This is a genomic window from Streptomyces sp. MMG1121, from assembly GCF_001280015.1.
Taxonomy (GTDB): domain Bacteria; phylum Actinomycetota; class Actinomycetes; order Streptomycetales; family Streptomycetaceae; genus Streptomyces.
This window is the reverse complement of the sequence record NZ_LGDV01000238.1, coordinates 1-108,562: the sequence shown is the minus strand read 5'-3', so window position 1 is coordinate 108,562 and position 108,562 is coordinate 1. Positions and strand designations below refer to the sequence as shown.

Annotated in this window: 114 protein-coding genes and 25 pseudogenes (1 of these 139 cut by a window edge); 81 read left to right on the top strand and 58 right to left on the bottom strand. The window is 68.2% G+C overall.

What is annotated here, in order from left to right; all coding sequences use genetic code 11:
• On the bottom strand, positions 1 to 211 hold the beginning of the coding sequence (locus tag ADK64_RS36905) for an NmrA family NAD(P)-binding protein (protein WP_053666446.1). The gene continues 638 nt to the left of window position 1, outside the view; only the first 211 of its 849 coding nucleotides appear in the window; it begins with the start codon at positions 209 to 211; its stop codon lies off the left edge, out of view.
• A gap of 118 nt (positions 212 to 329) precedes the next feature.
• On the opposite strand from ADK64_RS36905, the gene ADK64_RS36900 reads away from it, so the two are divergent.
• Both ADK64_RS36900 and ADK64_RS46355 read left to right on the top strand, forming a co-directional pair.
• Positions 330 to 1,274 (top strand): AraC family transcriptional regulator, encoded by a 945-nt coding sequence (locus ADK64_RS36900; protein WP_053666445.1) that lies wholly within the window; start codon positions 330 to 332, stop codon positions 1,272 to 1,274.
• Positions 1,275 to 1,446: 172 nt separating this feature from the next.
• The gene (locus ADK64_RS46355) at positions 1,447 to 1,725 is read left to right on the top strand and encodes a hypothetical protein (RefSeq protein WP_159046427.1); all 279 of its coding nucleotides are present in this window, start codon (positions 1,447 to 1,449) and stop codon (positions 1,723 to 1,725) included.
• On the opposite strand, the gene ADK64_RS45530 is transcribed toward ADK64_RS46355, so the two are convergent.
• Positions 1,714 to 2,382 carry a hypothetical protein gene (locus ADK64_RS45530; RefSeq protein ID WP_053666444.1) on the bottom strand — a complete coding sequence of 223 codons (669 nt, stop codon included), beginning with the start codon at positions 2,380 to 2,382 and terminating at the stop codon, positions 1,714 to 1,716. The genes ADK64_RS46355 and ADK64_RS45530 overlap by 12 nt on opposite strands.
• A gap of 131 nt (positions 2,383 to 2,513) precedes the next feature.
• Here ADK64_RS45530 and ADK64_RS44175 point away from each other — a divergent pair.
• A pseudogene (locus ADK64_RS44175) lies at positions 2,514 to 2,893 on the top strand (hypothetical protein); the annotation flags it as partial.
• 82 nt (positions 2,894 to 2,975) lie between these two features.
• Here the strand turns inward: ADK64_RS44175 and ADK64_RS36890 are convergent.
• The 4 genes and pseudogenes from ADK64_RS36890 to ADK64_RS49310 all read right to left on the bottom strand — a co-directional run.
• Positions 2,976 to 3,809: an enoyl-CoA hydratase/isomerase family protein gene (locus tag ADK64_RS36890; RefSeq protein WP_053666443.1), complete on the bottom strand. Its 834-nt coding sequence runs from the start codon at positions 3,807 to 3,809 to the stop codon at positions 2,976 to 2,978.
• Positions 3,810 to 3,825: 16 nt separating this feature from the next.
• On the bottom strand, positions 3,826 to 4,719 hold the full coding sequence (locus ADK64_RS48015) for an alpha/beta hydrolase (protein ID WP_053666442.1): 894 nt from the start codon (positions 4,717 to 4,719) through the stop codon (positions 3,826 to 3,828).
• Positions 4,674 to 5,156 (bottom strand): alpha/beta fold hydrolase, encoded by a 483-nt coding sequence (locus ADK64_RS48010; RefSeq protein WP_234384864.1) that lies wholly within the window; start codon positions 5,154 to 5,156, stop codon positions 4,674 to 4,676. Before ADK64_RS48010 ends, ADK64_RS48015 begins: the two co-directional genes overlap by 46 nt.
• Positions 5,157 to 5,214: 58 nt before the next feature.
• Positions 5,215 to 5,586 (bottom strand): annotated as a pseudogene (locus ADK64_RS49310) (alpha/beta fold hydrolase); the annotation flags it as partial.
• Positions 5,587 to 5,844: 258 nt separating this feature from the next.
• Here ADK64_RS49310 and ADK64_RS36875 point away from each other — a divergent pair.
• On the top strand, positions 5,845 to 6,342 hold the full coding sequence (locus ADK64_RS36875; RefSeq protein ID WP_053666440.1) for a hypothetical protein: 498 nt from the start codon (positions 5,845 to 5,847) through the stop codon (positions 6,340 to 6,342).
• Positions 6,343 to 6,641: 299 nt separating this feature from the next.
• Here ADK64_RS36875 and ADK64_RS36870 read toward each other — a convergent pair whose 3' ends face one another.
• Positions 6,642 to 7,238, bottom strand: coding sequence for a CGNR zinc finger domain-containing protein (locus ADK64_RS36870; protein ID WP_053666439.1), 597 nt, complete (start codon positions 7,236 to 7,238; stop codon positions 6,642 to 6,644).
• A gap of 232 nt (positions 7,239 to 7,470) precedes the next feature.
• Between ADK64_RS36870 and ADK64_RS36865 the strand changes: the two genes are divergently transcribed.
• The gene (locus tag ADK64_RS36865; RefSeq protein WP_053666438.1) at positions 7,471 to 8,319 is read left to right on the top strand and encodes an MBL fold metallo-hydrolase; all 849 of its coding nucleotides are present in this window, start codon (positions 7,471 to 7,473) and stop codon (positions 8,317 to 8,319) included.
• A gap of 415 nt (positions 8,320 to 8,734) precedes the next feature.
• Complete coding sequence (locus ADK64_RS36860; RefSeq protein WP_053666541.1) at positions 8,735 to 9,307, top strand: GNAT family N-acetyltransferase; 573 nt, start codon at positions 8,735 to 8,737, stop codon at positions 9,305 to 9,307.
• 181 nt (positions 9,308 to 9,488) lie between these two features.
• Here the strand turns inward: ADK64_RS36860 and ADK64_RS49305 are convergent.
• Positions 9,489 to 9,629 (bottom strand): annotated as a pseudogene (locus tag ADK64_RS49305) (IS630 family transposase); the annotation flags it as partial.
• Here ADK64_RS49305 and ADK64_RS36855 point away from each other — a divergent pair.
• Complete coding sequence (locus ADK64_RS36855) at positions 9,580 to 10,872, top strand: FAD-binding oxidoreductase (RefSeq protein ID WP_053666437.1); 1,293 nt, start codon at positions 9,580 to 9,582, stop codon at positions 10,870 to 10,872. The pseudogene ADK64_RS49305 and the gene ADK64_RS36855 sit on opposite strands and share 50 nt — an antisense overlap.
• A 223-nt stretch (positions 10,873 to 11,095) precedes the next feature.
• Here the strand turns inward: ADK64_RS36855 and ADK64_RS36850 are convergent, their stop codons facing one another.
• Complete coding sequence (locus ADK64_RS36850) at positions 11,096 to 11,845, bottom strand: TetR/AcrR family transcriptional regulator (RefSeq protein WP_053666436.1); 750 nt, start codon at positions 11,843 to 11,845, stop codon at positions 11,096 to 11,098.
• 145 nt (positions 11,846 to 11,990) lie between these two features.
• On the opposite strand from ADK64_RS36850, the pseudogene ADK64_RS44155 reads away from it, so the two are divergent.
• Positions 11,991 to 12,971, top strand: a pseudogene (locus ADK64_RS44155) (FAD-dependent oxidoreductase); the annotation flags it as partial.
• 193 nt (positions 12,972 to 13,164) lie between these two features.
• On the opposite strand, the gene ADK64_RS36835 reads toward ADK64_RS44155, so the two are convergent.
• Positions 13,165 to 14,073, bottom strand: coding sequence for a hypothetical protein (locus ADK64_RS36835; protein WP_199829806.1), 909 nt, complete (start codon positions 14,071 to 14,073; stop codon positions 13,165 to 13,167).
• A 622-nt stretch (positions 14,074 to 14,695) separates the two neighbouring features.
• Between ADK64_RS36835 and ADK64_RS49300 the strand changes: the two genes are divergently transcribed.
• Positions 14,696 to 14,980 (top strand): DUF4158 domain-containing protein, encoded by a 285-nt coding sequence (locus ADK64_RS49300; protein ID WP_078993060.1) that lies wholly within the window; start codon positions 14,696 to 14,698, stop codon positions 14,978 to 14,980.
• A 19-nt stretch (positions 14,981 to 14,999) separates the two neighbouring features.
• Here ADK64_RS49300 and ADK64_RS36825 read toward each other — a convergent pair whose 3' ends face one another.
• Positions 15,000 to 15,851: a dienelactone hydrolase family protein gene (locus ADK64_RS36825; RefSeq protein WP_053666432.1), complete on the bottom strand. Its 852-nt coding sequence runs from the start codon at positions 15,849 to 15,851 to the stop codon at positions 15,000 to 15,002.
• A gap of 94 nt (positions 15,852 to 15,945) precedes the next feature.
• Here ADK64_RS36825 and ADK64_RS36820 point away from each other — a divergent pair, with 94 nt between their 5' ends.
• From ADK64_RS36820 to ADK64_RS49290, 4 genes and pseudogenes are all read left to right on the top strand, one after another.
• Positions 15,946 to 16,965 (top strand): GlxA family transcriptional regulator, encoded by a 1,020-nt coding sequence (locus tag ADK64_RS36820; RefSeq protein ID WP_053666431.1) that lies wholly within the window; start codon positions 15,946 to 15,948, stop codon positions 16,963 to 16,965.
• A 69-nt stretch (positions 16,966 to 17,034) separates the two neighbouring features.
• Positions 17,035 to 17,367, top strand: a complete 333-nt coding sequence (locus tag ADK64_RS36815; RefSeq protein WP_234384863.1) for a transposase — start codon at positions 17,035 to 17,037, stop codon at positions 17,365 to 17,367.
• A gap of 49 nt (positions 17,368 to 17,416) precedes the next feature.
• A pseudogene (locus ADK64_RS49295) lies at positions 17,417 to 17,629 on the top strand (IS3 family transposase); the annotation flags it as partial.
• 222 nt (positions 17,630 to 17,851) lie between these two features.
• Positions 17,852 to 18,086, top strand: a pseudogene (locus tag ADK64_RS49290) (DDE-type integrase/transposase/recombinase); the annotation flags it as partial.
• Positions 18,087 to 18,375: 289 nt separating this feature from the next.
• Here ADK64_RS49290 and ADK64_RS36805 read toward each other — a convergent pair.
• The 4 genes and pseudogenes from ADK64_RS36805 to ADK64_RS44140 all read right to left on the bottom strand — a co-directional run.
• The gene (locus ADK64_RS36805; protein WP_053666429.1) at positions 18,376 to 19,308 is read right to left on the bottom strand and encodes an MBL fold metallo-hydrolase; all 933 of its coding nucleotides are present in this window, start codon (positions 19,306 to 19,308) and stop codon (positions 18,376 to 18,378) included.
• A gap of 75 nt (positions 19,309 to 19,383) precedes the next feature.
• On the bottom strand, positions 19,384 to 20,616 hold the full coding sequence (locus ADK64_RS36800) for an MFS transporter (protein WP_053666428.1): 1,233 nt from the start codon (positions 20,614 to 20,616) through the stop codon (positions 19,384 to 19,386).
• Between the two features lie 83 nt (positions 20,617 to 20,699).
• Positions 20,700 to 21,278: a TetR/AcrR family transcriptional regulator gene (locus tag ADK64_RS36795; protein WP_053666427.1), complete on the bottom strand. Its 579-nt coding sequence runs from the start codon at positions 21,276 to 21,278 to the stop codon at positions 20,700 to 20,702.
• A 170-nt stretch (positions 21,279 to 21,448) separates the two neighbouring features.
• A pseudogene (locus tag ADK64_RS44140) lies at positions 21,449 to 22,183 on the bottom strand (helix-turn-helix domain-containing protein); the annotation flags it as partial.
• 143 nt (positions 22,184 to 22,326) lie between these two features.
• Between ADK64_RS44140 and ADK64_RS48005 the strand changes: the two are divergent.
• Positions 22,327 to 22,544, top strand: a pseudogene (locus ADK64_RS48005) (IS5/IS1182 family transposase); the annotation flags it as partial.
• 49 nt (positions 22,545 to 22,593) lie between these two features.
• Here the strand turns inward: ADK64_RS48005 and ADK64_RS48000 are convergent.
• A complete protein-coding gene (locus tag ADK64_RS48000) occupies positions 22,594 to 22,956 on the bottom strand; it encodes a hypothetical protein (protein ID WP_234384885.1) in 363 nt (120 codons plus the stop codon).
• Here ADK64_RS48000 and ADK64_RS36780 point away from each other — a divergent pair.
• Positions 22,940 to 23,878: pseudogene (locus ADK64_RS36780) on the top strand (glycoside hydrolase family 3 C-terminal domain-containing protein); the annotation flags it as partial. The gene ADK64_RS48000 and the pseudogene ADK64_RS36780 overlap by 17 nt on opposite strands.
• A 350-nt stretch (positions 23,879 to 24,228) precedes the next feature.
• Here the strand turns inward: ADK64_RS36780 and ADK64_RS36775 are convergent.
• The 3 genes from ADK64_RS36775 to ADK64_RS47995 form a co-directional block, all read right to left on the bottom strand.
• Positions 24,229 to 25,209, bottom strand: coding sequence for a tetratricopeptide repeat protein (locus ADK64_RS36775; protein WP_159046426.1), 981 nt, complete (start codon positions 25,207 to 25,209; stop codon positions 24,229 to 24,231).
• Positions 25,210 to 25,304: 95 nt separating this feature from the next.
• Positions 25,305 to 26,225 carry a transposase gene (locus ADK64_RS36770; RefSeq protein WP_234384862.1) on the bottom strand — a complete coding sequence of 307 codons (921 nt, stop codon included), beginning with the start codon at positions 26,223 to 26,225 and terminating at the stop codon, positions 25,305 to 25,307.
• A gap of 46 nt (positions 26,226 to 26,271) precedes the next feature.
• Positions 26,272 to 26,541, bottom strand: a complete 270-nt coding sequence (locus tag ADK64_RS47995) for a hypothetical protein (RefSeq protein WP_234384861.1) — start codon at positions 26,539 to 26,541, stop codon at positions 26,272 to 26,274.
• Positions 26,542 to 26,948: 407 nt separating this feature from the next.
• Between ADK64_RS47995 and ADK64_RS36765 the strand changes: the two genes are divergently transcribed.
• Positions 26,949 to 27,149, top strand: a complete 201-nt coding sequence (locus tag ADK64_RS36765) for a hypothetical protein (protein ID WP_053666422.1) — start codon at positions 26,949 to 26,951, stop codon at positions 27,147 to 27,149.
• Between the two features lie 68 nt (positions 27,150 to 27,217).
• Here ADK64_RS36765 and ADK64_RS36760 read toward each other — a convergent pair whose 3' ends face one another.
• Positions 27,218 to 27,694, bottom strand: coding sequence for a hypothetical protein (locus ADK64_RS36760; RefSeq protein ID WP_234384860.1), 477 nt, complete (start codon positions 27,692 to 27,694; stop codon positions 27,218 to 27,220).
• Between ADK64_RS36760 and ADK64_RS49285 the strand changes: the two genes are divergently transcribed.
• Positions 27,578 to 27,955, top strand: a complete 378-nt coding sequence (locus ADK64_RS49285; RefSeq protein WP_420713097.1) for a transposase — start codon at positions 27,578 to 27,580, stop codon at positions 27,953 to 27,955. The genes ADK64_RS36760 and ADK64_RS49285 overlap by 117 nt on opposite strands.
• Before the next feature lie 150 nt (positions 27,956 to 28,105).
• Positions 28,106 to 28,606 carry an NUDIX hydrolase gene (locus ADK64_RS36755; RefSeq protein ID WP_420713090.1) on the top strand — a complete coding sequence of 167 codons (501 nt, stop codon included), beginning with the start codon at positions 28,106 to 28,108 and terminating at the stop codon, positions 28,604 to 28,606.
• Positions 28,607 to 28,951: 345 nt separating this feature from the next.
• Here the strand turns inward: ADK64_RS36755 and ADK64_RS36750 are convergent, their stop codons facing one another.
• On the bottom strand, positions 28,952 to 29,923 hold the full coding sequence (locus ADK64_RS36750) for a phosphotransferase family protein (protein WP_053666420.1): 972 nt from the start codon (positions 29,921 to 29,923) through the stop codon (positions 28,952 to 28,954).
• Between the two features lie 717 nt (positions 29,924 to 30,640).
• Between ADK64_RS36750 and ADK64_RS36745 the strand changes: the two genes are divergently transcribed.
• Entirely contained in the window at positions 30,641 to 30,901 is a 261-nt protein-coding gene (locus ADK64_RS36745; protein ID WP_053666419.1) for a hypothetical protein, read from the top strand.
• Between the two features lie 67 nt (positions 30,902 to 30,968).
• On the opposite strand, the gene ADK64_RS36740 is transcribed toward ADK64_RS36745, so the two are convergent.
• Positions 30,969 to 31,868 (bottom strand): alpha/beta fold hydrolase, encoded by a 900-nt coding sequence (locus ADK64_RS36740; RefSeq protein ID WP_053666418.1) that lies wholly within the window; start codon positions 31,866 to 31,868, stop codon positions 30,969 to 30,971.
• Positions 31,869 to 31,953: 85 nt separating this feature from the next.
• Between ADK64_RS36740 and ADK64_RS36735 the strand changes: the two genes are divergently transcribed.
• Both ADK64_RS36735 and ADK64_RS36730 read left to right on the top strand, forming a co-directional pair.
• Positions 31,954 to 32,544 (top strand): TetR/AcrR family transcriptional regulator, encoded by a 591-nt coding sequence (locus ADK64_RS36735; protein ID WP_053666417.1) that lies wholly within the window; start codon positions 31,954 to 31,956, stop codon positions 32,542 to 32,544.
• A 200-nt stretch (positions 32,545 to 32,744) separates the two neighbouring features.
• A complete protein-coding gene (locus ADK64_RS36730) occupies positions 32,745 to 33,431 on the top strand; it encodes a hypothetical protein (RefSeq protein ID WP_053666416.1) in 687 nt (228 codons plus the stop codon).
• Positions 33,432 to 33,440: 9 nt separating this feature from the next.
• On the opposite strand, the gene ADK64_RS36725 is transcribed toward ADK64_RS36730, so the two are convergent.
• Positions 33,441 to 33,803 carry a transposase gene (locus ADK64_RS36725; protein WP_053666415.1) on the bottom strand — a complete coding sequence of 121 codons (363 nt, stop codon included), beginning with the start codon at positions 33,801 to 33,803 and terminating at the stop codon, positions 33,441 to 33,443.
• Between the two features lie 3 nt (positions 33,804 to 33,806).
• On the bottom strand, positions 33,807 to 34,064 hold the full coding sequence (locus ADK64_RS36720) for a hypothetical protein (RefSeq protein WP_053666414.1): 258 nt from the start codon (positions 34,062 to 34,064) through the stop codon (positions 33,807 to 33,809).
• Between ADK64_RS36720 and ADK64_RS47990 the strand changes: the two are divergent.
• A pseudogene (locus ADK64_RS47990) lies at positions 34,022 to 34,225 on the top strand (IS701 family transposase); the annotation flags it as partial. The gene ADK64_RS36720 and the pseudogene ADK64_RS47990 overlap by 43 nt on opposite strands.
• 151 nt (positions 34,226 to 34,376) lie before the next feature.
• Here the strand turns inward: ADK64_RS47990 and ADK64_RS36715 are convergent.
• A complete protein-coding gene (locus ADK64_RS36715) occupies positions 34,377 to 35,105 on the bottom strand; it encodes a TetR/AcrR family transcriptional regulator (RefSeq protein WP_053666413.1) in 729 nt (242 codons plus the stop codon).
• A 110-nt stretch (positions 35,106 to 35,215) separates the two neighbouring features.
• Here ADK64_RS36715 and ADK64_RS36710 point away from each other — a divergent pair, with 110 nt between their 5' ends.
• Positions 35,216 to 36,349: an FAD-dependent oxidoreductase gene (locus tag ADK64_RS36710; protein ID WP_053666412.1), complete on the top strand. Its 1,134-nt coding sequence runs from the start codon at positions 35,216 to 35,218 to the stop codon at positions 36,347 to 36,349.
• Between the two features lie 403 nt (positions 36,350 to 36,752).
• Here the strand turns inward: ADK64_RS36710 and ADK64_RS36705 are convergent, their stop codons facing one another.
• Entirely contained in the window at positions 36,753 to 37,658 is a 906-nt protein-coding gene (locus tag ADK64_RS36705; protein WP_053666411.1) for a LysR family transcriptional regulator, read from the bottom strand.
• Positions 37,659 to 37,795: 137 nt separating this feature from the next.
• On the opposite strand from ADK64_RS36705, the gene ADK64_RS36700 reads away from it, so the two are divergent.
• Positions 37,796 to 38,614 (top strand): inositol monophosphatase family protein, encoded by an 819-nt coding sequence (locus ADK64_RS36700; RefSeq protein WP_053666410.1) that lies wholly within the window; start codon positions 37,796 to 37,798, stop codon positions 38,612 to 38,614.
• A gap of 41 nt (positions 38,615 to 38,655) precedes the next feature.
• Positions 38,656 to 39,252, top strand: a complete 597-nt coding sequence (locus ADK64_RS36695; RefSeq protein WP_053666409.1) for an NADPH-dependent F420 reductase — start codon at positions 38,656 to 38,658, stop codon at positions 39,250 to 39,252.
• A gap of 191 nt (positions 39,253 to 39,443) precedes the next feature.
• On the opposite strand, the gene ADK64_RS36690 is transcribed toward ADK64_RS36695, so the two are convergent.
• Entirely contained in the window at positions 39,444 to 40,079 is a 636-nt protein-coding gene (locus tag ADK64_RS36690; protein ID WP_053666408.1) for a TetR/AcrR family transcriptional regulator, read from the bottom strand.
• A 109-nt stretch (positions 40,080 to 40,188) separates the two neighbouring features.
• Here ADK64_RS36690 and ADK64_RS36685 point away from each other — a divergent pair, with 109 nt between their 5' ends.
• The 4 genes from ADK64_RS36685 (at position 40,189) to ADK64_RS47980 (ending at position 44,212) form a co-directional block, all read left to right on the top strand.
• Positions 40,189 to 41,130: an alpha/beta hydrolase gene (locus tag ADK64_RS36685; protein ID WP_053666407.1), complete on the top strand. Its 942-nt coding sequence runs from the start codon at positions 40,189 to 40,191 to the stop codon at positions 41,128 to 41,130.
• Positions 41,131 to 41,236: 106 nt separating this feature from the next.
• Positions 41,237 to 41,437 (top strand): hypothetical protein, encoded by a 201-nt coding sequence (locus ADK64_RS46345; protein ID WP_159046424.1) that lies wholly within the window; start codon positions 41,237 to 41,239, stop codon positions 41,435 to 41,437.
• 104 nt (positions 41,438 to 41,541) lie between these two features.
• A complete protein-coding gene (locus ADK64_RS36680) occupies positions 41,542 to 43,377 on the top strand; it encodes a hypothetical protein (protein WP_053666406.1) in 1,836 nt (611 codons plus the stop codon).
• 40 nt (positions 43,378 to 43,417) lie between these two features.
• Positions 43,418 to 44,212 carry a hypothetical protein gene (locus ADK64_RS47980; protein WP_053666405.1) on the top strand — a complete coding sequence of 265 codons (795 nt, stop codon included), beginning with the start codon at positions 43,418 to 43,420 and terminating at the stop codon, positions 44,210 to 44,212.
• A 214-nt stretch (positions 44,213 to 44,426) separates the two neighbouring features.
• On the opposite strand, the pseudogene ADK64_RS36670 reads toward ADK64_RS47980, so the two are convergent.
• Positions 44,427 to 44,699 (bottom strand): annotated as a pseudogene (locus tag ADK64_RS36670) (transposase); the annotation flags it as partial.
• Between the two features lie 227 nt (positions 44,700 to 44,926).
• Between ADK64_RS36670 and ADK64_RS36665 the strand changes: the two are divergent.
• A complete protein-coding gene (locus ADK64_RS36665; RefSeq protein WP_234384859.1) occupies positions 44,927 to 45,811 on the top strand; it encodes a hypothetical protein in 885 nt (294 codons plus the stop codon).
• Positions 45,812 to 46,120: 309 nt separating this feature from the next.
• On the opposite strand, the pseudogene ADK64_RS44120 reads toward ADK64_RS36665, so the two are convergent.
• Together ADK64_RS44120 and ADK64_RS36655 are read right to left on the bottom strand one after the other, a co-directional pair.
• Positions 46,121 to 46,390, bottom strand: a pseudogene (locus tag ADK64_RS44120) (IS5/IS1182 family transposase); the annotation flags it as partial.
• Positions 46,391 to 46,591: 201 nt separating this feature from the next.
• Positions 46,592 to 47,545: an NADP-dependent oxidoreductase gene (locus ADK64_RS36655; protein ID WP_053666536.1), complete on the bottom strand. Its 954-nt coding sequence runs from the start codon at positions 47,543 to 47,545 to the stop codon at positions 46,592 to 46,594.
• A 125-nt stretch (positions 47,546 to 47,670) separates the two neighbouring features.
• On the opposite strand from ADK64_RS36655, the gene ADK64_RS47975 reads away from it, so the two are divergent.
• Both ADK64_RS47975 and ADK64_RS47970 read left to right on the top strand, forming a co-directional pair.
• Complete coding sequence (locus ADK64_RS47975) at positions 47,671 to 48,003, top strand: TetR/AcrR family transcriptional regulator (RefSeq protein WP_234384858.1); 333 nt, start codon at positions 47,671 to 47,673, stop codon at positions 48,001 to 48,003.
• 17 nt (positions 48,004 to 48,020) lie between these two features.
• Entirely contained in the window at positions 48,021 to 48,251 is a 231-nt protein-coding gene (locus ADK64_RS47970; protein WP_234384857.1) for a hypothetical protein, read from the top strand.
• A 53-nt stretch (positions 48,252 to 48,304) separates the two neighbouring features.
• On the opposite strand, the pseudogene ADK64_RS47965 reads toward ADK64_RS47970, so the two are convergent.
• Positions 48,305 to 48,565: pseudogene (locus ADK64_RS47965) on the bottom strand (lipase); the annotation flags it as partial.
• Positions 48,566 to 48,654: 89 nt separating this feature from the next.
• Between ADK64_RS47965 and ADK64_RS36645 the strand changes: the two are divergent.
• The 4 genes and pseudogenes from ADK64_RS36645 to ADK64_RS36630 form a co-directional block, all read left to right on the top strand.
• Positions 48,655 to 49,470 (top strand): annotated as a pseudogene (locus ADK64_RS36645) (GTP-binding protein); the annotation flags it as partial.
• Between the two features lie 372 nt (positions 49,471 to 49,842).
• Positions 49,843 to 50,061, top strand: coding sequence for a hypothetical protein (locus ADK64_RS36640; RefSeq protein ID WP_053666401.1), 219 nt, complete (start codon positions 49,843 to 49,845; stop codon positions 50,059 to 50,061).
• Complete coding sequence (locus tag ADK64_RS36635; protein ID WP_053666400.1) at positions 50,058 to 50,261, top strand: hypothetical protein; 204 nt, start codon at positions 50,058 to 50,060, stop codon at positions 50,259 to 50,261. The genes ADK64_RS36640 and ADK64_RS36635 overlap by 4 nt, the downstream gene beginning before the upstream one ends.
• A 76-nt stretch (positions 50,262 to 50,337) precedes the next feature.
• Positions 50,338 to 50,547, top strand: a complete 210-nt coding sequence (locus ADK64_RS36630; protein WP_053666399.1) for a cold-shock protein — start codon at positions 50,338 to 50,340, stop codon at positions 50,545 to 50,547.
• Between the two features lie 409 nt (positions 50,548 to 50,956).
• Here ADK64_RS36630 and ADK64_RS36625 read toward each other — a convergent pair whose 3' ends face one another.
• A complete protein-coding gene (locus ADK64_RS36625) occupies positions 50,957 to 51,247 on the bottom strand; it encodes a hypothetical protein (RefSeq protein ID WP_159046423.1) in 291 nt (96 codons plus the stop codon).
• Between the two features lie 628 nt (positions 51,248 to 51,875).
• On the opposite strand from ADK64_RS36625, the gene ADK64_RS36615 reads away from it, so the two are divergent.
• Positions 51,876 to 52,403, top strand: a complete 528-nt coding sequence (locus ADK64_RS36615; RefSeq protein WP_053666396.1) for a peptidylprolyl isomerase — start codon at positions 51,876 to 51,878, stop codon at positions 52,401 to 52,403.
• A gap of 155 nt (positions 52,404 to 52,558) precedes the next feature.
• Here ADK64_RS36615 and ADK64_RS46340 read toward each other — a convergent pair whose 3' ends face one another.
• From ADK64_RS46340 to ADK64_RS46815, 4 genes and pseudogenes are all read right to left on the bottom strand, one after another.
• Positions 52,559 to 52,744, bottom strand: coding sequence for a hypothetical protein (locus ADK64_RS46340; protein ID WP_159046422.1), 186 nt, complete (start codon positions 52,742 to 52,744; stop codon positions 52,559 to 52,561).
• A 332-nt stretch (positions 52,745 to 53,076) separates the two neighbouring features.
• Positions 53,077 to 53,597, bottom strand: a pseudogene (locus ADK64_RS36610) (IS6 family transposase); the annotation flags it as partial.
• Positions 53,598 to 53,720: 123 nt separating this feature from the next.
• On the bottom strand, positions 53,721 to 54,647 hold the full coding sequence (locus ADK64_RS36605) for an SRPBCC family protein (protein WP_053666394.1): 927 nt from the start codon (positions 54,645 to 54,647) through the stop codon (positions 53,721 to 53,723).
• A gap of 3 nt (positions 54,648 to 54,650) precedes the next feature.
• Positions 54,651 to 55,496 (bottom strand): histone protein, encoded by an 846-nt coding sequence (locus ADK64_RS46815; RefSeq protein ID WP_199829804.1) that lies wholly within the window; start codon positions 55,494 to 55,496, stop codon positions 54,651 to 54,653.
• Positions 55,497 to 55,643: 147 nt separating this feature from the next.
• Between ADK64_RS46815 and ADK64_RS36595 the strand changes: the two genes are divergently transcribed.
• From ADK64_RS36595 to ADK64_RS45510, 10 genes are all read left to right on the top strand, one after another.
• The gene (locus ADK64_RS36595) at positions 55,644 to 56,000 is read left to right on the top strand and encodes a gas vesicle protein (RefSeq protein WP_053666392.1); all 357 of its coding nucleotides are present in this window, start codon (positions 55,644 to 55,646) and stop codon (positions 55,998 to 56,000) included.
• A 33-nt stretch (positions 56,001 to 56,033) separates the two neighbouring features.
• Positions 56,034 to 56,528 (top strand): gas vesicle structural protein GvpA, encoded by a 495-nt coding sequence (locus ADK64_RS36590; protein WP_053666391.1) that lies wholly within the window; start codon positions 56,034 to 56,036, stop codon positions 56,526 to 56,528.
• 2 nt (positions 56,529 to 56,530) lie between these two features.
• Positions 56,531 to 57,244: a GvpL/GvpF family gas vesicle protein gene (locus ADK64_RS36585; protein ID WP_053666390.1), complete on the top strand. Its 714-nt coding sequence runs from the start codon at positions 56,531 to 56,533 to the stop codon at positions 57,242 to 57,244.
• Between the two features lie 12 nt (positions 57,245 to 57,256).
• On the top strand, positions 57,257 to 57,511 hold the full coding sequence (locus ADK64_RS36580) for a gas vesicle protein GvpG (protein ID WP_053666389.1): 255 nt from the start codon (positions 57,257 to 57,259) through the stop codon (positions 57,509 to 57,511).
• A gap of 21 nt (positions 57,512 to 57,532) precedes the next feature.
• A complete protein-coding gene (locus tag ADK64_RS36575) occupies positions 57,533 to 57,964 on the top strand; it encodes a gas vesicle protein (protein WP_053666535.1) in 432 nt (143 codons plus the stop codon).
• Positions 57,957 to 58,781 (top strand): GvpL/GvpF family gas vesicle protein, encoded by an 825-nt coding sequence (locus ADK64_RS36570; RefSeq protein ID WP_053666388.1) that lies wholly within the window; start codon positions 57,957 to 57,959, stop codon positions 58,779 to 58,781. Before ADK64_RS36575 ends, ADK64_RS36570 begins: the two co-directional genes overlap by 8 nt.
• A complete protein-coding gene (locus tag ADK64_RS36565; RefSeq protein ID WP_053666387.1) occupies positions 58,778 to 59,011 on the top strand; it encodes a gas vesicle protein in 234 nt (77 codons plus the stop codon). Before ADK64_RS36570 ends, ADK64_RS36565 begins: the two co-directional genes overlap by 4 nt.
• The gene (locus ADK64_RS36560; protein ID WP_053666386.1) at positions 59,008 to 59,430 is read left to right on the top strand and encodes a gas vesicle protein K; all 423 of its coding nucleotides are present in this window, start codon (positions 59,008 to 59,010) and stop codon (positions 59,428 to 59,430) included. Before ADK64_RS36565 ends, ADK64_RS36560 begins: the two co-directional genes overlap by 4 nt.
• Positions 59,431 to 59,571: 141 nt before the next feature.
• A complete protein-coding gene (locus tag ADK64_RS44100; RefSeq protein ID WP_078993054.1) occupies positions 59,572 to 59,745 on the top strand; it encodes a CsbD family protein in 174 nt (57 codons plus the stop codon).
• Between the two features lie 172 nt (positions 59,746 to 59,917).
• A complete protein-coding gene (locus tag ADK64_RS45510) occupies positions 59,918 to 61,039 on the top strand; it encodes an IS630 family transposase (protein ID WP_053666385.1) in 1,122 nt (373 codons plus the stop codon).
• A gap of 32 nt (positions 61,040 to 61,071) precedes the next feature.
• Here the strand turns inward: ADK64_RS45510 and ADK64_RS36550 are convergent, their stop codons facing one another.
• Complete coding sequence (locus tag ADK64_RS36550) at positions 61,072 to 61,833, bottom strand: class I SAM-dependent methyltransferase (RefSeq protein WP_053666384.1); 762 nt, start codon at positions 61,831 to 61,833, stop codon at positions 61,072 to 61,074.
• Positions 61,834 to 61,894: 61 nt separating this feature from the next.
• Positions 61,895 to 62,557, bottom strand: coding sequence for an ANTAR domain-containing protein (locus ADK64_RS36545; protein ID WP_234384856.1), 663 nt, complete (start codon positions 62,555 to 62,557; stop codon positions 61,895 to 61,897).
• 222 nt (positions 62,558 to 62,779) lie between these two features.
• Here ADK64_RS36545 and ADK64_RS36540 point away from each other — a divergent pair, with 222 nt between their 5' ends.
• The 3 genes and pseudogenes from ADK64_RS36540 to ADK64_RS45505 form a co-directional block, all read left to right on the top strand.
• On the top strand, positions 62,780 to 63,124 hold the full coding sequence (locus ADK64_RS36540; protein WP_053666383.1) for a helix-turn-helix transcriptional regulator: 345 nt from the start codon (positions 62,780 to 62,782) through the stop codon (positions 63,122 to 63,124).
• A gap of 748 nt (positions 63,125 to 63,872) precedes the next feature.
• A complete protein-coding gene (locus ADK64_RS36530) occupies positions 63,873 to 64,070 on the top strand; it encodes a DUF5133 domain-containing protein (protein WP_234384855.1) in 198 nt (65 codons plus the stop codon).
• A gap of 553 nt (positions 64,071 to 64,623) precedes the next feature.
• A pseudogene (locus ADK64_RS45505) lies at positions 64,624 to 64,869 on the top strand (TetR/AcrR family transcriptional regulator); the annotation flags it as partial.
• A 68-nt stretch (positions 64,870 to 64,937) separates the two neighbouring features.
• Here ADK64_RS45505 and ADK64_RS36525 read toward each other — a convergent pair.
• From ADK64_RS36525 to ADK64_RS36515, 3 genes are all read right to left on the bottom strand, one after another.
• Positions 64,938 to 65,939, bottom strand: a complete 1,002-nt coding sequence (locus ADK64_RS36525) for a YihY/virulence factor BrkB family protein (protein ID WP_053666381.1) — start codon at positions 65,937 to 65,939, stop codon at positions 64,938 to 64,940.
• Between the two features lie 1,002 nt (positions 65,940 to 66,941).
• Positions 66,942 to 67,586 (bottom strand): hypothetical protein, encoded by a 645-nt coding sequence (locus tag ADK64_RS36520; protein WP_053666380.1) that lies wholly within the window; start codon positions 67,584 to 67,586, stop codon positions 66,942 to 66,944.
• Positions 67,577 to 68,167, bottom strand: a complete 591-nt coding sequence (locus ADK64_RS36515; RefSeq protein ID WP_053666379.1) for an RNA polymerase sigma factor — start codon at positions 68,165 to 68,167, stop codon at positions 67,577 to 67,579. Before ADK64_RS36515 ends, ADK64_RS36520 begins: the two co-directional genes overlap by 10 nt.
• A gap of 156 nt (positions 68,168 to 68,323) precedes the next feature.
• On the opposite strand from ADK64_RS36515, the gene ADK64_RS36510 reads away from it, so the two are divergent.
• The 6 genes and pseudogenes from ADK64_RS36510 to ADK64_RS36490 all read left to right on the top strand — a co-directional run.
• On the top strand, positions 68,324 to 68,815 hold the full coding sequence (locus ADK64_RS36510) for an Asp23/Gls24 family envelope stress response protein (protein ID WP_053666534.1): 492 nt from the start codon (positions 68,324 to 68,326) through the stop codon (positions 68,813 to 68,815).
• A gap of 73 nt (positions 68,816 to 68,888) precedes the next feature.
• Positions 68,889 to 69,059 (top strand): hypothetical protein, encoded by a 171-nt coding sequence (locus ADK64_RS46330; protein ID WP_159046420.1) that lies wholly within the window; start codon positions 68,889 to 68,891, stop codon positions 69,057 to 69,059.
• Positions 69,056 to 69,457, top strand: a complete 402-nt coding sequence (locus ADK64_RS36505) for an Asp23/Gls24 family envelope stress response protein (RefSeq protein ID WP_053666378.1) — start codon at positions 69,056 to 69,058, stop codon at positions 69,455 to 69,457. Before ADK64_RS46330 ends, ADK64_RS36505 begins: the two co-directional genes overlap by 4 nt.
• A gap of 112 nt (positions 69,458 to 69,569) precedes the next feature.
• Positions 69,570 to 70,196 (top strand): DUF6286 domain-containing protein, encoded by a 627-nt coding sequence (locus tag ADK64_RS36500; RefSeq protein ID WP_234384854.1) that lies wholly within the window; start codon positions 69,570 to 69,572, stop codon positions 70,194 to 70,196.
• 29 nt (positions 70,197 to 70,225) lie between these two features.
• The gene (locus ADK64_RS36495) at positions 70,226 to 70,834 is read left to right on the top strand and encodes a hypothetical protein (protein WP_053666377.1); all 609 of its coding nucleotides are present in this window, start codon (positions 70,226 to 70,228) and stop codon (positions 70,832 to 70,834) included.
• Positions 70,835 to 72,008: 1,174 nt separating this feature from the next.
• Positions 72,009 to 72,938 (top strand): annotated as a pseudogene (locus tag ADK64_RS36490) (IS256 family transposase); the annotation flags it as partial.
• Between the two features lie 999 nt (positions 72,939 to 73,937).
• On the opposite strand, the gene argF reads toward ADK64_RS36490, so the two are convergent.
• The 3 genes from argF to ADK64_RS48805 form a co-directional block, all read right to left on the bottom strand.
• Positions 73,938 to 74,888, bottom strand: a complete 951-nt coding sequence (gene argF, locus ADK64_RS36485) for an ornithine carbamoyltransferase (RefSeq protein WP_234384853.1) — start codon at positions 74,886 to 74,888, stop codon at positions 73,938 to 73,940.
• Positions 74,889 to 75,205: 317 nt separating this feature from the next.
• Positions 75,206 to 75,508, bottom strand: a complete 303-nt coding sequence (locus ADK64_RS36480) for a hypothetical protein (RefSeq protein WP_053666375.1) — start codon at positions 75,506 to 75,508, stop codon at positions 75,206 to 75,208.
• A complete protein-coding gene (locus tag ADK64_RS48805) occupies positions 75,508 to 76,446 on the bottom strand; it encodes a hypothetical protein (RefSeq protein ID WP_324614490.1) in 939 nt (312 codons plus the stop codon). Before ADK64_RS48805 ends, ADK64_RS36480 begins: the two co-directional genes overlap by 1 nt.
• On the opposite strand from ADK64_RS48805, the gene ADK64_RS48800 reads away from it, so the two are divergent.
• Positions 76,327 to 76,917 carry a hypothetical protein gene (locus ADK64_RS48800; protein WP_324614484.1) on the top strand — a complete coding sequence of 197 codons (591 nt, stop codon included), beginning with the start codon at positions 76,327 to 76,329 and terminating at the stop codon, positions 76,915 to 76,917. The two genes, ADK64_RS48805 and ADK64_RS48800, sit on opposite strands and share 120 nt — an antisense overlap.
• A 29-nt stretch (positions 76,918 to 76,946) precedes the next feature.
• Here the strand turns inward: ADK64_RS48800 and ADK64_RS46325 are convergent, their stop codons facing one another.
• Positions 76,947 to 77,099, bottom strand: a complete 153-nt coding sequence (locus ADK64_RS46325; RefSeq protein ID WP_159046418.1) for a hypothetical protein — start codon at positions 77,097 to 77,099, stop codon at positions 76,947 to 76,949.
• Between the two features lie 497 nt (positions 77,100 to 77,596).
• Between ADK64_RS46325 and ADK64_RS36470 the strand changes: the two genes are divergently transcribed.
• Complete coding sequence (locus ADK64_RS36470) at positions 77,597 to 78,046, top strand: hypothetical protein (RefSeq protein WP_159046417.1); 450 nt, start codon at positions 77,597 to 77,599, stop codon at positions 78,044 to 78,046.
• Positions 78,047 to 78,495: 449 nt separating this feature from the next.
• Positions 78,496 to 80,589, top strand: a complete 2,094-nt coding sequence (glgX, locus tag ADK64_RS36465) for a glycogen debranching protein GlgX (RefSeq protein WP_053666372.1) — start codon at positions 78,496 to 78,498, stop codon at positions 80,587 to 80,589.
• A 2-nt stretch (positions 80,590 to 80,591) separates the two neighbouring features.
• Here the strand turns inward: glgX and ADK64_RS36460 are convergent.
• Positions 80,592 to 81,170 (bottom strand): annotated as a pseudogene (locus ADK64_RS36460) (amino acid transporter); the annotation flags it as partial.
• 692 nt (positions 81,171 to 81,862) lie between these two features.
• Between ADK64_RS36460 and ADK64_RS36455 the strand changes: the two are divergent.
• From ADK64_RS36455 to ADK64_RS36445, 3 genes and pseudogenes are all read left to right on the top strand, one after another.
• Positions 81,863 to 82,112, top strand: a pseudogene (locus ADK64_RS36455) (response regulator); the annotation flags it as partial.
• A gap of 267 nt (positions 82,113 to 82,379) precedes the next feature.
• Positions 82,380 to 82,985, top strand: a complete 606-nt coding sequence (locus ADK64_RS36450) for a PRC-barrel domain-containing protein (protein WP_107093193.1) — start codon at positions 82,380 to 82,382, stop codon at positions 82,983 to 82,985.
• Positions 82,982 to 83,413 (top strand): hypothetical protein, encoded by a 432-nt coding sequence (locus ADK64_RS36445; protein WP_053666370.1) that lies wholly within the window; start codon positions 82,982 to 82,984, stop codon positions 83,411 to 83,413. Before ADK64_RS36450 ends, ADK64_RS36445 begins: the two co-directional genes overlap by 4 nt.
• A 787-nt stretch (positions 83,414 to 84,200) precedes the next feature.
• On the opposite strand, the gene ADK64_RS36440 is transcribed toward ADK64_RS36445, so the two are convergent.
• The 4 genes and pseudogenes from ADK64_RS36440 to ADK64_RS36425 form a co-directional block, all read right to left on the bottom strand.
• A complete protein-coding gene (locus ADK64_RS36440) occupies positions 84,201 to 85,100 on the bottom strand; it encodes a YihY/virulence factor BrkB family protein (protein ID WP_053666369.1) in 900 nt (299 codons plus the stop codon).
• Between the two features lie 359 nt (positions 85,101 to 85,459).
• Positions 85,460 to 86,380 (bottom strand): annotated as a pseudogene (locus tag ADK64_RS44065) (IS5 family transposase).
• Between the two features lie 49 nt (positions 86,381 to 86,429).
• A complete protein-coding gene (locus ADK64_RS36430; RefSeq protein ID WP_159046416.1) occupies positions 86,430 to 86,747 on the bottom strand; it encodes an ATP-binding protein in 318 nt (105 codons plus the stop codon).
• A 299-nt stretch (positions 86,748 to 87,046) separates the two neighbouring features.
• The gene (locus ADK64_RS36425) at positions 87,047 to 87,481 is read right to left on the bottom strand and encodes a MarR family transcriptional regulator (RefSeq protein ID WP_053666531.1); all 435 of its coding nucleotides are present in this window, start codon (positions 87,479 to 87,481) and stop codon (positions 87,047 to 87,049) included.
• A gap of 197 nt (positions 87,482 to 87,678) precedes the next feature.
• Between ADK64_RS36425 and ADK64_RS36420 the strand changes: the two genes are divergently transcribed.
• From ADK64_RS36420 to ADK64_RS36380, 11 genes and pseudogenes are all read left to right on the top strand, one after another.
• Positions 87,679 to 88,839, top strand: coding sequence for a PP2C family protein-serine/threonine phosphatase (locus ADK64_RS36420; RefSeq protein WP_053666366.1), 1,161 nt, complete (start codon positions 87,679 to 87,681; stop codon positions 88,837 to 88,839).
• A gap of 142 nt (positions 88,840 to 88,981) precedes the next feature.
• The gene (locus tag ADK64_RS36415) at positions 88,982 to 89,866 is read left to right on the top strand and encodes an STAS domain-containing protein (protein WP_053666365.1); all 885 of its coding nucleotides are present in this window, start codon (positions 88,982 to 88,984) and stop codon (positions 89,864 to 89,866) included.
• 44 nt (positions 89,867 to 89,910) lie between these two features.
• Entirely contained in the window at positions 89,911 to 90,276 is a 366-nt protein-coding gene (locus ADK64_RS36410; protein WP_053666530.1) for an STAS domain-containing protein, read from the top strand.
• Positions 90,276 to 90,719 (top strand): anti-sigma regulatory factor, encoded by a 444-nt coding sequence (locus ADK64_RS36405; RefSeq protein ID WP_053666364.1) that lies wholly within the window; start codon positions 90,276 to 90,278, stop codon positions 90,717 to 90,719. The genes ADK64_RS36410 and ADK64_RS36405 overlap by 1 nt, the downstream gene beginning before the upstream one ends.
• A complete protein-coding gene (locus tag ADK64_RS49280) occupies positions 90,719 to 91,594 on the top strand; it encodes an anti-sigma regulatory factor (protein WP_420713095.1) in 876 nt (291 codons plus the stop codon). The genes ADK64_RS36405 and ADK64_RS49280 overlap by 1 nt, the downstream gene beginning before the upstream one ends.
• A pseudogene (locus tag ADK64_RS47940) lies at positions 91,591 to 91,743 on the top strand (DUF6131 family protein); the annotation flags it as partial. The gene ADK64_RS49280 and the pseudogene ADK64_RS47940, both read left to right, overlap by 4 nt.
• Before the next feature lie 451 nt (positions 91,744 to 92,194).
• Positions 92,195 to 93,040 (top strand): RNA polymerase sigma factor SigF, encoded by an 846-nt coding sequence (locus tag ADK64_RS36395; RefSeq protein ID WP_053666362.1) that lies wholly within the window; start codon positions 92,195 to 92,197, stop codon positions 93,038 to 93,040.
• Between the two features lie 280 nt (positions 93,041 to 93,320).
• Positions 93,321 to 93,620 (top strand): MEDS domain-containing protein, encoded by a 300-nt coding sequence (locus ADK64_RS47935; protein WP_234384850.1) that lies wholly within the window; start codon positions 93,321 to 93,323, stop codon positions 93,618 to 93,620.
• Positions 93,621 to 93,769: 149 nt separating this feature from the next.
• Positions 93,770 to 94,189: an STAS domain-containing protein gene (locus tag ADK64_RS47930; RefSeq protein WP_234384849.1), complete on the top strand. Its 420-nt coding sequence runs from the start codon at positions 93,770 to 93,772 to the stop codon at positions 94,187 to 94,189.
• Positions 94,186 to 95,139, top strand: coding sequence for an anti-sigma factor RsbA family regulatory protein (locus tag ADK64_RS36385; protein WP_053666361.1), 954 nt, complete (start codon positions 94,186 to 94,188; stop codon positions 95,137 to 95,139). The genes ADK64_RS47930 and ADK64_RS36385 overlap by 4 nt, the downstream gene beginning before the upstream one ends.
• Positions 95,140 to 95,402: 263 nt before the next feature.
• Entirely contained in the window at positions 95,403 to 96,077 is a 675-nt protein-coding gene (locus ADK64_RS36380; RefSeq protein WP_234384848.1) for an aminoglycoside phosphotransferase family protein, read from the top strand.
• A gap of 506 nt (positions 96,078 to 96,583) precedes the next feature.
• Here the strand turns inward: ADK64_RS36380 and ADK64_RS44060 are convergent.
• Positions 96,584 to 96,757, bottom strand: a complete 174-nt coding sequence (locus ADK64_RS44060) for a CsbD family protein (RefSeq protein ID WP_078993050.1) — start codon at positions 96,755 to 96,757, stop codon at positions 96,584 to 96,586.
• A 134-nt stretch (positions 96,758 to 96,891) separates the two neighbouring features.
• Between ADK64_RS44060 and ADK64_RS36370 the strand changes: the two genes are divergently transcribed.
• From ADK64_RS36370 to ADK64_RS46810, 3 genes and pseudogenes are all read left to right on the top strand, one after another.
• Complete coding sequence (locus ADK64_RS36370; RefSeq protein ID WP_053666529.1) at positions 96,892 to 97,062, top strand: hypothetical protein; 171 nt, start codon at positions 96,892 to 96,894, stop codon at positions 97,060 to 97,062.
• A gap of 310 nt (positions 97,063 to 97,372) precedes the next feature.
• Positions 97,373 to 98,264: pseudogene (locus ADK64_RS44055) on the top strand (IS5 family transposase).
• A gap of 158 nt (positions 98,265 to 98,422) precedes the next feature.
• On the top strand, positions 98,423 to 98,809 hold the full coding sequence (locus tag ADK64_RS46810) for a hypothetical protein (RefSeq protein ID WP_199829818.1): 387 nt from the start codon (positions 98,423 to 98,425) through the stop codon (positions 98,807 to 98,809).
• Here the strand turns inward: ADK64_RS46810 and ADK64_RS49275 are convergent.
• A complete protein-coding gene (locus ADK64_RS49275; RefSeq protein WP_078993049.1) occupies positions 98,755 to 99,033 on the bottom strand; it encodes an SDR family NAD(P)-dependent oxidoreductase in 279 nt (92 codons plus the stop codon). The two genes, ADK64_RS46810 and ADK64_RS49275, sit on opposite strands and share 55 nt — an antisense overlap.
• A 98-nt stretch (positions 99,034 to 99,131) precedes the next feature.
• Positions 99,132 to 99,344: an ATP-binding protein gene (locus ADK64_RS36345; RefSeq protein WP_053666355.1), complete on the bottom strand. Its 213-nt coding sequence runs from the start codon at positions 99,342 to 99,344 to the stop codon at positions 99,132 to 99,134.
• 461 nt (positions 99,345 to 99,805) lie between these two features.
• Here ADK64_RS36345 and ADK64_RS36340 point away from each other — a divergent pair, with 461 nt between their 5' ends.
• The 3 genes from ADK64_RS36340 to ADK64_RS36330 all read left to right on the top strand — a co-directional run bounded on the left by ADK64_RS36340 (position 99,806) and on the right by ADK64_RS36330 (position 102,035).
• Entirely contained in the window at positions 99,806 to 100,417 is a 612-nt protein-coding gene (locus tag ADK64_RS36340; RefSeq protein WP_063790002.1) for a DUF6230 family protein, read from the top strand.
• 36 nt (positions 100,418 to 100,453) lie between these two features.
• Positions 100,454 to 100,969: a DUF6114 domain-containing protein gene (locus tag ADK64_RS36335; RefSeq protein ID WP_159046415.1), complete on the top strand. Its 516-nt coding sequence runs from the start codon at positions 100,454 to 100,456 to the stop codon at positions 100,967 to 100,969.
• A gap of 574 nt (positions 100,970 to 101,543) precedes the next feature.
• Complete coding sequence (locus tag ADK64_RS36330) at positions 101,544 to 102,035, top strand: hypothetical protein (protein ID WP_053666352.1); 492 nt, start codon at positions 101,544 to 101,546, stop codon at positions 102,033 to 102,035.
• Positions 102,036 to 102,064: 29 nt separating this feature from the next.
• Here ADK64_RS36330 and ADK64_RS36325 read toward each other — a convergent pair.
• Positions 102,065 to 102,373: pseudogene (locus tag ADK64_RS36325) on the bottom strand (sensor histidine kinase); the annotation flags it as partial.
• 90 nt (positions 102,374 to 102,463) lie between these two features.
• Positions 102,464 to 103,287 (bottom strand): annotated as a pseudogene (locus ADK64_RS44045) (IS5 family transposase).
• Positions 103,288 to 104,413: 1,126 nt separating this feature from the next.
• On the opposite strand from ADK64_RS44045, the gene ADK64_RS36310 reads away from it, so the two are divergent.
• Positions 104,414 to 105,247 (top strand): PIN domain-containing protein, encoded by an 834-nt coding sequence (locus tag ADK64_RS36310; RefSeq protein ID WP_234384847.1) that lies wholly within the window; start codon positions 104,414 to 104,416, stop codon positions 105,245 to 105,247.
• A 304-nt stretch (positions 105,248 to 105,551) separates the two neighbouring features.
• Here the strand turns inward: ADK64_RS36310 and ADK64_RS36305 are convergent, their stop codons facing one another.
• Complete coding sequence (locus tag ADK64_RS36305; RefSeq protein ID WP_053666349.1) at positions 105,552 to 106,127, bottom strand: hypothetical protein; 576 nt, start codon at positions 106,125 to 106,127, stop codon at positions 105,552 to 105,554.
• Between the two features lie 346 nt (positions 106,128 to 106,473).
• The gene (locus ADK64_RS36300; RefSeq protein WP_324614483.1) at positions 106,474 to 106,950 is read right to left on the bottom strand and encodes a hypothetical protein; all 477 of its coding nucleotides are present in this window, start codon (positions 106,948 to 106,950) and stop codon (positions 106,474 to 106,476) included.
• 307 nt (positions 106,951 to 107,257) lie between these two features.
• Here ADK64_RS36300 and ADK64_RS36295 point away from each other — a divergent pair, with 307 nt between their 5' ends.
• Positions 107,258 to 108,112, top strand: a complete 855-nt coding sequence (locus ADK64_RS36295) for an IS5 family transposase (protein WP_053666348.1) — start codon at positions 107,258 to 107,260, stop codon at positions 108,110 to 108,112.
• 336 nt (positions 108,113 to 108,448) lie between these two features.
• Here ADK64_RS36295 and ADK64_RS47920 read toward each other — a convergent pair.
• A pseudogene (locus ADK64_RS47920) lies at positions 108,449 to 108,562 on the bottom strand (DUF2267 domain-containing protein); the annotation flags it as partial.

The window sequence follows — 108,562 nt, the reverse complement described above, 5'->3', positions numbered from 1 at the left end:
CGCGCATGGTGGGTGTCACCAGGTAGAGGCGGTCGACGTCGGCCAGGGCTTCCGCATGGGTAACCGGGTCGTCCCAGTCGAAGCGGACATCGGCTCGGCTGCGCGATGCGGTGCGGGAGGTGACTCCTCGCCGGGTGAGCTCGCCGGCGAGCAGCGAGCCGGTCCTGCCGGTGCCGCCCAGGATGAGCGCGGAAGGCGTTGCATTGTTCATGGCTCTATCGTCAGCGCACTGAATGAGAGACTCCATGTATGAAGCGCTCGACTTTTTACGTGAGACTCTCACAACCTGCGCCTTGACGCGATCGTTCGCCCTACTTGACCATGAGCACATGGACCTACTCACCGACCACCTGCTGCGGGCCCGCGCCACCGGGGCGGTGTTCGCGCGGACGGTCGCCGAACCACCATGGGGGCTGCGGCTGGGCGGCTCGATCCAGCTCTCGGTGCACACGGTCGTGCGCGGCCGCGGCTACCTCTGGCTGGACACCCCCGGCAGTGCTGTCGAGCTCATCCCGGGCGACGTCACGCTGGTACGCGGCGGACCGAACCACTACATCGGGCACGAACCGGGCGCCGAATGCCTGGAGCCGGAGGATTTCCGCGCGCGCTACGCCCATGTCGGCCCCGGCGACAACCCGCGCGCCACGGTGTTCCTGTGCGGCGCCTACCAGTTCTCCGGCGATGTCGGCAGCGGACTGCTCGAGGCACTGCCCCAGGTCATGACCCTCTCGGCGGCGATCGACGACCCCATTCGGGAGGTCGTCACTCTGCTGTCCCGCGAGCTGCTCCGCACCGAACCCGCCCAGCAGATCGTGCTGGACCGCCTCCTTGACCTGCTTCTCGTGATGGCCATCCGCAGCGATCTGCGCCACAGCGACACCGCGCCCCGCTGGTACCGGGCTTCCGCGGACCCGCGGCTGGGCGACGCACTCCAAGCCATGCACGAGAATCCGGCCCATTCCTGGACGGTCCCGGAACTCGCCACGATCAGTGGCCTGTCCCGGCCCGCCTTCGCCCGGGTGTTCCGGGAGGTGCTCGGTCAGGCCCCCATGCAGTACCTGACCGAATGGCGGATGACCCTCGCCCGCGACCACCTGCGCGCGAACGACCTCACTCTCAACCAGATCGCCGACGCCATCGGCTACAGCTCGCCCTACGCCTTCGCGGCAGCCTTCCGCCGCCACCACGGACAACCCCCCGGCACCTGGCGGCAACAGGAACGAGCAACCTCAGACACACGACTGCTCACCACACACCGCACCAGCACCTTCTGAACCCCGCTCGGTCTCGCGCCCCCGAGCCACCAGGAGGTCCGGCCTTCGCGCCTGTGACCACTGGCGATCACACGATCGGGACTCCCGTTCGATGCCATCCCTCCAACATCGGAACGACAGATCTGCTACCGCACAGTGGCGGCAGGCAGGCAGACGGAGGAGTCAGGTATCGGTGCGCAGGACCGGGCAACGGCACAAGCACCGCGAGCCGGGCGAGTATTGCGATACACCCCTGCCTGCTCGGATCAGGGAAACGATCGAGTGGTGCGCCGCGGAGTACGGCACGGTCGAGGGACACCTGCTGCGCCGGCAGACCGTCCCTCGCAAGCCGTATCCGCAGGGGGGATCGACAACCATCCCGGTAGGGGTGGTCCTCTACGGCAATCGCCGCTTCTCCGCGTCGAACGGCCTGGGCAACGGCATCCCGATCACGGACCTTTCAGGCGCATGAGCCATCCTTCCCGGCGAGCCGGGGAGCCTCCCGGTCAGGTGTACGTGGTTGGCCTGGCAGACCAGCCCGATCGGATTCCCACCGGTGGCCGTTCCCGCGGTCGGCCGACCGGACCGGAGCGGTTTCGGGCCTCGGTCTCGCGTCCGCCAGGATGGCGCCGAGGTGTCGGGCGACCGAGTGGACGTGGGGCGGGTCGAGCAGAGACAGGTGGTGTCCGGGCACGGTGATCACATCGAGGTCCGAGCACACCGCGTCCCAGCCGCGTGCCGGGTCCCGTAGGTCGAACCGGGGGTCCCGCAGGCCGTCCGGCGTGACGTCCGTCGCGCTGAGGAAGGACACCGGACCGTCATAGGGGCGCGGGGTGTAGTGCTCCAGTGCTCGGGCATCCAGATGTGACGTCCGCTGGTGGTTCAGAATCGCGTCGCTGACGACGCTGTCGACCAGCCCCGCGTCCCGCATCGCCGCGACGACCAGGTGCACCTGTGCCTCGTCGTCCAGGCCCGCCAGCTGCTCGTAGGGCAGCGAGATCCCGCGCGCGTAGGTGGCTTCGAGGAACTCGACGAACCGCTCGAACCGCTTCTCGGCGCTGGCCGCGGCAGACAGCCCGGTGTCGTCGGGCAGCGGGATGATGGAATCGATCAGGGCCAGCACCTCCACCCGCTCGCCGCAGCTGGTGCGCCGTCTCGAACGCGAGGGAACCGCCGAACGACCAGCCCGCCAGCCGGTACGGGCCGTGCGGCTGCACCGCCCGCAGCTCGGGCAGGTACTGCCGGACCCGGTCCTCCACCGCGGGAAGGCCCTCGATCCGGTCGAACGCCGGGGCGGCTGCGTGCGGCAGACTTGACCGTCCTCGCGCCGACAAGGCCTGTTCCTCCCGCGCCAGCCGCACCGCACCCCCCTGTGGAAACGCAGCATCAAGGCAGTCATCCCCGAGCAGAAGGCGCAGGCCGCCAACCGGAAGAAGCAGGGCAGCCGGGGCAGTCGCCCCACATGCCACGGCGCCGATCTCTGCGAACAACGCAACACCGTCGAGCGCCTGATCGACAAGCTGACGACCTGGCGGGGCATCGCGACTCGACATGACAGGACACCCGAGAGCTATCTCGCCGGCCTCCACCTCCGTGCCCCGATGATCTGGATCAACGACCGCCTGACGGCAGCTGGTTGATCACAACATCACACAGGCCCTCACGGTCTCAACCGCCTCGCCCCGCTCTTCCGGGAACGTGACCGTGCTCGTGCGCTGCGGGTCAGCGGCCCCGGAAGTCGAGCGTGGGCCGGGGCTCGCCTGCCGTGAAGGCCTTGACCGCCGAGGCAAGGCCGGCCCTGGTGTCCTCGGTTTCGAAGAGCGGCAGGGCGATGTCGAACATGGCCTCGTCCGCTGCGGCGATCCCGCCGACGGCCCAGGCCCGCAGGAGGGCCTTGTGGGCCGCGTGGGCGCGGGTGGGCCCCTGTGCGAGCTTCTGTGCGAAGGCCGTGGCTTCCTTCAGTAGTACGCCGTCCGGGACGACCCTGGCGACGACGCCTGCGGCTGCCATGGTCGATGCCGACACTCGCTCGGAGGTCAACGCGCACTCTGCGGCGCGGGCACGCCCGGCGCTTTCGGCGACGCGGTGGATACCACCGAGGAGGGTGACGAGGCCCAGTGTCTGCTCGGGGTGGCCGAAATGGGCCGACTCTCCCGCGAAGATGACGTCGGCACGAAGGGCGAGCTCGAATCCGCCACCGAAGCGCAGCCCCTGCACTGCTGCGACCACCGGCAGCGGGAGTCGCTCGAACTCGTTGAAGACGCTCATGTACCTCTCGAAGAGGGCCCGCAGTTCATGAACGTCCGTGTCCGGCCAGTCGACGAAGGCGCCGCCGAAGCTGAAGTCCGGGCCGTTCGCGCGCAGGAGAACGGCGCGAGCATCGCTGCGGGTCATCGTCTTGACCGCTTCGGCCAGCTCGGTGGCCATCTGCTCGTCGATGCGGTTCTGCGGCGGGTTCTGCAACACCACTGTGGCGATGCTGTCTTCGACGGAAAAGGTGAGGTGTGACGCGACGTCCTCCGAGAACGGTGGGGGAGCAAAAGCGGTTGACGCCAGGGCTTCGGTTCCTGGTTCAGGAGAGGTGGTCGCGAAACCAGCTGAGTGCTGCCGTGCTCGCCATGTCGAATTCGGACACGTAGGGATCGAAGTGCCCGCCGGGGATGAGCACCAGCTGCTTTGGTTCCAACGCCCGCTCGTACGCGGCCAGCTCCAGATCCGTGAGGGTGATGGTGTCTTCGGCCGCGACGACCATCATCAACGGCGTCGGCGAGACCCGGGTGATCCATGCCCCAGGCTCGTACATCCGGGCGGAGCGGCTGGAGCGGACCGTCACCGTGTTCTCCCAGGCGCCGGTGGGCAGCGGCTGAAGGTAGAAGTCGATCGCTTCCTTCGCCCGGTAGGCCGCCGGTACCGCCGGGTCGTCGCTGACGATGGCTTGGCGGCGCGGGGCTTCACCACCGAACTGGGCACGCTCGTCCTCGGCGAAGGCGGTCTCGAGCCCCTCCACGGCCTCCGGCGGGATCCGGCGCAGCCCCTGCTCGTATCCGCTGATCGTCGGTACCTGCGCGACAACACAACGAAGGCGCCGGTCGGTTGCACCGAGCACGAGCGCATGTCCGCCCGCGTAGCTGGTTCCCCACAGCCCGATCCGCCCGGGGTCGACCTCGGGACGGCTCTCCAGGAACGAGACGGCACGACGCCAGTCGGCAATCTGCTGCCAGGGGTCCACATCCTGGCGGGGAGTTCCGTCGCTGGCACCGAAGGCGCGGTGGTCGTGCACCAGGACGACGAAACCGTCCTCCGCGAAGGCGCGGGCGAAGCGCTCGAGTCCATGCTCCTTCACCCCGGCATACCCGTGGGCCATCGTGATCGCCGGATGCGGACCAGGACCGTCGGGGGTGAACAACCATCCCCGCAGCGTCACTGCGCCCTCGGCGGTGAATTCAATGTCCTTGCGCTCTGCCATGTGTGTGTCTCTTTCGTCTCGTGAAGCCGCGCCTTGGCCGCTGCGCCGTCCGTGTCCTTGGGGCAGATGCCGCTGGGGGCCGTGAAGGTCTCTTCCAGGAAGTCGTCGAGCTCGGCAGCGACGGCCGCGGGCCGCTCGATGTGCACCCAGTGGCCGGCCCGGTCGATCACTACCGATTTTGCTGAGGCAAACCGCTTCACCACGCCACCGGCGACGAGGTCGGGCGTGATGAACCCGTCGTCGTCGCCCCGGACCACCAGGACCGGACCGGTGTAGCGGCTCGGTCTCGCACCGTCGGGGTGGCCTGTGTTCCATGCGTCCACGAGGTCGCGGACCACTTCCGGCCGCACGCGGGCGCCGACGACGGTGAGCCGGTCCAGATCCGCGTCGGTGAGAAGGGTGGACAGCTGCTGTCGAACGGCGCGCTGTCCCTCCACGTTGCCTCCCAGGGAGCGGAACGGCTCGGACAACATCGCTCGGCAACCGGGTTCCTGCGAGCGGTATGGGCGTGATGAGGACCAGACCCAGCGCACGCGCCGGACGCGCCGCCGCGACCAGTTCGGCGATCGGTGCAGCCATGCTCTGGCCGACGATCACGAACGGCTTGTCCAGGACGTCGACGACAGCACCGACTTCCGTGACGAAGCGGTCGAGCGTGAACGGGCCGGTACTCGTCGCGGCCCGTTCCCCGCAGCCCGCGAGGTCGAGCTGGACGGATTCGATGCCCGTGGTCTTCAGCGCCGTGATCGCGTTGTCCCAGACGTACTGATCGTCGAGAAATCCGTGGAGGAACACCAGCGTGCAATGACCCGCGCCGCGCCGCCGGAACCTGAGGTCCGTGTCCGCTATGCGTTCCGTCCTGATCATTTCATCCCTTTCCGGGGGCGGCCGTGTACTGAGAGCGCACGCGTCCGGGTCAGACCGCCTAAGCGATGCAACATAACCATACTGCTAACGGTTATGTTGTACAGTCGCTCGTGGGGTCGCATTCCCGGATGTCGCGCCTCGCGGTCGGTGTGCCGGGTTCCCGTTACCTGACGCTTTGTCGGAATTGGTGGCGTGGAAGCCCCCGAGTCCGCGGCCCCGACGCTCGTGTCCGAAGCGCAAGGAAGGCAAAGGAACGAAATGGACCTCAGGCAATACAAGGACAACGTGGCGCGTGCGGCCGAGGAGGCCCGCAACTGGTTCTTCGACCAGTACCTCCCCGCCTGGACCGCCGCGGCCGCGAACCCGTCGGCCGATCCCCGGTCCGTTCTGAACTACTGGGTCCCTCCGCTCGGCGTCTCGGTCGACGACCCCGACCCGGCTCGTGCCGTGTACGGCTGGTGCCCCGACCCGGACTCGGTCCTGGGCTACCTTGCCGCGCAGCAGGAGCCGTTGAAGGCCGCCGGCTACACCCACACCGAGGTCCCCGACAGCCGAGTGACCGCCTACAGCTCGCGCTCGGCCGGGATCGAAGTGATCTGGTCGCGCCGCACCGCCGACAACACCGAGATCGAGCGTCTCGCAGTCCACTTCGAGGTCCGTCGTGACGACTCCGGTACCTGGCGCATCATTGCCTTCGCCGCCCACCCGACCGACTCCGACCGCCTCGCGGACACCTTCGTCACCGTGACCCCCTGATCCGCGCCGTGCGGGCGCGACGACACCGGCAGAGCATGGAGGTCCCGCACTGGGCTGCGAGGATCTCTGTGTCCGGGAGTCGGGCGACCGCTCAGCCGGGGAGGATCAGCTTGCCCCGGCGTCGCCCGTTGCCCACGAGGGCATGCGGGGTTGCTGCCACTGCCTCACCCTTGAGAGGGGGCCATGTGTGTGGAATGCCGACGTTCCGATTGCCTACCTGTCCGCACTCATCCGCCGGGAACAACCGGCGCCCGCCATGAGCGAAGCCGGTCTGACGACCCTCATCGTCGGTCGCCGTGTCAGGTGTTCGCTCGCTGACGGGCACGGTAGGCGCGCAGGTTGGCGGCGTTGCCGCAGGACTTGACGTCGTGCCAGACGCCGCTGTTGTTGCGGGAGCGGTCGTAGAAGGCCGCCCGGCAGCGAGGATTGCGGCAGGTCTTGAGGCGGCGCCGGGTGTCGGCCCGCTGTCCCTCGAAGGTGGCGACGAGAATCAGAGAGGCCAGACGCCGCCAACCCGTGCCGCGTGGATCCAGCCGGACGAGCCCGTCCTCGCCGAGCTGTAGCGCGGCAGTGGCGGTGTGCAGGACGGTTGTGATCGTGCCCTCCTCGGGCGCCTGGTCATGTGCTGCGGCGGTCAGTCGGTGCAGGTCGTCGCGGAAGGCTCGCAGCTCCTCAAGGCCACCATGGTCCAGAACCACCTCGGGAACGGGCTGGCCGGTGACGGCCGACCACTGGGCAGTCGCGTCATTCACCCATGCCTGTGCTCGTTCGAGATCGTCAAGCATGTCGGGTCCCCGTGGGGAGCCTGCGGCGACGGTGTTGAGCAGGTCCTGGACGAGTCCCAGTCCGCCGGGAGCGGTGTCCAGGCCGTAACGCGTGGTAGCGGGCCATGTCATCGCGCCATCACCTCCTGGTCGAGTGACCGGCATCGCGGTCCTGGCATTCATTATTGAGCGGAAATAACCGTAACAAGATAGCTTACGTCGACAAACGAAACGGAGTGCCGGACGTCCTTCCGCACTCGGCACCCCAGGTGCGGCCGCGCCGGGTTCAGGCGAGGGTGGCGAGCACGGCCACGTCGTCTCAACGGCCTCGGCGAGTCAACCACAATCAAAGGAGGCCTATGCCATGTCCGCATCTTCACTGTCCTACGAGGTACTGGTCCTGGACGGGGCCCTGCGCGCCGGGGACCAGCGCATGCCCAACGGCGACCCCATCGTCTCGTCCCCGCTCGCGTCCACGCTCATCCACGGTGAGCACGACGCCGTCCTGGTCGACCCGCCCTTCACCCACGACCAGATCCAGCAGGTCGGCGACTGGATCGAACGGTCAGGCAAACGGCTGGTGTACATCTACGCCACCCACGGCCACGGCGACCACTGGTTCGGCACCGGGAAGCTCCGCGAGCGCTTCCCCGACGCCACCGCCTACGCGACCGAGGGCACCATCCGGCTCATGCACCAGCAGGCCACCGAGGGACGGGAGCAGCTGTGGGACCGGGTCTTCCCCGGACAGATCCCGCAGACCCCAGTGCTCGCCCAGCCGATCCCGGCCGGAGGGTTCCTGCTGGAGGGCAACGTCGTCAAGGCGTACGAGGCAGGACACACCGACACCGACGACACGACCTTCCTCCACGTGCCTTCCATCGGACTCGTGGTCGCCGGTGACGTCGTCTACAACGACGTACACCCGTACATCCTCGAAGGTGGCAACGGCGGCTTGGACGCCTGGCTGGCGGCCATCGACCGCATCGCCGAACTGGAGCCGCGCGCCGTCGTCGCGGGCCACAAGAACAAGGAGCGCTCCGACGACCCGGTCATCCTGGAGGAGACCCGCCAGTACCTCCGGGACGCGGAACGGCTGCTCGCCGAGAAGCCGAGTCCACGTGAGTTCTTCGACCGGATGATGACGCTCCACGGCGACCGGCTCAACCCCGGCCCGCTGTGGTACGGCGCAGTCGGCCTGCTCGGCGGCTGACAGGTTCGGTTGGGTGCAGGAGGTGTCGAAGTCGCCGTTGGCGCGCGGTCCCCGGAACTTGAGTACGCCTTCGGCGCCGGCGAGTCCCCAGCGGGCCCCGGTGGTGCCGAGTCGGTCTTTGACTGAGCTGCCCGATCCGCCACTGTCCGTGGCGGCCAGCCGCGAAGCTGCCGGACCATCCGGCCTACCAGCAGATCATGGCGGTGTTCGCCGCGGCCGATGCGCCGCTGCGGGCGCGGGCGGTGTGTGAGGCGATGGACGCGGAGATCGCTCCCGGCAACTCAACAACTGGGGGCGCTCGAGCGCGCCGATGAGCGGACACGTCGCTCTGCCAGCTCGCGGAGAAAACCCGTTGCGAGTGAACCGGATCGGATGTCTGATTGATCGGCCACCGATCAGGGGAGGGAACATGACGATGTCGCTGCCCACCCCTTCGTTGCACACCGCTCGCCTTCGGCTGCGTGCCTTCGAAGACGCGGATGCGAACGACCTCTTCGCACTGCACAGCAGCGCCTACGTGCTGCGCTACTGGGACGCGCCACCGTGGAGCGAACCCGTGCGCGCGGAGAGGTTCATCACGGCTTGCCGGCAGATGGAACAGGAGGGCACCGGGGCGCGGCTGGCCGTAGATCGCGTCTCCGACGGGGCGTTCATCGGCTGGTGCAGCCTGAACAGGTGGAATCCGGACTACCGCAGCGCGTCGCTCGGCTACTGCTTCGACGGTGCAGCGTGGGGCCACGGCTACGCGACCGAGGCCGCCCGCGCTGTGCTGCGGTGGGCATTCGACACGCTGGACCTGAATCGCGTCCAGGCTGAGACCGATACGCGCAACGTGGCCTCTGCCCGCGTGCTGGAGAAGCTCGGCTTCGTGCGCGAAGGGACGTTGCGGGAAGACTGCGTCGTCAACGGCGAGGTCTCTGACTCGTGGGTCTACGGGCTGATCAGGCGGGAGTGGCAGCCGTCGTCCGAGCAGGTTCCCGCCCACTGAGTTCCGTCGCTCGCCACCCGGTATCGGCTGACCCCAACCGGTATCGGCTGACCTCAAGCCCAGATGGCTGAAGATGCAGACCGGAACATCGGTGATACGGCTCGCCAGGCTGATGAGCCCCGGACGGATGTGCCTGCCCGCGCGACGTGACGGCGGAGTCAGTCCGGCCAGATGGAACAGAGGTGAAGGCGGTGTTGGCCAGCGGGCCGTGCCGTAACAGCGACCAGACGTCCTCGCCCGGGTTCAAGTCCAATTCGTGCGAAGGAAGTTGAATGATGGTGAGCCAGTCGTGTGCGGCGGCGTACTGGCGCATGCCGGCTGCAGCCGTGTCGTCCCGGGCGGCCTGCGTCGCCCGGTGCCGGACCACCGCCGATGTCCAGGCCGCCGTCCGGATCGCTCACGCGCTCGGGCTTCCGTTGTCGGTGTTCAGCGGGGGCAACGACTGGCTCGGCCGAGCCGTACGGGACCGTGGCCTGGTCATCGACGTCTCGGCGATGACCACGATCGAGGTTGATGTCGAGGCGCGGACCGCCCGGATCGGCGGCGGTGTCCGTTCGGACGTGCTGGCCCGGGAGACAGAGTCGCACGGCCTGACGCCGGTGACCGGCACGGTCGGGCTGGTGCACATGCTCGGGTTGAGCCTGGGCGGTGGCTACGGCCCGCTGGAAGGGCGGTTCGGGCTGGCCTGCGACAATCTCGTCTCCGCGGAACTCGTCACCGCCGATGGGACCGTGCGCGTCGTCGACGCGGAACACGAGCCGGACCTGCTCTGGGCACTGCGCGGCGGTGGCGGCAACTTCGGGGTCGTCACCGCAGCGGTCGTGCGGCTGCACCGCATCGGCCCGGTCTACAGCGGGATGGTGGTCTACCCGTGGTCGCAGGCGGAATCGGTGCTGACCCGGCTCGGCCCGCTGCTCACCTCGGCCCCCGACGAGCTCAGCGTGCAGACGATCATCGCGAGTGGACGCGACGGAGCGTCGTTCGTGGCGGTCATGCCGACCTGGAGCGGCGCTGCTGAGCGGGGCCCCGAGGCCACGGCCCCGGTGAGCGCCCTGGGTGACCCGATCTCCTCGCAGATCGAGCCGACCGCCTGGCACGCGATGATCGCCGGGGTGGCGCAGTCGTTCCCGGCGGGGCGGCACGCGCACTTCCGCACGCGCAACGTCGCGTCCTTCACCCCGCGGGTGGTACGCAGCCTGGTCGAGGCCGGCTCCTCCCGGATCTCTTCCCTGTCGGCGCTGTCGATCCACCCCTTCCATGGCGCGGCGACCCGGGTCCCCGTCGCCGAGGCGGCGTTTGGCGAGCGACGACCGCACCAGATGATCGAGATCGTTGGCCAATGGGAGGCTGGTGCCCCCTCGGACGCCGCGTGGGCGGACCGGGTGGATGCCTCGCTCGCCGACGACGCCATGCCCGGGGGATACCCGAACCTGCTCGGCCCCGACGACGCCGACCAGGTCCGCGACGCGTACGGGGCAGGGGCCGGGAGGCTGCTGACGATCAAGTCCCGCATCGACTCCGACAACGTGTTCACCGCCACCCCGCTCCCCGTGGACCTCCGCTGAGTATCCGGTTCCCGCCGTGACCAGCCGGCCGGCGCCGGTCCTCCACGTGTCCGGGACGGCCGAACACGATCGCCCCGGAGCGTCGGTGGGGGCGAACGTTGCGTGAAAAACCGGGGACACACAGGCCGTTCAAGCGCCTCCACCGAGCCAGTCACGTCACTCATCAGGTGCTGCTTCGTGATCGGGAGTTACACCGGTACAGACCCGCCTCGGGCTCCGGCGTTCATCCGTCGGTGTCGGATGCCGGTGTCGGCTGGGGCTGGGTGAGGTTGTCCATGATCAGGCCGAGGGTGAACTCGAACCGCTCGTGTCCGGTGCCGGAGGTCAGCTCAGCGGCATAGCGTCGGGTCTGCGGAAACGTGTCGGCCGGCAGCGCGGTGAACCGGCGGATCAGCTCCTCGCGGCCAAGGACCCATTCCTGGTCCGGGTGTCTGCGCCGCTGCTGGACCAGCGACTGCTCCAAGGCGTAGGCGCTGACGTAGAGGGACAGAGCATCGAGCACCCAGGCGGCGCTCTGTGGTGCGATTCCGCCGACGAGCAGGATCGCCAACAGCCCTTCCCTGACCCGCAACGTGGAGAGGTTGGTCGGAACTACGCCCAAGGCGGCACGGGAGACTCCGGGGTACTCCAGGTACTGGTCGCGGATCTGCGCGTACACGTCGAGGATCTGCTTGCGCCACGTGGCCGGGTCCGGTTCGGGCAGCACGACCTCGGAGCAGAGCCGGCCGACGAGCAGATCGTCGATGTCCTCTTTGCTGACGATGTGCGCGTACAGCGACGACGGTCCGGTACCGAGCACCGCGGCGACTCGACGGATGGTCAGAGCGTCGTAGCCCTCGGTGGCCACGACCTGCAGGGCGGCGTCGGTGATCCGGCCGACCGTGATGGGCTTCTTGCGCGGGGACGCCGCTGAGGGCTCCCCAGCGGGCTGGGCGTGACGAGCGGCTCGGCGTTGCCGGGGATCGGAGGGCATACCGGTCACTATAGCTTGACACGATCTAAGTTCGCCTCGTAGAACTTAGATCGTACCCGTCGAACTAAGTTCGTCTCTGCGTGGTCGGCGTACCCCCTGCTCAGGTCCTGAGCAGGGTTCGGACAGTCTGTTCAGGAGGCATGTGATGCGAGTTTCCGTGGTCGGAGCCGGTCTGGGGGGTCTGTGCTTGGCGCAGGGTCTGCGTGGTGCCGGGATCGAGGCCGACGTGTACGAGCGGGATCCGGCGATCACCGCACGATTTCAGGGGTACCGGCTCGTACTGGATTCGGTCGGATTCGAGGCGCTGCGCAGCTGCCTGCCACAGCGCCTGCACCCGCTGCTGGACGCGGTCGTCAGTGACACCTACGTTGAGCGACTGGCCCTGGACGCCCAGCTGAACAAGATCGGCGAACTCGGCCCTGCCAGGAGCGGGATCGTGGTTGACCGGCAAGTTCTCCGGCACCTGCTGCTGACCGGACTCACCGTGCACACCGGGGCCGCGCTGACCGGGTACGACGTGTTGGACAATGGCAGGGTCGAAGCCCGGTTCGCGAGGCGCGATCCGGCAACCGCTGACCTGCTCGTCGGGGCGGACGGGGTCGGCTCCGCGGTTCGCCAGGTACTGATGCCGCAGACCACCCCGAGGGACACGGGCGTCCGGTTCGTCATCGGCCGCACGCCGCTGACGGAGCAGTTCGCCGCGCTGTCCCGGGCCTACGGCGGGAAGATCGTGGGGGGCGGAGTGAGTCTGCTGCTCGGGGCGATGCGGTTCCCCGTTCCGCCAAAGGAAGCGGCGGAGAAGCTGGCACCCGAAGTAACGCTCCCCGACATCCATGACTACGTGCGCTGGGCCATGATCCTCCCGCCGAACGGCTCTCTCGGCACCTTGACGGCGCAGGAGGCCGCGCTGTCCAGGATGGAGGGCTGGCACCCGAACCTGCAGGCGCTCATCGAGCAGGCCGACCCGGACAACAGCACCCTGCTGTCCATCCGGGTGGTCGAGCCCCGCGAGCGCTGGGCGCCCGGTCCGGTCACGCTGCTCGGAGACGCCATCCACGCCACCTCCCCGACCGGCGGCAACGGTGCGAACACCGCCCTGCGCGACGCCGACCTGCTGCGCCGCTGCCTGGTCGGGGCCGTCGAGCGCCGCCAAGACCTCCTCGGCGCGGTCGGCGACTACGAGCGGCAGATGTTCGAGTACGGCGGCGAGGCCGTGCGCCGCAGCCTCGCCGCGCTACCCGCCTTCGTCCCGAACCCGGAACGACCCGAGTCCGGCGGACGACAGATTTCTGGCGCCCCCGTGCTGCCGGGCGTGAAACTCAGATCTGTGTCGGGGTCGGCTCCCGGACCGGATCGCCGGTCGCTGGGGCGGCGTTGGGGCGCTGGGGCAGGCCGGTACGGCGGTCGTACGGGGCCGGGAGCGGAGCCGGAGGATGCCGGCGGACCTGCCAGACCTGGCAGGCGACCAACGTGCTGAGCGAACCGAGCAACACCACCGATCCCCACAGCGTTCCCCAGCCGAGGCCGCCCTGGGCGGCCGGCTTGGTCAGTGAGTCGCCGCCCGCGGCACCCAGCGGCCTGGTCAGGATGAAGGCCAGCCAGAACAGCACGGTCCGGTTGGCGGCGGTGAACCGGTAGGCCGCGACGATCAGCAGCATGACCGCTGCGATCAGGAAGAAGGCGTTGCGGAATCCCAGCCCGGTGTCGTCGGCCAGCCAGTCGCCGCTGGAGGTGCCCAGGGTGTTGGAGACGAGGATGGCGATCCAGTACAGGATCTCCCCCTGACGGCTGGTGATGTTCTCCACGTCGAGGGTCTGCCCGGTGCGCCACCACATCGTGAACACCCCGGCGAGCAGGCCGGTGAGAAGGACCGCGCCCCAGGCATACCCGATGCCGTCGGGGGCACTGCCGTGCCCGAAGCCGCGGTTGAGGAAGTCGGAGATCTCGGTGCCGACCATGCTGGTGCCGAGGATCACCGCCCAGTACAGGGCCGGATGAAAGCGCCCGGCCCGCACCTGGGCTACCGCAACGGCCGTAAGGAAGGCCAGGAACAGCAGGGCCGTCGTCACGTAGCCGAGCCCGAAAGTGATGCCCAGCAGGTCGCCGGCGGTCTCCCCCAGGGTCACCGCCACCGTCTTCAATGCCCAAAACAGCAGCGTTACCTGAGGGAGCTTGCGCAGCACGTATCCGACCTGGCCGCGCTGCGCCGCGATGTCCGTGTTGTCCACCGGGTCATCGTGCCAGCGCCGGCGGCCCCGGCGGGCAGTTCCCGGCTGTCGGAGCCGATCGCTACCCGAAGGAGCGAATGTGATGGGCACTCGCTGCCGCGGGGTGAGGCCGGGCAGCGACGGCCCCGCACAGCTGGCCGAGCCGTCGGGCGTGTCACGCCCGCCCACCGCCCGCACCTCCACGGGATTTGCCCTGCCGGTGAGATCGACCGTGACGGTTCAACGAAAACGATATCGAAGAAGTGGATCAAAGCCCATGATTAAGGCAAAAGGGATCGCTCAAGGTGTACCGTAATGAGAATCGGTCATACGAACGAGAATGACTGAGAATCCGACAGTTTTAGAGCGACAGGACACTTCGGCTTCGGCCCTGCGCTCCCGAAGCTGCCGTGAAGTGACAAGTAGCTCTCTGTAGCCGATCAAGGGGTTGGTTGTCCTGGATCCGGCAGACTTCATCCGTGCGCTGTTGTGCCCGCGTCACCTTGGTCGCGTTCGTCGTGGCTGAGAGGGGCTGAGAGGGGCTGAGGGTGAGGCAGGAGTGGGAGCCGGAGGACCTGATCGAGGTCTGGACGCTACGGGACGATGACGAGAAGAGGCTGCGGAACAAGTCCGGGGCGAACGGCTGGGGTGCGCGCTGCTGAAGTTCTTCGAGGCCGAGGCGCGCTTCCCGGGGGATACTGCGGAGATCCCGACGACAGCGGTGGCGTACGTCGCGGAACAAGTGAAGCTGGCTCCGGAGGAGTTCACCGCGTACGACTGGTTTGGGCGGGCCATCAGCCGTCATCGGATGGAGATCCTGGGCGTGTTCGGGTTCCGTGAGTGCACGGTTGAGGACCAGGTCCAGTGGGCCGAGTGGTTGGCGCGAACTTCGTCGACGGTGTGGAGTCCACCACGGCGGGTGACCTGACCCTGGCAAGGCGCTTGCATCAGTTCGGCCCGTCGGCTCCGGTGTCGGGCGTGGTCGTCCCCAGCCGTTCGGCGAGGAAGGCGATGATCTCGTCACGGGCGCGCGTGGTCGGGTGACCCTGCTCGTCGACGAGATGGGCCGTGGTGACGCTGTGGGCGCAGCCGACGACGTCGCGGAAGAAGGGTGGCGGGTTCGTGTTCGCCACTTCGTCCGCGAGCACACGGCCGTCGAACGCGTCGCCGAGCAGAGCCCGGTAGGCCGCGAACCGCCGGCCGGTGCACCACCTGTCGTTCTCGAAGCGGTAGGCGAGCACCTTGAGGCCGTCGCGTCGGATGCGCTCGGCCACGCGGGCGGCGTCTTCGGTTGCGATCTCCAGCCCTGCCGGGTCGTCGAGGGGGAGTGAGGGATGGTTGACGACGGGGGCGATGACGGCGGGTTCGAGCGTCATGGTCAGGGCGAAGTTGCCGGTGAAGCACAGCCCGACCGCGCCGACGCCCGGCCCGCCGCACTCCGCGTGCACCACGCGTGCGAGCCCGCGCAGCCACGCCACGACGGGGCTGGTGCCGCCGCCGGCGAACGCACGGAACTCGGCGCTGACGCAGGCACGCCGGACGACGGCTTGACCCGCGTCGGCGGTCGGGTAGGCGCCGTCGACGCCGAACAGGGAGGGCAGATAGACGCGGAAGCCGGCATCGCGCAGCCAGCGCGCCAGGCGTGCTACGTCAGGGCTGATCCCCGGCATCTCGGGCAGCAGGACGACAGCCGGTCCCGACCCGGTGACGTGCACGGTCTTGGCGACCGTGTCGATGTCGATGACGCGGTGCGAGAAGTCGTCCAGGGAGTCGTCGTGTCGCAGGTGGGTGGTTGTCATGAGGGGCAGCGTGGCAGGAGACTGTCTCCCTCAGAAACGGCGGCATCGCCGGATACTGCGGCGAAATCGCCACCTGCTCGTGCCGGGGGGACACGTGAGTTCACTGAGACTGGGAGTGCTGGCCTACCCCGGGTGTTTCGGCTCGGAGGTGTTCGGAGTCCCGGACCTGCTGGTGATGGCCCGTCACGTCGCGGCGGCGCAGGGGGTGGCACGACCCTCGTGCGAAGTGTCCGTGGTCTCGCCCAGGCGGCGGGTGATCACGTCCGGTGGTCTGACTGTCGGCGTCTCGGCCATGCGCCCGGTGGACGTGCTGATCGTGCCGGGCTTCGAGCTCTCGCCCGCGCTCGATCTCGACGCGGCACTGGCGGACCTGCGGCCCGAGGTGGCGGCCATTCGCTCGCAGGCAGTCTCCGGAGCCGCCGTCGTGTCGATCTGCGTCGGCGCCTTCATCGCTGCCGAGGCCGGCCTGCTCGACGGGCGCGAGGCGACGACCTCCTGGTTGTTCGCAGATCTCCTCGCCCGCCGGTACCCCGACGTGAAGGTACGTCCCGAGCGCCTGGTCGTCACCGACCGCGGGGTGACGACCACGGCCGCCTTCAGCGCCATGTACGACTTCGCACTCCAGCTCATCCGCGAGCAGGACGGCCCCGGCGTCGCCCGCAGCACCGCGCGTGTGGCGCTCGTCGACGACGCCCGTACCACCCAGGCCCCGTACGTCGATCCGGCGCTGCTGCCCGTCGCAGGCCGCGCGTTCTCCCGTGGTGTGAAGCGGTGGCTCGACCGGAATCTGGGGTCCCGTTACGACCTCTCCGCCCTCGCCGCGGCGTTTCACGTGAGCACGCGGACGATGCTCCGTCGCTTCGGTGAGGAGACGGGCCAGACCCCCCTCGCGTACGTGCAGTCCGCTCGGGTCCGCCGGGCCCGGCATTTGCTGGAGACGACCGACAGGACGGTCGCACGCATCGCGGCAGACCTCGGGTACGCCGACGCGAGCACGTTCAGCGCCGTCTTCGCCCGGCACGCGGGCCGGCGACCGCGGGACTATCGCGCCATGTTCCGCCGCTCGCCCGCAGAGCCGGTCGGCGACATCCCGCACGGGCCCGGCACCCGCTGACTGAACCGCCCCGGTTCGAACGGAGACTCTGATATGCCCCGTGCCTGGTGGAGTCACCTTGCTGGACAGATGATGCTCCAGACGCTCAAGGAGGCTCCATTGCCCCGCAGTTACCCGCCCGAGTTCCGGCGCAAGGTCCTCGGCCTCGTTGCCGCCGGCCGCCCGATCCGGCAGATCGCTCACGACCTCGGAATCAGCGAGCAGACGATGTGTGTTTGGCGGCGTCAGCACCTCATCGGTATCGGGCAACTGCCGGGACCAACCGGCCAGGACCAGGTCGAACTCACGGCCGCCCGAAGGCGGATCGCCGAACTGGAGGCGGAACTGGCCATCCATCGCCGTGCAGCCGAGCTCATAGGCGAGGTGGTGCCTCCAGAAGACGCCTCGAGGCCGTCGCGGTAATGGCCGGCGAGGGCATGTCCGTGCAGACGGCGACGAGGGTGCTCAACGTCTGCGAGTCCGGCTATCACGCCTGGCCCTCCGTCCGCCCTCCCCGTGGTCTCTGCGGCACTCATGGCTGACCGAGGCGGTCACCACGATTCACACCGCCTCGCAAGGCTCTTACGGCATCCGTTGTGTTCACGCCGAACTCAGACGCGGGCATGGCATCTCCGTCAGCCACGGCACCGTCATGCTCCTCATGCAGAAGGCAGGCCTCAAGGGCCTGCCCGGCAACCGCCGGCGGCGGCTGCGGCACGACACCCCCACAGCCGCCGACCTGGTCGACCGGAACTTCACCAGAACCGCTCCGGACAGGCTGTGGGTCACAGACATCACCGAGCACTCCACCCCTTGGATCTGTCTCGCCATACCGAAGACGAACTGCGGTATGGCGCTGACGAACTCAACCAGCGGTCGCGCCAGGCCCTGGACTGGGGCACAGCGACCGAGCGCCCGGCTGTTTTACTGAACGCCTCACAGCCTCGACCGTTGCGACGACTACTGGAATCCAAGCCCGGGAGGGCAAGGTGTACTGCGCGGTCGTCCTGGACACCCACTCGCACCGGGTCGTCGGCTGGTCCATCGACTCCACCCAGACCTCCGCCCTCGTCACCAACGCCCTGAACATGGCGATCAGCAACCGCCGACCGGCAGCTGGGACCGTGATCCACTCCGACCACGGCGTCCAGTTCACGTCATGGGCCTTTACCGAACAGGCCCGGGCCTCGGGCCTGGTTCGCTCGAGACGCCGTGGATGTTTGGCGACCGCGGCGACCCCGGCGGGGCGCTCGGCCGGCAGCACAAGTCCGGCGCGGGCGGCCCAGCGGGCGGCCTCCGGAGGTGCGAGTTCGACGGCGGCCATGGATGTTCTCCCATTCAGTCCAAGGCTTGGGGAGCGGCGGTTGACTGATGCCATAAAGGCCAAGAATTCGCTTTATGCAACTGCACGCGCCATGGCCGCTCGCGTGGTCAGGCCGCGGTGGTCGGAAGTTCGCCGGCGTGCTCGGCGAGCAGCCGGTAGCGGCCGTTCTCCCGGCGGACGGTGCCGGCCGTGGGCTGCGGGAAGTGGGTGCCCAGGAGCAGCGCGTCGGTGTCCGCCAGGGCATCGAGCAGCCGACCACGGGTGCGGACCGCCTGGGCGGAGTCGATGTCGACGCAGCTGTGCACGTGGGGGTGGGACAGCTGCACGGGGTGGTGGATACTGTCGCCGGTGATCAGTGCCCGGCGGTCGCTGCCGCGCAGCTCCACGGCGACCTGCCCCGGGGTGTGGCCGGGAGCAGGAACCAGGAAGACGCCCGGCGCCACCTCGTGCCCCAGCTCGGGCACGTCCACGAGGTCGTACTGCCCGGTGTCGCGGACGGGGTGGACGGAGTCGCGGAACATCTGGCTCCGGGCCTCGTCCAGGTCGGTGGCGGCCCAATGGTCCCATTCGGTGCGGCTCGTGAGGTAGCGGGCGTTGGGGAAGGTGGGGACCCAGTCCTCGCCGGCGAGGCGGGTGTTCCAGCCGACGTGGTCGGTGTGCAGGTGTGTGGTGATCACCAGGTCCACGGACTCGGGCGCGAAGCCGGCCGCTGCCAGCCGCTCCAGGAAGTCGGTGTCGAGACCGTTCCAGGCCGGGTTGGCCCTGGTCTTGCCGTTGCCGATGCCGGTGTCCACAACGATTCGAAGCCCGCCGGTCTCCACCGCGAAGCTGTGGCTCGCCAGACGCGGCACGGAGGCGTCGGCGAAGTCGGGGCGCAGCCATGAGGCCTCGTCCAGCATCTCCTTGGTGACGTCCGGCAGCAGCCACGGTCCGGTCTGTCGCGGCAGTTCGATCTCGTCGACACGGCGTACGGCGATGTCGCCGAGGCTCCATCCCGTGCCGAGGGAGGGGGCGGTCTGACGGGGGGTGGCGGTGTTCATCGGTGGGTCCCTTTCGGTGGTGCCGGGCGGCGCGGGTGGGGTGATGAGAGTGGTGCTGTGGAGGGCAGGCCCTGGTCAGGCCCAGCGCGGTCGGCGCGCGGCGCGGATCAGGCCGGTCAGGGTCAGCAGGACGACCGTCGCGCCGTAGAGGGCGACAGCGGTCTGCAGGCCGTAGAGGTTGGTCAGCAGGCCGGCGAGGACAGCGGGGATGCTCATGGCCAGGTAGCTGAGGGCGTAGTAGGCCGCGAGTGTGGCGGCACGCTCGCCCGGACCTGCCGGGGGCAGCAGCAGGCGCAGGGCGCCCTGGGTGACGGCGCCGAAGCCTACGCCCGCCAGGGCAGTGCCGGCGAACAGCGCGACGAGACTGTGCAGGTGCGGGCCGCTCAAGGTCAGCAGGGCCCCGGGGATAAGGAGCGCGGTGCCGCCCAGGCTCGCGGTGCGGGCGGGCAGCGCCCGGGCCGCGTGTCCGGCGAGACCGGCTGCGGCCGTCAGGGTGAAGAAGACCAGTCCGCCGGTCGCGTGGGCGGCGTGCGGGGCGATGAGCCGGGCGAGCGAAGAACCGAGCGAGGAATAGAAGCCGCCCAGGGCCCAGGCCGCGACAATGCCGGGCGCGGCGAGCGCCAGGCCCTGCCGGGAAGCGGGCGCGACGGTGATCGTGGGGCGCAGCGAGCGCCGGACGCAGGACTCGGCGCGGGCGGACTCGGTGTCGGCGGTCTCGGGGGTAAAGCACACTGCGGCCGCCTGTGCGATGAAGAGCACGAACAGCAGGAGGTAGACGGTGCGGGTGGGTGCGGGCGCGTACTGCACGAGGGCTGTGGCGGCCAGCACACCGACCGCCATGCCGGCCACGGGCATGATGCCGTTGGCGACCGCCGCCCGGCCCGGGCGGTCGGGGTCCTCGAAGTCGAGCAGGGCGGCTCCGGCGGCGCTGGTGGCCACACCGGTGGCCAGGCCCTGCAGGATGCGGGCGGCGATCAGCTCCGGCACCCCCTGCGCGGTGGCGAAGACGGCCATCGCGACGGCCTCCGCCAGCAGCGCCCCAGCGAGGACCGGGCGTCGGCCCAGGTGGTCCGAGAGTGTGCCCGCGGTCAGCAGTGCCACCAGCAGGGCGAGCGCATAGGCGCTGAACACGACGGTGAGCGTCATGGGCGAGAAGTGCCAGGTGGCCTGGTAGAGCGCGTACAGGGGCGTCGGTGCGCTGGAGGCGGCCAGCAGACCGACCAGGGTTGAGGCGTGGAGCCGGAAGGCACTGCGGTGGCCGAGTACGGGCAGGCGGCGGTGGGACGGCAGGGCTGTGACGCTGGACATGGAAGCACCTCTGAGCCTTAAGGCGAATGCTTTGTATTAAGCAGCCTAGGTCGATGCCGCACTGAAACGCAAATATTTAGCTTTTATGTGCCCGGAGGAGGCGCGGTGTGTCCGAGTGCCGCCGTCACCAGGCGGCCGACGTACGCCTCGGACAGGTCCGAGGGGCGGAACAGGATCCGGTACATCAGCGGGGCGACGATGACGTCCAGCAGCGTCTCCACGTCCGGTACGGCCTCCCCGCGCCCGGCCGCGCGCACGCCGATGACCTTCAGCTGCTCGGCGGCGTAGTCGGAGCAGCGGGCCGCGTTGCCCTGCTCGGGGTCGCCGAGCAGGGCGTCGCGGATGTACGTACGCCCGGCCGTCGAGGACATCTCCTCGGCGAACTGCTCGGTCCACGCCTCCAGGTCCGCCCGCAGGCTGCCTCGATCGGCCGGTGGGGCGTCCGGGCGCAGCCGCTCGACGGCCACGTCGGACAGCAGTTCCCGCAGGTCCCCCCAGCGCCGGTAGACGGTGGACGGTGTGACCCCCGCACGGGCCGCGACCAGGGGCACGGTCAGTGCATCCCGCCCCACCTCCGCCTCCAGATCACGGACAGCCTGGTGCACGGACTGCTGGACGCGGGCACTGCGCCCGCCGGGGCGTGTGGTCGCACGGGCACTCATGGGGACACTCTAACGCGAAGAAGTTGCGTCTGGCTGGACGTCGGCTGTGGCCGGACCGTCACGAGAGCTGATCCCGCCCGACCACGGCGCGGCGCCGGCACGCAACCCGGACGGTCCGGCCACCGTGCTCCTGCATCGGGACCACTTCCAGCGCGCCGCCGCCGATGATGGTCGTAGGCGGCGAAGAGGTGGCGGACCTCGTGCGGGCCTGTGTAGGTCGCTCGGCGTCGGGGTCTGGGCTCGCGGTCAGGGTCCTTGTGCCGGCCGGTTCGTTCGGTCCAGTGTCGGCCGGGGTGGGGCTGTAGGTTGAGCGGCCCGAACTCGTCCATGCAGAAGATGACTTCGGGTTCGCCGTCCTCGTGTACGACCTCGCCGTCGGCGATCGCGTAGAGGTGTTCGACACGGGCCGTTTGGCCGCGTAGTCGGGGTCTCGTGAGGTCTTCCAGGTCTTTATGCGTTGAAAGGAGACGTCTTCCGCGCGGAGCAGGATGCGAAGGCCCTCGTGGCTGGTGTCGTCGACCGTCCCCTCGGCGACCAGGAAGTCGGCCAGCTTGGCCAGGCTCCAGGTCGAGAACGGCAGGCCGTGCTCGGCCGGCCTGGACTTGGCGATCTCTTTGATCCTCCCGGCGTTCCGGGAGGGGCAAAGTTCTCGGCCTGCCGCCTTTGTACTTCGGGTAGAGCGCCTCGAAGCCGTCGGCGCTGAAGTCGTGGATCACGTCCCGGACCCGGTCAGGGCTGGTGAACGTCACCTCGGCGATCTTCCCCACGGACTTGCCCTGCGCGGATAACAGCACCATCTGCGCACGCCGCCAGGTCACTGCCGAGCCGGTACCCCTGCGGATGGTCCGCAGCAGACGTCTGCCCTCAGCGTCATCAATCTCCCGGACCTGCACGCGTTCCGCCACGTGATCATCCTGGCCGTCCGGTACCACCCGGCGCAGCACTCCAGCGAGACATCACCAGAGGGCGAACGTTGCTTGATGCGGCACCAGCCCGTGATCCCCAGGTACTCGCGCCGGGTGGTGACCAGGGCGCGCCAGCGTTCTGGTCAGCGGCGTTCTACTACTTCGGCCTGTGGCGCGAAGACGGTCTTGACCGGCGGGGATCCAGGAACTCCTGTGCTACCAGGTGCGGGAGAGAGCCCGGCGATTGGAGGACCCGTCCCTCGTGATCACCGACGCCCAGTCCGTCCGAGCGGCCGCCGGTGTCCCGAAGACCACGACGGAACTGGACGCCGACGCCAACTTCCGTCCCCGGGAAGTCGGTTCATGCACGGGGACCAGCCCGGTGAGGTCCTGCCCCGACGACGATGACGTCAGCGTCCACGGTGGGTGCTCCCTGCCGTGCCGGACCGGGTTTCGGCCTCGGAGAGTTCGGTGGCGATGGTGTGCAGGCGTGCGGCCGGCAGCAGGCCGACCGCGAAGGCGGCGATCTGGAGGAGGGCGAGGTCGGCGGCCATGCGGGCGAAGAGGCCGTCGAGGAGGGTTGCGAGGTGTTCCCTCAGAACGGCCGCTGCCCCGGGGCGCCTGAGCAGGTCGCACAGGGGGACATGGACGCTCAACGGTCCGGTGGGGAAGTCCTCGGGACGCGGTGGTGGCTGCCGTGACGCCTCTGCCTGCGCCCGCTGCTCCCGTACCAGGAGGTGCTCGGCGGTGACCGGCCTAGAGGCGGGGCGCACCGTCGAGGTCAGCCTCCTCCACCGCGCTCCGAAGGTGTCGTACGGGCCGATCCGCGGCGTCACCTTCGGTCTCACCCACCGAGACCCCGAACGCGACGAGGACGTGCTGATCGAAGAGGCCGTCGCCGCCGCCCGCGCCGCCGACACAGCCGTCGTCGTGGTCGCCACCACCGAATGCGTCGAATCCGAAGGCTTCGACCGGACAAGCCTCCGTCTGCCCGGCCGCCAGGACGAGCTCGTCACCCGCGTTGCCGCCGCCAACCCCCGTACCGTCGTCGTGGCCAACGCCGGGGCTCCGGTCGAGATGCCCTGGCGTGAGGACGTGGCCGCCGTCCTCCTGACCTGGATCCCGGGCCAGGAGGGCGGTGCGGCCCTCGCCGACGTCCTCCTCGGCCGGGAGGAACCGGGCGGCCGGCTGCCCACCACATGGCCCGCCCGCCTGGAGGACGCACCCGTCACTCGCGTCACGCCCGAGGACGGAGTCCTGACGTACGACGAAGGCATCTTCGTCGGCTACCGCGCCTGGCAGCACGGCGGCGTCGCACCCGCCTACCCCTTCGGCCACGGCCTCGGCTACACGCGTTGGACATACGAGCGCATCGAGCTTCGCGACCGCACCGTCCGGGTCCAGCTCCGGAACTCCGGCGACCGCCCAGGCCGCGAAGTCGTGCAGCTCTATCTCGCGCCCGCCGAAGCCGGACCGCCCATCGAACGGGCCCGGATGTGGCTGGCGGGCTTCGCGAACGTCGTCGCCGAGCCCGGCGAACCGGTCGTCGCGGAGATCGATCTGCCGGCACGCGCCTTCCAGATCTGGGGCGAGTCAACCGGCACTTGGACCACCCTCCCTGGCCACTACACCGTCCACGTCGGCTCCAGTCTGGAGTCGCTCCCGCTCGCCACCACCGTGAACGCCCGGTCCTGACCTCTCCCTCTCAGACCGCCCGGGACCGGTACCTGACACCCGGTCCCGGGCATGGAACTGGACCTGACGGGAGCCGGTTCCCCCACACTGCGGGTCACGACAACCGGGGCGGCAACGAGCACGGCATACACGCCTTTTCGATTCCCTGGCCAGTATTTCCAGGGCGTGGATCCGCTCCATGGGCGAGGTCTCTTCCTGGCGGGCCAGCTGCGAGACGTGGCGTACGGCTGTGTAGTCCCAGACCGCCAGGCGATCCTCGGCATCGCCGCAGTCGAGATGCAAAGCAGCCGTCAGGTCGGTCACAGACTCAAAATCTCACCCGGAGATCCTTGTGCGCCATGCGGGTGTAGTCACCGGTTTCCTTCGTCGCCTCGGATCTGCCAGCGGGACGTGGCCGGATTCCAGACCAGACGGACTCGTCCGCGGTCGGGCCTCTGTGCGGTCAATTCGTTGAGATCGAGGCAAGACAACGCTCGCAGCGCGTCGTCCGTGACGTTCGACCAGAGGTACAAGGTGATGCGCTCGTCGGGATCGTCCGCGATGAGCAGCGTCGCCGCGCTGTCGGCGGCGGCCGGGCCAGGTGCTCGGCGGAGCATGCGTCGGACGATCTCGCGCGCCTTACCGTAAGCATCCTCGGCGACCTTGGACACCAACGCCTGCACGAAGGGGATGACGGCGGCCGTGACCACCGCAGTCACCGCAACTGTTCCCGAGGCCGAGCGCCGGAAGAAGAGGGCGGAATTCATATTCCACTCCCAGTCCCGGATACTGTTGGCCTTGTCCCGCTCGCGGCTCGCCTCGTCGACGCGGCCCTGTGCCTCCAGAAGATCAGCGAGATCGAGGCAGGCTTGATGTCGTGGTCCGAGGCCGGCGTCGACGGGCTTCGCCCAGTGCCTCTCTTCGGTCTCGGCAGTGCGCAGCCAATGTTCCGCCTCGCGGAATACGCCACGGTCGCGCAGTTGGCGGCCAAGTGCCAGCGCCGCATCCGCCAGCCCCATCTCGGCAGCGCGCCGAAGCCACCTCTCGCGCTCCTCGGTGTCCTGAGCGGTCATACCGGTCACATACATGGCCTGGACATGCCCAGTTTCGGCAGCTCGCTGGTGCCAATACTCGGCTTCGTCTGCCCGCTGTCCGGTCATCAGCTGGGCGAGACGGTACATCGCTTCCGGTTCGCCGGCCTCAGCAGCTTTGCGAATCCACCGCTCTGCCTGGCTGGTATCGCGGCGTTTCAGGCTGTCAGCCAGATGCATCATTGCGCGTGTATCGCCGCAGTCAGCAGCCTGTTCCAGACCGGAATCCAGATCATGCGGCGCCCCGTGATCAAAAGCCATTGAACGCACCTCCCGCCCGGATCGTACGGACGCCCGCTTCGCCCCATCGGGGAACCCGCGAATCCGTGACCGCGGGCGTTCCAGACGACCTTTGGTCACGGTTCTCCTAGGTGCGTGGCCCTGGGATTCTCAGGTCCACGGGGACCCGGCATGTGAGTCGTGCGGCATCTGCCTGCCTGGTCCGGAGGAAGGCCGCGACGCAGAGGCGCGACGGCCGTCTTGACCCGCTGGTAGTGGCCGCAGTAGCCCTCGGTGACAAGTTCTTGGTGCAGCACTGTCGCGCTGTGCTCGCCCTCCTTTTCCCAGCGCAGACGCAGGTACTCCATGTATGGATCGAGGCTCGTCGGTCGGCGTGGGCGGGTCCGCCGTACGCACTCGTCCCAGGTGGCGGCCTGGGCGTACTTGCGCACCGTGCGCCAGCCCAGGCCCAGCTCGCGAGCTGCCGCGTTGATCGAGCGGCCAGTGTCGGTCACCGCGTGCACCGCCTCAAACAACCGCTTGGCGTGGCGACGGGCGGGTGTATCCGCTCGTTCGGACGGTGCCCTCGCGGACGGGCCCTGCGGTGCCGGTTCGGGATCGGGCAGTGCGTTCGGCAGGCAGCCGCGGTGGGCGGCGGCGATTTCCACCACCCGTTTCGACAGCCCCTGCCAGAGGTGGAAGCGGTCGCTGACCTGGACCGCGTCCGGGGCGCCGTCGGTGATGCCCTGCCGGTAGGCCAACGATCCGTCCCGGCAAACAACCTCAACTCCGGGATGCGCGCGCAGCCAGGCAGCCAGCTGCTCGGCGCCGCGTCCCGCCCACAGCGCGATCGGCAGCCGGGTATCAGCATCCACCAGCAGCGTGCCGAAGACGTGCGCGTACAGCGCGAAGTCATCAACGCCCAGCACTCGCGGAGTCGTTGCCGACGGCAGCGGCATGCGCATCAGGTGTAACAGCACACCCGTACGCGACAGCGTCACGTTCACGATCTGCGGCAGCCGGGCGCCGCCCCGGCCGGCGAACAGCAGCCCGGCCATCTCCACCAGATGCGCAGCAACGGAGTGCGGCGCTGGTAGCGCACCGTCACCCGTCGACCTGCTCGGCGAACGTCCGGCGACCGCAGCTCGGGCCGTCACTGAACAGCCGCCGCACTGACAGGCCGATCAGCAGCGGGCGACCACCGACGGCGTCATCAGCCAATGTGCGGGTATAGCGGCTGTGCACCAGCACTGAACCTCGGCCACAATCCGGACAGGCAACCATCGACTCGCGAGTGCGGGCCGAGATGCAGATCGCGGTGCCCTCCACCCACACCCGCTCCACCAGCACCGCATCGAGGTGCGGAAACACCATCCGTACGAGGTCATCACACTCGCTGACAATGCCGGGAAGTGTGACGGAGCGTCACCAGCGCACGGTCGCACACCCCGGCCTCATGGAAATCTTGTCAGGGTCGAAAGCGGTTCTGGCCGCGATTGCGTGAATCCCCAGGTCAGGGCATGAATGGGGGAACGTTTCCTCTGGGTATCGCCCGATGGGGAGCTTGGTTCGGGCTGCCCATCGGGTACAGGCTCATTCCTCCTGCGGGAGGGGCCTGCCGTGAGAAGAGGGATGTATCGATGACCGTTTCTGCGCGCATGGCAATCGCTGTGACGGCCGCTGTGATCAGTAGTCTTGGCACCGTCGCAACGACAGCGCAGGCAGCCACCGACAGTCACAGGCCCGTGAGGTCAGCCGCCCCGGCGGGGCCACATGACAACGTGCCCACCCCGAGCTGCTCCGACAACAACAACACGGTTCCATGCTGGGAGTACCAGACCTGGTACTGGACCTACGACAACTGCAACAAAGCGGGCACCAGCGCCGTAGACGCGGACCGGGGCAAGTTCGACAACCACGTTTGCGCCCTCACCAGCAACGGCGTAGGCGTGGGGCTGTGGCTGCACAAGCTCCACGACTGACCACACCCCGAGAGCTGAGACGGGCGCGGCCCCGATTGGAGGCCGCGCCCGCTTTCTGTTTGTTCCGCTCAGGAGGGGAGGAATCCCGGCTTCTCCCTCCCCAGCTCTTGCAGGTTCTTCAGGTAGCCCTGTGCTGTCGGTTCCTTGTTGCAGCGCAGCCTCATGACGGCCGCGAGTTCTCGGCTGGTCATGATGAGGGAGGGGACGGACTGCCGGTCGTCCTGTAGCGCCCGCTCGCCATGGATGAGGGCTTGTTCGAGGTCACCCTCACGTGCTGCGGTGACTCCGAGCGTTACCCGTGCTCCGGTGCTCCGCATGGGGGAGCGTTCCGTGCCGTCGAAGTCCGTTCCGGCGCGTAGAACCTCTTCCGCGAGTGTCCGGGCAAGCTTGTCCTCGCCTACCAGCCGGTAGCAGTTTATCGAGTAGAAATCGAACTTGGCGGGATCCACCACGAAGAGGACGCTCACCGAGAGCCAGGACCAGCGGCTGCTCCAGGTCCGGCTCGCCCGCCCGGACGTCACCCGGGCCTGCGACCTCGCCCGCACCTCGCCGACCAGGTCCGCCAGCAACACGGATACCTCCTGCTGGATTGGATCCGGCAGGCCGAACAGGACGCACCGAAGCCCATGAAGGGCTTCGCCGGCTTCTTCCGCCAGGATCTCGACGCCGTCACCGCCGGACTCACCGTGCCATGGAGCTCCGGGGTCGTCGAAGGACATGTAAACAGGGTGAAAACACCCAAGAGGGCTATGTGTGGCCGAGCTTGGTTCGAACTCCTCCGGGCCCGGATCCTCGCCCAGCCGTGATGCTCTGGTGAGCCTGAGCACGATGGGTGTCGTATTTGCACGACAACTGTCGTCATCCGCATGCGGCCTCCTGGTGCAGGTGCTCTTGGGTCGGCCTCTGTGGGGCGCCGAGAAGCGGCGTTGTCGGTGGGTTCTGCCAGGGTGTGCTTCGTGGATGAACTGGTGGAGCGTGTCGACGGTCAGGATCGTGTGCTGGGGGTGGTCAGCCGGCGGGAGGCCGTGCGGGAGGGCTGGCTGCATCGGGTCGCTGTGACGGTGTGTCGTGATGCGCGTGGCCGGATCCTCGTCCACCGGCGGTCGGAGCAGCTGTCACGCTTCCCCGGGCTCTACGAGGTCGTGGTCGGTGGTGCTGTGGATGTCGGCGAGTCCTATGAGCAGGCTGCCGCGCGGGAGCTGGCCGAAGAGCTGGGCATTCGTGGCCTGCCGCGCTTGCTGTTCACGTTCCTCTACCGCAGCGGCCTGAGCCCTCACTGGCTCGGCGTGCATGAAGCCGTGGTTCCGGACGCTGTGGTCCCCGATCCTGATGAGGTCGCCTGGCATGGCTGGCTGACCGAGCCGGAGCTTCACTCGGCCCTGTCGGAGTGGCGCTTCACTCCCGACAGCCACGATGTCTTCAACCGGTATCTCGCGTTCCGGACCGCGCAGTCCTGAGCTCTCGCCCCTTCGATCGGGCCCCTCGGCCCAGGGAGTGTTGTTCGGCTCGGGCCCGGGGGGTCGCGAGGCGGTAGGAGTCGGTGCCGGTCTCGATGATGTGGCCGCCGAATTCGCGCAACTCACCTGCAAAGCCAGTTCGGCGAACTGCTCACCGGCTGCACCGGTGCCAGGCAGAAGCGCGGTACTTCGGCGCGGACGGGGGAAGGAATCGGAGCGCGTCCTGCAGGTGCTGGAGCGCCTCGCGCCCGACGCCGGGCCCGAAGTTCCCCAGGGTCTGCTCGATTCCCCACTTGGTTGAGCGATAAATGATGAGGTCGGGGCCGTGCCCGGAACCGCCTTGGCTCAGCCCAGCGCGTCCATCAGGGAGGTGACATAGGCATCCAGCCGCTCCTCCACGGCTCGTGTCGTCAGCTCGTTCCGTCCTGCCTCCCGCCACGGCTGCGCCACCCACTGCACTTCCTCCGAGAATGCCAGTGGCTCCCGCACCTGCCAGTACAGCCGTTCGTCCGCGTCCGCGGCCAGCATCCCGCCGGCCTCCTGGTACGCCGCGGTGAAGCGCAGGCCCCACGCCGGGCCGTGCAGCAGCGCGAGATTGGTGGAGCAGTGCGCCACGTCGAGGTCCGCCGGACCCCAGGAGGCTGCCGCCCAGTCGACGACGCCGGTGATCCGGGCACCGACGGCACCGGCCGGGTCCCCGGGCGGTAGGTCAAACAGCACGTTGCCGGGCTGGAAGTCCCGGTGCAGGAACCGCCCTTCGGAGCGCGGCGCTGGCTTGCGGATCACATCGATCGCGGCGGCCCAGACCGCGGCGTCGGCACCCTCGGGGGGCACGACCGTGTCGGCGGTCGTCAGCGTCACGTACTCCCGGGGCCGGACGGCCGGCCGCACCGCGTGGACCGCCACGAGTTGACGGGCCAGCAGGGGCAGGCGCGTCTCCAGCCCCTCGTCGTCGAGGACCGTCCGGCCCGGCAGGTGGGTCATGAGGAGCGAGGGGTACTCGCAGTGCGCGGCGGTCGGATCGACGGCGACGAGCCCGGGAGCCGGCACGCTGGCGCCGGCGAGCGTGGTCAGGGCGTCGGCCTCCCTGTGCAGGAGGTCCTCGGCCGGCCCCTGCCGGGTCGGGTCGACAAAGGAGCGCAGCACCAGGTGCCGGGTGCCTCCGTCCCACGTGCCGATGGTCAGTCTCCGCATGTCGGCGGTGGCGCCGCCGTGCAGCGCCTCGGCTCCGACGACCCGCTCGCCGGCCTCCAGGTGCTGGCTCACCCAGGCCAGTGTCAACGGTCGGACAGCCGCCGCCTCATCATGATTGGTCACCGTGCCACCTCATCATCCGGACGGCGGCACGCGCGAACCCTTACAGGCCTGTCCGCAATTCAGCGTGCAGGTGGTGGGTGGAGAAGTTGGGTGAGCAGGTCTGTCCGCCCCCATAGCGAGGGGTGGGGAATTCCTAGGTTCTGACCGCGGTTCCGCGAAGGATCTCGGAGTCGCTCTCACCCGGTGCGGTCAGTCCGGAGCAGCCTGGTTGGATGAACGCATGACGGATGGGTCGACGCCAGGGCTGATGCGTTCTCAGCCAGCGAGATGAACTGATCGCGTGTGTACGCGTCGCTGCGGACGCTTTCCCCGGTTCGCCATTGAGCGGTGTGCATCGTGAAGTCGCAGGTCACGGGTCTGGTGTGAATGGCGAGTTGGGTACTCGTGGCGGTCGGCGGCCGATGACCATGGTGTAGATCATCGGGCAGGTCCGGTTCTGGCGGGATGCCGGGTTCGGCTGCGCCCACGACCGGCCCCCGCCTACGATCCGTCAGCAGGTCGGCACACCGTGAGAACGCGGGAGGGCGCGGGGGATGCAGGAGCGGCAGCGGATCACCGCCCGCCGGAGCGAACTGGATGCTCTCGCCGAGGAGTTGGGCAAGCAACTCCAGGAGGCAGGCCGAGCGGCACGAACTGGCGATCGCGGAGCGGAGTGTTGAACCGCCTGGCCGAGCAGGCCCGGGCCGATGCCGGGCTGTCGCTCCGGCATCGACGAAGGTGGCCGGGCGGGCAGTCCTGCTCATCCCGCACCGCGGCGACGCGGCCGACGAGGGCGGGCTGCCCGGCGACTACCGCAAGATCCTGGCGATCGTCCGGGAGGCGGACGGCCCGGTGCAGGTCAGGGCGGTCGGCGAGCGGCTGGGGCTGGACGCCTCGGTACACGGCAAGCTGGAACCTTTGCGGGCGAAGATGACCAAGCTCGCCGCCCAGGGCTGGCTGCACAAGCGGGGCGACGGGCGGTTCACGGCACGTCCGTAGGCGCGTGGGGCGGGCCCGTAACTGACGGGCCCCCGACGGCAATGGGGATCGCCCTCCTGCTAGAGCACTAATGGCCGCTGAAGAAGTCGGTGAGGGCGGCGGCGACGGCCTCGGGCTGCTCCTCGGGGATGTAGTGACCGGCGTCGGGCACGATGACGCCGGTCACGTTCTCGGCCCACGGGCTGATGGAGGCCGCCATATCCGGGATCGAGCCGTGGCTGCTGGAGATTCCGAGGACGGGCGCGGTCAGCCGCCGTTGCTCGAGTGCCGCGCGGTTCTTGCGCGCGGACTCGGCGGCGTCGCGGTAGTAGGCGAGGCCGGCGCGCAGGCCGCCATCGACGGCGAGGGCTGCGCCGTAGTGGTCGAGCTCTGCTTCCTCGAACGCGTCGGACGTGAGGGACTTGGTCTTCAGGAACCAGCTGATGTACTCCCGCTCGCGGCCGGCTATCAGCGTCTCGGGAAGATCGGGCACCACGTGGAACGCGAAGTGCCAGGTCTTGAACGCCAGAGTCGGGTCGAGAGGGATCGCTTCCGGCATGGTGATACCGGGAATTCCGGCGTCGAGCAGCGCGACCCCGTGCAGTCGGCTCTCGTAGTTCAGGGCGAGGGAGAAGGCGACCCAAGCGCCGATGTCGTGCCCGGCGAGCCAGTAGTCCCGCACGCCGAGAGCGTTCACAGCGGCCTGGATGTGCGCGGCGACCGTGTGCGTGTCGTAGCTGAGCTCCGGATGCTCGGAATTGCCTTGGCCCGGCCGGTCAATCGCTATGACCCGGAACCGATCGGCGAGAGCAGGCATGACCTTTCGCCAGGCCCACCACGTCTGCGGGAACCCGGTGAGCAGGACGACGACCGGTCCGTCCGGCCGACCGCCTTCGACGGCGTGCAGGCGGACGCCGTCGGCGTCGACCCAGCGGTGCGTGAATCCGGCCAGGTCATGCAGGGGCAGGGCGGGGACGGGGTTGGTCATGGGAATCCTCCATCGAGGCGGGTGGACCGTGATTCGACGCTAGCACGTCTTGAACTGATCAGTCCAAGATGGGAGGATGGGCCGCATGGCAGGCAAGAAGCGGTTCGACATGGACACGGTGCTCGACGCCGCGATGATCCAGTTCTGGCGCTCCGGCTACGCCGACACCTCGCTCGACGACCTGTCCCGGGCGACCGGCCTGAACCGCAGCTCGATCTATTCCTCGCTCGGCGACAAGGACACGCTCTTTCTTCGCTGCCTGGATCGCTACGCCACGCGCTACGGCGACAAGTTCGACGCCGCCCTCTCGTGCGCGGCCGAGGACCCCGTCGCCGCCGTCCGTGCGTTCTTCGATGTCACCCTGGGGCGCATCGCCGACCCCGCCGTGCCCGACGGATGCCTGATGGCCCAGTCGGTCATGGCGAGTCCGGCGCTGAGCCCGAGCGTCGCAGAGCATGTCAAAGAGTTGTTCGGCCTACAGCGCCCGCGCCTGCGCACCGCGCTGAAGGCTGGCGGAATGTCCGACGAGAACGCCGAGGACTTCGCCGTACACGTAGCGGCCGTGAACCAGTCTCTCGCGGTGATGGGTAGGGCCGGGTCGAGCCCGGAGCAACTCCGGGCGATCGTCGGTGTGACCGTCGACGCGCTCGCGCGGGCGCTGAGACCGGTCGGATAGCTGGCATATCAAATTCATGGCTACGCTGCGGAACCTGGCTATCGGACTCATGCGCCAAGCAGGCTGGACCAACATCGCCGCCGCAGTCGATCACTACCGGTCACGCCCCCAGCACGCAACCGCCACGCTCGGACTCACAGCTTGAGAACGCATCGCCCCTGGGGTCGACGCTCACCGACGCGTTTGGTTCCGCGGAGCACGTGCGTGGTCTCCTGGACCGGTTCGCGGCCGATCCGAGCGGTGAGTGGTCCGAGGTGATGGACCATCTGTGTCCGCAGCTGGACACAGCCTTCCCCGCCAGCTACGCAGCGCTTCCACGGCTGGCCGATATCGCGATCGCCTGCAGCCCGGACGATCTCGCCTGGGTGCTGCTGGCAGCCGGAGCGACAGCGTCCTGTTCGCCTGGGCTGTCGGAGTCCGACAGCCCTCTGACGGTCTACTCCGCCCCGATCGGAGTTCTGAACCGTCTCACCGATCGCCGTCTGAGCCGCACGGTCGAGGCTGAGGAGTACGTGAACCTGCTGCAGGCCCTGCTCTCCTTCGAGGGCGTCGAGATCTGGGATCGCTGCCTGGACGGCCTGCAGAGCGGGGAGTACGAGGTCGGCTGTCCCTACTGTGGCGTCAGCATGTTCATCGTGATCGGACAGGAAGAGTCGTTCTGCTGCAGCGACGACTACGCGTTGGGCGAGGCGGAGAAGTTGCCGCTCCAACCGATGCGAACCCAAGACTTGGACGGACTGGCGCGGAGGTTGTTCACGCGAGCGCTGGCGGACGGGCAGGCGGGCCTGGCTCACGGCATTGCGTTCCTGTTCGGACGAGCCGTCTGCTCGGACTGCGGGACGGACTTCTCGGTGGCGGAGCGGGTGGTTGCCGGTTGGATTCCGTGACCGACCGGGCTATGCGTCAGCGAGGATTCGAGTTCGCAGTGGTCGGAAACCGGCTCGGCCGTATATGGCCCTCTTGATCGTTTTCGCGCGATGGACATGGCCTTCGACTTTGCCCGAGCTCCATTCGCGGGTGAGGCCGGCGGTGACGGCGTCGAGGTCCTGGCGGAGGAACACGGCGAACTTGGCGACCGGGACAACGTCGGATTGTTCGGCCCGGCGGATCCAGGCGGGCAGCAGTTGGCCTCGGCGTTTACGGACGAAGTCGGTGAAGGCCCGGGCGAGGTCACACGCCCGGGCGATGTCCGGACAGGCGAGGCGTGCCTGGTCGAGTTGCTCGATCTCCTTGGTGCTGAGGCGGTCGCGGGTTCGCATAATTCATGCGGTGATCCGGGGCGGGCTCGGGATTTCCGCTGGTACGGCTGGGGCCGTGCCCGCTTGCAGGGTTCGCAGGTAGGCGGCAAGTGTCGAGTAGCCGCCGGGGAATCCGCGCTCGCGGACCTGCTGGAACAGCGTCCGGCCGTTGGTGATGCCTGCGGCGTACTGCTGCTGCAGGTACGGCTTGAAGGCGTCCGACTGCTCGGTGCGGCGGTCTCGCCGTCGTCCGCGCCGACGAACACGCCCGCCGAGCCACACCCGACGACCTGGTCCCGCTGTCCTGCAACGAGATCCAGCGCCTGTTCATCACGGTCATCGTCCAGCCGTTGCACGACATGGCTCACCGACTCGGCTGGTCCGACTGGCGACGCCGCCATCAGCGGCGGTCGCGCACCAGCCGTTACCGGCGGCAAGCCGCATCCCGGAGCCGACCGCGGTCTACCTGTCATGGCCTCAGCGCTATGACACCGACCCCGCACACGTCCGGCTACGCGATCTGGCGCGGACCGCGTCGGCGCGTAACCCGCACCTTTAAAGATCTCTAGTTGGCGCGTTGGCGCTGCCGGATCGTCAGGGCCGGGCCGGGAGGTTGGCCTCCCATCCGTCGAGGAGTCGTTCGAGTCCCAGTTCGAAACCGCGCTCGGCGCTGTCGGCCGCGTGGGGAAGCTCAGCATCACGAATGACCCGGGCGAGCAGTGGATGGCGGCCGCTCTCGACGACTTTGTCGAGGTAGGGCGCATGGGCGTCCATCCATTGCTGGATGCTGACTCCGGAGCGTCGGACGGCTTCCTGCTGGGCGAGCTCGCCGATGACGTAGCCGCGGACGAAGGCCTGCAGCGTGTTGACGACGGTGATCATGACGTCGATGTCGAAGCCGAGGGGATCGAGGGCGGTGAGTGCGCATTCCGTGGCATCGAGGGAGTTCGGTCCAAGCGATGGGCGCCCTGCTGCGAGGGAGGCCATCCAGGGATGCCGGTGGATGGTGGCCCGGGAACGATGGGCCAGGCTTCGCAGGTCGCTGCGCCACTCGCCAGTGGGGGCAGGAGGGCCGCCGTCCTCGGCCGCTACGGCGTCGAGCATGAGGTCGAGCAGGTCGTCTTTGGACGCCAGGTAGCGGTAGAGCGAGGCCGTGCCCGTTCCCAGTTCCTTGGCGACGCGCCGCATGGACAGTGCCTCGATGCCCTCGGCGTCGGCGATCGCGATAGCGGCGTTGGTGATCTCCGTGCGGGTGCGTGACGGCGCGGGGCCTTTCGCGGCCCGCTCCGGCCGGTTCCAGATCACCGTGTGAGCGTCGTCCATCGGTCTTCCTCCTTGCTACTGCGCTCACTGTTCGCAGTAGTGCTACCGTGGCGGCATTACTGCGAACACTGTAACCGAGTAGGGCGTGTCCAGTCGAAAGGGAAACCACCATGACCACTCCCGTCACGATCATCGGCGCCGGGCTCGGCGGCCTGACCCTCGCACGGGTCCTGCATCTGCACGGCATCCCCGCGACCATCTACGAAGCCGAGACATCGGCGCAGGCCCGCACGCAGGGCGGTCAGCTCGACCTCCACGAGTACAACGGGCAGCTCGCCCTCGAAGCGGCCGGCCTCACCGACGAGTTCCGCGCGATCATCCACGAAGGCGGCGAGGCCGTGCGCGTGCTCGACCGGGACGGCGCGGTCCTGCTGGACCAGCCCGACGACGGCACGGGCGGTCGCCCCGAGGTGCTCCGCGGAGACCTGCGTCGGATCCTGATCAACTCGCTGCCCGGCGAGATGATCCACTGGGGACACAAGGTCACCAGTGTCCGCCCCCTCGGAGACGGGAGGCACGAGCTGGCGTTCGGCGACGGGTCGACTGTGACGACCGGCCTCCTCGTGGGCGCGGACGGCGCTTGGTCGAGGGTCCGGCCGCTGCTCTCCGACGCGAAGCCCGAGTACGTCGGCACGTCGTTCATCGAGACCTACCTGTACGACGCCGACCAACGCCACACCGCAGCGGCCAAGGCCACCGGCGACGGTTCCCTGTTCGCCGTCACAGCCGGCAAGGGGATCCTTGGCCATCGAGAGGCCGGCGCCGTTCTTCACACCTACGTCGCGCTCAACAAGCCGCAGGAATGGATCGCCGCCGTCCTCGCCAGTCCCGAAACGGCGGCGGCCCAGGTGGCGGCAGAATTCACCGGATGGGCGCCGGAACTCACCGCACTCATCACTGACGGGGAAACCGCCCTCGCCCCACGCCCGATCAGCGCCCTGCCGATCGGCCACCGGTGGGACCGCGTTCCCGGAGTGACGCTGCTGGGCGACGCCGCCCACCTCATGTCACCGTTCGCCGGGGAGGGAGCCAATCTCGCCATGTTCGACGGCGCCGAACTCGGCAAAGCCATCGCCGCACACCCCGACGACATCGAAGCCGCCCTTGCGGAGTACGAGCAGGCTCTCTTTTCCCGCAGCGCCCGGTTCGCCGCCGAATCCGACAAGAACCACCAGCTCATCTTCGGCGACAACGCCCCCGCCGGCTTGCTCAACCTGCTCACCGGCCTGGAGCCGACCGAGTGAGCAGGGCCCACAGATCCGCGATCGTGAGCCGCAGGCCTCGGTCTGGCTGCCCCCACGGTCAGCACCCGCACGGACGCGGCTGCTGACGTTGAAGCAGATCGCCGCCGTGTTCGGCGACGTGCCGAGCGACCGCGCCGACGCCGGGGCGTGCGTACCGCTCCAGGGGGCGGACGGAGGCGTGGCGGCAGCGGGCCAGCAGCATGGGGGTGGAGGCAGCCAGGAGACCGTCAAGACGTTCGTGTCCCGCATTCTCGGCAAACTCGGGCTTCGCGCCCCCCTTCAGGTTGGTCGTGTACGCCTACCGCCGAAGGCTGGTGATCTGATGCGGGTCCGCACAGCGGCCGGTCGTGCGGCATCGAGGTGGTCGCGTGGACGTACGGGTGAAGCGGCCGGACGGCACCGACTACGAAGCTCCGCCCATGCCCAGCGCGGTTCGCGCCAGCCCGCGCAGCCAGGCGTGGGCATGGTCGGTGTCGTAGCGCTGATGCCAAGACAGGTAAATCGGTGCCGACGGCAGTTCGAGGGGGAGGGGGAGCACGGCCAGGCCGAGGTCGGCGACAGCTGACCGCGTGGTGGCTTCGGGGACACTGATCAGGAGATCGGAGCCGCGGGCGAACTCCAGCGCGGCCGCTTCCGTGGGCGCGGTCGCCACCACACGGCGGGTGAGGCCAAGTCGCGCGAGGGCGTCGTCGAGGGCATTGCTGAGGTTTCCACGTCGCGAGACGGTGACGTGCTCAGCGGCGGCGTACCGCTTTGCGGTGACGGTCCTGACACGGGTGAGGGGGTGCCCCTGCCTCACGACGATGACAAGGCGGGACTCGCCCACATTCTCGGCACGGACGTCCGGTGCGCTCGGCCGGTTGGCGTTCGCCTCCAGGTCCACCTCGCCGCGCCGCAACTCGGGGGTGTCGACGCTCGATTCCGCGACGAAGCGCAAGCGCACGCCCGGCGCCTCTTCACGCACGGCCGAGAGCAGCGCGGGGCCGCTCAAGGCGACCAGGGAATCATGCCAGCGGAGTGTGAAAGTCCGCTCCAACGTTGCCAGATCGAGTTCACGGCTCGGTGCCAGCACCCCTTGAACCTGGTGCAGCAGCTCGTGCACCTGTTCCCGGACGGCGATCGCGTACGGCGTCGGGGTCATCGTGCGGCCCGTGCGCACCAGGATCTGATCCCCGGTCGTGCGCCGGATTCGGCCCAGACTCCGACTCATCGCGGGGGCGGTGACATGCAGGCGTGCGGCCGCCCCGGCCACACTGCCCTCCTCCAGCAGCGCGTCGAGCGCGGCGAGCAGGTTCAAATCCAATTGCATGTGAGTAATCCTAGCCGTGCTTTACATGCATTTGAAGTTAATCAAGGAGCTGGATACCTTCGGGACCAGAGCGCTGAACAGAGCGCACAGTTCGGCCCGAACGGCCTCATCACCTCCTACTCCAAAGGGAGTTCACCATGTCCGAAACACTTCAGACCACGGATGTCGCCGCCTTTGACGCCGACGTGCTCGGCCAGACCGCGGTCGCCGTGCGTGAGGCGGGTTCGGCGCTGCGCGAGCGCTTCGGCGAGGTCGTCCGCTACCAGACCCGCGACGAGCTGATGCGCGCGCTCGCCGCCAACGACGAGATGGCCCTCGACATCCTGCGCCCCCGCCTCACGCGCCTGCGTCCGGACGCCGGCTGGGTGGAGGACGAGCTGGACGGCGGGGCGCTGCCGCCCGGCGAATGGTGGGTCGTGGACCCGGCCGAAGGCAACGTCAACCACCTGCACGCCCTGCCGGAATGGGCGGTCACCGCCACCCTCGTGCGTGAGAACCAGCCGGTGCTCACCGCGGTCCACCTGCCGTTGACCGGCGAGACCTACACCGCGCTCGCCGGCGCGGGCGCCCACCTCGACGGCCGACCGCTGCACGTCTCCCAGACCGCGGACCTCGGCCTGAGCATCGTGGCCACCAGCCAGGCCCGGCCGGACGAGGACGAGAAGGTCGTGCGACGCGTCGGCTCCTCGATCACCGCGATGCTCCTCGACGCGCTCGTCGTCCGCACCGCAGTGCCCGCAACCCTGCACCTGCTGAACGTGGCCGCCGGCCGGATCGACGCCTTCTGGCAGTTCGCCGGCGCCCGCGCGGACCTGCTGCCCGGGGCGCTGCTCGTCACCGAGGCCGGCGGACAGCTCTCCGACGCCCAGGGCCGCCCCTGGACCCCGCGGAGCGAGAGCCTCCTGGCCGCCGCGCCCGGCATCCATGCCGAGGCCGTCGCCACGCTCTCACGCTGACCGCGCACCACAACCCGCACATACGGAAGGACCAGATCATCATGACCACGATCGCAGTTCTGGGAAACGGCCGCGTCGGCGGCAACCTGGCCACAGCCCTCACCCGGGCAGGGCATGAGGTGACCGTGGCGGACCGCACGCCGGGCGCCGCCGCCGACGCTGCCCGGACAGCCCAGATCGTCATCAACGCCACCCCGGGCGCCGGCTCGCTGGACCGGCTCGTCGCCCTGCGCGAGGAATTGCGCGACAAGATCCTCGTCGACGTCTCCAACGCCACCATCGACAGACCGGACGGCCTGCCCGCCGACCTGATCTACCCCGGCTCGAGCCTCGCCGAGCAACTCCAGGAAGCGCTCCCCGAAACGCACGTCGTCAAGACACTCAACACCATGCTCTTCCCGGTGATGACCGCGCCAGCCACGCTCACCCAGGCGCCCGACGCGTTCCTCTCCGGCGACGACCCGCAGGCCAAGCAGACCGTCCGCGAACTGCTCATCAACCTCGGCTGGCGCACGGAGTGGATCACCGACCTCGGCGGAATCCGAACCGCCCGCGCCACGGAAGCCGCGATACTGTTCGTGCCGCACGTGATTCGGTCCAGCGGATTCGCACCCTTCGCGATCTCGGTCGCCCGCTGATCCGCACACGATGCACCGCCCCCGGCGGGCCCACATCCAGAACGGTTACGACAGCGCAGCCAGGGCCGGCGATTCGGCGCCGGACGGCGACCCGTGGCCACCGTTCCCGGGGCCGTCGGCCTCGCACCGAGGAATCGGCTCATCTCACGGCGGACGCGTTTGCGGAGCTGGTCGCGCGGGGCCCGAGCGGGTTACTGAGGGACGTAGCTCTCGATGTGGTCGATCACCGCCGATACGGCATGTCGGTATGCGGTGCTCGACCGGCGGACCTGGGACAGCAGCATGCCCCCTTGGATGGCGGCCAGCAGGGCGGTGGCCAGTGCGTTGACGTCGGCGCACTCGCTCAGCTCACCGCGAGCCTGCATGCGGGCGAGCCCCGACCTGATGGGTGCTTCCCACCGCTCGAAGGACGCGGCAAGGTCGGTGCGGGCCAAGGGGTCGGTCTCGGCGAGTTCACTGGCGAGCGAGCCGATCTCGCAGCCGCCTGCCCACCCCATGGCGTCCTGTCGGTCCGCCGCCCTGTCGCACCAGGCCCGCAGCGCGTCGATGCTGTCCAGGTTGTCCAGCAAGGGACGCTGCTGGTCGAGCTTGGCGTTCGTCTGAAAATCAACGACGGCCAGGACCAAGCCCTGTTTGTCGCCGAAGTAGTGGTAGATCTGCGATGCGCTGACCCCGGCAGCCGACTGGACGTCCGGGATGCTCGTACCCCCGACGCCGCGGTGGAACATCAGTTCCGCGGCGGCCTCGATGATGCGTTCACGGGTTTTCCGGCCGGGCTTAGTGAGTCGGCGCCCCTCCAGCCCTCTGACGTCTACGGGCGAGTTCATCCGCGCACCGTATCAGGATTGGAATTGACGTTCCAATCCTGTGACTTGTAGAGCTTGGAGCAGTCATTCCAATCCGTGCCGTTCCGGCGGCTCCAGGAAGGTCCTCATCATGTCCCTCGACCCCCAGATCGATGCCCTGCTCGAGAAGCTGGCCGAAGAAGGCGGACCGGCACCGGAGAGTCGAACGGTCGAGGAGAACCGCGACCTCGTGAGCAGCCTCTCCACCCTCGCGGGCGACGTCGAGCCGGTCGGCAGCGTGCACGACGCAATGGCCGCCGCCGAAGGCCTCGAGGTCCCCATCCGCATCTACGCCCCCGCCACCGTCCCGCGCTCCGGGCCGCTGCCCGTGACGGTCTTCTTCCACGGCGGCGGATGGGCCCTCGGAGACCTGGACAGCCAGGACCACATCGCCCGCATCGTGGCCAACCGCTCCGGCACGATCGTGGTCTCCGTCGACTACCGGCTCGCGCCCGAACACCGCTTCCCGGCGGGGATCGAAGACGCCTACGCCGCCCTGACATGGGTCGCTGCCAACGCCGGAAGTTTCGGCGGCGACGGGCAGAACATCGCGGTGTTCGGTGAGAGCGCCGGCGGCAACCTCGCCGCAGCCCTCGTGCAGGAAGCGCAGCGGCGCGGGGGACCTCACATCGCACTGCAGGTACTGGCGTACCCGGCGGTCGACCGGTTCGACGACAGCCCCTCCATGTACGAGAACATGGCCGGACCGCTGCTGAGCCGCAGCTGGCTCGAATGGTTCTGGGGCCTTTACCTCAACACGCCCGACGAAGGCGCCGACCTGCGCGTCTCGCCGGCGCGCTCCGACGAGCTGGCCGGGCTTCCTCCCGCCGTCATCGTCACCGCCGAACACGACCCGCTGCGGGACCAGGGTGACCGGTACGCGCAGAAGCTCGCCGACGCCGACGTGCCGGTCAAGCACCTCCCGATCAAGGGTGCCACCCACGCCTTCTTCTCATTCACCGGGTCGGTGCAGCTCTCACGGGACGTCCTGAATCAGCTCGGAGATGCTGTGGCCACGGCGTTCAACGTCTGACCCGCCCAGCGTCGCCGCTTGCCAGGTCCCCCACCACGCGTAAGCGCGGCGGGGGACCTGGCGTCCCGCGAGTCCGCAACGGGCCGCCCCGACAAGGGCCGCTTCAGTGGCGGTTCCGAGGAGGATCGCGGTGGCGCTCGCGGGGGAGAGCGCCACCGGCGACGACGGGATCCGCGACGTGCTCGCCCGCGTCGGCGACCCACTTACGATCGCGGTGACCGCCCTCGGTGAGGAGCCTCCCGCTCCGCAAGCGTCCCGGCGGCGCACCATCGGCACGTTGGTGGTGCTGGCGCTGGCAGGCCCCTGATCCTCTACCTACCACCCCTCCTGGGCGGCCCCGCCCTGATCGTCGCACCCTGGTGGCTGTGGACCGCGCCTCAGTGGCGCAACCGGGACAAGGCGATCGGGACGATGGCCGCCCTCACGTCGCTGCTGTTCTATGCGTGGCGGTTCGGTGAACTGCTTCCCGCAGGCGCGGTGGGCGCCCAGGGCGAGATGTCGGCGGCCAGCGCTGGTGACGCGCGCGCTGGTCACGGCGGCCGAGGCGGCGGCTCGGGGGGTGCCCCTTGGGTACGAGAGGAGTTCCTGCCCGCGCTGCCCGCCGACGCGGTCGTGGTCATCGCGGCACGACGACCGCCCTCGTCGGCGTGGCTGGCTGATCCCGCCTGGCGCGAGCTGATCCGGGTCGTGGCGCTGCGCAACCTCGCGCCGCGCGACGGCCGCGCCTATCTGGCGGGGCAGAACGTCCCCGCCGAGTTCCACGAGCGTCTGCTCGACGTCAGCCACGGGCACCCGCTCACCCTGTCCATGCTCGTGGACGCGGTGCGGCGGGGCGGTGGCGTTCTACCGCGCACACTCGGTGACCTGCCCGACGTGGTGCGCAGTTTGCTGACCCGCACCCTGGACGAGGTGCCGGGTCCGCGCCATCGGCTGGCGTTGGAGGTCTGCGCGCACGCCAACGTCATCACCGAGAACGTCTTGCGATCCGTGGTGGGCGACGACGCCGGAGAGCTGTTCACGTGGCTGCGCACGGTGTCGTTCGTTGAGGAGGGTCCGTATGGCCTGTTCCTGCACGACATGGTCCGCGACGTCCTCGACGCCGACCTGCGGTGGCGCGACCCGGAGCGTTACGCCGAGGTGCATCACCAGGTGCGGGCCGACTTGGTCGCGCGGATCCGCTCGGCGCCGGACGCACGCGAGCAGCAACGGCTCCTGGCCGACGCCATCGTCGTGACCTGCCCGCGGACCAGGCTCGCGGCATACGTCGCGGCCGCGCGGCCCGTCGATCACCATCTCGATGCGCTGCGGCCGGAAGACACGGTCCCGGTCGTTGAGATGACGACCCGGGCTCAGGGAGCGGAACAGGCCGAGCTGGTGGCGTACTGGATGCGGCGCCAGCCCGGAGCCTTCCAGGTCTTTCGCGGACCGGCAGGGGAGCCGCGGGGGTTCGGCGCCTGTCTCGACCTGTGCGCCGAGGACATCGGGGTGGATCCGGGTGTCGACAGCATGTGGCAGTACACCCAGCGGCACGGCGCGGCACGCCCCGGCGAGCACGTACGGGCCTGGCGGTTCTTCCTCGACCGGGACCGTGGGCAGGCTTCATCGCCGTCACTGACTCTGTTCGCCGTGTGCCAGGTCCTCGACATCCTCACTCGTGATCGCTCGGCCTGGACGCTGGTGGGGGCGTACGCGGATGCCGGGATGTGGGGGCCGACACTCGGCTATCTGGACTTCTGGCCGGCAGCCGAGGCGGCATACACGATCGGGGAGACCACCTACCCAGTCTTCGTCCACGACTGGCGGCGCACCGGCCTCGCCGAGTGGCTCGAGCTCATCGCGGCCCGCGAAGTGGGCGCCCCTGCCCGGCCGGCGGAGGAACAGTCGGCCGAACTCGTCCTCTCCCAATCCGAGTTCGCCGAGTCGATTCGCGCTGCGCTGCGCGATCTGCACGTGCCGCAGGCTCTGCGGCGCAATCCGCTGATGCGATCGCGGGTCGTGCGGTCATCCACCGCGGGGCTCGACGAGCTCCTCGCGATGGCCGCCGAGACTTTGAGGGCCGACCGCCGCGGCCTGTTCGAGGTGGTCGACCGCACCTTTCTGCACCCGACCGGCCCGCAGGAGCGCGTGGCCCAGTCGCTGCACCTGTCCTTCAGCACCTACCGCCGGCACCGAGACCCGGCCGTGTCTCACATCGTGGACCGGATGTGGGAACGCGAGGTCTACGGACACCAGGTGGACACCGGTTGACCTGTCTCTGGGCATGGGGGAGCGCCGAGCATTACGTCTCGTGACAAACGAAAACGCAGTCGTCCTCGGCGCCGGCTTCGCCGGTCTCCTCACCGCCGGAGTGCTCACGAAGTTCTACCAGCAGGTCACGGTCGTCGACTGGGACCCGGTCCCCGGGCAATACCGCCGGGGCGTCCCTCAGGGCCGGCATGCCCACAACCTCCTTCCGGCCGGGGCGCGAGTCGTCGACGAGGTATTTCCCGGTCTGGTCGCCGAGATGAGCGCCGACGGCGCGGTTCTGGCGGATGTGCTGTCGGACTACCGCTTCTACCTCGGCGGGAAGGAATTGCCGCGGGTGCCGGTCGGTGCGCACTCCGTCCACGCCACCCGGCCGTTCTACGAGCGCCACTTGCGCCGGCGGCTGGTCGCCCAGGACGGCCTGCGGTTGGTGCTCGGCGCCGACGTGGTCGGGCTTATCGGCGATGACCGGCGGATCACCGGCGTACGCATTCTGCCGCAGGAGGCCGGACTTCGGGCAGCCCGGGCCTGGGCGAACGACGTCTGGCAGGACGTCGAACAGTCCCTGGACCAGGGTGAGTTGCCGAGCACGGAGCAGGACACCCTGATCCGTCTTGTCCTGAACCACACGACCTCGACCGTGTACGAGGTGGGCCGCACCGTACACCGCTGGGCCGGCTCTGCGGCGATCCGCCGCGGCCCGGTCGACCGCTTCCTGCGCGACCTCGGGACGGGTGCGCAGCACATAACGTCGAGTCCGGTCGTGCTCCAGAACTGCGGCAAGTGGCTCAGCGGTGCCCAGCCGGACGCTCGGTGGAGCTTCCTCGACCTGACCTGACCATCCGGGGGCCGTCGACCGGGATCCCGACCACCCGGGGCCGATCCCACCAGGGATCCGGTCCCCGATGCCGCCGTGTGATTCATATGAACCAGACCGCCAGGCTCGTGACCACTCTTTCCATCGAATGACGCTGTCACCCTCTGCAACCGGTTCCCAAGATTCGTGCCGGAGCCCAGAACTCACAGACATCGTCCTTCGGCGAAGCGATGCGTTATCGGCCCTGAACGACAAGTGGTGTCAGGTTCCAGCGACAAGACCAGACAGCGGTGGCGCCGTCGGCCGGCCCGAGCCGGACCGCGTCCAGTATCTGCATCCAGGATGTCGAGCCCAACTCCAGAACCGCGATGAACGAGTACGGCCAGCCAAGGACGAACGGGGAGGCCGTACGCGCACGGCCGTAGATATGGCAGAAGAACCGGTCAGGCGAGCATGGCGCGTGCGACCGCAGCCTTGGCGAGACGTCCACGGCCGGCACCAGGCGCCCGTCAGCCGCTGCGAGCATCCCCACCCTCAGGGATTGCCGCTCTTATATTTCACTTAGAACTTTTCCTTAGCGTCCCGTTCATGATGACGCAACGTGGTGCAGTTGGATCTGTTGTCCTCACGGCCGTCGCCCTGACGGCCGGAGCCTGGGGCGCCGCTGCGGCTCCCGCCCTCGCTACCAAGCCCGCCGCTTCGGCGTCCCACAGCAAAGTGACGGACAATCTGTACATGTCGCTCGGCACGTTCGAGGAGGCCACGTCCGGCGAGGACCTGAAGGTCAAGGCCATGATTGACCGTTCAGATATCGACGGCGTGCAGGTCGTGGTGCCCTGGAAGGCCCTTGAGGGGAAGAAGGGCGAGTACAAGTGGTCGCGGCTGGACAATGCCCTGAAGTACCTCCAGGAACGTCACAAGAGGCTGTTCGTCCAGGTTCAGGACCGGTTCTTCGACGTGGCCATGCAGGACGCCAATGTCCCCCAGTACGTGAAGGACGAGGGCGGGGTCGCGCCGACGATCGACGAGAACCCTGACAACCCCACCACCCACGGGGCCATGGTCGCGCAGTGGAACAAGGGCCCGCGGGCGGACTTCCAGGCCCTCCTGAAGGCAATGGCGGCCAAGTTCGACGGCAAGCTCGCCGGGGTGAACCTTCCGGAGACCGCGGTCGAGGTGGACACCAAGACGGATCACACCAAGTACACCTCGAAGTCCTACATCGACGCCGAGATCGACAACATGAGCTTCGGTAAGAAGGTCTTCACCAAGACGCAGTTCATCCAGTACATCAACTTCCTGCCGGACGACGACGACCACAAGCGCATGAAGGAAATGTTCGACCTTGCCAGGGACAAGGGAATCGGCATCGGGGGCCCGGACACCCTGCCGGACCGGCCGTACCAGATGGAGAACTCCTACAAGTTCCTCCACGAGTACAAGGACTCCCTCCCCCTCGTCGCGATGGCCGTCCAGGAACCCGACATCAACGCCAAGGACCCCAAGACCGGCAAGCCGTACACCCGCGAGCGATTCACGGACTTCGCTCACGACTACCTCGGGGCACGCCAGTTGTTCTGGACCACCGAGGCGGACTGGCTGCAGAAGCCTGCGGCATGACCTATGTCCCTGTCCTCGTAGTGCGGGCAACCGTCACTTCGTCGCCTCCTTGCCCCACAGGACCACCAGTCGCTTGAGTTCATCTCCGGCCAGAGGACCAGCCACCGGGTGCCGCACGCCGTCTCCTGTCGGACCCGTGAGGTCTCGCAGTCCTGGTTCTGCAAGTGGTTGGGATGAGCACCGTCCGCACGCGACGAGCGTCGCGTCGACCTCGCCCTGGCAATCCGTGAGGTCTCCGATGTCTTCGGTGGCACCTACGGCTCCCCACGCGTCTACGTCCAACTGCGCGAGCGTGGTTGGCGAGTCCCTAAGAGCGTGCACGGCTTCGGAAATCCCTTGTTCAGCCGACTCCATGACGTGTCGGCGGATGGTGCGATCGGAGCATCCGGGGATGGAGATGCGCTCGTAGCCCGAGCCGTGGACCAGCGCGAGTACCACGTGCTCGAATTCCGTCCGATCGGGGATCCTGCGGCGATGGCAGCCGAGTGGGTGGCTCGCGGCGAACTCCGTGTGGGCGGGCAGGAGAGCGGCGAATGGGTCCCAGAGGGGTTCGAGCAGGCAAGATGGCAGCGCGGGCACGGCTGTCCTTCGGGGTCACAGAACGTAGAGGACTCCATGATCACGTAGGGCCGTGCCCGTTGCTGCCCGCCCCGGCCTTCCAGTGCCTGTCGCCAGTCGGTCTCATTCCGGAGGCGTCGTATTCTCGGGCGGCGCCCCGCCCATTGGGTCGGCCTGCGCCCTGGGTGCGGTGATTGGCTCGAGCCCAGGTGGTCTCTCCGGTCAATCGGCGCCGCCGGCGGGCAGGAGCAGGAGCTTCCCGCGGGCGTGCCCGGTCAAGCTGATCTCGAGGGCTTTGCGCCAGTGCGCGAGGGGGAAGGTTCCGGCGACCGGCACGGCGAACCTGCCTTCGGCAGCCAGCTGTGCGAACTCGGCGAAGACGCCGAAGAGTTCGTCGTCGGTCCGCTTCGCGGGATCTTCGTGAAAGGTGTCGCGCACCCCGAGCTCCGGCGCCGCGGCCACGTCGGAGCAGGTCAGCACACGCTTGGGATCACCGCCGACGATCTCGACGAGTTCGGGCAGGGCCCCATTGGGCGGCGCGGCGTCGAAGGCGAGGTCGACCTGGCCGACGCCGAGGGCCTTGACCCGCTCGGCCAGGCCTTCGCCGTAGCCGACCACCGTGGCTCCGAGGTCGCGCAACTGCTCGGTGTAGGTCTCCCCGGCGGTCGCGATCACCCGCGCCCCGCGGACGAGGGCGATCTGCACGGCCGCGTAGCCGATGGTGGTTCCGGCACCGTTGACCAGGATCGTGCGGTCCGGGGCCAAGCCGAGGCGCGCGAGGTGCCAGGATGCGGTGCTCAGCGCCATCGGGATCGCGGCGGCCCGGATGAGGTCCAGGCCCTCGGGCACCGCGAACCAGTGATCCAGCACGGCGCGCTCCGCCGCGCCGGCGCTCGGCTGGCCGGCGAAGTCGGCGGTGCCGAACACGCGGTCGCCTACGGCCACGTCCGTGACGCCCGCACCGACGACCTCGACGATGCCCGAGACGTCGCAGCCGATGCCGCGCGGCAGGCTCCCGGGGAAGAGCCCGCGGCACAGCGCCCAGTCGGCCGGGGCCAGTCCGCACGCGTGCACGGCGACGCGGATGCGGCCGGGTCCCGCCTCGGGTACGGGAACGGTCTCCAGGCGCAGGACGTCGACGGGCTCGCCGTTCTCGTGGAAGCGCACCGTGCGCATGGTGCCCGGCGTGGAAGCGGGTTCGGCCATGAGGTCTCCTTCAAAGCTAACCGGAACGCGTTCCGTTTATCTCGGGCCTAGACCACCCCCAGGACCGACTCAAGTGGAACGTGATCCGTTTAGACATGGCCACCGAACCATCCCCGGCAGCCCACCAGCAGCTGCGCGCCGACGCCGCACGCAACCGCGAGACCGTGCTCGCGGCGGCCACCCGCGCCTTCGCCACCTCCGACAGCGAGCCATCGATGCGCGCTATCGCTCGACAGGCGGGCGTCGGCGTCGCCACCGTCTTCCGCCACTTCCCGACCCGGGAAGCGCTCGTCGACGCCGTCTATCAGGACCAGGTCGTCCGACTGACGGCCGGGGCACGCGAGTTGCTCGCCAACCACCCGCCCGCGCAAGCGCTGCGCCTGTGGATGGACCTGTTCGCGGAATGGCAGGCCACCAAGCACGGCTGACCGACACTCTGCTCGCCATGATCGATTCCGGCGAAATCTCCCTCGCCCACACCCGACAGGAGCTCCTGTCGGCCATCACCACGATCCTCGACGCCGGCGCCACCGCTGGGGACATCCGCGCCGACGCTCGCGCCGGCGACGTCTCCGCCGGCATCCTCGGTATGCTCGCCGTCGCCGACAGGTCCGGAGAACCTGCCCAGGCCCGGTGCCTGCTCGACCTGCTCATGGACGGCCTCAGACCCCGCTGAGGTGCCGCCAGGCGCCCCACCGCCCGCCGCCTCAAGTGATCCATTTGCCGGTCGGTGAAGGAGAACGACTTGGCGGAGTGGGCCTTGGCCCAGAGGGCGGGGTAGGCCCGGGTGCTGCGCTTGCACTGCCCGCTGGCGAAGTCGTAGGCGCCGGCGCCGAGACCGGAGGAGTAGGAGTCGCCGAGGGCGACATACTGGGTGCCGGTCACGGGGGCGGCGGTGGCGGTGGTCGGGGTGCCGGTGAGCAGGAGCGTGGTGACGGCGCCGAGGAGCGCTAGGGGCCTACGGTGGGCAATGGGGTGCTGAGTGGTCATGTCCGGCCAACGAAGCGGGTGTTGGGCTGGATGCGGTCGGTGACTCTGGATATCTGAGCAACATCAACCGGGTTCAGCAAAACTCCCCTGTGCTGGCCAAGAAGTACGGCGGCACGCCGCGCACCTTCAATCAGATCGCCAATGCCTCGGAGGAAAAGGCAGGCGACGTCACAATCAGCAGGAGCCACGTCGAGTACGCCACCGCGGCCCGGCGCTACGCACACATCGACTGCGCCGGCCATGCCGACCAGATCAAGAACATGATCGCGGGGACGCCGATGGACGGCGCGATTCTCGTCGTCACCGCGCCCGACGGGCCCGCGTCCCAGACCCGCGAACACGTCCGGCTCGCCCGTCTCACCGGTGTGCCGTACATCGTGGTCTTACTCAACAAGTGCGACACGGTCGACGACGAGGAAATGATCGACCTGGTGGAGATGGAGGTCCGTGAGCTGCTGACGAAGTACGGCTTCCCGGGCGACGAGGCCCCCGTGGTGCGCGGCTCCGCACTCAAGGCGCTGAAGGGGGACGCCGCCTGGGAAGAAGCAGTCCTGGAACTGGCCAACCACCTGGACACCCACATCCCCGGCCAGGCCCCCGCCAAGCCCGAAAGCAGCACACCGCACACCACGTTCGAGGCGGAGTGCTACTTCCTCAAGCCAGATGAAGGCGGACGGAACACCCCCTTCTTCAAGGGCTACCGCCCCCAGTTCTCCTTCGGTGCCACCGACGTCACCGGGGGCATCGCACTGCCCGCAGGCATGACGATGGTCATGCCCGGCGAGAACGTCGACATGCGGATCACCCTGACCGACCCCGTCGCCCTGGACAAGGGCATGCGCTTCGCGATTCGCGAGGCCGGCAGAACTGTCGGCGTCGGCATCGTGACCAAGACCATCCGGTGAACATGTAGCTGACGAAGCCGGCGGAGCCGTGCTGCTTGAGCCGCGATCTCGCACAGAAGGCACCAAGGCTGTACGGCACGGCTCTCCTGCTCCGCCACCTCGACCGCTCAGCCTCCAGGTCAGGGTGGTCAGTCACACAGAAGTGTGACTGACCACCCTGACCTGCTCGAACGCCCCGTGCCCCACCGGATGCGGTCGCTACTGGGAGGGCTCGAGCGGTACGAGGGAGCGCCATCAGCGCGCTGATCTGCGGAATGCTCAATCCGCCGGTTCAACCGCTAATCCGCCAGGTGGGGCGCTCAGTCACAGTTCCTCCGCGCTGTGCCGTGTGTCCGCTTGCCCAAGAATTCGAACACACGCTCTAATCCCAGTATGTGCCGTGCAGAGCACCTCACCGACATCCAGGAGCGCGTCCTGCGCTGCATCCGGCAGGCGATCGTCGATGGTGGCGAGGCGCCGACGGTGCGGGAGATCGAGGTCGAGGTCGGTCTGCGGAGCCAGTCCAGCGTGTACTGCCAGCTGGTCGAGCTGGAGACGAAGCGGGCGATCGTCCGCACGCCGGGCCGGGCGAGAGGGATCCGGCTCGCATGACCAGTCCGAGCCGCTACCACCTGCTGCTCACGACTGGTGGCCGGCCGGTTCAGCATGGCTGGTGGGGACGCGAAGTCGTGGCCCGCGACAAGTTCCGCAACTGGGTTGGCCTGTACGGGGGCGCCATGCCCGGCGCCCGCGTCACCCTGTCAGACGAGGACAGCGGCGACGTCCTGGACGCATGGCCCGACCATCGGTAATGATCACAGGGGTTCATGTCAGCCTGGCCGGGGAAACATAGAGCGGGCAACGGGCACTGAGTGTGAGGGACGTGTGATGGCTACAGGAACGGTGAAGTGGTTCAACGCGGACAAGGGGTTCGGGTTTGTCAGCCAGGACGACGGCGGGCCGGACGTCTTCGTGCACTTCTCCGCGATCCAGTCCCACGGTTTCAAATCCCTGATGGACAACGACCGGGTCGAGTACGACCTGGTGCAGGGAGCGAAGGGGCCGCAGGCCGAGAACGTCGTGGTCCTCGAGCAGTAGGCCACACTCCCACCGGCACGGGGCCGGGCGCAGTCTGCTCGGTCTCCGTCCGGAGCCGCTCAGCCTAGACCTGCACAGCGGCGACATGGAGAGTGGGTTGCGTGGCGCCCGTGGTTCGATCGCTCAGGGACCGACGAGACTTGTGGGGCTTCGGTGCGACGGGACACTCTTCCTGCGCGCGGCGGGTGGTGACGGCATCTTGTCGTTCAGCGGTGTTCGGTGGGGTCGGGCCCCTCATCGGGTGGGGGGTTCCAGTCGTCCGGCTTGCCCATCCGCTTTCGGATCTGGTCCTTCCTTGTTTCCGATGCCTCGAGCCACTGCTGTGATGTGCCGTTCGGCGGAGGGCCGGGCCAGCGGGCCCGTTCGGTGCCGGTGATGCGCGGCAGGTGGTCCTGCCCGGCATACCGCTTCAGAAGCCGGTCGGGGGCAGGAGGTTCTTGCCCGTGAGCTTCGGAGAGTGGTTCTCGGCCCGCCACCACCTGAGCCAGCTGTAGACGGCCGAGGAGTACAGCGGCCTCACGGCCGGGACGTTCTCCTCGGCGGCGGCCTCGAACTGGTATCCGCGGGGTACGGGGGCGTCCTCGGTGAGCACGGCCACCATGCATCGTTCCGGCTCGAACTCTGATGTGATCAGGCATCCGGGCAGGTGCCACATGAGCTGGTCCACGTCCAGGTCGGCCGGGCCGAGCGCCCGCATCACGACCGCCGATGCGTCCTGCGCGGCCAGGATGCCGTGGTACGGACACCGCGGCGCTCAACGGTTACCTGACATGGGCGCGGCCGGAGGTAGACCACCTGGGTCCAGACATTCGGCTCGGCAGCGCCGTACGGATTCAGGAACGCGCCGATGGGGTGGACGGCGAGGGCCACCCGCAGGGCACCGTCCGGCCCGGGAGCCGGCTCGGCCACGACCTCCACCGTGGAGTGCGGACCGTACGGGAAGCGGCGCTCCGGCGGCTCGTACGGCGGCGATGTCATGGCAGGCGGCATGCCGTTCAACCAGCGGCTGCGGCACCGGAGTCCGGCTCCGGATGGCCGCCGGGCCGAGTCAGCACTCCGCTGATGGGGATTCCTGAAAACCGACCAGGGCTACTCCTTGCCCCGCTTGATCAAGTCCTCAGGCGAGTGGAGAGCCTCGGTGAGCGCCGGACCCGGGGCGCCCCCTCGTTCGGTGCCTGAGCAGTGGCGGCAGCCCGCACCTTGGGACATCGACTCATGCCCACGCTGAATGCGTGAAACACCGCGCCTGCGTGGCGCGTCCCGGTTCGGGCCCGGGGCTGGCTCCGCAGGCTGGGCGTACGCAATCCGAAGCGACGGAAGGCCCCGTAGTGGCGGAATCTACCGGCAACCCCATCGCCACCCTCGTCACCACGCACGGAGCGATCAGGGTGAAGCTTTTCCCCAGCCATGCACCCAAGACGGTCGCGAACTTCGTCGGCCTGGCCGACGGCTCACGCGAGTACACGGAGCTGAACGCCAAGGGCCAGTCCTCAGGCCCTTTCTACGACGGATCGGTCTTCCACCGGGTCATCGATGGCTTCATGATCCAGGGCGGTGACCCCACAGGCACCGGACGCGGCGGTCCCGGCTACAGGTTCGCCGACGAGTTCCACCCCGAGCTCCAGTTCGACCGCCCCTACCTGCTGGCCATGGCCAACAGCGGACCGTCCACCAACGGCTCGCAGTTCTTCATCACCGTAGCCCCGACCAACCACCTCAACTTCAAGCACACCATCTTCGGCGAGGTCGCCGACGAGGATTCCCGCAAGGTCGTCGACTCCATCGCTGCCACCGACGTGGGCGCCGGCGACCGCCCTGTCACCGAGGTTGTTATCGAAAGCATCCGTATCTCCTGACCGGACGGATGCCGCGTGCTGACCACGCACCTTGCGCTCGGGCAGACTGCGCGGAAGCCCTCCTGCCGTCCGCAGGGCGACGCGCCTGCTTGGGCAACCAGCCCGAGCAACTCCGAGGCCGCTCCGAGCACCTGGTGGGGATTCAGATATCGCCATCACCCGTCCACGGTGACCGCGGCGGTCATCACCGAGCACACCACCGATTGGCGCGACCACGCCGGCATCAGTTCGGTACACAGGTCGCGCCGCTCGGGCTGCGACTCCCAGTGGTGGGCCTCGTTGAACCGCCAGATGGCGGCCAGCTCTTCGATCTTGATCAACTCATCGGGGACCTCTGTCACGGGCGGATCGCAGACGGCGGCAGCGGCAGAGTGAGGACCACTGGCCGATCGGGTACACCCGCCCCGGCCTGGAGGCTGCTGCCTGTACCGGGTCCCGTCGGTCCACGTGCGCGGTGGCGGGCGCGAGGTTGGGGCCGCGGGATCGGTGGTGCCGGGACCCCTCACCGGGGCGGTCGGCGACACGCCTGTGCGATGTGACGTCCACCATATGTTCGACGGTTTGGGGGGGCGGTTCATGGCACTTCTTGGGGCCCCTTGGGTGCTGTCAACCTATGGTGGGTGCGGGAGTTGAGGTGTGCCGGCGGTGGGCGGGGCCGGGTGGGCTGTCTTCGTCAGGCGGTGGCCGTGCAGCCGGTGACCTGGCGCCAGGCGGTGAAGCGGTGGTGCGTGTCGGTGCGGTACTCGGCGGCGGCGAGCAGGTGGCGGCGGGGCCGGAAGTGGGGTGAGATGCCGCTGAAGGCGGACAAGAACTTCTGGGCGTGGCCGGGTGAGGTGAAGCGCCGCATCGCGCTCTCCCGCTGCCGGGTGGGCTGATGGCTGTTCTCGGCGTGGTTGTTGAGATATTTCGAACTGCGGTGTTCGGCGGAGGGCATGACCAGGCGGTGGGCGGCGACGTAGCTGCGGTGCTTGTCGGTGACGATCACCGGGGCGCATACTCGCAGCCCTTGAGCAGACGGCGGAAGAACCGCACTGCGGCGGCGGTGTCGCGCTTGCTGGTGACGAGGATGACGAGGACGTTGCCGTCGGCGTCGACCGCGCGCCAGAGGTAGTGCAACTTCCCGTTGATCTTGATGAAGACCTCGTCCGGGAACCGGCGGCGTGTCCACGAGCAGCCAGGCCCTCCCCAGCGACGATCAACACGAAGATCACCTCACGGAGGCCCTCCGCTCAAGTTGACGGGGCCAATCAGTGGCCACACTGAAAGAGCTCAGTGTGTTGATTCGATGTGAGGTGCCTCGTGGCGACGTTGTGGTCTTCATGCCTCCTCGTCCTCATAATCGGATTCGTCTTCTAGTTCGTCCTCTGGGTATTCGTCCTCCGGTGTCTCTTCGTCTTCGGATTCTTCTTCCTCGTATTCAGCTTCTTCCTCTTCCAGTGCCTCTTCGTGAGTGCGTACCACCTCGCCCTGACGGATCTCGCCGCGCCATCCGTCGGCGTCCTCGTCGGAGAGGGTGACGTAGCGCTGGAAGTGCTTGGCGTCGAGTCGGAGTCGGCGGCCCTGGGCGCGCCAGAGGTTGCCGGTTTTCTCGAAGAAGCCCGAAGGGTAGTACTCGACGACGAGCACGATGTGCGTGAGTGTCGGTGTCAGTTCGTGGAAGCTGACGCAGCCTCGGGTGCTGCCCTTGGCGCCCTCCGACGTCCACATGATGCGCTCGTCCGGAATCTGTTCTTGGATGGCTGCCTTCCAAGAACGAGTAGAGGGGCCCACCTTCACCTTCCAGTCGCTGCTGGTCTCGTCTCCTTGCGATACGCTGCGCACGCCTTTGGCGAACGAGCTGAACTTCTCGAACCGGGTCCAGTGGTCGTAGGCGACGCGTACGGGGACGCCCACATCCAGGTGTTCGATGATGGTCGTGACCTTCGGATTGCCGGACTTGCGGCCCTTGCCGCCGCCGAACAGGCTCGAAACCTTCTCGACCGCGCTGTCCTTGATGCTTTTTGTCTTCTCGCTGATCAGGGCTTTGAGGGGTGAGTCCCCTTGGAGGACGCGGGCGCCGACTTTCGGGAGAACGCCGCCGTTGTCGGCCACGTCCAGCAACTGGTCGGTGAGGCCTTCCACCTTATCGCCCGCCAGGTCCGCGAGATGCTCGACCTGCGTACCGAGGTAGTCGACGAGTTCGTCACGCAGCCGGTCGAGGCCGGATGGTTCGTCCCGTCGCGTCTTCTGCGCCGTTCTAGCCATGGCCTACCTCCGCCGCGTCGTGGACGCCCTTTTGGCCGTAGCCTTCTTCGGGGCAGTCTTCCTGGGGGCGGCTTTCTTCGCCGCAGCTTTCCTGGCTGGTGCGGCAGTCTTCTTCGCCGCGGCCTTTCTCGCTGGCGCCGCGGTCTTCTTCGCCGCGCTCTTCCTGGCTGGCGCCGCCTTTTTTGTGGCCGTTTTCTTCGCCGGCTGTGCCTTCTTTGCTGTGGTCTTGCCGGTCGGCGCCTTACGCGGTGCGGGGCGTGCGGATGGACGCTTGGCTGTGCGGCGGTGGCTGCGCGGCTCCTCCCGGGCGGGTTCAGCCCTGCGGCCGGGATGCCGACGACTGGAGGTGGGCCGCTTCGCCCGGGGCTCTTCCTCTTCCTCTTCCTCTGCTTCCTCTTCCTCTTCCTCTGCTTCCTCTGACTCCTCCTCGGGTTCCTCTTCCTCTTCGTCCTCCTCTTCCTCGTCCTCGTACTCTTCTTCGGCCTCCGGCTCGTACTCTTCTTCCTCTTCTTCCTCCCCGCCTTCCTCCTCCCTCTCGCTTCCGATGCGTGCGGTCCGCTCGTGCAAGACGTCCGCGAGGTCGCCGAGTTTGCGGTCGGCAGCTGCGGCGAGAGCCTTGCGTCCCGCGTCCTTGAATTCGCCGCGCACCTGCTCGTTGAGGTCGGCGACCTGAGGAATCTCCTGGAGCTTACGGAGCCCGTCGGTGAGCAGCTGCTGAGGTTCCAGGCCGAAACGGCGGCCCGCGAGATAGGTAGCCAGTCCGAAGGCGAGTCGCCCCTTCTTGGTCCGGCCGAGGACGTAACCGCCGGCGACTGCGGCGGCGAGAGCGATCTTCGTCGAATCGTTCATCGATCATTCCCTCCGGCGAGCCGCTGCGCGGTCGCACGGCGGCGCGTGGCCGCCAGCGGCCCGTCGCGGCACACTTTCAAGGTGTATATGGTGAAATAGTACATTTGAGTGATGGGGGGTGCCGCTCCAGCCGACGGAGTTGGGAACATGCCCGCGTCAGACAAGGACGGCACGGGGAGTGGCAGGCGCCCCTCCCGCAGTGACGACACCACACGCCGCACCGGAAGCACCCGGAAGTCCGCCCAGCTCTCGGCGGCCCATGCCATGCGTTCCGCCGCACGGCAACTGGAGGAACTTCTCGGACGCGCCCCCGAGTCGGTGTCGGCAATCAAGCCGACGGAGGAGGGGTGGGAGGCGGATGTCGAGGTACTCGAGCTGGAGCGGGTCCCCGCGACCACCAGCGTTCTCGGCACCTACCACGTCAGGCTGGATGCGAAGGGCGAACTGCTCGCGTACGAACGGATCCGCCGCTACACGCGCGGCCAGATCGACCGGCGTCGTTGATATACGCACAAGGGGGTGGTGAAGGGAGGCGCCATGACTATGGTGCCGCAGGGCGAAAGCAGCATCTCGCGCGGTAGCACGAGCAGTCTGTACGACGTCCTGGACCTGATTCTGGACCGCGGCCTCGTCATCGACGTCTTCGTCCGTGTGTCCCTCGTCGGTATCGAGATACTCAAGATCGACGCCCGCATCGTCGTGGCCAGTGTGGACACCTACCTCCGCTTCGCCGAGGCCTGCAACCGCCTCGACCTCGAAACAGGCAGCAAACAGCCCACCCAGCTCACCGACCTCGTCGGCGAGATCACTGAAGGCGGAGCGGAGGGCAAGTCCAAAGGGGCTCTGACCGGCGCCGTCGAAGCCGTCAAGGACACCCTGACAGGTGACAGTGGTGACGAGGACGACGCGGATGAGGATGAGGAGGAGTACGAGGACAGTGAAGGCGAACAGGAGGAACCCGAATACGAGGAGGAACCCCGGCAGCAGCGCCGGCGACAGGCCCGAAGGGCTTCCCGGCGGCAGAGGGAGTGACCATGGCCGTCTACGTCTACTCCATCACCTCGAAGGACCACCCGATGCGGCTGGACGACGTCCACGGCGTTGGCGAGCCTCCCGGCCCGCTGCGCACGGTGACGAACGGAACGCTGTGTGCTGTCGTCAGTGACGCGCCCGAAGACCTGCGTCCCAGGCGGCGCGATGTGCTGGCTCACCAGGAAGTCCAGGAGAGGCTGATGGCCGAGGGCACCGTGCTGCCGCTGCAGTTCGGCATGACAGCCGAGAACGACGAAGCCGTATGCGCAGCCCTGGAGGACAGGGCAGGCGAATATCAGGAACGGCTGCGGAACCTGGAAGGCGCCACCGAGTACAACCTGAAGGTCTCCTGGGAGGAAGGGGCGCTGTTGCGCCGGATCCTGCAGGAGTCCGAGGAGGCCCGCGAGCTCAATGCGGCCACCCGTGGCGGCAACGGCACTCCACAGATGTCACTTGCGCTTGGCGAACTGGTCGCGCAGGAAGCCGAGATCCGGCAACAGGCGCTCGCCACTGGCATCGTCGAGGCTCTGCGTCCATACGTGCGCGATGAGACCCCCGCGCCCCCCGGCGGCCGCGACTTCCTCAACATCTCCTTCCTGGTCCAAGCGGACAAGGAGGAGATGTTCCTGGCCACGGGGATCAGCCTGGCCAACCAACTGGGCGAGGAATGCGAGGTCCGACTGCGCGGTCCTCTGCCCCCGTACAGTTTCGTCTGAGAGGCGCAGCTCATGGGCTTGCTGACTCAGCTCCTCACTTTTCCGCTGGCGCCTGTACGGGGCGTGGGCTGGGTTGTCGACCGGGTGATCGAGGCCGCCGAGCGGGAGTATTACGACCCCGAACCCGTCGAGCGTGAACTGGCCGAGTTGGAGAGAGCACTGCTCGAGGGCCGCATCGACCAGAAGACCTTCGACGAGCACGAGGACCGGCTCCTCGACCGCCTGGAAGAGATCACGTCCTACTGGCGGGGCGATCGCGCTCCCTGAGCTGGAATCGAGGTGGCTGCGATGTCGGAATCCCCAGCCAACCGGCTGAGCGCGTACCCGTCCAGGGCCACAACCCCGTACGGCTACGGACAAGGCTCCTCCGCGAACCTGGCCGACATCCTCGAACGCGTCCTGGACAAGGGGATTGTCATCGCAGGGGATATTCGGATCAATCTCCTGGACATCGAGTTGCTCACCGTCAAACTCCGGCTCATCGTCGCCTCCGTCGACAAAGCCAGGGAAATGGGAATCGACTGGTGGGAGCATGATCCATCGCTTTCCTCCCGTGCCGGCGAGCGCGCACTGGCCGAAGAGAACAGACGGCTGCATGCCGAGATCGAGGCGTTGCGAGGTGAGCGTGAGCTGTCGCCCGGCGAGGAGCGGGCCGACCGCCACACGGCGCCGCTACGGTCCTCCACCAGGCGGCACCAGAACGGGGCTGCTGATGACTGAATCGGTCACCTATGCCTACGCCGTGCTACGCGTCACCGAAGGGCTCGGCGTGGCCTTGGGCGGTGTGGAAGGCGTAGCGGGCGCGTCCGTTCGCCTGGTGCCGCAAGACTCCGGGAGTGAACTGGCCGCCGCCGTCAGTTCGGTGCCCGCCGAGGACTTCCAGGAGAGCGCCCTGCGATGCCATCTGGAGGACCTGGACTGGCTGGAGACCGTCGCCCGCGCTCACCACGCGGTGATCGAGGCGCTGGCCGCACACACCACGGTGCTACCCCTGCGGCTGGCCACCGTGTACCTGGACGACAAACGGGTGGGGACCGTGCTGCGCGAGGAGGCGGACGAGTTCTCGCAGGCGCTGCGACGACTGGCAGGACATCTCGAATGGGGCGTGAAAATCTACGCGGAGCCGCAGCCGGACACGCAGGCCACCCGTGAGGCGGGCGCGGCCGGCACGGCCGACGGACTCAGCCCGGGCCGGGCCTATCTGCGCGCTCGCCGCTCCCAGCGACACTCGCGCGACGAGGCCTACCGAGCCGCGCTGCAGGCCGCCGAACGAGTCGAAGCGATCGGCCACACCATGGCGGCCGGCCACGCCCGGCACCGGGTGCAGCAAGGAGAACTCGCCGCTGACGCCGGCGAGAATGTCGTCAACGACGCCTACCTTCTCCCGCGTGAGGCGGCGGCGGACTTCCGCATCCAGGTGCTTGACGCCGCTCGGGGGCTGCCCGGTGTGCGGATCGACGTCACCGGACCCTGGGCGCCTTACTCCTTCGCCGCCCCGCCGGGCACGCAGACCTCCGCAACGGACCGGACGTCATGAACGACGTGAAGCAGTCGCCCGGGGCCGAGGCCCTTGCGCAGCGCCAGGTGGCCCTCATCGACCTGCTCGACCGCCTGCTGAGCGGCGGCGTCGTCCTCACCGGGGACGTGGTGCTGTCGATCGCCGACATCGACCTGGTCCGCATCTCCCTGCGGGCCTTGATCGTCTCAGTGAGCGCCCAGAACCCGTCACCGTGGACGGTGCCGGCACGCCCCGGAGACGCGTCATGACGGGTGCGGTCGCCGGGGGCGGCCACACCGATCCGCCCGACCGCCTGGGCGAGATCGCCGAAGCGGCCGCCCGGGCCTTCCGGCTTCTGCCCGCCGTACCCGACGACACCACACCGGCCCGAATGCCACCGCGCCCCGCCCGCCGTATCAGGACCGACCCGGACACCGTCGAACGGGATCTCGTCAGACTCGTCCTCACCCTGGTCGAACTGCTGAGGCAGCTCATGGAGCGCCAGGCGCTGCACCGTGTTGACCAAGGCGATCTCACCGAGGAGCAGGAAGAGCGGCTCGGTTCCACTCTCATGATCCTCCACGATCGGATGGCCGACCTGTGCACCCGCTACGGCCTGAAGATGGAGGACCTCAACTTGGACCTTGGCCCGCTCGGTCCACTCCTTCCCCCTGATCACGCAGAGTGACAACCCCTCCTTCACCGGTCCCGCCGTCACGGTCGTGGATGGGCATGACACGTCCCAACCGCAGTGACCGCTGTTTTGCTGCGAGATATGGGGTACCCGACGTGGGTGTCCACAACCTCCCGGCTAGGAGAGTGAACAACGATGGCTGTAGAGAAAAAGGCGAAGGGCAAGATGGAAGAAGCCGCAGGCAAGACCAAAGAGGCGGTCGGACGCACCGTGGGCAACGAGCGGATGACGGTCGAAGGACAGGCCAAGAAGTCGAAGGGCGCAGCGCGCCAGGCCAAGGAGAAGACCAAGGATATTTTCAAGCACTGATCAGGAAAGTTCTGGGCGGGGTCCCTGAAAACCGGATCCCGCCCCTTTGCGCAGTCAAGTCGCAGCCCTCCTGCAGTGGGTAATTATTGGGCACTCCGGCCCTCAGTCCTCCTCCGCGCGCACCGAGGGATGTGCATCTGACCTAGTGCTGTGACCGGAAACGATCACCGGGTTGGCGGAGCCGGTGAGGGTTCGCAGGCTGACCGAGCAGGAGGGGCAGAAGCTGCAGCGGATCGTGCGGCGAGGCACCACCAGCACGGTGCGGTTCCGCCGGGCGATGATGCTGCTGGCCTCGGCGAGCGGGAACAGCGTCCCGGTCATCGCCCGGCTCGTCCAAGCCGACGAGGACACCGTCCGCGACGTGATCCACAAGTTCAACGAGATCGGGCTGGTCTGCCTGGACCCTCGATGGGCGGGAGGCCGTCCCCGCCTGCTCCGCGATGACGACGAGGACTTCGTCATCCAGACGGCCACCACCCGCCCCGCCAAGCTCGGCAAGCCTTTCACCCGATGGTCGATCCGCAAGCTCGCCGACCACCTGCGACGCAACGTCAGCCACCCCATACGGATCGGACGCGAAGCCCTGCGCTGCCTGCTGTCCCGCCGCGGGATCACCTTCCAGCGCACCAAGACGTGGAAGGAATCGAGCGACCCGGACTTCGACACCAAGCTGGACCGGATCGAGTACGCGCTCACCCAGCGGCCCGAGCGGACCTTCGCCTTCGACGAGTTCGGCCCCCTGGGCATCCGCCCGACCGCCGGGTCCTGCTGGGCGACGCAGGGGAGGCCGGACCGGCTGCCGGCCACCTATCACCGCACCCATGGCACCACCTACTTCCACGGCTGCTATTCCGTCGGCGACGACACCCTGTGGGGCGTCAACCGGCGCCGCAAGGGCATCGACCCGACCTGGGCCGCGCTGAAGTCGATCCGCGCGGCCCGCCCGGACGGCGCCCCGATCTACGTCATCCTGGACAACCTGTCCGCGCACAAGAACTGGCGGATCCGCCGCTGGGCAGCGAAGAACAAGGTCGAGCTGTGCTTCACACCGACGAACGCATCGTGGGCGAACCCGATCGAGGCCCTCTTCGGGCCGCTGCGGCAGTTCACCCTCGCCAACTCCCACCACCCCAACCACCCCGTCCAGACACGCGAGTTGCACCGCTATCTGCGCTGGCGCAACCAGAACGCCCGGCACCCCGACGTCCTGGCCGCCCAACGGCGTGAACGCGCCCGTGTCCGCAGCGAGAAAGGCATCCGGTTCGGTGGCCGCCTCATCGCCGCAGCGGCCTGACTGCCCTTCCGGATCCCAGGACACCATCCAGGTCACGGACGCGTGGCCACCAGCAGGTCAACCACGTAGGTCTCTTCCACCACCTCGTCGGGGAAGAACTCGCGCAGTCGCCTGCGCTCCCCGGAGAGAAAGGCACGCTTGTCGTCCTCGGCAAGCACAAGGAACGCCGAGCGGCTGCTGATATTGGCAAGGTGCATGTCGAGGGAGACCACACGGCTCCACCGCACCTGGCGGCGCGCGACCCGGAGCCCCGACAGGCCCGCGAGCCGGATGGCGTTGCTGTCGTCGGGACGCACCCGAGAAGTCGGCTTCACTCCGCAGTGGTGCGCGATCCGCTGGTGCTGCTCCCGGATCCAGGGCACGTCGAAGGCGGTGGTGTTCCACCAGATCGCGAGCGCACCGCCCGGCAGCAGGACCCGCAGTGCCTCCGGGACCGAGCGGGTGGTGTCGGTCCACTGCCAGGACTGTGCATAGGTGATGAGGTCGTGGGAGGCGTCCGCAAGGGGGAGGGCGTTGCCGTCACCTCTGATGATCGGCACATCCGGGAGCACGGTGTGGAACTTGGCGGCCATGGCGTCGCCGGGCTCAACGGCGATCACGTCAGCTCCGCGCTCACGCAGCAGAGTGGTGGCGATTCCGGTGCCCGCGCCGATATCGGCGACGCGGGCACCGGCCAGGGAACGGCTCGTGAGCTGTTCGATGCAGTCGAAGAGCGCGGGAGGATACGAAGGCCGGCTGGCCGCGTACTGGTCAGCCGCCGCGTTAAACGAATGGGCGCGTGAGCTGGTAGTCATCCCCACATCATCCCCCTGCCCCGCTGACTGCCCGCCCCGGTGATCGTTTCCGGTCACAGCACTAGGCATGCTCGTGGCTCTGAAGTACCGAGCGGCGGGTCCGACCTACGCAGGCGTGGTCCTGGGGGTCTCCATCGACCAGGCGTGTCCGGGCGACGGCTGCTGTGAGCTGCCTTTGGACCCGGTCCGGCAGAGACGCGCCCTGCACGGTGGCGACCACCTCTTCGGCCAGGAGGTGCAGTTTGGTGTTGGTGTTCTGTGATGCCGTGACCAGTACCTCCCACGCCTCGTCGGCATTCAGGCCGAAGGAAGCCATGAGAATGCCGCGTGCCAGGTCAATATCCGGCCGGGTCCGAAGGGCACGTCGCAACTGGACCACCTCGGTCTGCAGAAGACCGTCTTCCGGGGCACCGTCAACCCGCTCGGGCCTTCCTGCGGGCGGGTGTGCGTGCTCGTGCGCGGGGGCGAAGAGGGGGTAGGTGTCGGTGTAGGTCAGCAAGCGTTCCGTGGCGGGGCTGGCCGAGGTGACAGCGATCGTCTTCCCCGTCGCGAGCGCGTCGCGGCGGGCGGCCAGGAGCACGTTGAGAGCGGAGCAGTCCGCGAGCGTGAGTTCGCCGAGGTCGAGGTCCACGCCCTCCCTCGAATTCGCGAGGGCCTTGCTGAGGGCGTGCCTGAGGCGCTGGCTGTTGTCGAGGCGGAACTCGCCGCTCACCGCGACGGTCACGCGGACGTCGGGCGGACCCGTGTGCACGAGCAGAGGCGTGGCGGGCGGGGGCGTGCGGCCGGTTCCGGCGCTTGCGGCGGATCTGCCCTGGGGCGGTTGGTTCATGCTCGCCTCCTCCGCATGTCCCTTCCAGGCTCACCCGCACTCTGTGACGCGTCAAGTCCTGCATGAATCCAAGTTCGTACTTTGAAGTGCACGAACGTGCGGTCGTAGGATGGAGTCATGGTTGATGGAGTGCCCGAGCCGCACAGCGGGTGGACGTTCCTGACCAATCACGCGCGAGTGCTGGCCACCATCGCCGATAATCACAACGCGCGCGTCCGTGACATCGCGGCACACTGCCGGCTCACGGAACGTGCCGTTCAGAAGATCATCGTGGACCTGGAGGAGAACGGGTACCTCTCGCACACCCGCGTCGGCCGCGTCAATCGGTACAGCATCGACCCGGACAGGGTCCTACGCCATCCGGCCGAGGCAGGTCTGACCGTGGCCTCTCTGCTGTCGGTGCTGGTCAGGGACGAGGACGAGCGCCGAGGTTTCGGCGAGCACATCCGGCCCGGTACGTGAGGCCAGCGGGCAGCTGCGGGCGGGAGCCGCCTGCCTGCCGGTCGGGCTCAGGTCACGGGTCGGCTGTCCGTCAAGGCGGACAGGGCTGATGGTGGTGGCATCAGGCGCCGAGCCTGTCGGCAGCAGCAGTGCTGGGCAGGTGAATCCGGCGGCAAGGGGGACCTCAGCTGAGAGTCCGTTCTTGCCCTCCCACGCTCGGCCGTTCGGTAAGCCTGGGCGGGGGGCGACGGTGCACCGCTTGGGCACTCGGTGGGCACTCCATCCCGGGAGACGTGTAGATCATGGTCATGCGACATCCCGCTGAGAGAGGGAAGGGGAGGTTCGAGCGGTTCGCAGAGGCCGCCTCGAACGTGATGAGCTCACCGGTGTTTCACGGGTTCTGTGTGGTGCTGGTCGCTTTCTTCGTCGCCGTGCACGGTGCGGGGCTGGCAGTCTCGCAGCAGCTGCTGGCCGGTGATCTGACGACGTGTATGACCTTGCTGCTTCTGGCGCTGCTGAGGAAACCCGGAGGGGCGGGCCGAGCACGCTGTCCAGCGGAAGCTTGATGCGATCGCTGCGGCACTTGTGGAGCAGGAGGAGGGCAAGGCGCGCAAGGCACAGGAGGATCTTCGCCAGGCGATCAGGATCGAGGAGGAGCTCTGACTACGGTGGCCAGGGCACTGAGGATGCGGCAAGCGCCGACGGCTGCGACCGTATGGGTGAGGAGTGGACATCCGGGCCCGACACGGGACAGGAGGCAGCCATGGTCATGGCTTATCCCTCGCACCTGCGGGAACTGGTCGAACGATGCGAAACGCTTAAGCGCAGGCTGGCCGCCGACAACAGCGCCGAGACCGCCCGCCAACTTGAGGACTCGGCCTACACCCTGTGTGTGCTCACGGGTACCCGACAGCTGGACGCGGCCCTGCTCGCCGCCCGTCGGCAGATGGCCCAGGCCATGAGGTGAGAGCAGCCCCTGGGTGACTGAAATGCGCATCGGCCGAAAACATACAGGTCGGATGAGTCGTGCTCGCTGGGGCTTGAGAGCGTGCGTGAGCAGATGGGCGCGCCTCACGTTCTGCACGGCTCCAGCATGGGGAACCGGCATTCGCGGCCGCCGGCAGTGGCGCCGGGCCTCCTTGGCGGCCAACGGCTGCCAAGTGGAAAGCTGGTACAGGGCTCGCTGGTCAAGGTTGCGAGGTGACGCTGATGAGGGATTCACCTGACAAAGGAAAGTCCGAGGCTGACGGCAGTACGAAACGCCGTGACGTCGAACCAAAGCGGCCTTTCGACCCTGACGATCTGATACCTGCCTCAGGTGGGGAGATCTCCCCTAAAACCGTCGAACGGATAAAACAGCGCATGGAAGAAGAGCGGGAGGCAGAAGGAGAGCAGCCGTAGTCGTGGTGTCCGAGTCCACCGGCGCCGCCCCGACGCCCGCAAGACGTCTGGCGGCAGGTCCCATGGCGACCGTCGAACTCGGCGAAGCTCGCTCTGTTCATGCAGCCGACCGTAAAGCTGGCGCGCCCCCGAACTGGCGCCTGATCGACGAATCGACCGTCCTGTAGGAGTAACGGGGAGCCGATGAGGCTGCGCCACGCAGAGGCGCTGGCGACGGCCATCCCCGCCGATCCGGACCTGCCACAGACCACAACGGCTTGCCGGACCATCGCCATGTTCGTGATCGATGCCGATTCACTGGCCCGTCAGGCGGCCGATCCGAAGAGCGCGCTCGACGGTTCTTCCAGATGATCGAGGCAGCCTGAGCCGTCGTCCGCCCCTTCTGGCAACTCCATCGGCAGAGCGCGAACCATAGTGGTGACTTCCGCGTCGGTCACTGACCAGGGGATCGCGGCGGTTTTGGGGGCGATGCGAAGCGCACCCCGATCTTCTCGAAGCCCTTGAAGGCCTCCGTGGTCGCGTACGACCGATAGGCGCGGCGGTCTCCCGGACTCAGGCGTACCTGGTCGGTGAAAGGAGTCAGCAGGCTGCGCGGCCACATCCGTCCCACTCGGACCGCGCTCACCTCCGCCGTGCTCAGGAAGATCAGTGCGCCCAGGTAGAGCCAGGCCAGTAGGCCGAGGACGATGCCGAACATGCCATAGGTCGCCGTGGCTCCCCGGAGCACATGGCTGACGTAGTAGGAACCGGCCCACTGCACGAGCTGCCAGGCGCAGGCGCCGCCCAGGGCTGCCCAGGTCAATCGGCGCAGTGGCAGTTCGCGCTGGGTCAGGACCCGCTGGCTCAGCACGATCAGTCCGGTGTTCAGCGCGACCGCCCCGGCGACTGCGGCGACCCGCGCCCCGGTCGCCGGGCGGGTGCCGAACACCGTTGCGGCCGCCACTGCCGATGACAGCAGTGTGGTCACGCACAGCCCGGTCCCCAGGATCACCAGGAACAGAAGCCCCTTCAGCCGGGAACGGAGTGGGTCCGGCCGGGCGTGGCGGGGCACGGCCCAGATCTTGTTCAGCGCGTACTGGGCGGCCTGCGCCACGCCCAGGGCGCCGTACAAAGTGCCGATGACACCGGCCACGAGGGCGAGTCCGTTGCCGTGCAGGGGGTGAACGTTGTGGCCCAACTGGTCACCGATGACGGGGAACTCGGCCAGCGCCGAGTCGAGCACGTGCTGCCGCAGGCCGGGGTCGCCGCTGAGCAGGGTGCCGAGGACAGCCACCAGGATCAGCAGCAGCGGGAAGAGAGACACGAAGGCGTAGTACGCGAGCAGGGCCGCGAGATAGGTGCCCTGGTCGTCGAAGAACTTGTAGACGACAGCCAGCGGGAACCCCACCCAGCGGTGCCGGCGCTGGTACGCGTCCGTGCGCGCGATGACTTCCATGGGGTAACGAGTGCCCCGTCCGCGTCACCATATGAGGGGCGTCGGCCCGGACGCCTGGCCCGTGCGGTCAGAACGCGGAGCAAGCCTGTACGCGGGCCTGCCCTGCTCCGTGCGCGAGTGCGTCCGGAGGAGATCGCTGCCGCCATCCGGTTGGTGAGTGATTGATCGTTCGGCGCGACACCGGCCGCCGCGAACACGACGTCAGCGTCGAGAGCGCTATCGGCCGCATCGCGAGCGACCTCACCAAATGGCTGGCATCCCGTGTTTCCTAAAACACGGCCTAGTACTGCAGCCGGGCTTCGCCGCAACCATTGCTGACGGCGTGCGTGAATCAGGCTGGCGCATCGGCATCGAGCCAGGTAGACGAGGTCCAGGGGCTCCAAAAATTGATGGTGTGTCAGCTATACGAGCTCCTGGCGGCTTCTCCGACCTGCGGAAACGCGGAAGTCCGGCTGCCGTACTAGGCCCTGCCCGGGCGATCACACGCCCCGTTGGGATGACCGCGACGAAAGGCCGCCATAAGTGCAGTGGAGATGAACCGCGCGGAGGCGGTCGTGCTCGTGCCGCGCATCCTGCCTGCGCGGCCTGCCCCGGCCGCTTCTCGGACCACGGATCTTGTCCAGCACCGCCCTGAACTGGGTGCAGTCGTCCCGCTGCCCCGGCGCGAGGACCCGTGGCAGCGGGCAGTAGCGACCGTCCGCGCTCAGATGGAGCTTGCTGGTGAACCCGCCGCGCGAGCGGCCCAGGCCCTCACTTCCTGCACCACCTCCACCAGACGGGCGACGAGGTTTTGCCACGGCGTCTCGTCCCGATCTTCCGTTTCTTCGGCCCCTTTGGCGCAGGTGCCGGTGGTGGACCGGTCCGGGCGCCGGCCGCGTGCCGGCGAGGGCGCGGGGGGCTGCCGCGAGGCGAGGGGAGGGACGGGGCTGCAGGGTTGCCACGTAGGGACGGTGAGGGCTGCCTCGGCCGCGACGCCGAGGAGCGTGGTCGAGGCGGTTCCTGTCAGCGCGCACTGCCGCCTGGTGGGAGGCCGGGGCCGGGGGGCGGCTCCGGTTCCAGGACGTCGATGACGGTAATGTCGACGGCCGTCACGGCAAGGCCGAGGTCCTGTCCGGCCGAGTGGAGGACCGATCGGCGCACCTGGCGGACACGGTCGGGCAGCGGGCGGTCGAGAGCGGCGGCGAGGGTCATGGTCACCCGTACGTCGGTACCTTCGCCCTCGGGTGCGAGCCGGCAGCTGGCTGCCCTGGCGCCGGGGACCGTGTCCGCGGCCTGCCGCAGCACCTTTGCCGCGGTGTGTTCGGCGATCCGCAGGTCCGTGTCCGGGTCTGCCAGGGGTAGCGGGCGCCCGGGGCGTAGCTCTGCCCTGACGACGGTCATGACGCGGTGGGCGAGCGCGTGCAGGCCGGCAGTTCCCTCGGCGCGCAGCGCGCGGGCGGCCGTGTTCACGGGGGCCAGTTCCTCGACGGCCTCGCGGCAGTGAGCACAGGAGACGATGTGCGGGTCCGTGGCCGGGGGCGTGTCGCGTGCCTGTTCCCAGACCCGGCTCAGCAGGCGGCCGCAGGGGAGTACCTCATCGCCCTCGAACGGGGGCTCGTCGTCTTCGGGCGGTTCGGAAGGCCGCGCGTGCGGGTCGTCTAGCGCCATGGGCCCATCGCCTCCTGCAGGGATCGGCGTGCCCTGAACAGTCTGCCGCGCACGGTCGGCTCGTTGGTCCGCGTCACGTCGGCGATCTCCTCGTAGGACAGGCCCTGCACCTCGCGCAGGATCCAGCAGATCCGCTGCCCGGCGTCCAGATCGCGGAGCGCACGGGACAGTGCGGCGGTGGCCGCGTTGTGCTCGGCGGACAGGGCGGGCTGGCTCCGGGCGTCTGCCGCCGCGGGCTCGGTGACGGCGTCCAGGGGGAGGGGCGGCGGTCGGCGCCGGCGCATGGTCAGGCAGCGGTTGACGGTGATCCGGTACATCCAGGTGCGGAACTGCGCGCGGTGGCGGAATTCCGGCAGTCTTCGCCAGGCGCTGACGAAGGCGTCCTGAACGGCCTCCTCCGCGTCCTGGGGATTGCCGAGCATGCAGCGGGCCAGGGCGAGGAGGGACGGGCCGTGCCGCTGGACGAGAACGGCGAAGGAGTCCTCGTCCCTCTCGGCCGCCCGTACGGCCAGCAACCCGTCCGGGAGGTCGCGTCCCCCCAGATCACGTTCCGGGGGTGGGCAAGAAGTGCGTTCGGTCATGGCTCTCCCGCGCAAGGCTCGGACCATCCGCGTACCCGAGCGACCCGCCTGTGACACGCATCACATTCGATGAGTGTGAGGATTGCGATGGCCTGTATGTCCAACTTTGCGAGGGGCGCCACACCGGTGTCCGACCGACCGATCGAGGCGACCGCCATGACGGAGAACATCACCAGCGTCGGCGGGGGCGGCAAGCCCGATGCGGGCGTGAGCGCGCTGACGGGCCGTACCGGGGCCGGGGCTCCGGCTGAGACACGGGGGAAGACCACGATCGCCGACGGCGTGGTGGCCAAGATCGCGGGCATGGCCGCCCGCGAGGTACCGGGCATCTACAACCTGGGAGCGGGGATGGCCCGCGCCTTCGGTGCCATGCGCGAACGCGTCCCCGGAGGCGGAGGCGGAGGCGGAGCCCTCACGCGAGGAGTGAAGGTCGAGGTCGGCGAGCGCCAGGCCGCCGTGGACCTGGACGTCGTCGTCGAGTACGGCGTCTCCATCGTCGACGTCGCCGGCGACGTCCGCACCAATGTCATCAGCGCCGTGGAACGGATGACGGGCCTGGAGGTCGTCGAGGTCAACATCGCCGTCGACGACGTCCACCTCCCCGACGAGGAGGAAGAGGCCGAACCGGACGAGGGCCGCGTGAGGTGATCCGCCGCCGGGCCCTGCACGGGCGCGGGAGACCGCGCTCACGGCGACGTACCTGAACGAGACAGGTGAGTGCATGATGAAAGCAGCAACGACGGGCCTCGCGGCTGGCATGGCCCTGGGCTTCGCCGGTTACTTCGGCGGCTTCTGGGCATTCCTGCTGGTTCTGGTCCTGGGTGCGGCGGGGCTGATCGTCGGCCTCGTCGCGCAGGGCGACCTCGACCTCCGGACATGGAGGCAGCGGTGAAGACCCGGCTCCCTTCTCCCAGCGAGGCGTCGGGCCCGCCGGCCGCCGGCCTGCCGCCCCCGGCCGAGCGGGGCGCCACCGTCATCCCGGACAGAGTGGTCGCGCGCATCGCCAAGCAGGCCGCACGCACGGCCCAGTCCCGGCGTGCCGCCATACCGCCGGACCGGGGCGGGCCGACGGCACCCAGCGCCTCCGCCGCCGTCCACACCGGATCGGTGCGGCTGCATCTGGCCCTGGACCTGCCCTACCCCACCGACATCCCCCATGTCTGTGAGCGGATCCAGCAGGACGTCGCCGAACGGGTGGCCCAGCTGACCGGCTTGCGGGTGGGCGAGGTCCTCCTCACGGTACGGCGGCTGGTGACCGCCGCCGATGGGAGCCGGGGGCGGGTCCGGTGAGCGGCCATGCGGCCCGGGGCGCCGGGCGCGCCGTGGAGGAAGGGCGATCGCGATGACATCCGATCCCGGCCCTCCGGGCCACAGCTCCGCGTCGTCCTCGCACCGTGGCACCATGCCTCCGACGAAGGAGCCCGACCCGCCCGAACACGACGTACTTACCTCCGACCTCCCGCCCGGTGAACCCCACAGAAGGCACCGAACCCACCGCAAGTGGTCGGCGCGCCGCATCACGGCGGCGGTGGTCGCCGCAGTGATCCTCGTGGCTGCGGTCGCGGCGCTGGTCGACGTCGTCGCCGTTCGGGCGGGACGTCCGGCAGCAGCCTGGCGACGGCACCTGGCCGACGAACTGGCCACCCGCCCCGTGGACGACGTGTGGATGCTGACGGGAGCCGCCGTGGCCGCCGCCGTCGGCGTCTGGCTGATGATCCTGGCCTTCACTCCCGGTCAGCGCCGCTGGCTGCCCCTGCGCTCCCCCGCCCGATGCCCCCGAGTGCGGGCCTTTCTGGACCGCGACGGTGCCGCCGTCCTGCTGCGTGACGCCGCCATGCGAGTCCCTGGAATTGGCTCGGCGCGCGTCCTGGTAGGCCGCCACCGCATCCGAGCCCGCGCGGACGTCCGCTTCCGTGACCCCCGCCAGGTGAAGGACGACCTCACCGCCGTCCTCGCCGAGGAACGCGATCGGCTGGCCCTCGCCCGTCCTCCCCGCGTCGTCGTACGCCTGCGGCGCCGCACCGACTGACCGAACACCGCAGCACCGGAGCCCGCACCATGACGCCGCGATCCGTATGCAACCGCAGTCTGCTGGCCCTCGCCGGACTGGTTCTGCTCGGCGGCGGACTGCTGATCCTCTTCTCCGGACTCGACCTTTACCGGCGACACGATCTAGTCCCGCCCGACGGCTGGCCCCTGACTTCCCCGGACGACGTCCTGCTCGGCTCCGCCGACCGGGCCCGCTGGAGCAGCCAGGGCTGGTGGTGGTGGCCCGCGGTCATCGCCGCCCTCGTCCTCACTGCCCTACTCGCCCTGTGGCGGCTGCTCGCCCAGCTGAGCCGACGCCGCCCCGGCTCACTGCCCGTCGGCGGCACACCCCCGCAGAAGGGCGTCGAACTTCGCGAGCGTGCACTCAGCGACGCGATCGCGACCGAAACCGGCGCCCTGCCGGGGGTCGACCACACGACCGTACGCATCACCGGCCGGCCTGCCCGCCACCGCACCCGCATCACACTCACGCTCACCCCCGAGGGCGCGCCCGGTGCCACTCTCGATGCGCTTTGCGAAGGCCCGCTGTGCACCGCACGTCGTGCCACCGGCCTCCCTGACACGCCCACCGAGGTCCGCCTACACGTCGCCCGCCACAAGCCGCACCGCGTGGAGTAGCAAGGCAACCGACCGTTGCCCTGTTCAACGCCCCTGCGAACCTTCGCGGTCGGCAGGGGAGCCGGGGCCAACTCCCCGAGGGAGAGGCCATGATCGTCCTCGGCATCATCCTGCTCGTCCACTTCCGGCTTGAACGGTGTGCTTCGAGACCTGCGGGCATGGCAGGCGTTGACCGAGCAGCAGCGCGTGGCGGCGGTGTCGGTACTGGAGGATGCCTACGCGGCCACTTCGGAGACAGACCATTCCCGGCGACCTCTGCGGGAAGATCACCGCATCCCGTCCCACGATCCGCCACCACTCCAGGTCACTCCCAGCGTTGCCGCCCGCGACCTGGTGCAGCCGACGAGGCCAGACCTTCTCCGCTCCCAGTACAGGGCCTGGTTCCACCACCGGCACACCACCGCATACGCCAGGTGCCACCCCCGCCCATCGCCGCCGCGCGGCCACGACCTCCGGCAGACCCCGCAGGTCCAGATGCTCCAGGACTTGGTCGGCGTCCGCGTCCAACTGCCATCGCGCATGCCTGACACAGACCCGGTCCCACCGCCGCGCGTACTGCACGACCCGCGCCCCGGCCCCAGACCGTCGTGCCGCGCACAACCGGCAGCCGAACGCCACCGGCCCTGCCGCTGCCCCGCGGACGATGACCAGCCGGCGGAGCGCTCCGGGCGCGAGCCGCTTCCTTTCGCCCAGCTGGGTGGCTGGTGTCGCCGCTGCCGTCGTCGGCTGTGCGGGTTTGCCTGCCGGACCTTGTGGGTTCTCGTGCTTCCTGTCATGAGGCAGCCGTGTGACCTGGCGCTGCGCCACCGCTCTCGCCCTGTGGTAGGGGTGGTACGTCTCACGAGGTGGCCGTTTCCTCAGAGGCGCTGAAGTGCTGGGGCGGGCCCGGGTGTGTGGCCAGGCCCGGCGGCCGCGCGGGCGGAGTGTCAGCGGACGATCTTGACGCCGAATTGGGTACCCATGCCGAGGGCGATGCCGATGGCGGCGTGTATGTGGGCGTACATCTCCATGCCGCGGGCGGCGACCAGGCCGCAGAGGTCGAGGATGTCGCTCCAGCCGTAGGACTCCAGCAGAGCCGTTGCCGGTGGCCTTGGGGTTGACGACGGTGTCCTGTTCCTGGGTGACGAGGGACTTGACGACCTTGGTCTCGGGCAGGGCGCGCTGGATCTGTTTCAGTGAGGTGCTGCCGCTGCTTTACCTGCACGGCTTGTCGTCTGGCGACTTCGTGCCCGCACTGGAGCAGTTCCTCGGATCCTGTGCCGGGCTGTCGCCAGCGATGGTGACGCGCTTGACCGCCCAGTGGCAGGCGGATCACGCCGTCTTCATGGACCGCGACCTGTCCGCTACGGACTACGTGTACGTGTGGGCCGACGGCATTCACCTGCGCATTCGCCTGGACGAGGCCAAGGCCGCCGTGCTCGTGCTGATCGGCGTGCGGGCGGACGGCACCAAGGAGTTGATCGCGTTGGCCGACGGATACCGCGCATCAGCGGAGGCGTGGGCTGGGCTGCTGTGAGATTGCGCCCGCAGTGGGATGCGTGCCCCAGTGTTGGCCGTCGGCAGCGGCGCGCTGGGCTTCTGGAAGGCGTTGGCCGAGGTGTTCCCCGAGACCCGCGAGCAAAGGTGCTGGGTCCACAAACCGTAAATATTCTCGATTATTCTCGATTCCTTGCCGAAGTCGGCCCAGCCCGCGGCCGAGCGCGCCTTGCAGGACATCTGCAACGCCGAGGACAAGGACCAGGCCCGCAAGGCCGTCGCCACCTTCGCCCGGCAGTACGGCGCGAAGTACCCCAAGGCCGTCAAGAAGATCACGGACGACGAGGCCGAACTGCTGGCGTTCTTCGACTCCCCTGCCGAGCACTGGATCCACCTGCGAACGACGAACCCCATCGAGTCGACATTCTCTACGGTGCGCCTACGGACGAAGGTCACCAAGGGGGCCGGCAGCCGGGCTGCCGGACTGGCTGTGGTCTTCAAGCTGGTTGAGTCCGCCCAGGCCCGCTGGCGAGCGGTGAACGCCCCCCACCTCGTCGCCCTCGTCCGCGCCGGAGCCCGCTTCGAACGCGGCCACCTCGTCGAGCGTCCCACGGCGTTCGCCGCCTGACCGTCCCTGGTCAGTCCGGGTGAGGCGTCTGTTCCAGTCGCGGCTCCAGTTGGCACGCCAGATAGCCAGTCCGCGATCGGTGAACACGCAGCCGACACCGACGCCCCAGTCGTCACCCTCGTACCGGACAGCGGGATCAGCGAGAGCACCGTGGAGACTGTCGAGGGGGATCACGCTGAACGCGTCATCCTCCGCGCCGGGGTAGTGCCGCACTTCAATCCACCCAACGCGAACAAAGGGGACCAGCGGGGCGAGCTGCCTGTCGACCCACTCGACACGCTCCGCACCACGCAGATCGCTCGACAGGTCCTCCCAGATCCCGAACGGCCCGGTCAGCATGCCACTGGCCTCACCAGCGCAGACCAGGACTTCGCGCTGGGGCATGCTCAGCTCGTCCCAGGCGGGAAGCCCACTGGTATCCGCCGCCGGGTACGCGTCGTTGCCCCAGTGCTCACGCACGGCATCTGGAACAGCGAGATAGACACAACGGGAGGACCTGGGCGCCCAGAGCCAGTTGGCCGGAGCCGCGAGAACGGCGTGCAGCTCGCCCCCGGTCAGGACAGGGTCGGAGACGGCGGGAGAGACGCCTGCCTGCTCCCGGACGATGACCAGACCACGCTCGACGAGATCCTGGACCACGGCACCGAGCAGCGGAACCAGGGCCCGCTGCTCGGCCTCGGAGTAGCTGCGCGGGGGCGGGGCCCCTTCGGCATGTGCCCAGCGCAATGCCGTGCCATAGGTCTGGATCATCCCGGTCAGGGGATCCTGGGACATGGCCCGGCGCATCAGCGTCTGTTCGGAGACGGGCAGGGAGTCCCAGGAACATATGACGCGAATGATCCCACTCGATTCGCCCTGATCCACAGCTCTTGACAATTACTCCTCGGAGGTCGCTCGGTATCTGAGCCGTGGCCGCGTGACGATCCATGCTGTTTGAACAGGGAGGTCGAGCCAGGTCGGTGCTGGAGCCGAGCGCGGCGACCGCGGCCCTCCCGGCGGTCAGGTTGTGCGTCGGCGGGCTGTGGTGATGAGGGTGTGCAGGACCGCCTGGGCGGTGGGTAGCCGGTTCTCCGCCTGGCGCCACACGAGGGATCGGGGGCCGTCGAGCACCTCTGAGGTGATCTCCTGCCCGCGGACGGCGGGTAGGCAGTGCATGGCCACCGCCTCGCGGGGAGCATGGGCGAGCAGGGCGTCGTCGACGCGGTAGGCAGCCAGGTGTTTTGCCCGTTGCACGTGTTCGTGGGGTCTGTCCATGGGGATCCATACCTCGGCATAGACGGCCTGCGCGGCGCCGACGGCTTCGATGGGCTCGGTCGTGAGCGACACGGAACCGCCCGTTCGTGCCATCAGTTCACGGGCCTCGCCGAGGATGTTCTGGTCCGTCTCGTAGCCGGGCGGGGTGGCGATGGTGAGGTGCATGCCGGAGGCCGCGCACGCCGCGAGGAACGAGTTGCACGTATTGCTTGTGCCGTCCCCGATGAAGGCCGCGGTCATCCCGGTCAGGGTGTTGAAGTGCTCGCGCAGCGCGAGGAGGTCGGCGAGGGACTGGCACGGGTGGTGGGAGTTGGACAACGCGTTGATGACCGGCACCGTCGAGGCATCGGCCAACTGCTCCACCGTGGTGTGGGCGAAGGTGCGCACCGTGATCGCGTCGAGATAGGACGACAGGACGCGGGCGGTGTCGGAGATGGTCTCGCCATGGCCGAGCTGCAGTTCCTGGCGGTTCAGCACGATGGCCGCCATGCCGAGGCGATGGGCGGCCACGGCCAGGGATACGCGGGTCCGGGTCGACGGCTTTTCGAAAAGACATCCGATGGCGCCCCCTCGCAGGTCGTGCTCCCACCCCATTGGCTCCTGCTTCATGGCTTCCGCCAGATCCAGCAGCTCTGTCAGGGTCGGTGGGTCCAGATCGCTCATGCGCAGCAGATCTTCGGGGACTTTGCCGGTCACAGATTGACGGTCGGCCTCAGGCGCGGGTAATGGCTGGGTCATCGCCGTTCTCCGGCTCCGTTCGCGCGGTCGGGTCACTTTGCCGCCAGTATGATCGGCGGCTGCCGGCGGGCGGACGCCGACACGCCCTGGCGGATGAGCCGCTGCGGCGCGGTCCCACAGCCACCGGCTCTCGTACCTACCCACCGTTGAGGTGTCCACGCACACCGTGCATGAAGACCCTGACAGGAACGCGCTCTCGGCTCCTCGGACCAGGCGCCGGCCTGGATCTGCGCTGTGCCACGTGATGCCATCGTCGCGACGAGCGGATTCAGGCGCTACCAGTTGACGGCGGTGATGCGCCGTACGGCCTCGCGGATCAGGTCGGTTCCGGCGCACACCGTGAGGCGGACGTATCCCTCGCCGCCCGGCCCGAAACCGCGCCCGGGAATGGTGAGCACGCGGGCCTCCTCCAGCAGCTTGGCCTGGACAGCCACCACGGTGTTCTTCATCGTCACTGCCAACCCGCCTCCCATCGCCACACCGGTCGGTCGTGATGCGGAGTTGAGTGCCTGGGCGCGGTCCTCGTCCGTGCGGCTGTCGATGTATATGGCGCCCGCAGTGATGAGCGGGGTGGGCATCAGAGGGCAGTGAACTCGCCACCGACCAGCTGCATACCGCGGAACACTCCCTGCCGGTCGACCTTGTCGTCGTTGTAGTGCTTCACCGCGTTGAGGCCGAGTCTGAGCAGCTGCAGATGCAGGTTGTGAGGCTTGGTCTGGGTGATGCCCCGGTCGGCACAGAACAGGTCTTTGACCAGGCCTCGTTCGAAGGCCGGCTGGATGGCGCGCAGGGCGGCCGGGCCGGGCTCGGTGCCGGGGGTGTGAAGGATCATGCCGAGGCAGACCGCCGGGTAGGCGCCGGCGAGGTCGCCATGGCCATGGCCCGGGCACGCGGCCATCATGGTGTAGCGGAACTCCCTCTTCTCCGGCGCCTTGGCCGTCTTCTCCCGTGCCGACTTGGTCTTGCGAGGCACGGGCTTGTTTGCCGTGCCGCGCCGGGTGCCAGTGTTCATGGAGGCCGCAGCTTTGCCGCCGGGCCCCGACTTCTTCCGCGTTCCTCCCTTCACGTACATCCCGGCGGTGATCTCAAGCGAGGCCCGGTCCTGGTGGTAGTCCGGCTCTTTGCCCCAGACCGGAACCGGAGTGTCGTCGACCGCGATGTGGCCAGACCACCGAGCGAAGTCGCCGCGACGGTAGGAAGCCATCACGCGACGGTAGGAAGCCATCACCGGAGCGAGAATCAGATCCTGGGCGATGGCCTCCAGGTTGCGCACGGTGTCCCGGCTGGTGCGGGTGTTCCACTTCCGTCGGATCTTCCTGGCCTCGCTGAGCACGGGCTCGACGGGCGGCCACACGTCGTCCCGATCGGGATCTTCTGGACCGGCGACGAGATCGTCATGTCCACCGCGGCCACGGCGCCCAAGGTGAGAGCGTTGTCCGCTCGCCCCGAGGTTGCCCTGGCCATCGACGCCGGGGACAGCTCGGCCAAGGCGCTGTCGGTGCGCGGCGTCGTGCACCTCACCATCGTCGACGGGGTGGTTCCGGAGTGCCTCGCGGCCCCGCGGAAGAACCTCGACGCCGAGTACGCGGCCGAGTTCGAGCGGAACTGCCGGGCCATGTACCACCAGATGGCGCGTATCGCGGTCGAGCCGCAGTGGGCACGGTTCTACGACTTCGGCGCCGGCCGAATGCCGCAGTGCCGCGCAGCAGCTCGGCGGCGGCCTCGCCGTGTTCCTCGCCGAACTCGCCAAGAAGGCGAGCTGACCATCCCGCCGCAGAGATTTCTGACCGCTGGTTGCGCTCTTTGGATCTCGCCACCCCTGCTCAGTACGCCCCGCAGACAGGCTCGGGCGATCTCCCCGCATCGTCCAAGATGCACAAGAGTGGGCGCAGGGCGACCTGGAGTCCGCAGCCGCGGTCCGTGGCAGGCCACCAGTGCGCGCAGTTTTTCAGCTGCTGTGCTGGCTTGGGCCTCGCCGCCCCGGTAGGCCGCTGTCCACGCTTCAGGGTCGCCCTGCTAGGCGTCCACCAGGAGCACAGCGGCCGAATCTGGGGCCACGAGGTGAGCGCCCTCGGTCGAGGGCAGGGGCGGGGGGCGTTGGGCGGGGGGATCGATGACCACCATGGTGTAGGTGCCGGCCACCAGGTCGATGTTGGTGCGGTCTCGCAAGGCGCCGTCCAGGTACGGCGGCCGTCGACGGAGACGAACCGGCCCGACATTTCGAACCGAGTTCTGAAACCTCATCGATTCCGATGAACAGTTCATTCGTGCTGGACCTCGCCGGTGTCCCGTTCTGCGATTCGGCGGGGCTGAATGCCCTTCTGGCGGCCCGTCGGCAGGCATGCGCATGAAACCGGTGCGAGGTCGGCGCTGGTCAGGGTGCAGGTGCAGTTACGACAACTTCTGAAGCTCACCGGTGTCGCCAGGATTCTTGACGCCTACGAGGCTGCGGAAGATGCCGTGTCAGACCTTGCAGGGCACTTCAACGGAAATTCGAGGAAGGGGGAAATATCAGCACCGCAGACCGCATCACCCGGATGACCGAGAAATTCTGCATATTATTTACTTCCTGTCCCAGCTCACAGCCTTTTCGAACGGAGAGACGGGGCTGATGACCCGTCGGGCGGGTAAGCGCGTACCCGACGGCATCGAGGAAGGGGAAAGCCATGTCAGTGGAACCCGAACGCGCCGAAGCGAGTCCCGCTGCGGAACACGTTGCCGAAGCGATGATCAAGCTGTGGCAGCAGGCTCATGAGGACGTCGCCCCCACGGTTTCTGAGGGGCAGATGCGCATTCTGCTCGCTCTGGGCACCCAGCCAACCGATCCTGACCGGATTGCCGGGGACCTGCGCGTCAGCGCCTCGTGGGCGACCCGATTGCTCGACCACTTGGTTCAGCGCACGCTGGTACGGCGCCTACCGTCCGGCGAGTTCTCTCTCACTGGCGCCGGAAAGGGTGTGCTAGAAGCGACACGTCAGCGCCGCCGGCAGCTTCTGGAGCAGACACTGGTGACCGCCGCACCGCCGGACCGCCCGGTATTGCGGGACACGTTCAACCAGCTGTACGGCGCTGTGTGCCCCTTGACGTGGGTGCCGCGTAGCCGCTCGCCGCTCTGATCAGCAGGGCTCGACCAAGGCGGCGTTGGCAGTGGCCTACACCTCAGCATGATGCTGAGGATGCGCCGTCCTGACTCGCAGCTCCGAGACGCCTCTGTCCACCCGGAGGGCGCTTCGAGCAGTCCCCGCTCCCTCGGGCACTATCCCGGAGGGCTTGCGGGCAGCAGCCCGAGCGCACTGAAACAGCTGCTGCCCTGGCGTCTCACCCTCGCGCTGGAGAGCAGACTCCGCCACTGAGGCGAGTCACTTGGACGTGCGTCAACGATGTGCTGCGACGCCATACACGTCATCCCTTGGTCGTACAGGGCCCGCAACGCGCATGCTCATCGGTGACGTGGGCAAAAGGGAACTGACAAGGCGGGGCTGCCCTGCCCACGATCCGCGTTGGGGAGAGGCGTGACGTGCGTATCTGGCAGGAAAGCACCGAGGTAGGCCCGCGACCGGGACAGATGTCGCCATTGGGCGCGGCCTTCGACGGTGCCGGGACGAACTTCGCTGTGTTCTCCGAAGTGGCGGAGCACGTGGAGCTGTGTCTATTCGATGAGGACGGTGCCGAGGAGCGCGTCACCCTGAAGGAAGTGGATGGCTTCGTCCACCACATCTACTTGCCGGACGTCGGCCCAGGACGGCGCTACGGGCTCCGCGTCCATGGACCGTACCGGCCCGAGCGTGGTGAGCGCTGCAACCCGGGCAAGCTGCTGCTCGACCCTTACGCCAGGGCGATCGAGGGTGAGGTCGAGTGGAACGAGGCGCTGTTCCCCTACCACTTCGATGCTCCGGGTCGGCGCAACGACCTGGACTCCGCGCCGTACGCACCGAAGTCGGTGGTGGTGAACCCCTTCTTCGACTGGGGCAGTGACCACCCGCCACGGACCCCGTATCACGAGACCGTCATCTACGAGGCCCATGTGAAGGGCATGACGAAGGCCCACCCGGCGATACCGGAGGCGATGCGCGGCACGTACGCCGCACTGGCGCACCCGGCCATGCTTGACTACTTCGTCAAACTCGGTGTCACCGCAGTCGAGTTGATGCCGGTCCACCAGTTTGTCCAGGACCACGCGTTGGTGGAGCGGGGGCTGTCGAACTACTGGGGGTACAACACCATCGGCTTCTTCGCCCCGCACAACGCCTACTGCTCGTCGGGGCAGCGGGGCGAGCAGGTGCAGGAGTTCCGGTCGATGGTCAAGGCCCTGCACGAGGCGGGCATCGAGGTCATCCTCGACGTCGTCTACAACCACACCGCCGAGGGAAACCACCTCGGGCCCGTTCTGTCGCTCCGTGGACTGGACAACGCGGCATACTACCGCCTGTCCCAGGAGGATCCGCGCTTCTACTGGGACACCACCGGCACGGGCAACAGCCTGCGGATGAACCACCCACACACCCTGCAGCTGATCATGGACTCGCTTCGGTACTGGGTGACCGAGATGCACGTCGACGGCTTCCGTTTCGACCTGGCCGCCACCCTGGCCCGCCAGTTCCACGAGGTGGACCGGCTCTCGTCCTTCTTCGACCTCGTCCAGCAGGATCCGGTCATCTCCCAGGTGAAACTCATCGCCGAGCCCTGGGACGTCGGCGACGGCGGCTATCAGGTCGGCAACTTCCCGCCGCTGTGGACGGAGTGGAACGGCAAGTACCGCGACACGGTACGCGACTTCTGGCGGGGCGAGGGCGGCACACTCGGCGAGTTCGCCTCCCGCCTCACCGGCTCCTCCGACCTGTACCAGAACGACGGCCGCCGGCCCTACGCCTCGGTCAACTTCGTCACCGCGCACGACGGCTTCACCCTGCGCGACCTCGTCTCGTACAACGGCAAGCACAACCAGGCCAACGGCGAGGACAACTGCGACGGCGAGAACCACAACCGGTCATGGAACTGCGGCGCCGAAGGCCCCACCCACGATCGCGACATCCTCGCGCTCCGCGCTCGTCAACAGCGCAGCCTCCTCACCACACTGCTGCTCTCCCAGGGCGTGCCGATGCTGCTGCACGGCGACGAACTCGGCCGGACCCAGCACGGCAACAACAACGCCTACTGCCAGGACACCGAGCTGACCTGGATCGACTGGCCGAACGTCGCCGAAGGCAGTGAACTGCTCGACTTCACCCGCACACTGATCGCGCTGCGCCGCGAGCACCCCGTCTTCCGTCGGCGACGCTTCTTCAGGGGACGGGCAGCGCACGTATCCGGCGAGGCGGTGAAGGACATCACCTGGTTCACCCCCACCGGGAGCGAGATGACCGAGACTGACTGGCACACCGGCTTCGCCAGGTCCCTGATGGTCCATCTCAACGGCAAGGCCATCACGGAACCCGACCTGCGGGGCCTACGCGTGGAGGACGACTCGTTCCTCTTGCTCTTCAACGCCCACAGCCAGGCCCTCGGCTTCACCGTTCCCGAAGGGCTCGATCCGTGGTGGGCGGTGGAGGTGGACACCGCCATCCCGTACACCGAGTATCGGCCGCTGATCAAGGGCGGCAGCGAGGTGGAGGTCGAGGCCCACTCCATGCTCGTCCTCCGGGCTCACCAGGACGGTTGAACTCAACTCACGTGGACCCGCGGCCGCCGCTCCGGGTCCGGCTCGGCGCGGCGCAGCACCTCACGGGTGACCGTGGCCACCTCACCGCCGCCGAAGACCAGGAAGCGGAGCAGACGGCTCACCGGCCCGCCCTCGGACCAGTTGAAGTACACATGCGGAACCTCGCCTGTGCGGTCCCGCAACGCCAGCAGGATCGCCGCGATGGTGTTGGGGACCGCCGGACTCTGCATCGTGAGCCGGGCCGCTCCGTCCGGTTCGGTGCCGTGGACGGTGACATCCGCCGTGAAGTCCGACGAATCCTGCACAGACACTTCGAGGAAGAGAGGCGGTCCGCTGATGGGGGCGCGGGTGAGCCCATGCGGGATGCGCTCCGAGGGCTGCAGGTGGCGCCCCGGCGGCTTGTGGGCGATCAGCTGCAGTGGTCGACCCGCGGCGGCCCGATCGACGATACGCCGTGCCTCCGCATCCAGACGTACCTCCGTTACGCGCAGTTCGAAGGCCCGGGGCACACGCGATCCGAACGACGTGGTCAGGATCGCCAGGATGAAGATCGCTGCGATCTTGATACCGTCGGGCCGTTCGGGGTGCGGACCGGGGTGGCGGGCCGTGCGCTCACTCAGCCCCTGCAGAAGCCACGCCCGCCACCGGGCCCCCGCGGAGGCCGCCTCGGGTGGGCAGGGTCTGCTGCTGTCGGTGTCCGCCACCTCCACGTCGGTCATACAGCCCCTTCCGGCGTCGCGGCTTGTTGGCGCTCAGGGGCGGCGTCCAGGCGCGGACGAACCGCTCTTGGACGGCGCTGGAGCGCTCCTGATGCGTTGCTCTGTACAGGGCGACGGAAGACCTCTGGCTCGTCGCCATCGGTGGGAAACGACGGGGCAGAGGTCGGAACCGCGCCACAACCTCCCCAGGTGCGGCGCGGCAGAGCCACGGATACCCCTCAACGGGCCACCCAATCAGGGTGTCGGTCACGCCCGACGAGTATGCGTCAGCCGGATCGCGGCTTCGGCTCCCCTCCGCCACCGGCACCTCGCTACTGAGGCTTTCGGCCCTGGGTGACGGTGATCTCGCTGGTGGGTGTCTCCCTTGGGGCATGCGGTATCCCGTTGGGGTTCTCCTCACCGCGAAGCAGCGGGTCCGGCGGTAGCAAGTGCGGTTCGACGCAGCCGAGTTGCTGCCGGGGTTCGCAGAGAAGGTTTTCGCCGTCTTCCAGCGACCGCGCGGGGGAGACGGCCTACTCCTGCACCGGCATCGGTCTGGCGCTCCGCAAGAAGATCAGCACGACGGCCGTCAGACGCTCGAACGCATCAAGTCCGACGAGGATCTCGTGCACGTTCCGGTGGTCGTTTTGACGACGTCCTCGAAGGAAGAAGACATCCTGCACAGCTACAAGCTACAAGCTACAAGCCAACGCCTACGTCACCATGCCCGTCGACCTCGACCAGTACATCGCCGCCGTACGCCAGATCGGCGAGTTCTTCGCCACTGTCGTACGCCTGCCCCGGCGGAGTCACTCCCAGGGGTGACCTGGTCCGCCGACCCCTACCGCGGAAGGCGTGCGAACCCGTACTGCGGGCAAACGGATAGCTGAGGGGCCGCCGGACAGAACGACGGCCGGCGGCGAAGACGGACGGTAGGAGGAACTCGGCGATGGAGTGGTGGAGCTGGATGGTCTTCGTCATCGCGGCGGTGGGCTTGCTCACCGCCGCGACGCTGACGGTTCAGGCCAGACGCCGCAGCGGCACGGTGATCGCGGTACGTACGGGCAACCGGCCCAGCCGGGAGGGTCCCCGGTGATCACACTCATGCTGGCCTCGGAACTGACCAAACGGGTAGTCGTGACGCTGGGCGGCGAGGCCGTCGCCCAGATTCGGGACACCGTCTTCGACCCTCAGGCGGGCCGGATCACCGGCTTCACTCTGAGCGGGCGCGGCCTGCTGGCAGGCCCCCTCAAGGAGAGCCTGCCTTTCTCAGAAGTGCACGCCATCGGACCGTCCGCCGTGATGATTCTCAGTGAGGCGGTCCTGGAGAAGCGGGACTTGGTCGTGGGAGCAGACGAAGCCGGACACGGCCAGGTCATCGGCGCGCCCGTCCTCACGGATCAGGGGACGGAGATCGGCACGGTCCTGGATGTCGTGATCGAGGCCGGCAACAGTGGACGGGTGATCGGTTTCGAGATCGCCGCCAACGAAAACCTGGACGACCGGGAGCGGAAGGCGTTCATCCCGCGCGGAGAGACACGGGCCGTTTCCGGACGGGCCCTGGTGGTCCCCGCTCACGCCCGCCACTTCGTCGCCGACGACCTGCCCAGTTTCAGCGCCCAGGTCGAAGCCTTCCGCGCGCACAACGCCGAGCCGTACGCAGGCACGGCCGCTGCCGGAGAAGGGGGCCAGGCATGATGCTGTTCACCCAAGTCCAGGGCCTTCCCGTGATCACCGCCGAAGAGGCCGAACCGCTGGGGCGAGTGGAAGGCCTGACCATCGACGCGCACACCAGAAGCGTCGCCTGCGTGCGTCTGTCCGGAGCCCCGAAGCACGCTGCCGCCATCGCCTGGAACGCGATCGAAGGGATGGGACGAGACGCCGTCATCGTGCGCTCCCGTGCCATCACCGACCGCGGCCACAGCAGCTTCCCGGCTCACCAAGAGGTGCTTGGACGCCACGTCCTGTGCGAAAACGGCACCGCCCACGGTACTGTCAAGGACATCGCCTTCGACGACACGACCGGTCAGGTCCGCACGCTCTACACAGCTCTCGGCGACATCTCCGGAGACCGCCTCATTGGCCTGGGCTCCTACGCCGTGGTGGTACGCGTCGATTCCGATTGACGGTTCACGCTGGTGGCCGCTGGTTGGACCGACGACGCCGCGCGCGTGATCGGCGGTCAGCAAAAGCAGCAAGCTGGTCGTTGACGGCAATCGTGTCACTGTTGCCGCTCGTGCGTTCGGAATCCAGCAGGTACAAGCCTGCCGACGGTCCCCGCCATCACCGGCGAAATGGACGGGACCGCACGATCCGCCCATCGGCGGATCGTGCGGGAGGCTCCGGGGCTGTCATGGCCTCGATCAAGTCCTGGAGCCTGCTCCCGCCGACCTTGCCGACCGCCGTTCCTGATCAGCCCTGGCCACGTCTCGTGAGCTTGCCCCGAAGGCACCGGGGCGTTTGTCTGCGCTGAACGAAGCCCGCGCTCACCCGGACTTGCGAGAGACGGGGGGAGCCCCACCGTCGTTGTCGGGACCGGGCGAAGGAGGCCGCGTATGGCTGACACCGAATTCGATCACGGGTGAGAGCTGGGGCGGGGCTTTTCCGGTACGGCACAAGGACGGCGGGACGCGACTGCTGGAGTTCCGCAACATGCGCCTGCAAGACGATCTGAGCGTCTCCTACGCCCTCGGCAGCCCAGCCCCGCAAGATCGGCATCAGCGGCGGAAGCCACCGCAAGGGACTCAACAGCTGAAACCGGAGCCGATCCCATCGCAGGTCACTCCCAGCGCGCAGGCAGATGCCTGGGGCCTGCCGCATCCCGGCACCGATGTCTCGTTTGCTGGACCGCTGTTGACTACTGCCATAGGGACAGGCTGAGACAAAGCCGGCGCACCGTCATGAAATAGACGATCAGCTGGGAGGCTGTGGGGTCGGCGACGCTGAGGCAGTAATCGCTGCCGACCGCTGCGGGGCGGGTTTCGCCAGCTCTACGTTGAACTGAGCGCCGATCAAGAGGGCCAGGTTGGACAGCCACAGCCAGATGAGAAAGACCACCACGCCCGCCAGCGAACCGTACAGACGGTGGTAAGTGCTCACGTGCGAGGCGTACAGGGTGAAGCCGAGGGAGATGGTCAGCAGAAGCACGATGGCCAACCCACCACCCGGCGCCATTTTCCGCACCCGTCTCGAGGGAGCGGGACCTGACCGGTATAGCACCAGGACCAGGGCAACCGCCACCGCGGCCAGAACGGGCCAGCGCAGCGCGTCCCACACGGTCTGAGGCACGGTGCCCAGGTTGAAGGCCCGGCCCAGGCGCCTGGCCAGGCTCCCGCTCACCAACAGCGCGAGAGTCGTGGTGAGCAGGAGGCTGATCAGTACGATCGCAGTGATGATGATACGCGGGGCGGTGCGCCATGCCGGCCGGTGTGCGTTGGCGTGGTGGATCGCGTGCAGGGCCCTGCGGAAGACACTCAGATAGCTGCAGCCCGACCACAGCGCCCCCGCGACGCCGAAGAAGACCAGCATCCATGCCGCGGACGACTGTGCGGCCATCTGCAGAAGAGCACCGCGCAGCAGCCCGCGGGAGGTGACCGGGACGACCCCTGTCACCCGGTCGATCACCTCAGGCGTCGTAGCGGGCATGGTCAGCCCCAGAACCGAGAGAATCACCAACAGGACGGGGAACAGGGCGAGGACGGCGTAGTAGGTCAGAGCGGCGGCCCAGTCAGTGACATCATCGTTCCAGACCGCCACCGGGGTGCGGCACAGCGCCGCCCACCACTCTTTCTTACAACCATCAGTATCATCCATGATCGTCTACTTCCCACAGGAATGACTGGGCATCCTCACAACTGCCTCGCCGGTCCGCTGCCGCGCGTGACTCCGCTGTCGCACCGGGGGGCTGCGCGCGGAAGGCGGGCCGCAGCTCGATGAGCCATGACCCGCCTTCCTCAGGATGCAACTGAGTCGGCCTTGTCCGCACTGCTCATCGAAACCGTCCTCCTCAGCCCGCGCTCCTTGCGGGTCCCAGCTCCTCTACCCGCGTCGCCTCATGTGATGTCCGCTCCGCGCCCGGACCACCCACGCGGCCTCCTCGCTGACGACGCGCCGGTAACAGACGCACCTCTTCCGCGGCCTCGCATAGGCCCGTCACATTCGTAGGACCTTCGCTAGGTCGTTTCTGATGGCTCGTGAACGACGTCGCGGAGCCAGATGACGATCGCCGCGACGGCCAGGGTGCCGTTGAAGATGCAGTCGCGTTTGTCGTACCGGCTGGCCACTGCCCGGTATTGCTTCCACTTGCTGACGCACCGTTCGACGGCACTGCGGCGGCGGTACTGGGCCTTGTCGAAGGCCGGTGGACGCCCTCCGGCCTGGCCCTTGCGCCTTCGCTTGGCATGCTGGTCATCGGGCTGGGCGATGGCCGCCTCGATCCCTCGTCGTCGCAGATAAGTGCGGTTGTCGTGGCTGGAGTACGCCTTATCACCGCGGACGCGATCAGGACGGCGGCTCGGCCGGCCAGGTCCGCGCCGCCGGATGTGCAAGCCGTCCAGCACGGGGATGAACATGGGGATGTCGCCTCGTTGCCCCGGCGAGGTCTGCCAGGTCGGGGGGGGCGGGCCCGGTCGTCGGACAGCAGGTGGATTTTGCTGGTCAGCCCGCCCCGTGAGCGCCCCAGTGCCTCCCGCCCATCGGCTTCCACACGTGCACCGCCCCCTTTCGCGGGAAGTCGCGCGGCGGCCGGTGACGGGCCCCGGCCGCGTGCTGAGCCGACGCTGCGCGGTCTCTGCCTCTACCGTCTTGGCCAGCGCCCCGTCGGGACCGGCGGCATCGGCCTCAACCTGTAACCCGGCCAGGATCTGCCGCCAGGTTCCGTCCGCCGACCAGCGGCGATGCCGTTCGTAGACGGTCTGCCAGGAGCCATATCGCTCAGGCAGGTCAGGCCAGGGCACCCCGGTACGGGCCCGGAACAGCACCCCGTTGATCACTTGGCGGTGATCGGCCCACTGCCCGCAGGGCTTGCCATTGGCAGGCAGCAACGACTCGATCCTCTGCCACTGCGCGTCCGTGAGCTCATGTCGCCGAGCCATGAGGCGCACCTGCCCAGCCGAACTGATCCACCCACCCCGGCAAGAGCCATCAGAAACGACCTAGTGGCCAGCCGAATCCGCCGGGCTCCCACGGCGGAGTGTCACGCTTACGGGGCGGGGCGGGGCTGGCGTTCGCCACGTGGACGGTCACGGTTTCCTCGGCCGCCCGCAGCCCGAAGCCGGTGACTCCGCAGGCGTGCTGGATGGCGTTCGTGACGAGTTCCGACACCGTGAGGAGTGTCGCCTCCGCCTGGCTGCAGCCGTCGGGCGCCAGCACAGACAGGAAGTTCCGCGTGATCCCGCGTGCGTCCTCGGCGGCGCGCGGACTGTCGGCGGACGGGTGCGCATCCTCCGTGAAGGGGGGCACGATCACTCATCTCCGATCTCAATGGGCACTTTGCCCGCCTACCCGAAAGAGACGAGATCAGACGCGTTCTACGTCGAGGTGAGGCCAACAGTCGACCCACGGCGGTCTGGGGGTATCCGAAGTCATGAAGGCCCTCAAGACGTTCATTGCCATTTGACAACAATGACCCCAGGACAACAAAGTAGCCGTGTCGTACCGCACGGGGAAGGATGTGGAATGTTCCGGTGGGCGGAGACCGCTCCGCGTGCTGGCCACCGAAGCCCCGGGGTGTGGGGGAGTTCGGTTGCACCACCTGGCGTTCAGGCCGTGCGGTTGCCGGGCTGCGCCCCGTTCACGTGTATCTGCAGTGCCGCCGCGTCGCAGAACGCCTCCAACCCCTCCAGCAGTGCCGCTCGTTTGCTGGAGGGCATGAGCTGCAGCACCGCCTGCAGCTCATGCTCCCTGCGCGTGCGCAACTCGTCGAGGAAGGTGCGGCCCCGGTTGCTGAGGTGCAACCGGACCTCGCGCCGGTCGGCCTTGCTGATCACGCGCTCGACGAAGCCGGCTGCGACCAGCCGGTCGCAGAGCCGACTGGTGGCGGGAGGCGCTGAGGCGAGTGCGTCACACAGCGTGCGCAGGTTGATGCCGTCCTGGTGCTCCAGGGTCAGCAACACCCGCATCTGCGACGCCGACGCCGGCGCGGTGGAGGCTCGGCCCCACAGGACTTCCAGCAACTCTCCAGCCGTCGCGGTCACTCGGGCGACCTCGACGGGTTCCGGGCGGGGGCGGAAGGCGGCCACTGTCACACTCTCGCAGGCACTGGGACGGTTGCCAGCGTACTAGGCGCCCGCAGCGGCAACAGACGGTTTGGACGGCTTGGCGCGGCTATCGAGCGGCCTCGTCGCGAGCTAGGCCGGTAAGTGTCTGCCGAAGGATTGGTGTGTTTACCACCGTGAACAGATATGTGATTGCTGAGCGCGCCTTGCGTGCAGCGGCCCCCCACGAGTTGCTCGACGCCGTCCGTCGTGTGCTGGTCGAGCAGTACGGGGCGGAGTCGGTCGACCTCTTGATGGCCGACTACGGCCTGACGGTGCTTCAACCGGTGACGGTGCTGCCGCAGACCGTGAAGCCGGTGTCCGTGCACAACAGCGTGGCGGGCCGCGCTTTCGGTGCCCAGGAGCCGGTCGTCGAAGCAGCTCGCAACGGGCGTGCGCGGGTGCACCTTCCCGTCAGTGTGCGCGGGGACCGGCTGGGCGTGCTGTCCGTGACCCTGCCGCCCGACAGCGGGGTCCAGGACCTGCTCGGTGAGCTCTCCGACATCGCGGAGGTGCTCGGCCACGAGGTGGTCGTCGCGGAGCGGGACACCGACATCTACCTCCAGGCCCGGCGCAAGGACCGACTCACGTTGGCCGCCGAGATGCAGTGGCAACTGCTGCCAGGGCGCTCCTGTTCCCGCCCGGAATACGATCTGGCCGCGCAGTTGGAGCCGGCGTACGGGATCTTCGGTGACAACTTCGACTGGTCCGCTACGGCCGACCACCTGATGCTGTACGTCACCAACGGCATGGGTGAGGGGATAGAAGCCTCCCTGCTGACGAACTTGGCCATCAACGCGCTGCGCAACGCCCGGCGCGCCGGGCTCGCCATCGACGACCAGGCTGCCCTGGCCGACCAGGCGGTGTACGCCCACTACCGGGGCCGATCCTACCTGTCGGTGCTGATGTTCGACTTCGACCTCACCACGGGCTGGGCCAAGGTCGTGGACGCGGGCTCACCGCGCTTGCTGCGGCTGCGTGGTGGCGCGGTGGAACGCGTCACCTTCGAGGCGCAGCTCCCGCTGGGCATGTTCGAAGAGACCGACTACGTGGTTCAGGAGTTCCGGGTGGAGGCCGGTGACCGGCTCGTCTTCGTCAGTGATGGGGTGTATGCGGTCGCCGATCCCAAGGGTGAGGCGTACGGCGATGTCGCGCTGGCCCGGGCTATCCAGGCCACCCGGCTGCTGCCGGCTGCCGAGGTCCCGCGCGCCATCCTCCGGGAATTGACCGGTCACCGCGGTCGTTCGGTTGCCGACGACGACGCGCTCGTCGTCTGCCTCGACTGGCGCGGAATCTGACCGAAGTCCGCAATCGCCCGGTCGCCCGTCTCGGTGTGGCGATTCCGTGTTGTTTGCACCAGACCGTCGACGCTAACGTTTGCCATGAGGCAATAATTGCGTCTCAGGCGCGGTCGATCGGCGACCCTGTACGGAGGAGACGATGAAGGTGTCGGAGCAAGAGGCGGTCGAGTCGACGGCGCGCCGACTGGGAACTGTCCTGGACCGCCGCCGGGAGCAGATCGCCCAGCGTTGGGCCGATGCGCCGCTCTTCCGGACTGTGTTCACCGTATCGCGCGAAGAAGCGGTCGACGCGTGCAAAGCCGTCGTGGACGCGCTGTCCGACGTCGCCTCGTCCGGACGCCTGGAGGACATCGCCTCGCCCGGCTTCGACAGCGTGCGCGACCAGCTGGGACGTATGTCCAGTGCACGGACCCGGGCGGGTTCGAGCCCGGCCCGGATCGCGGACGAGGTGGCCGCCCTGCGGGAGCCGGTCGCTGAGTTGCTGCTGGCTGAGTTCTCCGATCCCTCCTCGCCTGAGGCGGCTGAGGGCCTGCTGGCGTTGACCGCCCTGATGGGCACTCTGCGGCTGGTGGTGATGCAGGCGGCGCTGAACTCGGGCGAGGAGCTGATCGCACGGCAGCGGCAGCAACTGCTCGAAGTGACCACGCCTGTTATCAGCCTGTGGGAGGGCGTCGTCGCCGTACCGCTCATCGGTACGTTGGACAGCGCCCGCAGCCAGGTCGTCATGGAGTCCCTGCTGGCGGGCATCGTGGACCAGCGTGCCCGGTACGCGATCCTCGACATCACCGGTGTACCCACGGTCGACTCGCTCGTCGCGCAGCACCTGATGAAGACGGTGGCCGCGGCACGGCTGATGGGCGCCGAGTGCATCGTCTCCGGCATCCGTCCGGCTATCGCACAGACCATCGTGCAACTCGGCATCGATCTCGGTTCAGTCCTCACCCGCGCCTCACTCGCCGACGCCCTGGCCTACGCCCTCAGCCGGCTGGGCATCGAAGTGTCTCCCCGTGCGAGCATGCGGTGACCGCTGCCTTCCCCGGCCACGCGACCGTGGTGCCGGTCCTGGCGATGGGAGAGACCCTGCTGGTCACCCTTCAGGGGGAGCTGCACGATGGCACGGCCGAGCAACTCCAGCAGGACATCAGTCACCGAATCGCCGACAGCGGAGCGAACGGTGTGATCATTGACATCTCCGGTGTGGAGGTCGTCGACTCCTTTCTGGGACGGATCCTTGCCGAGATCGCAGCGAGCGCCAGCTTGCTGGCGGCCCGCACGGTCGTCGCCGGCATGCGGCCGGCCGTGGCGATCACTCTGGTCGAGCTGGGCCTCACCCTGCCCGGACTGACCACCGCGCTTGACATCGACCGCGCACTGGAACTCCTCACCCGGACGTCCACACCGAGCGCCTCGGACGGACACGAGAGGGCGACGTGATGCCGGCCTTCGATCCCACCGTCGAAACCAGTCTGCCGATCCGCTCGGACGCGGACCTCGCGTGGGTCCGTCAGCAGGTACGCCAGAGCGCGGCCGGCCTCGGCTTCGGACTGGTGCAGCAGACGAAGCTGGTCACCGCCGCCAGCGAGCTGGCCCGCAACACCCTGGTTCACGGAGGTGGCGGGCACGTGGACGTCATGCCACTGCCTCCAGGCATGGCTCGGGGGCTGCGGCTGTCCTTCGTCGACAGAGGTCCGGGCATCCGCGACGTCGAGCTGGCCATGACGGACGGATACACCAGTGGCGGTGGTCTGGGACTCGGTCTCAGCGGTGCCAAACGCCTCGTCGACGAGTTCGAGATCGACACTGAACCCGGCCGCGGCACGACTGTCACCGTCATCGCCGGGACCACAGGCGTACCCGCGGCACGGCCGGGGGCGTGATGGCGCGCGTCTGGGACATCCCGGTGCACGACCCCACCCGAGTACGAGACGTCCGGGTGGCGGTCGAGGCGGCCAGCACGCATGTCCGTCTCGATCCCCACCGCACCGCGGTCGCCGCCCTGGTGGCCACCGAGCTGGCCACCAACCTGGTCAAGCACGCCAGTGGCGGTCGCGTCCTGATCGACCTCGTCGACCGGCCCGGCGTCACACGCACCTCCGGGGTGCAGGTGACAGCCATCGACTACGGTCCGGGCATCCACGACATCACTGCGGCCATCCGTGACGGGTACACCACCAGCGAGGCGTCGCTGGGCGCCGGTCTGGGTACCTGTCTGCGCATATCCAGCGATTTCGACCTGCACAGCACCCCCCGCGGCACCGTCGCGGTCGCCCGTGTCGACCAGGAGCCCGCAACGCGTCGGGAACGGAGGGGGCAGGGCCCGAGGGCTGGAGGGATCAACGTACCGCTCGGCCGGGACGAGCACTCGGGAGACGCCTGGAGCTTCGCCCGGTCGGGCAGCCGCTGCCTGCCGGTGCCCGGGACCGCTTCACCCGGTATTGGGACGGTGTGCAGCACGATGCCGTGCAGGCAGCCGACAGCCTGGTCGCCAACGTCTTGCAGACGCTCGCCACGATGTTCGACGAGCACAAACGACAACTGGAAGAACAGTGGGACCGCAGCGGCCCAGCGGACACCGAAGCCTGCGTACCGCCCTGCGCCCCTGTCGGCCGTTCTTCAACCGCCTGCTCACCACCTGACGAATCCACCTGCAGGGGGAGAGCAGGTGACGGCGCTCAGCACAGCGAGTGACGTTCCGTCAGGCATCAGCACCAGCGGTCGGCACACCGGCCGGAAAGGGAGGAGATCGCCGTGATCGCTCTCGGTGTCATCCTGCTCATCGTCGGGTTCCTGCTGCACATCGGAATCCTCTGGACGATCGGGATCATCCTGCTCGTCGTTGGACTCATCCTGCTCCTCCTCGGCTCCCTAGGCCACGCCGTCGGTGGCCGACGCCACCACTGGTGGGCCGCCCCACCGGCCGCCGCGGAGAGGAACTTGCCGACGCAGAAGACCGTCGGGGGCACGGCTTGTCGAGCGAGCAGGCCGCCCCGTCCAGTCCCTACCGGCCGGCTCGCAGGCCCGCCGGCGCTGATGGCGGGCGTCGGCTGCATCCAGGCGCAGAGGCGCCATCCGGACAACTGCCCCACCGGCGTCACGCCCCAGGACCCGCGCTGAGACCGCTCCCTCGACGTTCCCAACCAACCCCGACGGGATCGCCGTTGCTGCCACGTCGACCGTCGGGCAGGGCTGGCCGGTCGCGACGGCCAAGGTAAGGGAAGTTGTAACAGGTACGGGGAGTGAAGCGGTCTAAAACTAACGGACGTTCGAGGAATGCTGGTCGGAGGCCGGGGTATGCGGGTGCTGCCGGACGATGGACCGGCGAGGACTTACGCCGATCGACTGGGAGGGGCACATGGTGGCGACGACGACCACGCAGACTGTCGAGCAGACGGTGGACGTTCCGGAGGTCGCGGAGCCTTCCAAGGTAGCGCCGAAGGATGCGCGGGAATTGTCGAAGCTGTTCTTCGGCCAGCTGACGGTGCTGGAGGAGGGCACGCCCGAATACAGCTACGCGCGCGACACGCTGATCGAGATGAACATGTCCCTCGTCCGCTACGCGGCCGGCCGGTTTCGCAGCCGGGGGCCGGAGGAGATGGAGGACATCGTCCAGGTGGGCATGATCGGTCTGATCAAGGCCATCGACCGGTTCGAGCTGTCCCGTGAGGTGGAGTTCACCTCCTTCGCTGTTCCCTACATCGTCGGCGAGATCAAGCGGTTCTTCCGTGACACCTCCTGGGCCGTGCACGTGCCGCGGCGGCTTCAGGAAGCCCGCACCCAGCTCGCGCGGGCCCACGAGGAACTGCGCACCCGACTGGGGCGGACACCGACGACCAAGGAACTCTCCGAGCTGATGAGCCTTGCGGAGGACGAGGTCGTAGAGGCCCAACTGGCCGCCAACGGCTACAAGTCGGCCTCCCTGGACGCCGCGATCAACAGCAGTGAGGACGGCGAGGCCGTGCTCGCAAACTTCATCGGCGACGAGGACAAGGCCCTGGAACGGGTTGAGGATTTCCACGCCCTCGCACCGATGATCGCGGAACTGGACGAACGCGACCGCAAGATCATCCACTGGCGCTTCGTCGAGGAACTCACCCAGGCCCAGATCGGCCAACGCCTAGGTGTCTCCCAGATGCACGTCTCCCGTCTGATCACGCGCCTCCTGGCACGCTTGCGCGAAGGCATGCTCAGCACTGAATGACGGCCGCACGCCTGGCAGCCGGGGATGGTTGTCCGCTGTCCTCGCGAAGACACCGGACGCAGGGCCCGACCACGCGGGACCCTGTTGGTCCTGCAGTTTCCCGGCAGCGCAGAGTGGTCTGACGGGGTAAACATTGCGCCGAACGCCATCCGGGTTCCGCGACACGCGGGCGACGTTCTTGGAGAAGCGGTCACAGCAGATCAGTTCTCTCGCGGTAGGGCGACAGCTCGTTGTGGCACAAGAACCGGGTCGCGCCAGGAGGGCCAGGGGAGGTGGTTCGATGCACACGGCGCGGGCGAACGACGAAGCCGCGGCGGACCGGCATGCCGTCGCGGTGTTCTCTACCGACGCCGAATGGGCCGACCACCTGACGACATTCGTTCGGGCGGGAATCGAACAGGGTGAACAGGTTCAGTACTTCGCTGACACCACTGAACCCGACCTCGTGACCCACACGCTCGCCGAGCGGGGCATCAACGCCGCCTCCGCCATGCGGCGCGGGCAGCTTGTGGTGACTACCGCCACCGGGTCCTACCTCGCCGGAAACCGGTTCGACCCGGATGCCTTGATCGGTCTTTGAAACGAGGCCGTGGAAGCAGCCGCGGCGCAGGGGCACCGGGGCCTGCGGGTGATCGCCGAGATGTCCTGGGGCGGCCGGAACGTAGTGGGGCCCAGCGTCTGCTGGAGTACGAACTGCGTATCCATCGCGAGGTCTTCGAACGACTACCTATGCGGGCCTGCTGTTTCTACGATCGGCGGCTGCTGCCCGGCCAAGGCTTTGAAGAGCTGGCGGGGGCACATCTGACGCGGTCGGGCCTGGCCGCCTGCTCCGTCGAAAGACCGGGGCTTTCGGTCTCTCCTCTGGTCCACCCGCCCGGCTTCCGACTGTCGGGATCGGCCGGTTACGAAAGTCGACACGTCGCCGCCTCGGTCGCAGCCGCGCTGGCCGGGGCCTCGGCAGAGCACGTCACCCTTGACCTGTCGGGCGTTGAACACCTGGACGTCGCCACACTGGCCGACATCGCCCAGGCAGCGCTCCGGCGGCCCTCTGGCACCCGCGTGCGGCTCACCAGGGTCCCACCCATGCTCCAGCGCATGCTGGAACTCTTTCCCGAACTCGGTGCGGGCATGGAAGTGACCCGCCGATGACGACGTACACACGGCCGTCGGGTGGGCCGGTGCACGGCGCGCCCTTCCACCACCCCGCCCTCTTCTACACGACGGAGGAGGACTATCTGAAGGGTGTGGGAGGCTTCGTCCGAGCGGCTGCGGCCCGCGGCCGCCCTGTGTTGGTTGCCGTACCCGCCGACCGTCTCACGCTCCTCCAGAACACTCTGAGCGCCGGGGACCAGGACATCACCTGGATCGATATGCGGCAGGCCGGGCAAAACCCGGGGCGCATTCTGTCGATGCTTCAGGACTTCGCCGACCGGCACGTGGAACGCAACCCGTCCATCGTGGGCGAGCCGATCTGGGTCGGCCGCACTCCGGCGGAGGCCCACGAGGCCACCCGTCACGAGGCACTGATCAACCCCGCCTTCGCCGGACGGCCCGGCACCATCCTCTGCCCTTACGACGCCGCGTTACCCGAATGGGTTCTGGCACAGGCACACGAGACGCATCCCGTCATCGGTGCTCCCGGTGACTACCGGCACAGTGCGGTCTACGCGGATCCGTATGAGGTCTGCCGCGGCTGCGACACCCCGCTTCCGCAGGGCGCGGATCCGGTCGTCCCGCACTTCGCCGAGGAGGACCTCGGCAGGGTGCGGGAGGCCGCCTCGGCGTGGGCGGATGCGGCTGGTTTGTCACCGGGGCGCCGCACCGACCGGCTGCTGGCCATCAACGAGGCGAGCGGGAACTCGGTGCGCCACGGCGGGGGACGGGGCACCCTGCGACTGTGGCGCACGGGCGACACCATCGTCGCCGAGACACGGGACCGCGGACGCATGACGGATCCGCTCGTCGGCCGAAGCCGTCCCGACCCGCTCTCCCAGGCCGGTGGGCGGGGCGTGTGGATGATGCACCAGCTCTGCGATCTTGTCGAGATTCGGGCCCTGCCGTCCGGTCTGACGGTGCGCATGCAGATGACACTGGGATGAGTGCCCGCTCACCAGGGCCTGGGCGGCTGTGGTTCCAGGACCGGTGCTCTGGGCGGCCTGATCGGAGGACGGCTTGGCGTGCTCGTCAAGCCTGTCGACAGCGGAGCCAGAGGGACAGCGAGCGCGAGCCTCTGCGAGTTCGCCTGGTCGCGTCCTGCCGTGCTCCGCTTGGCGCGCGAGGTCGGGGTCCTCGCCGCGCTGTCGCGTGCGCCAGCGGTCCCGTTCCTGCCCGAAGTCGTCGTCGGCAGCACGACCCTTTGCTCTTGATCACCAGGCTCGAGCCCGGGGCGTCTTTGTTCCAGGTCGTCGACTCGATCGACCGGGATCAGGCTGGCAGGCAGCTGGCACGGTTCTTCGCGGCCCTGCACGACCTCTCGGCCGGCGAGCGGCCCAGGCTGCTGTCCGGTAGGCTCACCGGCGCTCAGCTCCCGCCAGTCACCGCCGGGGTCCTGCGCGAGCGGTTGGTGCGGTGGACCCAGCCGGAGCAACGCCGTACCGTCATGCGCTGGTGCGATTGGGCCGCCGCCGTGCTGGCCACTCCCGGTCCGGCCGTGCTGGTCCACGGCGACCTGCATGGCGACAACCAAGTGTGGGACCACGTCGAACTCCAGCTGGTGGTGGACTTCGAGACCGTCGGGACCGCAGAGCCGGAATATGACCTGCGCGCCATTCCCGGTCCCGGGATGGGCCCGGGAATGGAGCTGCTGACCGCCGTGATGCGTCACTACCAGCAGATCACCGGACGGCAGATCTCGCCCGAGCGGGCGATGGCCTGGCATCTGCGCAACGCCTTCAACGACGCGCTGTGGCGCAGTGAGGCCGGCATCCCCGTGCCGGACCATCGGACACCGTCACAGTGGGTGGACGACCTGTCCGCCCGCCTCACCGCGCTCGACATCGACCCTGGGACGTCACCGCCACGGCCCAGCCGGACATGACCCCGCGCCGACGTCCGGTCCGACCCCGCCCTCTGACCCGGCAGGGGTTGGACCATGCAACCGGGATAACCGATTTCCGTCACTGACGGTGACGTTTCCCGAGGTCACTTGGCTACCCGTCAGGTGGCCGTGGGTTGGGGAAGAGCTAACTGGCCGCCGACACCGGAGAGAACCGAGGTGGTAGAGGCAGACAGCCACGACATCGAGCCACAGCTCGCTGTCGGCGCTGTGGTTCAGCCGGGGCAGCACCCGTTCGGCGAGCGGCCGACGACGGGCGGTGACCTTCTCGAAGATGCGCCGGTCGGCAGGGGTTGGTGGCGCGCGGACCGGGGCGCGCGAGGGGCGGCCCGCTTCGGGCGGCGGACGGTGGTGTGAGCAGGGTGGTTGCGTGGCTGGCTCGGCCTCCCGCACCGCTCGGAAGCGCCGTCTGAGGAGGAATTCGGTGTGCACGGCGGGGCTCCACTGCATCGAGGTGGAGCCCCCAATCCGTGACGAACACCGGAGCGTCAGCGCTTGAAGACGTCCTTGATGTCTTCCTTGGCCTGCCGGGCGTGGCCGGTGGACTTCTCGACCTGTCCCTCGGCGGTCACGCGTTCGTTGCCGACCGCCTGCCCCACCGCCTTCTTGACCTTGCCCTTGGCCTGCTCGGCCAGTGCCTTGGCCTTCTCACCAGCAGTCATGACGGATGTGCCTCCTCTAACGGGGTCGTCTTCGGGGTAAGCACCGTCTGCCCACGGCCACCCTTCATAAACAAGGCACCCGGAGTGCATACCTGAGGGATCCGGGGACAACCGAGCGTCAGGAGGTTATGACTATGGTTCCCCTGCTGCTCGTCCTGCTACTGGCACTGCTTCTGTTCGGTGCCGGTTTCGCGCTGAAGATCCTCTGGTGGGTCGCGGTCGTCGTACTGGCGGTGTGGTTGCTCGGCTTCGTGATGCGTTCGGTTGGGCCCGGAGGTGGCCGGAGCCGTTGGTATAGGTGGTGACCTGACAGCGCCTGACTGCCTGGGCGAGGGCCCGACCGGACATCTACCGGTCGGGCCCTTCCTTCGTACGGGCCGCGGGTGAGCGTGCTCGGGAGCAACGAAGGAGCGGAACGGCGCCGGCCCTAATGAACGAGTCGGCCCCAACCGCACCGGACAGGGAGAGGACCGAAGAAGAGGGCGCGTCCGAGTGCCGGCCAGTGCTTCCTCCGGAGGCGCTCCTGCTGCCGGCGCCGGCCATCCGCAAGGCCGGGCAGCGGTGTCGGCTTCTGGAGAGCCTGTGCGCCGTCACGGCCGTCCTAGGCAGTTTCCTTTGGATCAGTCGGTCGTTGGTCCGGGTCTGCCGTTAACAGACGCGCAGTGGGCGCGGATCGAGCCGTTACTCCCGGACCGTACGCCGAAGCGGGGCGGCCGCTGGCGGGATCACCGCCAGGTGATCGACGCGATCGCCTTCAAGTTCCAGACCGGAACGCAGTGGGTGCACCTGCCCGAGAAGTACGGCAACTGGCGAGGTATCTACAACCGGCTGCGGATGTGGGCCGTCGACGGCACCTGGGAGCGGGTGTTCACCGCGCTCATGGCCCAGGCCGACGCCAACGAGGACCTGACCTGGGCCGTTTCGGTGGACTCCACGATCGTGCGCGCTCACCAGCACGTGGCCGGGGCCCGCAAAAAGGGGCCCTGGCCCGCGAACCGGCCGACCACGCCATCGGCCGATCCCGCGGCGGACTGACCACGAAGATCCACCTCGCAGCCGACTCCCGCTGTCGGCCTCTTGCCTTCGTTCTCACCGCCGGACAGGCCGGCGACGCACCCGCCTTCACCGACGTCATGGCCAGCCTGCGCGTTCCCCGGCGGCGTGGTCGTCCGCGCACCAAGCCAGACGTGGTCCTTGCAGACAAGACATCCCACGCGGATAAGCGTCATACTCATCTCGCGCGATCCGCGACCACCTGCGAAAGCGCGGTATCCGGGCGGTGATCCCCATCCCGGCGAACCAGCGGAGCCATCGGCTGCGACGCGGCAGCCGGGGCGGCAGGCCGCCAGCCTTCGACCGCGAGGCCTACAAACAGCGCAACACCGTCGAGCGGTGCATCAACCGCCTGAAGCAATGGCGGGGCATCGCGACCCGCTACGAGAAGACCGCGACCATCTACCTGGCCGGACTCCACATCGCCGGCATCTTCCTCTGGTCCGCCCGGTGATCCAAACGAAAGTCCCTAGGCCGGTGGACTCTACGCTCTGGGTTGCCGCCTCCACCGGCGGGACTGCTGTTCTCACAAGTTGGGTGACAAACCGAGGGACGGCCCGTGCTGCCCGCATTCAGGTCGAAGCCTCCTCGCGAGCCCAACAGCTGGAGCACATGCGTGAATTGCGACGTGAGGCCTACGCAGATGTGATCGAACGCGCACATGAGACCGCGGAACTTCACTTCCAAGTGAAGGGTGCGCTCACGGGGCCCGTCGAGCAGCTGGTGCAGCGGATCGAGAACCTCCGTGGTGAGTTACGTGTGGCTTTCGAACCGCTGATGCGGTCCATTTGCCTCGCCATCCTGGAGGGGCCAACCCGTGAGGCAGAGGCCGCAGAGGCGCTCAGCAAGTCGGTGATCACAGCCAACAGGGCGCTACACCCTCTGGAACAATCAGACGAGGGTGTACAGGCCGCATACGAGCTGGCGGAGGTCGAGTTCCACCGTCAGCTAGAGAGATTTACTGCTTCGGCCCGCGACGCACTGTCGAGCATCCAGTAGGCCCGCCAAGCGCGCGGCACTCGCTGAAACCTTCCGCTGTGGAGCGGCTGTGGAGCGGCTTTTGGGCGGGAGCTGCCATGGCCGCGGACGCCCCCTTTGGAGGCTCCGTAGCCGGAAACGCCGGGGAAGCCGCTGAGCCCGGTGACGGAGGCGACGTTGACGATGGAGCCGCCTCCCGAACGTCCTCGTCGATCCCCTCTGATGGTGACCCGCAAGGACGTCACCGAATGGCGGGCCGTCGCGCCGAAGCGGGCGCGGTCAGCCCGCCGGCAGGATCACCACGAACCGCGCCCCGGGCCTGGGTCCGGGTTCGTGAGACACCTCAACCCCCTGCTGGCTTGGCCAGACGCCGGGCGAGCGGCAGGCCGAGGCCCGCGCCGGCGTCGGCCCGCCCGCCGGGCTGGAAGAGCAGGCCCCGGAAGGTCCCGGGCGCGCCCCCGCCGTCGTCCATGGCCTCGATCCGCAGACCGTCCTCGCAGCTCGCGCTCAGAGTGACCGTCGTACGGGCGTAGCGCACCGCGTTTTCAAAGACCATTATGTGACAGCCTTTAGTTCACATTCTCGAATAATACGAAATCCGACCTTCCGGAATGCGTACCGAAGCGCGGGAGGCGGCGACATTTTCATATGGTTGCCAGTCGTGCTGGTGACGAAATTCCCAGGTGCTGCCTGTGCTGCCTGTGCTGCCTGTGCTGCCTGTGCTGCCTGTGCCGCCTGTGCCGCCTGTGCCACGTGCGCACGGCGGTGCGATAGGTCATCCGGGCGGCTTCGCACGGGAACGGCGGCGCCGGGCTTGCAGAGCATCCTGGAGTGTCCGATGCTCGACCCGTCGCCGTTCAATGGAGTAGATGGAGAATTCGAAATTCGGCAGATATTCAAGGACGATCGCACGTGTGAAACGTGAGTGAAGCTGGGCCGTGAGTCGACGAGCCGGAGGCGAAAGCGTCGCCTGCCGTTCGTTCCCTGACGAATCCCTGCCGAACGAGGAGTTGGAAAATGCGAAGGACGCGCTGGAAGCGTTTTGCCGCCATCCTGGCCCCGAGCGTTGCCAGCGCTGGTGTCCTGACCGTGAGCTTGGCTCAAGGTGCTCTCGCAGCATCCTTCTTCATCTCCGGTGAAACATTCAAGATCGCCGCAGATTCCCTGACGGGCAAGGGCCTGAGTATCTACGGCATGGTGGATGTGACACGCAAGGGCAAACTCGTGCCGGTCACCGTTACGGGAGTGAGGGCCGCGAAGATCGACGGGCTATGCCTGTCAGTCCTCTTTCCGATCCCCGTACTCGGCACTTACACCCTGCGACTGACCGGCGACCACGACCGTCCTGCCACGGCACGGAACATGTTCTTCGACATCAGCCTGCTCAAGGCCGGCGAAGCGAACCTGAACAACCTGGACATCGGCGTCGCTGCCGGATCGCTCACCTCGGGCGAAGTGTCCCCCGGCGACCGGGACTCGAAGTTCTTCGATCCGAACAGCATCGCGATGCAGAGTACGGCCGCCACAATGAACAACCTTCGCGTCAACGCCGTTGCGGCCTCCTTGGGCTCTCTCGACCTGCCCGGAGCGCGGCTGTCATTCACATCGGGCGCCCACGAGTGCTTCTGACCTCCCGCGTGCCCGGAGAGTAGTGAGCCCTCTTACATGAGAAACCCGACCATGCCGGCCGAGTGGCGTGAAGCCCTTTCCCGTACGAAACATGGATTTCGAACCTGGCGCGACACGCGCCCCTTCTGGGCAGGCCTGATCACCCTGTCAGCGAGTCTGCCGATCATGTATTTTCCCTACGCACACCTGAGTTGGGGCAGTGTCACCTTGGCACTCTCCAGCACTGCCGGTGCCGCATCGCTGGTCATCGGTATCCTTCTCGTCGTTCTCGGCCTCCTCCTGTGGTTTCAGCAGAACGCGCGCCTCTTCGCGGGAATCGCCGCGATCCTGATGTCCTTGATCGCCTTGCCGCTCGCCAACTTCGGTGGCCTTCTGCTCGGTACGCTACCCGGCCTGATCGGCGGCTCCCTCGCCTGCGCCTGGATGGCACCCGACGGCACCTCATTGCCTGGGGATCCCGTAGACGCCAGTCACGAGCCCACCACGGCCCAGAACGACGGCCTCACCCTTTTCTCGGCGCCACCGGCGGAGGGCGGACCTCATGCTCAGTGACCGCTCCAGCGTCCCGCCCCACGACGGCAAGCCGGTCGCGATCGGCACGCTCACGGCACGCGACCCGAGAGCGCGCACCACATTTCCCGTACCAGTGGGGCACCTGTTGCTGCTGGGCTCGCTGCCTCTCGCTCTCCTGGCGATGGCAACCGAGCTACCGAGAACGGGACCGGCGACGCCAGGCCACTCCGTACCGAGCGCACATCGGGACTTCACGTCCGGAGCAGACACCGGCCACGTTTCCTGCACGTCCCGGAGCCACCCTACGGCCGGGCCTGCGGAGCAACCGGCAACGGCATCCCGGATTCCTGAACCTGACGCGGACCACTCTCGTCCGGCGAACGCGTCCCGCCCGCCCGGCCGGCGAGTCGACGGCCCGACGTTGCGGACGCAGCCTTCGCCCACGGCCGGACCATACCCGGCGCATCGCCCGGGCGCGGACGCGACGACTGCTGTCCCTGCCGGCCATCTCTCCTGCCGCCGCACAGGACCACCGCACGAGCGAGGCCAGGTGCTCGCCTCTCCCGGACAGCCAGCCTCCCCCCGACGTGGCGACGGCATCCACCGCACCCCTATGCCCTCGATCGTCCGCACTCCGGCTGTTCCGGCCGAGGGCTTCTGGACCCTCACATCGCGGCGGCTCGTGCTGTATGACACGCAGTTCGCGGGTGTGGTCACCGTCAAGACCGCGGCAGGAACGAATCGACTGCTCAAGTTCACCGTCCGCTCGTTCGAAGCAGCCGACCTCGACCTGACGATCCGAAGGGGTCTCGCCACATGGCACCTGAGGGCCGGCGCCGGCACCGTCGCCACCGCCGGGAGCCCGACGACGCTGTACGCGGAAAGGCTGGTCGGCAAGGCCTTCAGCCTGGGCCGCAGGACGAGCACGCCCCGCGGACGAGTCGTGATCAGCCCGAGCTCCGTTCCGCGGTGGCTCTCTCCTCGGGTTCCGGCTGCGTGGAACGCCCGCCATCGAGCGGTCACCATCGAGGGGGCAGCCCTCTACCGGATCCGCCTGGCCGGCGGAACTCTGAAGATGCCGAGGCCTCACCTCACGATGGTGTAGCCGACGACAGACAAGCGCGTTGAGGGCGGTCAGGCCTCGGGCAGGGCGACGACGAACGGCGCCCCGGGCGCGTGGCCGGGGTCGTGGGACACCTCACCCCCTGCCGAGCGGGCCAAACGCCGGGCGAGTAGCAGCCCGGGGCCCGCGCCGACGTGCCCGTCGCCGGGGTCGGCCCGCTTGCCGGGTTGGAAGAGAAGCTCGGTGAAGGCGGCCGGTACGCCCGGGCCGTCGTCCGTGACCTCGATCCGGATGCCGCCGCCCTCGCGGTCCGCGTCGAGCGTGACCGTCGTACGTGTGTACCGTACCGCGTTGGCCAGCAACGGACTGGCACCCCGCTGCCGTCAGGAGCCCGCACCCCGGCCCCGTGGGGCCTGCGCCGCATGACCCCTTAGTGAGCGTTTGATTCTCGGTTGTCTGTTTCATTTGGCTTAGGTGTCACGCCAGTTGGTGGTGGCTTCGTGGGTGAGGCGGCGGGTCATGAGGTTGATGGCGGCCAGTTGGATCATGGCTGCTGATCGGTGTGGATGGGTTTCGTAGTCGCGGGCGAGGCGGCGGTGGTGCATGAGCCAGCCGAGGGTGCGTTCGATCACCCAGCGGCGGGGCTGGACGTGGAAGCCGCGGGTGGTGGGGTCGCGTTGGACGATTTCGAGGTCGATGCCGAGGTGGGCGGCTTGTTCCACGGCTTTGGTTTTGTAGCCGTTGTCGGCCCAGGCTTTGGTGATGGTGGTGTGGCGCTGGCGGACTTGAGTCAGGAGTTGGGTGCCGGCGGCGGAGTCGTGGACGCTGGCGGCGGTGACGGCCACGGCCAGCAGGAGGCCGAGGGTGTCGGTGACGATGTGCCGCTTGCGTCCGATGATTTTCTTGGCGGGGCGATGCCTTGGCTGGCCAGGTGGACGGTGGCGGAGGTTTTGATGCTCTGGCTGTCGATCAGGCAGGCGCTGGGCTCGCTGGTGCGGCCTTCGGTCTGGCGGACTTTGCCGCGTAACAGGCCGGTGAGCTGGTCGAAGATGCCGTCGGCTTCCCAGAGGGCGAAGTAGCCGTAGACGGTCTGGTGGGGCGGGAAGTCGTGGGGCAGGTAGCGCCAGGGGATGCCGGTGCGGTCGACGTAGAGGATGGCGTTCATCAGGCCGCGCAGGTCGTGGGTGGGCTTGCGGATGCCGTTGCGGGCCTGGCGCCAGGCTTCGAGGGTGGGGCGGATGAGTTCCCAGCGGGCGTCGGACAGGTCGATGGGGTAGGGCCGTGAGGGCTGCATGATGCCTGGTTATGCGGTGGCGGTCGGCCTGAGCAGGGCGTGTGCGGGGGTGTCGGTTGCACCGGGGCGTGCATTCTCATTCTCGTGTGAACCGGTAGATTTCTGAATGAGATAGGAGTTCTTGTGTGGAAACCGGCGCATAACTGGTCCATCAATTACAGCAGAAGCCATTTTTCCGGCGGAACACTTGGGTTGATGCTCGTGTCTGACCTCAGAAAATCACCATCAACCATCTGATAAGCGAATCAAACGCTCACTTAAGACGTTCACGGTCACGATCACGGCTCCGATCACCACGACCGTCCGTGCGCTGGACGAGGAGGACGCGCGCCGGACGGCGATAGCTGGCTGGGCGCCGAGCCCGGACGGCACCGCAACGGCCCGCCTGACCGGACCGCCCGGATCTTGGGCCGCGAAGTTCAACGGCACCCCGAGCGTCAAGGAGGTCCGGCGATGAACCCGATCGAGCCGCGCACGTTGATCCACAAGGATCTGAACGCGCAGGCGGCACCCAGTACAGAGACATCCTGACCGTCGAACCGATCCCGCCGGTGCCAGGCGAGCCGGTGCGCCTGCGGGTGCAGGCGCCGGACCCGATGGGCGCGATCCGCACCTGATAGGTCATCCGCCGGCTTCCGTCGCCCCCGGGCGATGCGGACGGGGGACTCCGGCGCCTACGGTTCCGGGCTCGCCCGGGTGCTGGCTGCCGCCGGTGTCACCGTCGGGGACATGGACCGTCCGGACCGCAAGACGCGGCGGATGAGGGGCAAGTCCGACCCGATCGACCCCTACGCCGCCGCGACGGCCGTGCTGTCCGGCTGGCCACTGGCACACCGAAGAGCCGGGACGGCGTGGCCGAGATGGTGTGGGTGCTATGGACCGGGAACCCCGGCACCCGGGGAGGTCCGGTACACAGCCGGGCGGGCATCAGCAGCACGGTGCCGACGGACCTGCGCAACCCGGGGGAAGAGGCGGTGGCCGCCTGGCAGGATCAGCGCATGCTCATCACGCCCCGCCCGGGAGCTGACCGCGCCGCTATTCACCAAGACCTCCGCGAGGTCCGCTTTGCAGCCGAGAGTCTTCGCAGCTCAAACGGTGCTTACGAGCACCTCTTGGACTACCTGCAATGGGTCACCAACACAGCAGTCGGCTCCGCTCCCAGATCAGTGACAAAGACCTCGATCACCTCGTCTTCACTGACCGCTACCAGGTACTCCTTGCCGGCTGCGGCACGCTTGCCCAAGCGCTGGACGCGAGCGACGGCAAGCTCATCGCTGTCCCCCAACATCGCCTCGTCAACAACCTGGTGGACCTCGAAGTAGACGAACGCATCGCAGACTTCGAGGAAGCCGAGAAGGCTCTGGCGATGCAGATAGACCGCTGGACCGGCCCCGGGCACTTCGTCGTCGCCGACTCCAGCTTCTACATCCAGAACCCGGACCGGCTATCCGAGGCCTACCTGCAGCAAGTGCTCGGGTTGCCGGCCGAGGACCCCATCCGGCTGCTGTTGCCGATCGCCGTCGTCGACGAACTCGACAGCCTGAAGGACTCCGGCAAGCACCGGGCCCGCTGGTGTGCCTCCCACACCCTCGGGCTGCTGGACGGCGCCCTGAACGGCTGCACGTTTGGCGTCCTGCGGGACGCCTCCCTGTGGCGCGGCGAGGTAAACGTGGAGATCGTCCTGGACCAGCCCGGCCACGTCCGCCTGCCCATCACCGACGACGAAATCATCGACCGGGCAGTAGCCATCCAGGCCCTCGCTGGCAGGGAGGTATGGCTGCTGACGTGCGACACCGGGCAGCACACCCGCGGCCGCGCCGCTGGGCTGAAGGTGACGAAGGTACCAGCGAAGGACCCGGGCCAGGAGCCGGACTGGGATGCGCAGGACAAGCCCGGCAATGGGGCACGGGCGCAGCGCCGAGCACGACAAGAGGCGAACACCGCCCAGGCTGAGGCGTGAGCGCTGCCTAACGCCCCACGCCTCCACGCAGTTGAGCGCGACGGAGCTGTCCTTTGTCTGGCATTCTGACCGAAGCCTGCTCATCTACCACGGGACGCCGTGGCACCCGGGACGCCAGCATAGTCGAGCAGCGCTGCCGCGGCTGGAAGTAGTGAACCCGGCCACGGACGCCCGGCGGTGTGGATGCCCTGGCTGACACTCGCGCAACCGCCGGGCACTTGCGGCACCGCACCTGGCGAATGGCTGACTGAGCGAGCGCGGGACCCAGCTGAAGGGGCCGAGTCCCGCGCACTACCTTGAGCCGCTACGGCTGGGTCCAGGGGATCTGACGCACGTTGCCGGTGTCGTTGCAGCCCCCGTAAGGCCCCGCGGTGTCGTAACCCGTGGCGTAGTAGTGCTGCGACGTCCAAGCGGCGCAGCCGCTGTTGTCGAGATCAGCACCCGCACGCCAGGAGGTCGGGGAGGCGTCATAGATGGAACGCCCCTCCCCGCTCGCATAGTCCCAGGTGAGCTGCCCGGTGTTGTACGCATCCGTCGCAGTGGACTCCGAGGAGAAGTCCGGCACTCCACCGGAAAGGCCCTCTGACCCGTACCCGAAGTCGACGACCGACTCACGAGCGGCGAAGGCCTTAACGTACCTGGAGTCCCAGGTCCATTCGGCGATGACGTGTTTGCTGCAGCTGTCGTAGATCTGGGTGACGGTTCCAGCGACCATGCCGTAGGCGTTGTACGTCTCGGCTTTGCCCTCCTGCGATCTTCCGCATGGGGCTGTGGCGCGAGTTTCGGCGTCAGCGGTACCGCCGAGACCGATGGCGCCGACGCTGGCGAGGGTGACGGAGGCGAGGGCGACGGCGCGTCTGGTCTTCCCGAGCTTCAGCATGGGTGTGTTTCCCCCCTGTGCGAGTGGCGGCCCTGGTGAGGGCCTTGAGCGTTCCCCGTTTCGGCCGAATCTAGGGTCGGCAACGCATCGTGTGGAGTGTCTGGTTGCACAGTGAAGCGGGGATTCCGGTGCCGCAGTGCACAGTGAGCCGGGAGAGAGCAGGCGGGGCCTGTCCCGGCACTGACGGCTGACCAACACTGCCGGGCAGCCAAGACACGGTAGTACGGCACCGCGAGGCGTCGACCGATCGGCTGCCGCGCGCTGACCGCCTTCCGCCCCACCTCGGCTGAGACGGGACGGTCATATGTCTGGGCGCCGATCAACCCCGCCCCGTAGACCGAAGCCGTCAGCTGAGCCCGAGCGTCTTCTCGGTAGTGGTCCAGTCGGTGGCGATCGCCTTCTGTGCCGCGTTGAGTTGGACCTTCCCCGAGCAGACTGCCGTGTGGATCTTGGACTCGATGGGATCCTTTTTGTTGTTGATCCCCGAGCCCGGCTTGTGCCCCGGGTCCGGCGGCTGAACCCACAAATTCCGTGCATCGTTGGGGTCACCTCCGTCCTCAAGCGGGACCAGATGGTCCTCCTCTGCATCCCTCAGGCTGCCCGTGAAGCCGTAGGAGGCAGCGTTGAGCTGCTTCTCCTTGCCGGTGATCGACGCCGGCGGCCGGATGCCCTTGGTGTAGCCGGGCTGGCAAATCGTGGACTTCAGGTTCGCCTGGGTGACGGCTGGGGAGGTCGCGCCCGGCGTGCACTTCGGATCCGGAAGCGGCTCCCCACTCGCGGTCTTGCGGTAGTGGCAGCTGCCCGCCGGGGGCTGCTGCTGCACGGTGTACGTCTTCTGCGGTCCTGGCCCCTGAGGAAGGTCGGCTGGCGCACCGCAGCCGCAGTCGACCCCGGCGAGCCGGTTGCCCGGGCCCCGCCCTTCCCGGAGTCGGAGCCCGAGTGCGACCCGGACGAACACCCCGCCAACAGCAGGCAGGACAACAACACCGGCGACACGGCACGGTGGACAGAGCGCATGACGACCCCTCAGTGGACGTTAAGTCCGATCTTCCTCGGTTCGTGATCGCTCGATCGTGGTACTGATCGTTGGGCTGGCCATCTGCTGGGCATGTGCATGCTGAGATGCGGGTATGGAGCGAGAGCCGTACCCCAGCGACTTAGCGGACGAGCAGTGGGCGTTGATCGAGCCGATGATCACGGCCTGTAAACAGGACCGGGTGGCACGGTCAGCGACCGGAGATACCGGATCCTGCGATCTGCGGGAGGTCGTGAACGCGATCTTCTACCAGAACCGGACGGGCTGCCAGTGGCGCTACCTGCCCCATGACCTGCCAGCCTGGTCGGCGGTGTTCTACTACTTCGGCCTGTGGCGCCAGGACGGCCTTGACCAGCGGATTCAGGAACTCCTGCGCTGCCAGGTACGGGAGAAGGCCCGGCGATTAGAGGACCCGTCCCTCGTGATCCTCGATACCCAGTCCGTGCGTGCGGCCGCGGGTGTCCCGAAGACTACGACGGGACTGGACGCCAACAAGAAGGTGTCGGGCCGCAAGCGGGGACTGGCCGTCGACGTTCTGGGGCTGATCATCGGCGTCGTCGTGCTGGCCGCATCCGCCCACGACAACACGGCCGGCACCGCCCTGCTCGACCAGGCCGCCGAGCGGTGCGGGATGCGTCTGGAGAAGGCTCTGGTGGACCAGGGCTTCAAGGACGAAGTCCTCATCCATGGCGCGTTGTTGGACATCGACGTCGAAGTCGTCCGCCGCAATCCGGCCGACCAGGGCAAAGGCTTCGTCCCGCAACCGAAGAGGTGGTCCGTGGAGCAGGTCAACGGCACGTTGATGCTGCACCGCAGGCTGGCCCGCGAGTACGATCACCGGCCCGACACGTCCGCCTCGCGCGTCTACTGGGCCTCGATCGCGAACATGATCCGCCGCCTCACCACACCGAGTCCGGCCTGGCGCGACACCCTCGGACTGGCCGCGTGAACGTCATCGAGCTCCTGGCCGACCTCCAGGCCCAGCACGACAAGACCACAGCCCGTGCCGACGAACTGCGTGACCAGATCCAGCACTTGACCGCCGCCCTGACCGAGACCGAAGCGCGACTCGCGAACCTGGTCACCACCCGGGAGGTCATCGCCGAACTCGCACCGGCTTCAGGCCAACCCGCACCACCCGAGACGAACACCGCCTACCAGGCCATCGTGAACACCTTCAACCAGCATCCCGATCAAGAGTTCCGAGCCCGTGAGCTGCACGAACGCCTCGGCATGCCCACCGACGAGGCATCCGTCAACATCACCCGCAGCCGCCTCGGACGCCTCACCCGCCAAGGCTCCCTAGCAGGTCCTCGCCGGCCGTGTCGGCGACCGTGGACAGCACGGCGCTGACGTCCCAGGTCGCGGTCTGCTCGGTGGCGCCCTCGATCCAGGCTGC

Coding starts and splice junctions, on each gene's coding strand:
- ADK64_RS36865 (WP_053666438.1), top strand. CDS start 7,471: ATGTCCGCATCTTCACTGTCCTACGAGGTACTGGTCCTGGACGGGGCC.
- ADK64_RS36795 (WP_053666427.1), bottom strand. CDS start 21,278: ATGAGTGCCCGTGCGACCACACGCCCCGGCGGGCGCAGTGCCCGCGTC.
- ADK64_RS36550 (WP_053666384.1), bottom strand. CDS start 61,833: ATGACTACCAGCTCACGCGCCCATTCGTTTAACGCGGCGGCTGACCAG.
- glgX (WP_053666372.1), top strand. CDS start 78,496: ATGTCGCCATTGGGCGCGGCCTTCGACGGTGCCGGGACGAACTTCGCT.
- ADK64_RS36685 (WP_053666407.1), top strand. CDS start 40,189: ATGTCCCTCGACCCCCAGATCGATGCCCTGCTCGAGAAGCTGGCCGAA.
- ADK64_RS36525 (WP_053666381.1), bottom strand. CDS start 65,939: ATGGAAGTCATCGCGCGCACGGACGCGTACCAGCGCCGGCACCGCTGG.
- ADK64_RS49280 (WP_420713095.1), top strand. CDS start 90,719: ATGGCGCGCGTCTGGGACATCCCGGTGCACGACCCCACCCGAGTACGA.
- ADK64_RS36480 (WP_053666375.1), bottom strand. CDS start 75,508: ATGCCCACCCCGCTCATCACTGCGGGCGCCATATACATCGACAGCCGC.
- ADK64_RS36295 (WP_053666348.1), top strand. CDS start 107,258: ATGGAGCGAGAGCCGTACCCCAGCGACTTAGCGGACGAGCAGTGGGCG.
- ADK64_RS36825 (WP_053666432.1), bottom strand. CDS start 15,851: ATGACAACCACCCACCTGCGACACGACGACTCCCTGGACGACTTCTCG.
- ADK64_RS47975 (WP_234384858.1), top strand. CDS start 47,671: ATGGCCACCGAACCATCCCCGGCAGCCCACCAGCAGCTGCGCGCCGAC.
- ADK64_RS36370 (WP_053666529.1), top strand. CDS start 96,892: ATGGTTCCCCTGCTGCTCGTCCTGCTACTGGCACTGCTTCTGTTCGGT.
- ADK64_RS36800 (WP_053666428.1), bottom strand. CDS start 20,616: ATGTCCAGCGTCACAGCCCTGCCGTCCCACCGCCGCCTGCCCGTACTC.
- ADK64_RS36665 (WP_234384859.1), top strand. CDS start 44,927: ATGTCGCTCGGCACGTTCGAGGAGGCCACGTCCGGCGAGGACCTGAAG.
- ADK64_RS36575 (WP_053666535.1), top strand. CDS start 57,533: ATGTCGGAATCCCCAGCCAACCGGCTGAGCGCGTACCCGTCCAGGGCC.
- ADK64_RS36590 (WP_053666391.1), top strand. CDS start 56,034: ATGACTATGGTGCCGCAGGGCGAAAGCAGCATCTCGCGCGGTAGCACG.
- ADK64_RS36305 (WP_053666349.1), bottom strand. CDS start 106,127: ATGCTGAAGCTCGGGAAGACCAGACGCGCCGTCGCCCTCGCCTCCGTC.
- ADK64_RS36410 (WP_053666530.1), top strand. CDS start 89,911: ATGGGAGAGACCCTGCTGGTCACCCTTCAGGGGGAGCTGCACGATGGC.
- ADK64_RS46330 (WP_159046420.1), top strand. CDS start 68,889: ATGATGAAAGCAGCAACGACGGGCCTCGCGGCTGGCATGGCCCTGGGC.
- ADK64_RS36565 (WP_053666387.1), top strand. CDS start 58,778: ATGAACGACGTGAAGCAGTCGCCCGGGGCCGAGGCCCTTGCGCAGCGC.
- ADK64_RS36605 (WP_053666394.1), bottom strand. CDS start 54,647: ATGGCTAGAACGGCGCAGAAGACGCGACGGGACGAACCATCCGGCCTC.
- ADK64_RS36440 (WP_053666369.1), bottom strand. CDS start 85,100: ATGGATGATACTGATGGTTGTAAGAAAGAGTGGTGGGCGGCGCTGTGC.
- ADK64_RS36640 (WP_053666401.1), top strand. CDS start 49,843: ATGTGCCGTGCAGAGCACCTCACCGACATCCAGGAGCGCGTCCTGCGC.
- ADK64_RS36540 (WP_053666383.1), top strand. CDS start 62,780: ATGGTTGATGGAGTGCCCGAGCCGCACAGCGGGTGGACGTTCCTGACC.
- ADK64_RS36855 (WP_053666437.1), top strand. CDS start 9,580: ATGATGGTGAGCCAGTCGTGTGCGGCGGCGTACTGGCGCATGCCGGCT.
- ADK64_RS48015 (WP_053666442.1), bottom strand. CDS start 4,719: ATGGCAGAGCGCAAGGACATTGAATTCACCGCCGAGGGCGCAGTGACG.
- ADK64_RS36595 (WP_053666392.1), top strand. CDS start 55,644: ATGCCCGCGTCAGACAAGGACGGCACGGGGAGTGGCAGGCGCCCCTCC.
- ADK64_RS47935 (WP_234384850.1), top strand. CDS start 93,321: ATGCACACGGCGCGGGCGAACGACGAAGCCGCGGCGGACCGGCATGCC.
- ADK64_RS47995 (WP_234384861.1), bottom strand. CDS start 26,541: ATGGTGTTTCCGCACCTCGATGCGGTGCTGGTGGAGCGGGTGTGGGTG.
- ADK64_RS36710 (WP_053666412.1), top strand. CDS start 35,216: ATGACCACTCCCGTCACGATCATCGGCGCCGGGCTCGGCGGCCTGACC.
- ADK64_RS36570 (WP_053666388.1), top strand. CDS start 57,957: ATGACTGAATCGGTCACCTATGCCTACGCCGTGCTACGCGTCACCGAA.
- ADK64_RS36630 (WP_053666399.1), top strand. CDS start 50,338: ATGGCTACAGGAACGGTGAAGTGGTTCAACGCGGACAAGGGGTTCGGG.
- ADK64_RS36690 (WP_053666408.1), bottom strand. CDS start 40,079: ATGAACTCGCCCGTAGACGTCAGAGGGCTGGAGGGGCGCCGACTCACT.
- ADK64_RS36725 (WP_053666415.1), bottom strand. CDS start 33,803: ATGCGAACCCGCGACCGCCTCAGCACCAAGGAGATCGAGCAACTCGAC.
- ADK64_RS36310 (WP_234384847.1), top strand. CDS start 104,414: ATGGGTCACCAACACAGCAGTCGGCTCCGCTCCCAGATCAGTGACAAA.
- ADK64_RS36345 (WP_053666355.1), bottom strand. CDS start 99,344: ATGGTCTTTGAAAACGCGGTGCGCTACGCCCGTACGACGGTCACTCTG.
- ADK64_RS44100 (WP_078993054.1), top strand. CDS start 59,572: ATGGCTGTAGAGAAAAAGGCGAAGGGCAAGATGGAAGAAGCCGCAGGC.
- ADK64_RS36520 (WP_053666380.1), bottom strand. CDS start 67,586: ATGGCGCTAGACGACCCGCACGCGCGGCCTTCCGAACCGCCCGAAGAC.
- ADK64_RS47970 (WP_234384857.1), top strand. CDS start 48,021: ATGATCGATTCCGGCGAAATCTCCCTCGCCCACACCCGACAGGAGCTC.
- ADK64_RS36735 (WP_053666417.1), top strand. CDS start 31,954: ATGGCAGGCAAGAAGCGGTTCGACATGGACACGGTGCTCGACGCCGCG.
- ADK64_RS36445 (WP_053666370.1), top strand. CDS start 82,982: ATGATGCTGTTCACCCAAGTCCAGGGCCTTCCCGTGATCACCGCCGAA.
- ADK64_RS36395 (WP_053666362.1), top strand. CDS start 92,195: ATGGTGGCGACGACGACCACGCAGACTGTCGAGCAGACGGTGGACGTT.
- ADK64_RS36515 (WP_053666379.1), bottom strand. CDS start 68,167: ATGACCGAACGCACTTCTTGCCCACCCCCGGAACGTGATCTGGGGGGA.
- ADK64_RS36405 (WP_053666364.1), top strand. CDS start 90,276: ATGCCGGCCTTCGATCCCACCGTCGAAACCAGTCTGCCGATCCGCTCG.
- ADK64_RS36775 (WP_159046426.1), bottom strand. CDS start 25,209: ATGGCTTTTGATCACGGGGCGCCGCATGATCTGGATTCCGGTCTGGAA.
- ADK64_RS36510 (WP_053666534.1), top strand. CDS start 68,324: ATGACGGAGAACATCACCAGCGTCGGCGGGGGCGGCAAGCCCGATGCG.
- ADK64_RS36330 (WP_053666352.1), top strand. CDS start 101,544: ATGCCCTCGATCGTCCGCACTCCGGCTGTTCCGGCCGAGGGCTTCTGG.
- ADK64_RS36340 (WP_063790002.1), top strand. CDS start 99,806: ATGCGAAGGACGCGCTGGAAGCGTTTTGCCGCCATCCTGGCCCCGAGC.
- ADK64_RS36815 (WP_234384863.1), top strand. CDS start 17,035: ATGATGCTCCAGACGCTCAAGGAGGCTCCATTGCCCCGCAGTTACCCG.
- ADK64_RS36655 (WP_053666536.1), bottom strand. CDS start 47,545: ATGCGCACGGTGCGCTTCCACGAGAACGGCGAGCCCGTCGACGTCCTG.
- ADK64_RS36500 (WP_234384854.1), top strand. CDS start 69,570: ATGCCTCCGACGAAGGAGCCCGACCCGCCCGAACACGACGTACTTACC.
- ADK64_RS36900 (WP_053666445.1), top strand. CDS start 330: ATGGACCTACTCACCGACCACCTGCTGCGGGCCCGCGCCACCGGGGCG.
- ADK64_RS36580 (WP_053666389.1), top strand. CDS start 57,257: ATGGGCTTGCTGACTCAGCTCCTCACTTTTCCGCTGGCGCCTGTACGG.
- ADK64_RS36875 (WP_053666440.1), top strand. CDS start 5,845: ATGGACCTCAGGCAATACAAGGACAACGTGGCGCGTGCGGCCGAGGAG.
- ADK64_RS36415 (WP_053666365.1), top strand. CDS start 88,982: ATGAAGGTGTCGGAGCAAGAGGCGGTCGAGTCGACGGCGCGCCGACTG.
- ADK64_RS36770 (WP_234384862.1), bottom strand. CDS start 26,225: ATGGCCGGGCTGCTGTTCGCCGGCCGGGGCGGCGCCCGGCTGCCGCAG.
- ADK64_RS36495 (WP_053666377.1), top strand. CDS start 70,226: ATGACGCCGCGATCCGTATGCAACCGCAGTCTGCTGGCCCTCGCCGGA.
- ADK64_RS36385 (WP_053666361.1), top strand. CDS start 94,186: ATGACGACGTACACACGGCCGTCGGGTGGGCCGGTGCACGGCGCGCCC.
- ADK64_RS36740 (WP_053666418.1), bottom strand. CDS start 31,868: ATGACCAACCCCGTCCCCGCCCTGCCCCTGCATGACCTGGCCGGATTC.
- ADK64_RS36705 (WP_053666411.1), bottom strand. CDS start 37,658: ATGCAATTGGATTTGAACCTGCTCGCCGCGCTCGACGCGCTGCTGGAG.
- ADK64_RS36860 (WP_053666541.1), top strand. CDS start 8,735: ATGTCGCTGCCCACCCCTTCGTTGCACACCGCTCGCCTTCGGCTGCGT.
- ADK64_RS36585 (WP_053666390.1), top strand. CDS start 56,531: ATGGCCGTCTACGTCTACTCCATCACCTCGAAGGACCACCCGATGCGG.
- ADK64_RS36695 (WP_053666409.1), top strand. CDS start 38,656: ATGACCACGATCGCAGTTCTGGGAAACGGCCGCGTCGGCGGCAACCTG.
- ADK64_RS36470 (WP_159046417.1), top strand. CDS start 77,597: ATGTCAGTGGAACCCGAACGCGCCGAAGCGAGTCCCGCTGCGGAACAC.
- ADK64_RS36870 (WP_053666439.1), bottom strand. CDS start 7,238: ATGACATGGCCCGCTACCACGCGTTACGGCCTGGACACCGCTCCCGGC.
- ADK64_RS36635 (WP_053666400.1), top strand. CDS start 50,058: ATGACCAGTCCGAGCCGCTACCACCTGCTGCTCACGACTGGTGGCCGG.
- ADK64_RS44060 (WP_078993050.1), bottom strand. CDS start 96,757: ATGACTGCTGGTGAGAAGGCCAAGGCACTGGCCGAGCAGGCCAAGGGC.
- ADK64_RS46815 (WP_199829804.1), bottom strand. CDS start 55,496: ATGAACGATTCGACGAAGATCGCTCTCGCCGCCGCAGTCGCCGGCGGT.
- ADK64_RS46810 (WP_199829818.1), top strand. CDS start 98,423: ATGCGTGAATTGCGACGTGAGGCCTACGCAGATGTGATCGAACGCGCA.
- ADK64_RS36850 (WP_053666436.1), bottom strand. CDS start 11,845: ATGCCCTCCGATCCCCGGCAACGCCGAGCCGCTCGTCACGCCCAGCCC.
- ADK64_RS36805 (WP_053666429.1), bottom strand. CDS start 19,308: ATGAACACCGCCACCCCCCGTCAGACCGCCCCCTCCCTCGGCACGGGA.
- ADK64_RS36715 (WP_053666413.1), bottom strand. CDS start 35,105: ATGGACGACGCTCACACGGTGATCTGGAACCGGCCGGAGCGGGCCGCG.
- ADK64_RS47930 (WP_234384849.1), top strand. CDS start 93,770: ATGCGGGCCTGCTGTTTCTACGATCGGCGGCTGCTGCCCGGCCAAGGC.
- ADK64_RS36530 (WP_234384855.1), top strand. CDS start 63,873: ATGGCTTATCCCTCGCACCTGCGGGAACTGGTCGAACGATGCGAAACG.
- ADK64_RS36335 (WP_159046415.1), top strand. CDS start 100,454: ATGAGAAACCCGACCATGCCGGCCGAGTGGCGTGAAGCCCTTTCCCGT.
- ADK64_RS36680 (WP_053666406.1), top strand. CDS start 41,542: ATGGCCGCCCTCACGTCGCTGCTGTTCTATGCGTGGCGGTTCGGTGAA.
- ADK64_RS36700 (WP_053666410.1), top strand. CDS start 37,796: ATGTCCGAAACACTTCAGACCACGGATGTCGCCGCCTTTGACGCCGAC.
- ADK64_RS48800 (WP_324614484.1), top strand. CDS start 76,327: ATGTCCACCGCGGCCACGGCGCCCAAGGTGAGAGCGTTGTCCGCTCGC.
- ADK64_RS36560 (WP_053666386.1), top strand. CDS start 59,008: ATGACGGGTGCGGTCGCCGGGGGCGGCCACACCGATCCGCCCGACCGC.